This is a genomic window from Herbaspirillum sp. C7C2 (genome assembly GCF_022627865.1).
GTDB lineage: Bacteria > Pseudomonadota > Gammaproteobacteria > Burkholderiales > Burkholderiaceae_D > Herbaspirillum > Herbaspirillum frisingense.
Window position 1 is genome coordinate 57,672 of sequence record NZ_JABXGI010000006.1, and the last position, 112,860, is coordinate 170,531.

Annotated in this window: 111 protein-coding genes, 1 tRNA gene, 1 pseudogene and 1 riboswitch (2 of these 114 running past the window's edge); of the genes and pseudogenes, 39 read left to right on the forward strand and 74 right to left on the reverse strand. The window is 63.9% G+C overall.

The genetic code is table 11. The features are described 5' to 3' along the window. The 5 genes and pseudogenes from HWE04_RS11150 to HWE04_RS11170 all read right to left on the reverse strand — a co-directional run. Nucleotides 1–911, reverse strand: the 5' portion of a protein-coding gene (locus tag HWE04_RS11150) for an ABC transporter ATP-binding protein (protein ID WP_241812451.1). It extends 220 nt beyond the left edge of the window; the window shows 911 of its 1,131 coding nt (coding positions 1–911); it begins with the start codon at nt 909–911; the stop codon falls past the left edge of the window. A gap of 53 nt (nt 912–964) precedes the next feature. Next, nucleotides 965–1,693 carry an HAD family hydrolase gene (locus HWE04_RS11155; protein WP_241812452.1) on the reverse strand — a complete coding sequence of 243 codons (729 nt, stop codon included), beginning with the start codon at nt 1,691–1,693 and terminating at the stop codon, nt 965–967. Beyond that, a pseudogene (locus HWE04_RS11160) lies at nt 1,693–2,454 on the reverse strand (carbohydrate ABC transporter permease); the annotation flags it as partial. The gene HWE04_RS11155 and the pseudogene HWE04_RS11160, both read right to left, overlap by 1 nt. A gap of 50 nt (nt 2,455–2,504) precedes the next feature. Continuing rightward, entirely contained in the window at nt 2,505–3,497 is a 993-nt protein-coding gene (locus HWE04_RS11165) for a carbohydrate ABC transporter permease (protein ID WP_241812530.1), read from the reverse strand. Between the two features lie 165 nt (nt 3,498–3,662). After that, nucleotides 3,663–5,018, reverse strand: a complete 1,356-nt coding sequence (locus HWE04_RS11170; RefSeq protein WP_006463658.1) for an ABC transporter substrate-binding protein — start codon at nt 5,016–5,018, stop codon at nt 3,663–3,665. A 319-nt stretch (nt 5,019–5,337) separates the two neighbouring features. Here HWE04_RS11170 and HWE04_RS11175 point away from each other — a divergent pair, with 319 nt between their 5' ends. Together HWE04_RS11175 and HWE04_RS11180 are read left to right on the forward strand one after the other, a co-directional pair. Continuing rightward, nucleotides 5,338–6,300, forward strand: a complete 963-nt coding sequence (locus HWE04_RS11175; protein ID WP_241812453.1) for a sugar-binding transcriptional regulator — start codon at nt 5,338–5,340, stop codon at nt 6,298–6,300. Nucleotides 6,301–6,397: 97 nt separating this feature from the next. Further along, nucleotides 6,398–7,303, forward strand: a complete 906-nt coding sequence (locus HWE04_RS11180; protein WP_241812454.1) for a carbohydrate kinase family protein — start codon at nt 6,398–6,400, stop codon at nt 7,301–7,303. A gap of 17 nt (nt 7,304–7,320) precedes the next feature. Here HWE04_RS11180 and HWE04_RS11185 read toward each other — a convergent pair whose 3' ends face one another. The 4 genes from HWE04_RS11185 to HWE04_RS11200 all read right to left on the reverse strand — a co-directional run bounded on the left by HWE04_RS11185 (nt 7,321) and on the right by HWE04_RS11200 (nt 9,938). Beyond that, nucleotides 7,321–7,548 (reverse strand): hypothetical protein, encoded by a 228-nt coding sequence (locus HWE04_RS11185; protein WP_241812455.1) that lies wholly within the window; start codon nt 7,546–7,548, stop codon nt 7,321–7,323. Between the two features lie 48 nt (nt 7,549–7,596). Continuing rightward, nucleotides 7,597–8,097: a hypothetical protein gene (locus HWE04_RS11190; protein WP_241812456.1), complete on the reverse strand. Its 501-nt coding sequence runs from the start codon at nt 8,095–8,097 to the stop codon at nt 7,597–7,599. A 150-nt stretch (nt 8,098–8,247) separates the two neighbouring features. Further along, the gene (locus tag HWE04_RS11195; RefSeq protein WP_241812457.1) at nt 8,248–8,829 is read right to left on the reverse strand and encodes a TetR/AcrR family transcriptional regulator; all 582 of its coding nucleotides are present in this window, start codon (nt 8,827–8,829) and stop codon (nt 8,248–8,250) included. Nucleotides 8,830–9,005: 176 nt separating this feature from the next. Further along, nucleotides 9,006–9,938, reverse strand: a complete 933-nt coding sequence (locus HWE04_RS11200; protein WP_241812458.1) for an NADP-dependent oxidoreductase — start codon at nt 9,936–9,938, stop codon at nt 9,006–9,008. A gap of 117 nt (nt 9,939–10,055) precedes the next feature. Here HWE04_RS11200 and HWE04_RS11205 point away from each other — a divergent pair, with 117 nt between their 5' ends. Then, complete coding sequence (locus tag HWE04_RS11205; RefSeq protein ID WP_241812459.1) at nt 10,056–10,931, forward strand: LysR family transcriptional regulator; 876 nt, start codon at nt 10,056–10,058, stop codon at nt 10,929–10,931. Nucleotides 10,932–10,995: 64 nt separating this feature from the next. Then, the gene (locus HWE04_RS11210) at nt 10,996–12,132 is read left to right on the forward strand and encodes a J domain-containing protein (RefSeq protein ID WP_241812460.1); all 1,137 of its coding nucleotides are present in this window, start codon (nt 10,996–10,998) and stop codon (nt 12,130–12,132) included. 27 nt (nt 12,133–12,159) lie between these two features. On the opposite strand, the gene HWE04_RS11215 is transcribed toward HWE04_RS11210, so the two are convergent. Beyond that, the gene (locus HWE04_RS11215) at nt 12,160–14,439 is read right to left on the reverse strand and encodes a UvrD-helicase domain-containing protein (protein WP_006463649.1); all 2,280 of its coding nucleotides are present in this window, start codon (nt 14,437–14,439) and stop codon (nt 12,160–12,162) included. 132 nt (nt 14,440–14,571) lie between these two features. Between HWE04_RS11215 and aroQ (HWE04_RS11220) the strand changes: the two genes are divergently transcribed. From aroQ (HWE04_RS11220) to HWE04_RS11230, 3 genes are all read left to right on the forward strand, one after another. Further along, nucleotides 14,572–15,141 carry a gamma subclass chorismate mutase AroQ gene (gene aroQ, locus HWE04_RS11220; protein ID WP_241812461.1) on the forward strand — a complete coding sequence of 190 codons (570 nt, stop codon included), beginning with the start codon at nt 14,572–14,574 and terminating at the stop codon, nt 15,139–15,141. 165 nt (nt 15,142–15,306) lie between these two features. Further along, entirely contained in the window at nt 15,307–16,551 is a 1,245-nt protein-coding gene (locus HWE04_RS11225) for an MFS transporter (protein ID WP_039875518.1), read from the forward strand. A 230-nt stretch (nt 16,552–16,781) separates the two neighbouring features. Then, complete coding sequence (locus HWE04_RS11230) at nt 16,782–17,276, forward strand: Dps family protein (protein WP_006463646.1); 495 nt, start codon at nt 16,782–16,784, stop codon at nt 17,274–17,276. 180 nt (nt 17,277–17,456) lie between these two features. Here the strand turns inward: HWE04_RS11230 and thiE are convergent, their stop codons facing one another. From thiE to thiC, 5 genes are read right to left on the reverse strand one after another with little or no spacing between them, the layout of a single operon-like run. Further along, on the reverse strand, nt 17,457–18,092 hold the full coding sequence (gene thiE, locus HWE04_RS11235) for a thiamine phosphate synthase (RefSeq protein WP_241812462.1): 636 nt from the start codon (nt 18,090–18,092) through the stop codon (nt 17,457–17,459). Nucleotide 18,093: 1 nt separating this feature from the next. Beyond that, a complete protein-coding gene (thiD, locus tag HWE04_RS11240; protein ID WP_241812463.1) occupies nt 18,094–18,960 on the reverse strand; it encodes a bifunctional hydroxymethylpyrimidine kinase/phosphomethylpyrimidine kinase in 867 nt (288 codons plus the stop codon). 2 nt (nt 18,961–18,962) lie between these two features. Next, nucleotides 18,963–19,772 carry a thiazole synthase gene (locus tag HWE04_RS11245; protein WP_241812464.1) on the reverse strand — a complete coding sequence of 270 codons (810 nt, stop codon included), beginning with the start codon at nt 19,770–19,772 and terminating at the stop codon, nt 18,963–18,965. A 44-nt stretch (nt 19,773–19,816) separates the two neighbouring features. Further along, nucleotides 19,817–20,017, reverse strand: coding sequence for a sulfur carrier protein ThiS (gene thiS / locus HWE04_RS11250; RefSeq protein ID WP_006463642.1), 201 nt, complete (start codon nt 20,015–20,017; stop codon nt 19,817–19,819). Between the two features lie 8 nt (nt 20,018–20,025). Continuing rightward, nucleotides 20,026–21,939, reverse strand: a complete 1,914-nt coding sequence (gene thiC, locus HWE04_RS11255; RefSeq protein ID WP_241812465.1) for a phosphomethylpyrimidine synthase ThiC — start codon at nt 21,937–21,939, stop codon at nt 20,026–20,028. 95 nt (nt 21,940–22,034) lie between these two features. Further along, nucleotides 22,035–22,145, reverse strand: a riboswitch (TPP riboswitch). A 255-nt stretch (nt 22,146–22,400) separates the two neighbouring features. Here thiC and HWE04_RS11260 point away from each other — a divergent pair. After that, a complete protein-coding gene (locus HWE04_RS11260; RefSeq protein WP_077235746.1) occupies nt 22,401–25,211 on the forward strand; it encodes a valine--tRNA ligase in 2,811 nt (936 codons plus the stop codon). A gap of 156 nt (nt 25,212–25,367) precedes the next feature. Beyond that, the gene (locus HWE04_RS11265; RefSeq protein WP_241812466.1) at nt 25,368–25,832 is read left to right on the forward strand and encodes a DUF2147 domain-containing protein; all 465 of its coding nucleotides are present in this window, start codon (nt 25,368–25,370) and stop codon (nt 25,830–25,832) included. 7 nt (nt 25,833–25,839) lie between these two features. Here the strand turns inward: HWE04_RS11265 and HWE04_RS11270 are convergent, their stop codons facing one another. The 4 genes from HWE04_RS11270 to ruvA all read right to left on the reverse strand — a co-directional run bounded on the left by HWE04_RS11270 (nt 25,840) and on the right by ruvA (nt 29,009). Continuing rightward, nucleotides 25,840–26,295 (reverse strand): YaiI/YqxD family protein, encoded by a 456-nt coding sequence (locus tag HWE04_RS11270; protein ID WP_241812467.1) that lies wholly within the window; start codon nt 26,293–26,295, stop codon nt 25,840–25,842. Between the two features lie 21 nt (nt 26,296–26,316). Beyond that, the gene (locus HWE04_RS11275; RefSeq protein ID WP_199181621.1) at nt 26,317–27,159 is read right to left on the reverse strand and encodes a 2-keto-4-pentenoate hydratase; all 843 of its coding nucleotides are present in this window, start codon (nt 27,157–27,159) and stop codon (nt 26,317–26,319) included. A gap of 191 nt (nt 27,160–27,350) precedes the next feature. Next, nucleotides 27,351–28,406 carry a Holliday junction branch migration DNA helicase RuvB gene (gene ruvB, locus HWE04_RS11280; protein ID WP_006463636.1) on the reverse strand — a complete coding sequence of 352 codons (1,056 nt, stop codon included), beginning with the start codon at nt 28,404–28,406 and terminating at the stop codon, nt 27,351–27,353. A gap of 24 nt (nt 28,407–28,430) precedes the next feature. Next, nucleotides 28,431–29,009, reverse strand: coding sequence for a Holliday junction branch migration protein RuvA (ruvA, locus tag HWE04_RS11285; protein WP_077235750.1), 579 nt, complete (start codon nt 29,007–29,009; stop codon nt 28,431–28,433). A gap of 108 nt (nt 29,010–29,117) precedes the next feature. Here ruvA and HWE04_RS11290 point away from each other — a divergent pair, with 108 nt between their 5' ends. Next, nucleotides 29,118–30,059: a DUF808 domain-containing protein gene (locus tag HWE04_RS11290; protein WP_241812468.1), complete on the forward strand. Its 942-nt coding sequence runs from the start codon at nt 29,118–29,120 to the stop codon at nt 30,057–30,059. Here HWE04_RS11290 and ruvC read toward each other — a convergent pair. Genes ruvC through HWE04_RS24605 form a run of 5 tightly spaced genes read right to left on the reverse strand, consistent with a single transcriptional unit; the run spans nt 30,056 to nt 33,908 of the window. Further along, a complete protein-coding gene (gene ruvC / locus HWE04_RS11295) occupies nt 30,056–30,598 on the reverse strand; it encodes a crossover junction endodeoxyribonuclease RuvC (protein WP_006463633.1) in 543 nt (180 codons plus the stop codon). The two genes, HWE04_RS11290 and ruvC, sit on opposite strands and share 4 nt — an antisense overlap. A 35-nt stretch (nt 30,599–30,633) precedes the next feature. Further along, nucleotides 30,634–32,100, reverse strand: coding sequence for an FAD-binding domain-containing protein (locus HWE04_RS11300; RefSeq protein WP_241812469.1), 1,467 nt, complete (start codon nt 32,098–32,100; stop codon nt 30,634–30,636). After that, on the reverse strand, nt 32,100–32,471 hold the full coding sequence (locus tag HWE04_RS11305) for a thiol-disulfide oxidoreductase DCC family protein (RefSeq protein WP_446719224.1): 372 nt from the start codon (nt 32,469–32,471) through the stop codon (nt 32,100–32,102). Before HWE04_RS11305 ends, HWE04_RS11300 begins: the two co-directional genes overlap by 1 nt. A gap of 43 nt (nt 32,472–32,514) precedes the next feature. Further along, nucleotides 32,515–33,804, reverse strand: coding sequence for an FAD-binding domain-containing protein (locus tag HWE04_RS11310; RefSeq protein WP_241812471.1), 1,290 nt, complete (start codon nt 33,802–33,804; stop codon nt 32,515–32,517). Between the two features lie 11 nt (nt 33,805–33,815). Further along, nucleotides 33,816–33,908: a DUF2256 domain-containing protein gene (locus tag HWE04_RS24605; RefSeq protein ID WP_446719225.1), complete on the reverse strand. Its 93-nt coding sequence runs from the start codon at nt 33,906–33,908 to the stop codon at nt 33,816–33,818. Between the two features lie 172 nt (nt 33,909–34,080). Here HWE04_RS24605 and HWE04_RS11320 point away from each other — a divergent pair, with 172 nt between their 5' ends. Then, entirely contained in the window at nt 34,081–35,100 is a 1,020-nt protein-coding gene (locus HWE04_RS11320) for a MerR family transcriptional regulator (protein WP_241812472.1), read from the forward strand. A gap of 99 nt (nt 35,101–35,199) precedes the next feature. Here HWE04_RS11320 and purH read toward each other — a convergent pair whose 3' ends face one another. The 7 genes from purH to tyrS all read right to left on the reverse strand — a co-directional run bounded on the left by purH (nt 35,200) and on the right by tyrS (nt 41,628). Further along, a complete protein-coding gene (gene purH / locus HWE04_RS11325; RefSeq protein WP_241812473.1) occupies nt 35,200–36,771 on the reverse strand; it encodes a bifunctional phosphoribosylaminoimidazolecarboxamide formyltransferase/IMP cyclohydrolase in 1,572 nt (523 codons plus the stop codon). Between the two features lie 104 nt (nt 36,772–36,875). Next, a complete protein-coding gene (locus tag HWE04_RS11330; protein WP_006463627.1) occupies nt 36,876–37,109 on the reverse strand; it encodes a Fis family transcriptional regulator in 234 nt (77 codons plus the stop codon). Between the two features lie 183 nt (nt 37,110–37,292). Beyond that, nucleotides 37,293–38,312 carry a tRNA dihydrouridine synthase DusB gene (gene dusB / locus HWE04_RS11335; RefSeq protein ID WP_077235757.1) on the reverse strand — a complete coding sequence of 340 codons (1,020 nt, stop codon included), beginning with the start codon at nt 38,310–38,312 and terminating at the stop codon, nt 37,293–37,295. Nucleotides 38,313–38,505: 193 nt separating this feature from the next. Then, nucleotides 38,506–39,150 (reverse strand): histidine phosphatase family protein, encoded by a 645-nt coding sequence (locus HWE04_RS11340; protein ID WP_241812474.1) that lies wholly within the window; start codon nt 39,148–39,150, stop codon nt 38,506–38,508. Nucleotides 39,151–39,158: 8 nt separating this feature from the next. Continuing rightward, complete coding sequence (locus tag HWE04_RS11345) at nt 39,159–39,806, reverse strand: YbhB/YbcL family Raf kinase inhibitor-like protein (protein ID WP_166758457.1); 648 nt, start codon at nt 39,804–39,806, stop codon at nt 39,159–39,161. 85 nt (nt 39,807–39,891) lie between these two features. Then, on the reverse strand, nt 39,892–40,356 hold the full coding sequence (gene dtd, locus HWE04_RS11350; protein WP_006463623.1) for a D-aminoacyl-tRNA deacylase: 465 nt from the start codon (nt 40,354–40,356) through the stop codon (nt 39,892–39,894). A 12-nt stretch (nt 40,357–40,368) separates the two neighbouring features. Continuing rightward, complete coding sequence (gene tyrS / locus HWE04_RS11355; RefSeq protein WP_241812475.1) at nt 40,369–41,628, reverse strand: tyrosine--tRNA ligase; 1,260 nt, start codon at nt 41,626–41,628, stop codon at nt 40,369–40,371. A gap of 246 nt (nt 41,629–41,874) precedes the next feature. Here tyrS and HWE04_RS11360 point away from each other — a divergent pair, with 246 nt between their 5' ends. Beyond that, nucleotides 41,875–43,272 carry a M23 family metallopeptidase gene (locus tag HWE04_RS11360; protein WP_241812476.1) on the forward strand — a complete coding sequence of 466 codons (1,398 nt, stop codon included), beginning with the start codon at nt 41,875–41,877 and terminating at the stop codon, nt 43,270–43,272. Nucleotides 43,273–43,364: 92 nt separating this feature from the next. Continuing rightward, the gene (locus tag HWE04_RS11365) at nt 43,365–44,507 is read left to right on the forward strand and encodes an anhydro-N-acetylmuramic acid kinase (protein ID WP_241812477.1); all 1,143 of its coding nucleotides are present in this window, start codon (nt 43,365–43,367) and stop codon (nt 44,505–44,507) included. A gap of 201 nt (nt 44,508–44,708) precedes the next feature. Here HWE04_RS11365 and HWE04_RS11370 read toward each other — a convergent pair whose 3' ends face one another. From HWE04_RS11370 to mpl, 9 genes are all read right to left on the reverse strand, one after another. Continuing rightward, the gene (locus tag HWE04_RS11370) at nt 44,709–45,176 is read right to left on the reverse strand and encodes a glycine zipper 2TM domain-containing protein (protein ID WP_006463619.1); all 468 of its coding nucleotides are present in this window, start codon (nt 45,174–45,176) and stop codon (nt 44,709–44,711) included. 138 nt (nt 45,177–45,314) lie between these two features. Beyond that, nucleotides 45,315–46,280, reverse strand: a complete 966-nt coding sequence (corA, locus tag HWE04_RS11375; protein WP_006463618.1) for a magnesium/cobalt transporter CorA — start codon at nt 46,278–46,280, stop codon at nt 45,315–45,317. A gap of 201 nt (nt 46,281–46,481) precedes the next feature. Then, nucleotides 46,482–47,189 carry a monofunctional biosynthetic peptidoglycan transglycosylase gene (gene mtgA / locus HWE04_RS11380; RefSeq protein ID WP_006463617.1) on the reverse strand — a complete coding sequence of 236 codons (708 nt, stop codon included), beginning with the start codon at nt 47,187–47,189 and terminating at the stop codon, nt 46,482–46,484. 87 nt (nt 47,190–47,276) lie between these two features. After that, nucleotides 47,277–48,092: a shikimate dehydrogenase gene (aroE, locus tag HWE04_RS11385; RefSeq protein WP_241812478.1), complete on the reverse strand. Its 816-nt coding sequence runs from the start codon at nt 48,090–48,092 to the stop codon at nt 47,277–47,279. A gap of 91 nt (nt 48,093–48,183) precedes the next feature. Further along, nucleotides 48,184–49,065, reverse strand: a complete 882-nt coding sequence (locus tag HWE04_RS11390) for a TonB C-terminal domain-containing protein (RefSeq protein ID WP_241812479.1) — start codon at nt 49,063–49,065, stop codon at nt 48,184–48,186. Nucleotides 49,066–49,120: 55 nt separating this feature from the next. Beyond that, entirely contained in the window at nt 49,121–51,214 is a 2,094-nt protein-coding gene (locus tag HWE04_RS11395; RefSeq protein ID WP_241812480.1) for a ribonuclease catalytic domain-containing protein, read from the reverse strand. A gap of 16 nt (nt 51,215–51,230) precedes the next feature. Further along, nucleotides 51,231–51,806: a chorismate--pyruvate lyase family protein gene (locus tag HWE04_RS11400; protein WP_241812481.1), complete on the reverse strand. Its 576-nt coding sequence runs from the start codon at nt 51,804–51,806 to the stop codon at nt 51,231–51,233. A 29-nt stretch (nt 51,807–51,835) separates the two neighbouring features. Then, complete coding sequence (locus tag HWE04_RS11405) at nt 51,836–52,426, reverse strand: YqiA/YcfP family alpha/beta fold hydrolase (RefSeq protein ID WP_234295300.1); 591 nt, start codon at nt 52,424–52,426, stop codon at nt 51,836–51,838. After that, nucleotides 52,423–53,805, reverse strand: a complete 1,383-nt coding sequence (gene mpl / locus HWE04_RS11410) for a UDP-N-acetylmuramate:L-alanyl-gamma-D-glutamyl-meso-diaminopimelate ligase (RefSeq protein ID WP_241812482.1) — start codon at nt 53,803–53,805, stop codon at nt 52,423–52,425. Before mpl ends, HWE04_RS11405 begins: the two co-directional genes overlap by 4 nt. Before the next feature lie 66 nt (nt 53,806–53,871). On the opposite strand from mpl, the gene HWE04_RS11415 reads away from it, so the two are divergent. The 9 genes from HWE04_RS11415 (at nt 53,872) to HWE04_RS11455 (ending at nt 61,619) form a co-directional block, all read left to right on the forward strand. Then, nucleotides 53,872–54,519, forward strand: a complete 648-nt coding sequence (locus HWE04_RS11415) for a hypothetical protein (RefSeq protein WP_077235899.1) — start codon at nt 53,872–53,874, stop codon at nt 54,517–54,519. Beyond that, nucleotides 54,519–55,040 carry a TlpA family protein disulfide reductase gene (locus HWE04_RS11420; RefSeq protein WP_241812483.1) on the forward strand — a complete coding sequence of 174 codons (522 nt, stop codon included), beginning with the start codon at nt 54,519–54,521 and terminating at the stop codon, nt 55,038–55,040. The genes HWE04_RS11415 and HWE04_RS11420 overlap by 1 nt, the downstream gene beginning before the upstream one ends. A 122-nt stretch (nt 55,041–55,162) precedes the next feature. After that, nucleotides 55,163–55,600, forward strand: coding sequence for a type II 3-dehydroquinate dehydratase (gene aroQ / locus HWE04_RS11425; RefSeq protein ID WP_006463608.1), 438 nt, complete (start codon nt 55,163–55,165; stop codon nt 55,598–55,600). Nucleotides 55,601–55,724: 124 nt separating this feature from the next. After that, nucleotides 55,725–56,195 (forward strand): acetyl-CoA carboxylase biotin carboxyl carrier protein, encoded by a 471-nt coding sequence (gene accB / locus HWE04_RS11430; RefSeq protein WP_006463607.1) that lies wholly within the window; start codon nt 55,725–55,727, stop codon nt 56,193–56,195. A gap of 103 nt (nt 56,196–56,298) precedes the next feature. Then, the gene (gene accC / locus HWE04_RS11435; protein WP_006463606.1) at nt 56,299–57,678 is read left to right on the forward strand and encodes an acetyl-CoA carboxylase biotin carboxylase subunit; all 1,380 of its coding nucleotides are present in this window, start codon (nt 56,299–56,301) and stop codon (nt 57,676–57,678) included. A 63-nt stretch (nt 57,679–57,741) separates the two neighbouring features. Further along, nucleotides 57,742–58,656 (forward strand): 50S ribosomal protein L11 methyltransferase, encoded by a 915-nt coding sequence (gene prmA / locus HWE04_RS11440; RefSeq protein WP_241812484.1) that lies wholly within the window; start codon nt 57,742–57,744, stop codon nt 58,654–58,656. 3 nt (nt 58,657–58,659) lie between these two features. Further along, nucleotides 58,660–59,934 carry a DUF3426 domain-containing protein gene (locus HWE04_RS11445; RefSeq protein ID WP_241812485.1) on the forward strand — a complete coding sequence of 425 codons (1,275 nt, stop codon included), beginning with the start codon at nt 58,660–58,662 and terminating at the stop codon, nt 59,932–59,934. Between the two features lie 102 nt (nt 59,935–60,036). Next, complete coding sequence (locus HWE04_RS11450) at nt 60,037–60,972, forward strand: carbohydrate kinase family protein (protein WP_077235773.1); 936 nt, start codon at nt 60,037–60,039, stop codon at nt 60,970–60,972. Between the two features lie 59 nt (nt 60,973–61,031). Continuing rightward, nucleotides 61,032–61,619 (forward strand): peroxiredoxin, encoded by a 588-nt coding sequence (locus tag HWE04_RS11455; RefSeq protein WP_241812486.1) that lies wholly within the window; start codon nt 61,032–61,034, stop codon nt 61,617–61,619. Nucleotides 61,620–61,736: 117 nt separating this feature from the next. Here the strand turns inward: HWE04_RS11455 and HWE04_RS11460 are convergent, their stop codons facing one another. From HWE04_RS11460 to HWE04_RS11505, 10 genes are all read right to left on the reverse strand, one after another. Beyond that, entirely contained in the window at nt 61,737–62,276 is a 540-nt protein-coding gene (locus HWE04_RS11460) for a YggT family protein (RefSeq protein WP_006463601.1), read from the reverse strand. Nucleotides 62,277–62,524: 248 nt separating this feature from the next. Beyond that, entirely contained in the window at nt 62,525–63,355 is an 831-nt protein-coding gene (locus tag HWE04_RS11465) for a histone H1-like DNA-binding protein (protein ID WP_241812487.1), read from the reverse strand. 503 nt (nt 63,356–63,858) lie between these two features. After that, nucleotides 63,859–65,034, reverse strand: coding sequence for a ribonucleotide-diphosphate reductase subunit beta (locus tag HWE04_RS11470; protein WP_006713240.1), 1,176 nt, complete (start codon nt 65,032–65,034; stop codon nt 63,859–63,861). 215 nt (nt 65,035–65,249) lie between these two features. After that, nucleotides 65,250–68,234, reverse strand: a complete 2,985-nt coding sequence (locus HWE04_RS11475; RefSeq protein ID WP_241812488.1) for a ribonucleoside-diphosphate reductase subunit alpha — start codon at nt 68,232–68,234, stop codon at nt 65,250–65,252. Nucleotides 68,235–68,619: 385 nt separating this feature from the next. Next, nucleotides 68,620–69,270, reverse strand: a complete 651-nt coding sequence (gene ampD, locus HWE04_RS11480; protein ID WP_241812489.1) for a 1,6-anhydro-N-acetylmuramyl-L-alanine amidase AmpD — start codon at nt 69,268–69,270, stop codon at nt 68,620–68,622. Nucleotides 69,271–69,273: 3 nt separating this feature from the next. Continuing rightward, nucleotides 69,274–69,564: a PP0621 family protein gene (locus HWE04_RS11485; protein ID WP_006713235.1), complete on the reverse strand. Its 291-nt coding sequence runs from the start codon at nt 69,562–69,564 to the stop codon at nt 69,274–69,276. Further along, entirely contained in the window at nt 69,561–70,373 is an 813-nt protein-coding gene (locus HWE04_RS11490) for a cytochrome C assembly family protein (protein WP_006713233.1), read from the reverse strand. Before HWE04_RS11490 ends, HWE04_RS11485 begins: the two co-directional genes overlap by 4 nt. 125 nt (nt 70,374–70,498) lie before the next feature. After that, nucleotides 70,499–71,308, reverse strand: coding sequence for an ABC transporter ATP-binding protein (locus HWE04_RS11495; protein WP_241812490.1), 810 nt, complete (start codon nt 71,306–71,308; stop codon nt 70,499–70,501). 1 nt (nt 71,309) lies between these two features. Beyond that, nucleotides 71,310–72,131, reverse strand: a complete 822-nt coding sequence (locus tag HWE04_RS11500; RefSeq protein WP_006713230.1) for an ABC transporter permease — start codon at nt 72,129–72,131, stop codon at nt 71,310–71,312. Between the two features lie 15 nt (nt 72,132–72,146). Then, entirely contained in the window at nt 72,147–73,106 is a 960-nt protein-coding gene (locus HWE04_RS11505; RefSeq protein ID WP_077235780.1) for an ABC transporter substrate-binding protein, read from the reverse strand. 334 nt (nt 73,107–73,440) lie between these two features. On the opposite strand from HWE04_RS11505, the gene ffh reads away from it, so the two are divergent. From ffh to HWE04_RS11520, 3 genes are all read left to right on the forward strand, one after another. Next, nucleotides 73,441–74,811, forward strand: coding sequence for a signal recognition particle protein (gene ffh, locus HWE04_RS11510; protein ID WP_241812491.1), 1,371 nt, complete (start codon nt 73,441–73,443; stop codon nt 74,809–74,811). Nucleotides 74,812–75,230: 419 nt separating this feature from the next. Continuing rightward, entirely contained in the window at nt 75,231–75,734 is a 504-nt protein-coding gene (locus tag HWE04_RS11515; protein WP_077235781.1) for an SWIB/MDM2 domain-containing protein, read from the forward strand. 391 nt (nt 75,735–76,125) lie between these two features. Further along, nucleotides 76,126–76,533 (forward strand): hypothetical protein, encoded by a 408-nt coding sequence (locus tag HWE04_RS11520; RefSeq protein WP_241812492.1) that lies wholly within the window; start codon nt 76,126–76,128, stop codon nt 76,531–76,533. A gap of 93 nt (nt 76,534–76,626) precedes the next feature. On the opposite strand, the gene HWE04_RS11525 is transcribed toward HWE04_RS11520, so the two are convergent. Further along, entirely contained in the window at nt 76,627–78,354 is a 1,728-nt protein-coding gene (locus HWE04_RS11525) for a proline--tRNA ligase (RefSeq protein ID WP_006713221.1), read from the reverse strand. 227 nt (nt 78,355–78,581) lie between these two features. Between HWE04_RS11525 and HWE04_RS11530 the strand changes: the two genes are divergently transcribed. Together HWE04_RS11530 and HWE04_RS11535 are read left to right on the forward strand one after the other, a co-directional pair. Beyond that, nucleotides 78,582–79,172 carry an RNA pyrophosphohydrolase gene (locus HWE04_RS11530; protein ID WP_241812493.1) on the forward strand — a complete coding sequence of 197 codons (591 nt, stop codon included), beginning with the start codon at nt 78,582–78,584 and terminating at the stop codon, nt 79,170–79,172. A 5-nt stretch (nt 79,173–79,177) separates the two neighbouring features. Continuing rightward, on the forward strand, nt 79,178–79,756 hold the full coding sequence (locus HWE04_RS11535) for a CNP1-like family protein (protein WP_006713219.1): 579 nt from the start codon (nt 79,178–79,180) through the stop codon (nt 79,754–79,756). A 112-nt stretch (nt 79,757–79,868) separates the two neighbouring features. Here HWE04_RS11535 and proB read toward each other — a convergent pair whose 3' ends face one another. From proB to rplU, 4 genes are all read right to left on the reverse strand, one after another. After that, nucleotides 79,869–80,987, reverse strand: coding sequence for a glutamate 5-kinase (proB, locus tag HWE04_RS11540; protein WP_077235783.1), 1,119 nt, complete (start codon nt 80,985–80,987; stop codon nt 79,869–79,871). Between the two features lie 112 nt (nt 80,988–81,099). Next, complete coding sequence (cgtA, locus tag HWE04_RS11545; protein WP_006713217.1) at nt 81,100–82,209, reverse strand: Obg family GTPase CgtA; 1,110 nt, start codon at nt 82,207–82,209, stop codon at nt 81,100–81,102. A 220-nt stretch (nt 82,210–82,429) separates the two neighbouring features. Continuing rightward, complete coding sequence (rpmA, locus tag HWE04_RS11550; protein ID WP_006713216.1) at nt 82,430–82,687, reverse strand: 50S ribosomal protein L27; 258 nt, start codon at nt 82,685–82,687, stop codon at nt 82,430–82,432. A gap of 48 nt (nt 82,688–82,735) precedes the next feature. Continuing rightward, nucleotides 82,736–83,047 carry a 50S ribosomal protein L21 gene (gene rplU / locus HWE04_RS11555; protein WP_006713215.1) on the reverse strand — a complete coding sequence of 104 codons (312 nt, stop codon included), beginning with the start codon at nt 83,045–83,047 and terminating at the stop codon, nt 82,736–82,738. Between the two features lie 361 nt (nt 83,048–83,408). Between rplU and ispB the strand changes: the two genes are divergently transcribed. Continuing rightward, nucleotides 83,409–84,359 carry an octaprenyl diphosphate synthase gene (ispB, locus tag HWE04_RS11560; RefSeq protein WP_306460531.1) on the forward strand — a complete coding sequence of 317 codons (951 nt, stop codon included), beginning with the start codon at nt 83,409–83,411 and terminating at the stop codon, nt 84,357–84,359. Between the two features lie 17 nt (nt 84,360–84,376). Continuing rightward, nucleotides 84,377–84,453, forward strand: a tRNA-Pro gene (locus tag HWE04_RS11565). Between the two features lie 118 nt (nt 84,454–84,571). On the opposite strand, the gene HWE04_RS11570 is transcribed toward HWE04_RS11565, so the two are convergent. From HWE04_RS11570 to HWE04_RS11610, 9 genes are all read right to left on the reverse strand, one after another. Further along, nucleotides 84,572–84,829 (reverse strand): hypothetical protein, encoded by a 258-nt coding sequence (locus HWE04_RS11570; protein WP_241812494.1) that lies wholly within the window; start codon nt 84,827–84,829, stop codon nt 84,572–84,574. An 80-nt stretch (nt 84,830–84,909) separates the two neighbouring features. Beyond that, a complete protein-coding gene (gene infA, locus HWE04_RS11575; RefSeq protein ID WP_102663301.1) occupies nt 84,910–85,173 on the reverse strand; it encodes a translation initiation factor IF-1 in 264 nt (87 codons plus the stop codon). Nucleotides 85,174–85,685: 512 nt separating this feature from the next. Beyond that, complete coding sequence (locus tag HWE04_RS11580) at nt 85,686–86,738, reverse strand: ABC transporter substrate-binding protein (protein ID WP_241812495.1); 1,053 nt, start codon at nt 86,736–86,738, stop codon at nt 85,686–85,688. Beyond that, nucleotides 86,735–87,943, reverse strand: a complete 1,209-nt coding sequence (locus tag HWE04_RS11585; protein WP_241812496.1) for an NAD(P)/FAD-dependent oxidoreductase — start codon at nt 87,941–87,943, stop codon at nt 86,735–86,737. Before HWE04_RS11585 ends, HWE04_RS11580 begins: the two co-directional genes overlap by 4 nt. Further along, nucleotides 87,940–89,391, reverse strand: a complete 1,452-nt coding sequence (locus HWE04_RS11590; RefSeq protein ID WP_241812497.1) for an FAD/NAD(P)-dependent oxidoreductase — start codon at nt 89,389–89,391, stop codon at nt 87,940–87,942. The genes HWE04_RS11585 and HWE04_RS11590 overlap by 4 nt, the downstream gene beginning before the upstream one ends. After that, the gene (locus HWE04_RS11595) at nt 89,388–89,702 is read right to left on the reverse strand and encodes a (2Fe-2S)-binding protein (protein ID WP_241812498.1); all 315 of its coding nucleotides are present in this window, start codon (nt 89,700–89,702) and stop codon (nt 89,388–89,390) included. Before HWE04_RS11595 ends, HWE04_RS11590 begins: the two co-directional genes overlap by 4 nt. After that, nucleotides 89,699–90,493: an ABC transporter permease gene (locus tag HWE04_RS11600; protein ID WP_006713200.1), complete on the reverse strand. Its 795-nt coding sequence runs from the start codon at nt 90,491–90,493 to the stop codon at nt 89,699–89,701. Before HWE04_RS11600 ends, HWE04_RS11595 begins: the two co-directional genes overlap by 4 nt. 3 nt (nt 90,494–90,496) lie before the next feature. Further along, nucleotides 90,497–91,414 carry an ABC transporter permease gene (locus HWE04_RS11605; protein WP_446719226.1) on the reverse strand — a complete coding sequence of 306 codons (918 nt, stop codon included), beginning with the start codon at nt 91,412–91,414 and terminating at the stop codon, nt 90,497–90,499. After that, the gene (locus HWE04_RS11610; protein WP_006713198.1) at nt 91,411–92,496 is read right to left on the reverse strand and encodes an ABC transporter ATP-binding protein; all 1,086 of its coding nucleotides are present in this window, start codon (nt 92,494–92,496) and stop codon (nt 91,411–91,413) included. Before HWE04_RS11610 ends, HWE04_RS11605 begins: the two co-directional genes overlap by 4 nt. A gap of 268 nt (nt 92,497–92,764) precedes the next feature. Here HWE04_RS11610 and HWE04_RS11615 point away from each other — a divergent pair, with 268 nt between their 5' ends. From HWE04_RS11615 to yacG, 9 genes are all read left to right on the forward strand, one after another. Beyond that, on the forward strand, nt 92,765–93,622 hold the full coding sequence (locus HWE04_RS11615; RefSeq protein ID WP_241812499.1) for an IclR family transcriptional regulator: 858 nt from the start codon (nt 92,765–92,767) through the stop codon (nt 93,620–93,622). After that, nucleotides 93,619–94,575 (forward strand): 2-hydroxyacid dehydrogenase, encoded by a 957-nt coding sequence (locus HWE04_RS11620; protein WP_077235792.1) that lies wholly within the window; start codon nt 93,619–93,621, stop codon nt 94,573–94,575. The genes HWE04_RS11615 and HWE04_RS11620 overlap by 4 nt, the downstream gene beginning before the upstream one ends. Nucleotides 94,576–94,732: 157 nt before the next feature. After that, entirely contained in the window at nt 94,733–96,025 is a 1,293-nt protein-coding gene (locus HWE04_RS11625; protein ID WP_241812500.1) for an HlyC/CorC family transporter, read from the forward strand. A gap of 112 nt (nt 96,026–96,137) precedes the next feature. Then, nucleotides 96,138–97,283, forward strand: a complete 1,146-nt coding sequence (locus tag HWE04_RS11630; RefSeq protein ID WP_446719227.1) for a GspE/PulE family protein — start codon at nt 96,138–96,140, stop codon at nt 97,281–97,283. Beyond that, the gene (locus tag HWE04_RS11635; RefSeq protein WP_241812501.1) at nt 97,270–98,514 is read left to right on the forward strand and encodes a type II secretion system F family protein; all 1,245 of its coding nucleotides are present in this window, start codon (nt 97,270–97,272) and stop codon (nt 98,512–98,514) included. Before HWE04_RS11630 ends, HWE04_RS11635 begins: the two co-directional genes overlap by 14 nt. Nucleotides 98,515–98,594: 80 nt before the next feature. Beyond that, nucleotides 98,595–99,458 (forward strand): prepilin peptidase, encoded by an 864-nt coding sequence (locus HWE04_RS11640; protein WP_241812502.1) that lies wholly within the window; start codon nt 98,595–98,597, stop codon nt 99,456–99,458. Nucleotides 99,459–99,467: 9 nt separating this feature from the next. Then, nucleotides 99,468–100,088: a dephospho-CoA kinase gene (coaE, locus tag HWE04_RS11645; RefSeq protein ID WP_241812503.1), complete on the forward strand. Its 621-nt coding sequence runs from the start codon at nt 99,468–99,470 to the stop codon at nt 100,086–100,088. A 192-nt stretch (nt 100,089–100,280) separates the two neighbouring features. Then, a complete protein-coding gene (gene zapD, locus HWE04_RS11650; RefSeq protein WP_006713184.1) occupies nt 100,281–101,036 on the forward strand; it encodes a cell division protein ZapD in 756 nt (251 codons plus the stop codon). 29 nt (nt 101,037–101,065) lie between these two features. Beyond that, nucleotides 101,066–101,251, forward strand: coding sequence for a DNA gyrase inhibitor YacG (yacG, locus tag HWE04_RS11655; protein WP_034336666.1), 186 nt, complete (start codon nt 101,066–101,068; stop codon nt 101,249–101,251). Between the two features lie 87 nt (nt 101,252–101,338). Here the strand turns inward: yacG and mutT are convergent, their stop codons facing one another. From mutT to HWE04_RS11695, 7 genes are all read right to left on the reverse strand, one after another. After that, a complete protein-coding gene (gene mutT, locus HWE04_RS11660; RefSeq protein ID WP_241812504.1) occupies nt 101,339–101,752 on the reverse strand; it encodes an 8-oxo-dGTP diphosphatase MutT in 414 nt (137 codons plus the stop codon). Next, nucleotides 101,752–102,627 carry an ATP-binding protein gene (locus HWE04_RS11665; protein ID WP_241812505.1) on the reverse strand — a complete coding sequence of 292 codons (876 nt, stop codon included), beginning with the start codon at nt 102,625–102,627 and terminating at the stop codon, nt 101,752–101,754. The genes mutT and HWE04_RS11665 overlap by 1 nt, the downstream gene beginning before the upstream one ends. Before the next feature lie 189 nt (nt 102,628–102,816). Beyond that, the gene (gene argJ / locus HWE04_RS11670; protein ID WP_241812506.1) at nt 102,817–104,052 is read right to left on the reverse strand and encodes a bifunctional glutamate N-acetyltransferase/amino-acid acetyltransferase ArgJ; all 1,236 of its coding nucleotides are present in this window, start codon (nt 104,050–104,052) and stop codon (nt 102,817–102,819) included. A 35-nt stretch (nt 104,053–104,087) separates the two neighbouring features. Then, nucleotides 104,088–104,846 (reverse strand): SGNH/GDSL hydrolase family protein, encoded by a 759-nt coding sequence (locus tag HWE04_RS11675; RefSeq protein WP_241812507.1) that lies wholly within the window; start codon nt 104,844–104,846, stop codon nt 104,088–104,090. Nucleotides 104,847–104,858: 12 nt separating this feature from the next. Continuing rightward, nucleotides 104,859–105,659, reverse strand: a complete 801-nt coding sequence (locus HWE04_RS11680; RefSeq protein ID WP_077235801.1) for a DUF2272 domain-containing protein — start codon at nt 105,657–105,659, stop codon at nt 104,859–104,861. A gap of 166 nt (nt 105,660–105,825) precedes the next feature. Continuing rightward, complete coding sequence (secA, locus tag HWE04_RS11690) at nt 105,826–108,579, reverse strand: preprotein translocase subunit SecA (RefSeq protein ID WP_006713173.1); 2,754 nt, start codon at nt 108,577–108,579, stop codon at nt 105,826–105,828. 244 nt (nt 108,580–108,823) lie between these two features. Next, the gene (locus tag HWE04_RS11695) at nt 108,824–109,801 is read right to left on the reverse strand and encodes a M23 family metallopeptidase (RefSeq protein ID WP_006713171.1); all 978 of its coding nucleotides are present in this window, start codon (nt 109,799–109,801) and stop codon (nt 108,824–108,826) included. 53 nt (nt 109,802–109,854) lie between these two features. On the opposite strand from HWE04_RS11695, the gene HWE04_RS11700 reads away from it, so the two are divergent. Next, complete coding sequence (locus HWE04_RS11700; protein ID WP_241812508.1) at nt 109,855–110,409, forward strand: DciA family protein; 555 nt, start codon at nt 109,855–109,857, stop codon at nt 110,407–110,409. Nucleotides 110,410–110,540: 131 nt separating this feature from the next. Here the strand turns inward: HWE04_RS11700 and lpxC are convergent, their stop codons facing one another. The 3 genes from lpxC to ftsZ all read right to left on the reverse strand — a co-directional run. Next, a complete protein-coding gene (lpxC, locus tag HWE04_RS11705) occupies nt 110,541–111,476 on the reverse strand; it encodes a UDP-3-O-acyl-N-acetylglucosamine deacetylase (protein WP_006713168.1) in 936 nt (311 codons plus the stop codon). A gap of 179 nt (nt 111,477–111,655) precedes the next feature. Then, nucleotides 111,656–112,162 (reverse strand): peroxiredoxin, encoded by a 507-nt coding sequence (locus HWE04_RS11710; RefSeq protein WP_006713165.1) that lies wholly within the window; start codon nt 112,160–112,162, stop codon nt 111,656–111,658. A gap of 182 nt (nt 112,163–112,344) precedes the next feature. Then, nucleotides 112,345–112,860 carry the 3' portion of a cell division protein FtsZ gene (gene ftsZ, locus HWE04_RS11715; RefSeq protein WP_006713164.1) on the reverse strand. 672 nt of this gene lie beyond the right edge of the window, so 516 of the gene's 1,188 nt are visible here — the last part of the coding sequence; its start codon lies beyond the right edge, outside the window; the stop codon is at nt 112,345–112,347.

The following is a 112,860-nucleotide window of genomic DNA, read 5'->3' on the forward strand; positions in this document are numbered from 1 at the left end:
AGCGCCGTGCAGCGTGCCTGCAGCGCCGCCTGCCCCTGCGCAATATTGAGATGCTCGGGCCGCACGCCCAATGTGACCTTCTGCCCGACCTGCAGGCTGCTGCCATCCACCGACGCCCACTGCAGTCCGCCTGCAGGAAGTTGCACCTGCACGCCGTCGGCCTGGACGGTCGCGACCGTGCCGTCGATGAAATTCATCTTGGGCGAACCGATGAAGCCAGCCACGAAACGGTTGGCCGGATGGTGATACAACTGCTGGGGTGAGCCGACCTGTTCGATGCGACCCTCGGAGAGCACGACGATCTTGTCGGCCAGGGTCATGGCCTCGATCTGGTCGTGGGTCACGTAGATCATGGTGGTCTTGAGGTCGTCATGCAGCTTGGCAAACTCCAGGCGCATCTTCACCCGCAGTGCGGCGTCCAGGTTCGACAGCGGCTCGTCGAACAGGAACACGCTGGGCTGGCGGGTGATGGCGCGGCCGATGGCCACGCGCTGGCGCTGGCCGCCGGAAAGCGCACGGGGCTTGCGGTCCAGCAGGTGGTCGATGTGCAGGATCTTGGCGGCGTGCTGCACGGCGGCATCGATCTCGGCCTTGGACTTGCCGGCGATCTTCAGGCCGAAGGCCATGTTGTCGTACAGGCTCATGTGCGGATACAGCGCATAGGACTGGAACACCATCGCCACCCCGCGCTTGGAGGCCGGCACGTCGTTCATGCGGCGGGTGCCGATGTCGAGGTCGCCGTCGCTGATCTCTTCCAGCCCCGCAATCATGCGCAGCAAGGTCGACTTGCCACAGCCGGAAGGGCCGACGAAGACGACGAATTCGCCATCCTCGATTTCCAGGTTGATGTCGCGCATGACTTCGTTGTCTTCATAGCGCTTGGCCAGGTTCCTGATGCTCACTGCTGCCATGTCTCTCTCCTCGGGGTCTCTTGTTGTGGGTCTGCTGATCTGTAGGCCGTGCTTCAGCGCAGCCAGATCAATTCACAGATCAGTTGCGGGAACTGCTTCATGTCCTCGAATACCTGATGCGCTCCGGCCTCGCGCAGGCGCCGTGCCATCGCCTTGCGGTCGTGCGCCACGCCGGTGAAGCCCAGCACATGCATGCCGGCCGCCACGGCGGCGCGCACGCCGGTGACACTGTCGTCGATGGCCACGCAGCGCGCCGGATCGACGCCGAAGCCGGCGGCGGCAGCGAGGTACACATCCGGCGCCGGCTTGGGATGGGCCACATCGTGGCCGCTGTAGATACGGCCGGCAAACTGCGGATACAGGCCGCAGCGCTTCAGGCCGGCTTCGATGCGCGGTGCATCGCTGTTGCTGGCCACGGCGCGCGGCAGCCGGATCGCCTGCAGGGCCTCGACGATGCCCGGCACCGGCTGCGCCTGTTCGCTGCAGGCCAGCGCCACGGTGGCGTGGATGCGCTCCATCTGTGCCGCCTCCAGACCCAGTTCGAACTCCAGGTCCACTTCCGAGAGCAGCACATCGGTGTACATGCCCAGCCGGTTGGCGATGGCGTCGTGCAGCACCTGGCTGCGCTGTTCCTGCAGAGAGGGCGCTTCGTCGGCGTCGGGCCAGGCCGGCAGCAGGGGCAGCAGTTCGCGATGCAGCACGCCCAGGGCGATGCTCTCGCTGTCCAGCAACACGCCGTCGCAGTCGCAGATGAGATGGGTCACTGCCTGACGCATCATCATCACTTGACCGCTCCGAAGGTCAGGCCCCGCACCAGTTGCTTCTGCGCCAGCCAGCCCAGCGCCATGATGGGCGCAATCGCCAGCAGCGAGGCGGCCGACAGCTTGGCCCAGAACAAGCCCTCGGGGTTGGAATAGGAGGCGATGAACACCGTCAGCGGCGCCGCATTGACGCTGGTCAGGTTGAGGCTCCAGAAGGCCTCGTTCCAGGACAGGATGATCAGCAGCAGGGCTGTTGAGGCCAATCCCGGCATGGCGGTAGGCAGGAGCAGGTAGATCATTTCCTGCCAGGCGTTGGCGCCATCGATGCGGGCCGCTTCCAGGATTTCCTTGGGCACGTCATTGAAGTAGGTGAAGGCCATCCACACCGCGATGGGGAGGTTGATCAGGGTGTAGATGATCGTCAGGCCGCTGACCGTGTCGAGCATGCCGGTGTTCTTGGCCAGCAGGTAGATCGGGATCAGCACACCCACGGCCGGCATCATCTTGGTCGAGAGCATCCACAGCAGCAGCTTCTGGGTGCGCCCGGTCGGGAAGAAGGCCATCGAGTACGCCGCCGGCACCGCCAGCAGCAGCGACAGCACGGTCGAACCGAGCGAGACGATCAGCGAGTTCTGCACATAGGCCAGGTAGTTGCTGCGGCTGAAGACTTCTCGGAAGGTGTCCAGCGTGGGCAGGAACAGCAGCGAAGGCGTATAGGCCTGGGCCTCGGTCTTGAAGGCTGTCACCGCCACCCAGAAGATGGGGAAGAACAGCACGATGGCGCAGGCCCAGCCCAGCACGGCCACCCACAGGGGGCTTTTCTTTTGATCGCTCATTTTTCGTTGACTCCCTTGAGGTTCCTGGCCAGCATGCGCACCAGGAAGAACGAGACGATATTGGCCAGCACCACGGCGAAGATACCGCCGGCCGAGGCAATGCCGATATCGAACTGCTGCAGACCGATGGCATAGACCAGGAAGGTCAGGTTGGTGGTCGCCGTACCGGGACCGCCTGCCGTGGTGGTGAAGATTTCGGCAAACACCGAGAGCAGGAAGATGGTCTCGATCATGATCACCACCGTGATGGCGCGCTTCAGGTGCGGCAACACGATGTAGAAGAAGATGCGCACCGGACCGGCACCATCGAGCTGGGCGGCTTCCTTCTGGTCGCTGTCCAGCGACTGCAGCGCGGTCAGCAGGATCAGGAAGGCGAAGGGAATCCACTGCCAGGCCACGATGATGATGACCGACAGCATCGGATACTCGGCCAGCCAGTCGATGGGCTCCAGTCCCAGATGCCGCATGACATAGGCCAGGATGCCGTAGACCGGGTGCATGATCATGTTCTTCCAGATCAGCGCGGCCACGGTGGGCATGACGAAGAAGGGGCCGATCACCAGCAGGCGCGCGATGCCGCGTCCACGGAAAGGCTGGTCGAACAGCACCGCCAGCAGGGTGCCGCCGATGACGCTGATGGCCAGCACCGAGCCGATCAGGAGCGCCGTATTGCCGATGGAGGGCCAGAAGGCCGGATCCTCCAGCAGGAAGACATAGTTTTCCAGACCGACGAAGCCGGTCTGGTCGGGGGCCATCAGGTTATAGCGATTGACGGAAAAATAGATCGTCATCACCAGCGGCACGATCATCCACGCCAGCAGGATCAGCACCGACGGGGCCTGCATCAGGCGGATGGGATTGAAGCGTTCCTTGCGCGGAGGACTTTTCTGCCGCGGGCGCGGAAGTGACTTGGATGGACTCTGCATCATGGTGCTCGTGGGCGGCGCGCCGGTGGCGGGCGGCGCAGGGGTGGAGTGGATCGTGGGCATGACGGCCTCGGCTTCGATCCGACCGTCATCCTCGCTGGGTGGAGACGGCCGGGAGGACCAGGCGGCAGGCATGTCCCGGTGCTTTACCGGACATGCCGCCGCAACGACAGGAACCACGGCAGGGGCGACGGCGTGCTGCCTGCCCGCTTGCCGGGGGCTTGCTCTTTACTTGATGTAACGACCCTGGCGCATCATCCGCACCGCCTGTGCCTGGGCGGCATCAAGCGCAGCGTCCGAGCTGGTCTTGCCAGCCAGTGCACCGGCGATGGCCTGCCCGGTCACGGTACCGATGGACTGGAACTCGGGAATGGTCGCGAACTGCACACCGGTATAAGGCACTGGCTTCAAGGTCGGCTTGTTGGCGTCCGCGGTCTGGATGGCATCCAGCACGAAGTCCGAGAAGGGCGAGACCTTCTTGTATTCGGCCGAAGCATAGGTGGAGGTGCGGGTACCCGGCGGCACCAACGCCCAGCCGGAATCCTTGGCGACCAGGTTGATGTATTCCTTGGAGGTCGCCCAGGCGGCGAACTTCTTGGCCGCTTCCTGCGACTTGGAGGACTTCGGCACGGCCAGCGACCAGATCCACAACCAGTGCGAACCCTTGTCGGTGGCCTGTACCGGCGAGGGTGCGAAGGCGGTCTTGTCGGACACCTTGGAATCCTTGCCGTGGTAGAGCATGCCGGCGGCGACCGTGGCATCGACCCACATGCCGCACTTGCCGCTGGAGAACAGCACCAGGTTTTCATTGAAGCCGTTGGAGCTGGCGCCCGGCGGACCGTACTTGCGCAACAGGTCGACGTAGAAGGCGACCGACTTCTTCCACTCCGGCGAGGACAGTTGCGGCTGCCATTGCTCGTCGAACCAGCGGCCACCCCAGGCATTGGCCATGGTGGTGATGATGGCCATGTTCTCGCCCCAGCCTGCGCGGCCGCGCAGGCAGATGCCATAGACGCCCTTGGCCGGGTCGTGCAGTTGTGCGGCCAGCTTGCCGATCTGGTCCCAGGTCGGACGCTCGGGCATGGTCAGCTTCTTCTGCTCGAACAGGTCCTTGCGATAGTAGGTCATCGAGCTTTCGGCGTAGAACGGCAGCGCATACAGCTTGCCATCGACCGACAGGCCTTCGCGCACCGGCTTGATCAGGTCGGCTTCATCGTAGTCGGCCGGCAGGCCGCTCATCGGCGCCAGCCAGCCCTTCTTGGCCCAGATCGGCGCTTCATAGGCACCGATGGTCATCAGGTCGAACTGGCCGCTGTTGGTGGCGATATCGGTGGTCAGGCGCTGGCGCAGCACGCTCTCTTCCATCGTGACCCAGCGCAGCTTGATGTCGGGATTGGCCTTCTCGAACTGCGGCGCCAGCTTCTGCAATTCGATCATGTCGGGGTTGTTGATCGAGGCGATGTTCAGCGTCACCGGCTCGGCCTGGACCAGACCGGTGGCGAACAGTGCGGAAATTGCCGCCGCGGCCAGGTTGAAGCGAACACGGGTGATGCCGGACGCACGGGTGCGCGCGAGTTTGGACATGCTTGTCTCCGAATGTTATGTGCCGCCGTGCACGTTTCTTCCTGGGTGGCAGCGGCGGTGAGGCCGGTGCTGACGTGCAGGTTGGGCGGTTGTTGTGAACGACGTTGAGCAAATATTATTTTTATGGGCAAATATTCATCGATTCTCGAATTCATGTCAAGCATTTGCTTTTCGATTGAGCAATTGCCCATACTAGATGCTCATGACGGGAGCAAAGGCCGTAAAATGGCAGCCCATCGGGAAGACCCCGCACCACCCCACAACCAGATAAGACAGCACAAGCCGGGCGCCGCATGCGCCGGTGGCTGGCGAGGAGAACATGTCTAGCAGCGCATCCAAACTGGATCTGGCGGCGCGTGCCGCGTGGATGTACTACGTGGCCGGCAACACCCAGAACGAAATCGCCGAACGGCTCGGCATCTCGCGCCAGATGGCGCAGCGCATGGTGGCCTATGCGGCCGATGCCAATCTGGTGAAGGTACAGATCACGCACCCCGTCTCTTCCTGCCTGGAACTGGCACAGGGGCTGCAGCAGCGCTACGGGCTGGATGTCTGCCGCGTGGTGCCGGGCGCCGGTGGCGCCGACAATCCCAACGAATCGCAGGAAGTGCAGCAGATGCTGGCCGTGGCCGGCGCCGAGCTGATGGAGCAGATGCTCAGTTCGGAAGCCCCACTGGTGGTCAACGTGGGCTCCGGACGGACGCTCAAGGCGGCCATCGAACGCCTGTCCGAACTGGAAAGACCGCAGCACCAGATCGTGTCCATGATCGGCGCGTTTGCCTCGGACGGCTCGGCCAATCGCTACGACGTGGCGCTGCAGGCCGCCGAAAAGCTGGGCGCGCGCTTCTACCTGTTGCCCGCACCCCGCGTGGCCGAGAGCGAGCATGACCGCCAGCAATGGTGCAACCATCGGGCCTACAAGATCGTGACCGGCCTGGCTGAACGCGCCGACGTGACTTTCCTGGGCATCGGTACGATTGCCCTGCAGGGGGCCATGCACGAGGACGGTTTCATCGACGATGAAGAAGTCGCCGATCTGCAGCGCCAGGGTGCGGTGGGCGAAATGATCTGCCACGCCTTCGACGTCGACGGCCGGATGCTGTCGTCTTCGCTGTCCTCGCGGGTGACCACGCCCCTGCTGACGGCCAGGCCACAGCGCCCGGTGATTGCCCTCTCCGGCGGCAGCAAGAAGGCCGAGGCGGTTCGGGCCGCCCTGCGCGGCGGCTGGCTCACCGGGCTGGTGACCGATGAGGTCTGTGCACGCCACGCCTTGCAGGACTGAATGGTTTCACCCTGGTGGCTAGGGCCTGGCCCTAAGCCTGCAAGACCACCAGTACCATCGATAGCATCAATAACAACGATCCGAACGGAGACCCAGCATGACCCGACCTGCCGCATTCGTCGTCTTCGGCGAAGCCCTGACCGATTTCATCCGCCAGCCTGATGGCCAGTGGCGCGCCATTCCCGGCGGGGCCTGCTGGAACGTGGCGCGTGCCGCCGCGCGGCTGGGCGTGGCCACCGGCTACGCCGGCAGCGTCAGTACCGATGTGTTCGGCGCCGAGCTGTACGCGCTGACGCAGCAGGCCGGTCTGGACATGCGTTTCACCCAGCAGCACGCCAAGGCGCCCCTGCTGGCGATGGTGACCTCCACCACGCCCCCGGATTATTTCTTCATCGGCGATGACAGCGCTGACCTGCATTTCGACCCTGCCCAATTGCCGTCCGGCTGGCTAGACGAGGCGCAGATACTGCACTTCGGCTGCATCAGTCTGGCCCGCGAACCGCTGGCCTCGCGGCTGCTGCAGATTGCCCGGGAAGCCGCCGGGCGCGGCAAGAAGATCGCCTTCGACCCGAACTGGCGCAAGCTGATGGACCAGCCGGCCTATCACGCGCTGTTGCGGGAGCTGCTATCGCTGGCGCATTACGTCAAGGTCTCCGATGAAGACCTGGAACGTCTTTTCCCGGGTGACGGCAATGCGCTGGCGACCTTGCAGGCGCTGGCGCTACAGGCAGAAGTGCTGCTGACGCTGGGCGCACAGGGAATGCGATGGATCAAGGGGGAACAGATCATCGACCAGCCCGCCTATCGCGTCGAGGTGGTCGACACCGTGGGCTGTGGCGATGCCTCCATGGGGGGCTGGATTGCCAGCCAGCTGCGCCAGCCGGATGCACCGACGCAGATGCACCTGCAATGTGCGGCAGCTGGCGCGGCCATTGCCGCCTCCAAGGCGGGCGCCTATGCCGCGACCTGGGAAGAAGTACAGGCCATGATCGCCCGCGGCTGAGGGCAGCTGAGGCCGGCTTAGCGCTGGCGGGCCACGCTCTCGCGCAGGTTCTGCGCGAACTCGTCGTCACCCTCCACCGGCGCCGTCTTTGCCAGATGCAACCGCCGTCGCCGCTCCCCCGCCTGGAACTCGGAATGGACGCGCCAGAGTTCCAGGTGGCGGAAATAGGTCACCCCGCTATCGACCCGTCTTACCGGGCCGACCGGGTCCACAGGCAGCACTGCCGTCACGGGATTTCGGGCCATATCCTCTGCTCCAATGTCATGCCGGCACCGTGGCCGGCGCGGTGTCGATTACGATACCATCCCTGCGCGGGACTGCGCCTGGCGACGCAGCGCGATCACCTGTGCAGTGATCCCCACCAGCAGCGCCAGCAGCAACACCCCCTGCGCACCCAGGAGCAGCGGCGATTTCAGGTCGGTGACGAAAGGATGCCCGTCCGGGACCCGGCGCAGGGTTTCCGACACGGCCGGCACCAGCAGCAGGAACACCGTCACGGACAAGGCGATGGTCTCGACATACCGTGCCAGACGCCCCAGCCATGATGCGGCAAAGCTCATCCCGAAACCCAGCAGCAGGAACACCAGCGTCAGCACCGCGATGAAGTTGCTTTCCGGTCGCTTCGCCACCAGGAATACCGTCAGGGCACCCACCAGCATGGAGACGAAATAGATCGCCCCCGGCACCGAATGCGCACGGATGCGCCCGTAGCGGGCGAGCATGTAGATGGCCAGCGGAATGGCCGGCAGGCTGCCGATCGTGTGGACCCAGCCCAGGGATGAGATACCGAACATTGCATTTCCTTTTCGTTGTAGTTGATCAAACATTGCCGGTCACCCGGCTCGGCAATCACAAGTCCTACCTACTAATTGGTAGGTTTTGTGATCAAAAAAAGGGGACGCAAAATCCCTCGCGTCCCGTGTGCTCAGTGCTTCCTGGCGCGCTCAGGCCACCGCCAGGCGCTGCAGCATGGGATGCACGATGACCCCGAACATCTTGGGATCGTCGTAGGCCCGGGCCGACAGCATGGCGCCATGGATGGTCGCCAGGAAGCGTTCGGCCTCCACCCGGGGCGCATCGGTCAAGCGCAGGCTGCCCTGGCGTTGGCCGCGCTCCAGCACCGACTCCAACCACAGCGCAAAGAACCTGAAGTGCGCCTTGACCTCCATGGCGATCTCCTGCGGCAGCATGGGCATCTCGGCCGCCAGCATGGCGCACACGCAGAAGGCAGACTCAGGCTGGGTCATGCAGCTTTCCCAGTAACCCGCATAGGCGCGCAACTGGGCAAGCGGGTCGGTGATGTTGCGCTCCATGGCCGCCACGCCATCCTGCGCTGCCTCGCGGTATTGCCGCACCAGCGTCTGCACCAGTACCGCCTTGCTGGCGAAGTGATGATGGATGCTGGCATTGCGGATACCGATGACCTTGCCGATGTCGGCATAGCTGAAACCGTTGTATCCACCGGCCACCAGCAAGGCCTGGGCACATTGAAGAATCTTTTCGGAAGTGGTGGGAGCGCTATTCATGGACGCAGTCTACCTTCTAGTAGGTAGCCACGCAAGCAGATAAGCGCATCCTGTTGCGAACCAGATGAAGATTCCCTGTGGACAAGATGAACTGCAGCCGGGAGCAGCACCCGGCCGCCTTCAACTTGTTTTTCGACAATGGCCGCATCAATCCGGGGACATGGGCAAGGTGCGGCCTAGCGCAGGAAATCCACCACCGTCTTGCCCATTTGCGGCAAGGTGCGGCTGCGTTCGATGGCGGCCGGCAAGTCCTCGAAGGGGACCACCGCTGCGACCTGGGACTGCAGGCGACCCGCCGCCACCTGTCGGGCGATATCGGCCAGGCGGGCAGCGTCTGGCTGATTCATGAACCACAGGCCGCGACGGCCCGCCGGGGTGCTGGCCAGGATGGCGGGGGAAGCGGTACTGACGATGACACCGTCCTCGGCCAGCACCGACCAGGAACGCTCCAGGGTATCGCCACCGACATAATCCAGTACCAGATCGACATTCTTGACCAGGCTCTCGAACTGCGAGGTCTGGTAATCGATGACGTGGTCGGCCCCCAGACCGTGCACATAATCCGCGTGACTGCCCAGGGCGGTGGCGCTGACATGGGCACCGGCCTGGTGGGCAAACTGCACCGCAAAGCCACCCACTGCACCCGCAGCGCCGTGGATCAGGATGCGCTGGCCGGCGTTGAGCGGACCGGCCAGATGCAGGCTCTGCCAGGCCGACACGGCCGCCACCGGCAAGGCCGCGGCTTGCACCATGCTCAAACCCTCGGGCAGCACGGCCAGCTTGTCGACATCGACCGCAACCAGATCGGCATAGGCACCCAGGCCGCCCAGCGGCCCCATGACGCGGTCGCCCACCTTGAACAGGCTGACATCACTCCCGACCTGCTCCACCACGCCGGCCAGCTCGATTCCGAGCACGGCGGGCAGTGGCAGCGGGAAGGCATCCTTGACGAGGCCTTCGCGCACTTTCCAGTCCAGGGCATTGACGCCGGCGGCATGCACGCGCACCAGCACTTGTGCGGGACCGGCGACGGGTGCCGGGAGATCGGCGATACGGACCGTATCCGGGCCGCCGTATTGCATCAGTTGCAGGGAACGAATGGTTTTCATGGTGTGGCTCCTTGTGGGTAAGTGACTGCGGTGGGTTGATGGAACACACGATAAGTCGTTTCATGATCGGAACACAGAGGATAGAATCGAGACCCACCGGATCATTTTTGAGACACCATGGACATCAACGCCCTCGTCGATCTGCAGCTGGTCGCCACCCACGGCAGCTTCGGCCGCGCCAGCCGGGAAAGTGGCCGCGCCAAGGCCACCTTGTCACGCCGGGTGGCCGATCTTGAACAGGAACTGGGCGTGCGCCTGGTCGAACGCGGCACGCAACGGCTCACGTTGACGACTGCCGGCCAGCTGCTGCTCCAGCGCAGTGAGGGTCCGCTACGCGAAATCGAAGAGGCCATGACCCAGGCCAGCGAAGGCAGCACCGCGCCACGCGGCCGCCTGCGCATTGCGGCACCGCTGGTGTTCTCGCAGCTGGCGCTGGGGCGGTTGTCGGCCTTGTTCCGGGCGCAGTATCCGCAAGTAGAGCTGGAGGTAGTCGCAGAAGACCGCATGGTGGACCTGGTGCAGGAGCATTTCGACCTCTGCATCCGCATCAATCCTGATGAAGACAGCAATCTGGTCGGACGCTGCTTTGCCCGTGACAGCCTGGTGCTGGTGGCCGCGCCCACGCTGCCCATGCCGCGTACGCGGGCGGGCCAGACGCAGACCGTCCCGGCCGTGGTGATGCCGAACTACCGCGATGGGGATGTGTGGTCGCTGCGCCAAGGCAAGCTGCTGATCGCACCACAACCGGTGCTGCGCCTGTCGTCATTGATGATGGTCAAGGATGCCGTCTGCGCCGGTGCAGGCGCAGCGCTGCTGCCGTGGTCGGTAGCCGGAACGCTGGTGCAGAGCGGCCAATTGAAGCGATGGGGTGAGATGGGCAACGAAGTCGAACTCTGGGCGCTGCATACCTCGCGCCGCCTGCAGAGTCCAAAGGTACGGGCCTTCGTCGAATTCCTGTGCGCCCAGTATCCGGATGGTCGCTTCATCACTTGACGCAGGCGGGACAGGCTCCAAAAAACTGGCCCTATAATCCTGCACCGCTCACCATCGCATTCCCATGAAGAAGCCAGCACCACATACCGTCAGCATCGTCGACGGCCAAACCGCCACCCGGCTGTCGCCCGCGCAGCAGAGTTTCAACACGCTCATCGACGAGATCGGCAAGCGCCGCGCCCGCTTGCAGGAGTGGGAAACTGCAAGCGACGAATTCCACAAGAAATATTCCGCCCACTACCTGCCACTGGAGCAGGAACTGCTGGGCCTGAAGCGACAGGCGGTCTACCGCCTGCACGACGCCTGGTCGCACAAGGCACTGGGCAAGGGTGAGCGCATCACCCTGTCCGCCCTCATCGCCGACATGGCGCAGGCGCTGCTGCAGCGGGGCGACGATACCGAGCTGGCGCTGATCTACCAGCAGCACGGCGGGCAGGATGATGTGGATAAGGAGAAGGACATCGCGCCGGCCCCGAATGCACCAGGGTCAGCGGCAGAACCGCAAGACCGGGAAGACGCGGCCGCGGCCGACGACGACTTCACCAGCGGTACGCCCGAGGAAATCATGCAGCGCATGGAAGCCATGCTGGAGCGCCAGGAGCGGGAGCGCATGGCAGCCGCGCAGCAGCGCGATGCGCAACGTGCCAGCCGCAAAAAGCCGCCCAGGCAGCGCGCCGCCGAACAACAGCAGCAAGCACAGCGCATCGAACTGAGCCAGTCCATCCGCGCGGTCTATCGCCGATTGGCCAGCGCCCTGCACCCCGACCGCGAACCCGACGAGGCCGAGCGCGCCCGCAAGACCACGCTGATGCAGCAGGTCAACCAGGCCTATGAAAAGAATGACTTGCTCAAGCTTCTGGAGCTGCAGCTGGAACTGGAACACATCGGCCAACACACACTGGACACGGTGAGCGAAGCGCGGCTGGCCCATTACAACCACATCCTGCAGGAGCAGCTCACCGAACTGGATCAGGAAATCGCCCACGTCGAGCGCCAATTCAGGCGCGCCTATGGCCTGGCATCCCAGGCAAGGCTGACGCCGGAAAAGATAATGCGCTACCTCAACCGGGGCATCACGGCGCTACGCCAGGAAGGCCAGGACCTGCGCGCCGCGCTGGCGGCGTTCGGGGATATCGAACAGGTCCGGGCCTGGCTGAAACACGCGCGACGTCAGCGCGCGCAGGGCTGGGAAGACCTGTGATCCCGAGGCGGTCAGGCCTCGGTGCGATCAGATCTTGTCCAGCTTGGCCACCGACAGGTCCAGCAGCTTCATGCCGAACTTGCCGAAGTTGATCTGCGCCCGTGCCGCACCGCCGCCCCCTTCGATGTTGACGATGACGCCTTCGCCGAACTTGGCATGGGCGACGTTCTGACCGATGCGCCAGCCGGAGTCGGTCTGGCGCGAGAAGCTCTGGGCGATCTTGTTGTTGCCCGCTTCCGGCACCTCATCCCAGGCCGACTTGGGATTGGCGAACCAGTGGTGCTGGGCGATCTTGGGTGACAGCCACTTGATGGATTGCTCGGGCAACTCGTCGAAGAAGCGTGAGCGCATGTTGTAGCGGGTCTGGCCGTGCAGCATGCGGGTCTGCGAGAAGGTCATGAACAGGCGCTTGCGGGCGCGGGTGATGGCCACGTACATCAGGCGGCGCTCTTCTTCCACCCCGCCCTCTTCCTTGGCGCTGTTCTCGTGCGGGAACAGGCCCTCTTCCATGCCGGTGATGAAGACCGCGTCGAACTCCAGGCCCTTGGCCGAGTGCACCGTCATCAGTTGCAGCGCATCCTGGCCGGCCTGGGCCTGGTTGTCGCCGGCTTCCAGCGAGGCATGCGAGAGGAAGGCCGACAGCGGCGACATGATGGTGACCAGCGGCGCATCGGCATCGATCACTTCCACGCCGTCGGCGGTGGTGATGGCGGTGCCGGCCGTGGCCTGCGCCTGCGGACCGAGGAAGGCCGGCGCATCCAGGCCATAGCCTTCTTCGGAAACGAAGAGCGTGGCCGCACTGACCAGCTGCTCCAGGTTCTCGATGCGGTCAGCGCCTTCCTTCTCGTTGCGATAGTGCGTGATCAGGCCGGACAGGTCCAGCACCACCTTCACCGTCTCCGGCAAGGGCAGATGCTGGGTCTCGAAGCGCGCGCCTTCGATCAGCTTGACGAAGGCATTCAGCGAAGAACCGGCCTTGCCGGCCACGTAAGGCACGGCGGCATAGAGCGAGCAGCCATACTGACGCGCTGCATCCTGCAGGGACTCCATGGCCTTGGCACCGATGCCGCGGGTGGGGAAATTGACCACCCGCAGGAAGGCCGAGTCATTGTGCAGGTTGTCCATCAACTGCAGGTAGGCGATGGCGTGCTTGATTTCGGCGCGCTCGAAGAAGCGCTGGCCGCCATAGACGCGGTAGGGAATGGCCGAGCTGAACAGCGCATGCTCCAGCACCCGCGATTGCGCGTTGGAACGGTAGAGGATGGCGATCTCGCTGCGCGACCAGCCTTCGGCGATCAGGTCCTTGACCTGTTCGATGATCCACTGCGCTTCCTGCAGGTCGCTGGTGGCCTCGAAGACCCGTACCTGCTCGCCATGGCCGGCGTCGGTACGCAGGTTCTTGCCCAGGCGCTTGCTGTTGTTGGCGATCAGTTCGTTGGCGGCATCCAGGATGTGGCCGTGGGAGCGGTAGTTCTGCTCCAGCTTGATCAGGTTCTCGACGTGGAATTCCTGTTCGAAGGCCGACATGTTGCCCACGTTGGCGCCACGGAAGGCGTAGATGCTCTGGTCGTCGTCACCCACCGCGAAGACCGCGTTGTGGTTGCCGGCCATGAGCTTGAGCCATTTGTACTGCAGGTCGTTGGTATCCTGGAACTCGTCCACCAGGATGTGGCGGAAGCGGCTCTGGTAGTGCTCGCGCAGCGGCTGGTTGCGCGACAGCAGTTCGTAGGTGCGCAACAGCAGTTCAGCGAAATCGACCACGCCCTCACGCTGGCACTGCTGGTCGTAGAGGTCGTAGAGCTCGACGAACTTGCGGTTGTAGTCGTCGTAGGCATCGACGTCCTTGGCGCGCAGGCCCTGATCCTTGGCGCTGTTGATGAAGTACATCAGGTTGCGCGGCGGATACTTTTCATCGTCCACGTTCATCTGCTTCAACAGGCGCTTGATGGCCGAGAGCTGGTCTTGCGTGTCGAGGATCTGGAAGGTCTGCGGCAGTCCGGCATCCTTGTGATGCGCGCGCAGCAGGCGGTTGCACAGCCCGTGGAAGGTGCCGATCCACATGCCCCGGGTATTGATGGGCAGCATGGCCGACAGGCGCGAGGTCATTTCCTTGGCAGCCTTGTTGGTGAAGGTCACGGCCAGGATGCCGGCCGGCGAGACCTGTCCGGTCTGGATCAGCCAGGCGATGCGGGTGGTCAGCACGCGGGTCTTGCCGGAGCCGGCACCGGCCAGGATCAGGGCGGACTGCGCCGGCAGGGTCACGGCGGCGAGCTGCTCTTCGTTGAGGTTGTGGAGAAGATTTTGCATCCCGCGATTATAAGGCGCTGGCGAGGGCGCCGGGCAGCCGGCGCTGGCGCTATACTGCCGGGCGGCGCTTGCCATGGTCTTTACGGCGCCCTCATCCGTCCTTCTTCACGGTCCTGCTGCCCCATGCTCCCCATGCCGATGTCCCGCCTGCCGATGTCCCGCCTGCTCACCATCCTGTCCGCCCTGCTCCTGACGGCCTGTGCCACCACCCCGCCGCCGGCCTCGCGCGCCGATGTCGAACAGTTGCTGACGCTGCAGAAGACGCGCCTGGACGTGGCGGCACCGGTGGCGCGTAGCAAGTGGAATTCGCACGCGCCCATCGACGACCCGGCACGCGAAGCCCTGATCCTGGACGATGTGGCGGCCCGGGCACAAGCTCTCGGCCTGGACGTGGCCTGGACCCGGCGCTTCTTCCAGGACCAGTTCGATGCCGGCAAGATCGTGCAGCGCGACCTGCATCGCCAGTGGCGGGTGGAACAGCATGCCCCCTTCGCCAATCCGCCCGACCTGGAACGGCAGGTGCGCCCGGTGCTGGACCGCCTCACGCCCGACCTGCTGGCCGCGCTGGTCCGCCTGAAAGGCCATTGGTGTGAGCCGGCCGTGCAACGGGACCTGGCCGAGCTGGAGCCGGAAATCCTCGGTGCCGACTATGCACCGGCCGTGCGTGAGCGGGCTACGGCGGCGCTACGCTGCACCCGTTGACGCGCATCCTGCGGGCAAGCGACGTCGCACAAATGCCACTAAGTTGCTGAATCGACAGGTAAAAATCTTTTGCTGTCCTGCAGCATTTTTGTGGCGGGAGTAAAATTCGGACTGCTGTTCACGCGCATCGGCGCGCGCAGCCTCCTCATTCCGAATTCCCCCGCCATGTCCGACGATTCCTGTAGTCCAGGTTCCACACCCGTTTCCGCCGCTGCGCCGGCAGCCGTGCGCGCCCTGCCGCCAGTGAAGGTCACGCGCCAGATCATCGCCACCGCCTTCTTCACCTTCCTGGTCTACCTGGCCATCGGCATCCCGATGGCGGTGTTGCCGGGCTATATCCACCTGGACCTGGGCTATAGCTCTGTGGTCGCCGGGCTGGGCATCAGCGTGCAGTATTTCGCCACCTTCGTCAGTCGTGCCAACGCCGGCCGCATGATCGATACCGTGGGCGCCAAGCAGACTGTGATGCGCGGCATGCTGCTGTGCTCGGCCAGTGGTGGTCTGCTGTTGCTGTCGGCACTGGCGCAGCCGCTGCCGTTCCTGTCGCTGGTGCTGCTCTTCACCAGCCGCGCCTTCCTGGGCCTGGGCGAGAGCCTGGTCGGTACCGGCGCCATCATGTGGGGCGTGGGGCGCGTGGGCTCGGAAAACACCGCCAAGATGATTTCCTGGAACGGCATCGCCACCTATGCGGCGCTGGCCATCGGTGCGCCGCTGGGCGTGGTGCTGGATCGTTCGCTGGGCTTTGCCGTGATCGGCCTGGCCGGCATGCTGCTGACCGTACTGGGTTATGTGCTGGCCCGTGGCGGCCCGGTCACGCCGGTGGTGCAGGGCGAACAGCTGTCCTTCAAGCTGGTGCTGCGCAAGGTGTTCGCCTATGGCATGGGCCTGGCCTTCGGCACCATCGGCTTCGGCTCGATCGCCACCTTCATCACGCTGTATTACGCCGACCAGCACTGGAGCGGCGCGGCCTTTGCGCTGACGGCCTTCTCCAGTGCCTTCGTCGGTGCGCGCCTGCTGTTCGCCAATTCCATCACGCGCTTCGGTGGTTACCGGGTGGCGGTGGTCAGCTTCCTGACCGAAGCGGTGGGCCTGCTGCTGCTGTGGAGCGCCACCACGCCGGAACTGGCATTGCTGGGCGCAGGCCTGGCCGGCTTCGGTTTCGCGCTGGTGTTCCCGTCACTGGGGGTGGAAGCGGTGAACCTGGTGTCGCCCGCCAATCGCGGCGCGGCACTGGCGGCATATTCCGTCTTCCTCGACCTGGCGCTGGGCATCACCGGTCCGGTGGCCGGTGCCATCGCCGGCCAGCTGGGGTATCCACAGGTCTTCCTGTTCGCGGCCATTGCGGCCATCGGCGCGGTGGCCTTGTCGCTGTCGCTGTATCGCAGCGCGCAGCAACGCGGCAAGCCATGATCTGAATACGACGAGAACAATAAAACGATGGGGCCGATCGATTTTTATCTATCGGCCCCATTGATTTATAGGCCTGCATTGATCGCAAAAATCGATTGAAATCGGGAACGTCGGCCTCACTGTCCTATCAATAGATTGCGTGGCCGCAGCTTGTCCCTGTGCGATTTGCAATAGAATCTCAATGTTGTGTTCACCCGCTTACGAAAAACCGAACAGCTAAGGAGCGAAAGATGGCAAAGAAAAACGTGGCAGCCCCCTCGATCAACATCGGCATCAACGACAAGGACCGCAAGAAGATTGCCGACGGCCTGTCCAAGCTGCTGGCCGATACCTACACGCTGTACCTGAAGACCCACAACTTCCACTGGAACGTGACCGGTCCGATGTTCAATACCCTGCACCTGATGTTCGAAGGCCAGTACACCGAACTGGCGCTGGCCGTGGACCTGATCGCCGAACGCATCCGCGCCCTGGGCTATCCGGCACCGGGTTCGTACAAGGAATTCGCCAAGCTGTCCTCGATCCCCGAAGCCGATGGCGTGCCGAACGCCCAGGAAATGATCGCCCAGCTGGTAGCCGGCCAGGAAGCCGTGACCCGCACCGCGCGTTCGCTCTTCCCCGCCGTCGATGCCGCTGCCGACGAGCCGACCGCCGACCTGCTGACCCAGCGCATGCAACTGCATGAAAAGAATGCGTGGATGCTGCGCAGCCTGCTGGAAGGCTGATCCGTATCACTCAATAAAAAAATGCCGTTCTTGCGAACGGCATTTTTTTATTGAGCTACCGTTCGGACTGAGTAGACCCGCAGGGTCGTATCGAAGGCGCAGGACCGTGTGCAAGCGTCTGCGCGCCTTCGATACGCCGCCAGGCGGCTACTCAGTCCGAACGGTCTTCATCGACGCCATTCATGAGCGATAAAGATCGGCCAACTCCCGCGTCTTGCGCTCGGCCACCGGCACCAGATAGACGCTGCTGATGACGGCCACCATGTCGGCCCCCTGCGCCACCAAAGGCGGTGCATTTTCCAGGGTGATGCCACCGATCACCACCACCGGCAGGGCAATCTCGCGTTTGGATTGCGCGATGATCTCCGGCGCGGTGCGGAAGTCATACTTTTTCACGCGCGAGGGATAGAAGCCGCCGAAGGCCACATAGCTGGCGCCATCGCGATGGGCGGCGTGCGCCAGCTCTAGCGTGCCGTAGCAGGAGGCGCCGACGATGCGATCCGGGCCGACGGCCTGGCGCACCTCGGCAATGGAGGCATCGGTGCCGCCGACGTGGATGCCGTCGGCATCGATCTCCAGGCACAGGGCCACATGGTCGTTGATGATCAGCGGCACCTCATACTGGCGGCACAGGGCCAGCAAGGCACTGGCCTGGTCGCGCCGTTGGGCGGGGTCGGCGGTCTTGTGGCGATACTGCACCAGTGCGGCGCCGTTCTGCAGGGCCAGCTCGGTGGCCGCCAGCAGTTGCGCGGTGTCATCCCAATCCGGGGTGACGATGTAGAGGCCGCGCAGATGGTTGGTGTAGTCAGGTTTCATCTCAGGCTCCTGCCGCCGGGGCGGCATCAACAACGGGTTCGAACGCGGGAACGCGATGGGGGATACGCTGCCCGGCGGCGATGGCGTAGGACGTGGACAAGGCATGCTGGGTGTATTGCTGGGCCAGGTCGATGGCTGCGCGCATGGGCAGGCCGCGTGCCAGACCGGCCGACAGGGCCGCCGCCAGCGTACAGCCGCTGCCGTGGAATTCATCCGGCAGCCGGCTCCAGCGCCAGCGGGCACTTTCGATGGCTTCCTGCGCAAACTCGGAACGGAACAACTGCCCATACCAGCGATTGACCACATCCTGCTCCTGCGGGCCATGCCCGCCCTTGAGCAACACATGGGCACAACCGCGCTCCATCAACAGTGCCGCCTGGCGCGCCGGTGAGACATCGCCACACAGACGGCGCGCCTCGTTGAGGTTGGGCGTGATCACGGTGGCCAGTTCGTACAGGGGTTCGATCACCTGCGCCGCATCGTCGCGCGAAAGCTGGTCGCCACGGCCGTTGGCCAACACCGGATCAAGCACCACCGGCATCTCCGGATTGCGCTTGCGCAATTGCCGGATCAGCGACGCAATCATCTCCGCATTGGCATGACTGCCGGCGATGCCCAGCTTGACGGCAGCGATATCGAAACGGTCGATCAAGACCTGGGCCTGGTAGCGCACCAGATCCGGATCGAGCGCATGCACGGCGAAGACGCTGACGTTGTCCTGCACCGTCAGCGCCGTAGGTACCGACAACGGGTGGCACCCCAGCGCCGTGATGGCCGGGATATCGGCCTGCATGCCGGCCCCGCCGCTGGGGTCGGAACCGGAGAAGACCAGCACGCAGGGCGGCGTGGGACGATAGGCGGCTTGCATCGTCAGGCCACGCGACCCGCCATCGGCGAGGATGTCGAGGCAGCGAACTTGCGCGGGATGCGACCGGCGAGGAAGGCTTCACGACCTGCTTCCACCGCCAGCTTCATGGCGCGTGCCATGCGGATGGGGTCGCGCGCGCCGGCAATGGCGGTGTTCATGAGCACGCCATCACAGCCCAGTTCCATGGCGATGGCGGCGTCCGACGCCGTTCCCACGCCGGCATCGACCAGCACCGGTACGCGCGACTGCTCGATGATCAGCGACAGGTTCCAGGGGTTGAGGATGCCCATGCCCGAGCCGATCAGCGAGGCCAGCGGCATCACCGCGGCCACGCCCAGGTCTTCCAGCATGCGTGCCTGGATGGGGTCGTCGCTGCAATAGACCATCACGTCGAAGCCATCCTTGACCAGCGTTTCGGCGGCCTTGAGGGTCTCGGGCATGTTGGGGAAGAGCGTCTTTTCATCGCCCAGCACTTCCAGCTTGACCAGCTTGTGACCGCCCAGCAGTTCACGCGCCAGTTGCAGCGTGTAGACGGCATCGGCGGCGTTGTAGCAGCCGGCGGTATTGGGCAGGATGGTGAATTCGGCGGGCGGCACCGCGTCCAGCAGGCTGGGGGCGTTGGGGTCCTGGCCGATGTTGACGCGGCGGATCGCCACCGTGATGATCTCGGCACCGCTGGCGACGGTGGCCGCACGGGTTTCGTCGAGGTCCTTGTATTTGCCGCTACCCACCAGCAGGCGCGAGCGATAGGTCTTGCCGGCGATGGTCAGGCCCGGGTCTTCTTTCTGAAGGGGGGCGTCATTCATGTTCATGTCGTTTCCTTGTCTGTGAGCTGCGCTGCATGGCGATAGGCGGTTCAACCGCCGCCGATGGCACGCACCACGTCTACCTTGTCAGCCTCGGCCAGCGCGTGCGTGGGCCAGCGCGCGCCGGGCACCACCTGGCGATTGACCGCCACGGCCACCGCCTTGCCGGCCAGGGAGAGGCCGGCAATGAGCTGTTCCAGCGTGGCGCCGTCGGGCAGCGGGTGAGGCTTGCCGTTCAGTTCGATCTGCATGGCTGCGCTTACTGCTTCGAGTAGATCTCGGCGCCCATCTTGACGAACTCGACCGACTTCACTTCCATGCCCTGCTTCAAGGCGTCGATCTCGGAGATGCCTTCCTTGGCGGCGTAGTCGCGCACTTCCTGGGTGATCTTCATGGAGCAGAAGTGGGGGCCGCACATGGAGCAGAAGTGCGCCACCTTGGCCGAGTCCTTGGGCAGGGTCTCGTCGTGGAATTCGCGCGCCTTGTCGGGGTCCAGGCCGATGTTGAACTGGTCTTCCCAGCGGAACTCGAAGCGTGCCTTGGACAGGGCGTTGTCGCGGATCTGCGCGCCGGGATGGCCCTTGGCCAGGTCGGCGGCGTGGGCGGCGATCTTGTAGGTGATGATGCCGTCCTTCACATCCGTCTTGTTGGGCAGGCCCAGGTGTTCCTTGGGGGTGACGTAGCACAGCATGGCCGTGCCGTACCAGCCGATCTGCGCGGCGCCGATACCGGAGGTGATGTGGTCGTAGCCGGGGGCGATGTCGGTGGTCAAGGGGCCGAGGGTGTAGAACGGCGCTTCGTGGCACTGCTCCAGCTGCAGGTCCATGTTCTCCTTGATGAGATGCATGGGCACGTGGCCGGGGCCTTCGATCATGACCTGCACGTCGTGCTTCCAGGCGATCTGGGTCAGCTCGCCCAGGGTGCGCAGCTCGCCCAGCTGGGCTTCGTCGTTGGCGTCGTAGATGGAGCCGGGACGCAAACCGTCGCCCAGGCTGAAGCTGACGTCGTAGGCCTTCATGATCTCGCAGATCTCTTCGAAGTGTTCGTAGAGGAAGGACTCGCGATGATGCGCCAGGCACCACTTGGCCATGATGGAGCCGCCCCGCGAGACGATGCCGGTCATGCGCTTGGCCGTCAGCGGGACGTATTGCAGGCGCACGCCGGCGTGGATGGTGAAATAGTCCACGCCCTGCTCGGCCTGTTCGATCAGGGTGTCGCGGAAGATTTCCCAGGTCAGGTCTTCGGCCTTGCCATTGACCTTTTCCAGTGCCTGGTAGATCGGCACGGTGCCAATCGGCACCGGCGAATTGCGGATGATCCATTCGCGGGTTTCATGGATGTTCTTGCCGGTGGACAGGTCCATGACGTTGTCGCCGCCCCAGCGGATGGCCCAGGTCATCTTTTCCACTTCCTCGCCGATGGAGGAGGTCACGGCGGAATTGCCGATGTTGGCATTGATCTTGACCAGGAAATTGCGGCCGATGATCATCGGCTCCACTTCCGGGTGGTTGATGTTGGCGGGGATGATGGCGCGGCCACGGGCGACTTCCTCACGCACGAATTCCGGGGTGATCTCGGCGGGAATGGAAGCACCGAAGGATTGGCCCGGGTGCTGGCGGCCCATCAGGTCGGCCAGCTTGTTGCCCATGGGGCCGGAGGCCTTCAGTTGCTCCAGGTATTCCTTGCGGCGCAGGTTCTCGCGGATGGCGATGAATTCCATCTCGGGCGTGATGATGCCGCGACGGGCGTAGTGCATCTGCGTGACATTGGCACCCGCCTTGGCACGACGCGGCTTGCGGTGCAGGTTGAAGCGCAGCTCGGCCAGGTCCGCGTCGTTCAGGCGCTGCTGGCCGTATTCGGAGGTGGGGCCGGGCAGCTCTTCGGTATCGTCGCGCTCCAGGATCCAGGGCAGGCGCGGCGTGGAGAGACCGGCGCGGATGTCGATCTTGACGTCCGGGTCGGTATAGGGGCCGGAGGTGTCGTAGACATAGATCGGGGGATTCTTTTCCGAGCCGAACATGGCCGGGGTATCGGCCTGGCTGATCTCGCGCATGGGCACGCGGATGTCGGGGCGCGAGCCGGTCACGTAGATCTTGCGGGAATTCGGGAGAGGCTGGACGGCTGCCTCGTCGACGGTGGCCGTCGCGGACAGGAATTTCGGGTTGGCATTCATTTCGGCTCCTTTGCTTGATGACTCATGGCTCGGAGCCAGCAAAGGAGGTTGCGGAAGAGGACGGACGGCGGGGATGGGACGGTGCCGTGGGTACGTCATGCTGCCGGTTGCTTCCCTTCGCTGGCATTATCCAGATCAGGTTCAAGGGTATTTCTCACCCGGCTGCCAGAGCATGTGCTCCGGTGCCAGGACCCCTAGCGATGCGACGCGGGCCGCTTGCGCGGACCTTGTCGTGGGCCGGATTCTACTCCAAATACAGCGATGAACAAGGCTTCATTTTGGATGAGCTGGAGGTGCAGCGCGGCAATTGAAGCCATCAGGCTGCCTGGCAGCAACATGTTGAGGGTCGCCCTAGCGCATTTCTGCCCTGCACCCGAGGACACGTCAATTTCGCGCCCGTGGAGGGATTTGCCCTCCCCGTCCCTTATAATGTTGGGTTTCGCAAAAACACACGTCAAATCATGGAATTAGCCAAGTCGTTCGAGCCTGCCGAGATTGAGAAATTCTGGCGCGAGGAGTGGGAAAAGCGCGGTTACTTCGCCGCCACCACCGACGCGGAGAAGCCCTCGTTTTCCATCCAGCTGCCGCCGCCCAATGTGACCGGTACCCTGCACATGGGTCACGCGTTCAACCAGACCATCATGGATGGCCTGACGCGCTACCACCGCATGCGCGGCTTCAACACCGCCTGGATTCCCGGCACCGACCACGCCGGTATCGCCACCCAGATCGTGGTGGAACGCCAGCTGGATGCGCAGAAGGTCTCGCGCCACGACCTGGGCCGTGAAAAGTTCGTCGAGAAGGTGTGGGAGTGGAAAGAGAAATCCGGCTCCACCATCACCGGCCAGATGCGCCGCATGGGCGCCTCCACCGACTGGGCCCGTGAATACTTCACGATGGACCCGAAGATGTCCAAGGCTGTCACCGAAGTGTTCGTGCGCCTCTACGAACAAGGCCTGATCTATCGCGGCAAGCGCCTGGTGAACTGGGACCCGGTGCTGGGCACCGCCGTCTCGGACCTGGAAGTGGTGTCGGAGGAAGAAGACGGCTCCATGTGGCACATCAAGTATCCGCTGGCCGATGGCAGCGGTCACATCGTGGTCGCCACCACCCGTCCGGAAACCATGCTGGGCGACGTCGCCGTGGCCGTGGACCCGACCGACGAGCGCTATGCGCCGCTGGTGGGCAAGATGATCAAGCTGCCGCTGGTGGGCCGCGAGATTCCGATCATCCAGGATGAATACGTCGACAAGGAATTCGGCACCGGCTGCGTGAAGATCACCCCGGCGCACGACTTCAACGACTACCAGGTCGGCGCCCGCCACAACCTGGAAAAGATCAGCGTCTTCACCCTCAAGGCGACCATCAACGAGAACGCCCCCGAGAAGTACCAGGGTCTGGACCGCTTCGAGGCGCGCAAGCAGATCGTGGCGGACCTGGATGCATTGGGCCTCTTGGAACAGGTCAAGCCGCACAAGCTGATGGTGCCGCGTGGCGACCGTACCGGTGTGGTGATCGAACCGATGCTGACCGACCAGTGGTTCGTGGCCATGAGCAAGCCGGCGCCGGAAGGGACCTACTTCCCGGGCAAGTCGATTGCCGAGACCGCGCTGGAGAAGGTGTCTTCGGGCGAGATCAAGTTCGTCCCCGAGAACTGGACCAATACCTACAACCAGTGGCTCAACAACATCCAGGACTGGTGTATCTCGCGCCAGCTGTGGTGGGGCCACCAGATTCCGGCCTGGTATGACGAGGACGGCGGCATCTATGTCGCCCGTACCGAAGAAGAAGCCAAGGCACAGGCCGGCGGCAAGACCGTCAAGCGTGATGAAGACGTGCTCGACACCTGGTTCTCCTCGGCACTGGTGCCCTTCTCGACCCTGGGCTGGCCGGAAGAAACCCCGGATTACAAGCTGTTCCTGCCCTCGTCGGTGCTGGTGACGGGCTTTGACATCATCTTCTTCTGGGTGGCGCGCATGGTCATGATGACCACGCACTTCACGGGCAAGGTGCCGTTTGACACCGTCTACGTGCACGGCCTGGTGCGCGATGCCTCGGGGCAGAAGATGTCCAAGTCCAAGGGCAACACGCTGGACCCGATCGACCTGATCGACGGCATCGGCGTGGATGAACTGGTGGCCAAGCGTACGGTTGGCCTGATGAATCCCAAGCAGGCAAGCAGCATCGAAAAGGCCACCCGCAAGGAATTCGCCGACGGCATTCCCGCCTTCGGTACCGATGCGCTGCGCTTCACCTTCGCCTCGCTGGCGACCCTGGGCCGCAACATCAACTTCGACCTGAACCGCTGCGAAGGCTATCGCAACTTCTGCAATAAGCTCTGGAACGCCACCCGCTTCGTGCTGATGAATACCGAAGGCCAGGACTGCGGTTTCGACGGTCACGTCAAGGGCGTGTGCGACAAGGAGCAATTGCAGTTCTCCAAGGCTGACCGCTGGATCGTATCGCTGCTGCAGCGTACCGAGGCCGAGGTGGAAAAGGGCTTTGCCGACTATCGCTTCGACAACATCGCCACTGCCATCTACAAGTTCGTCTGGGACGAGTATTGCGACTGGTACCTGGAAATGGCCAAGGCCCAGATCCAGAGCGGCAACGAGGCGCAACAACGCGCTACCCGCCGCACCCTGCTGCGCGTGCTGGAAAGCGTGCTGCGCCTGGCGCACCCGGTGCTGCCCTTCATTACCGAACAGCTGTGGCAGAGCGTGGCGCCGCTGACGGACCGCAAGCCCGATCCGGCGGGCGACTCCATCATGCGCCAAGCCTATCCGCGTCCGGACCTGGAAAAGATCGACACCGAAGCCGAAGCCTGGGTCGCCCAGTTCAAGGCCTACACCGATGCCTGCCGCAACCTGCGTGGCGAGATGCAACTGGCGCCGTCGCTGCGCGTGCCGCTGATCGTGGAAGCGGCCGACACCGCTGCGGTGGAGTCCTTCCTGCCCTACCTGCAAGGCCTGGTACGCTTGTCGGAAGCACAGATCGTGGCGCAGCTGCCGGAGTCGCCGGCACCGGTGGCCATCGTCGGCGAAGTCAAGCTGATGCTCAAGGTAGAAATCGATGTGGCCGCCGAGCGTGAGCGCCTGGGCAAAGAAGTCACCCGCCTGACCACCGAGATCGCCAAGGCCAACGGCAAGCTGTCCAACGAGAGCTTCGTGGCGCGTGCCCCTGAGGCCGTGGTGGCGCAGGAGAAGGAACGTGTCGCCAACTTCAGCGCAACACTGGAAAAAGTGAAGGAACAACTGGCCAAGCTGAAGTAAGCCGGCCTTTTCCTGCCAAAGCCGTCGTCCCCGTCCGGGACGGCGGCTTTTGTTTTTTGTGCTTGCCTTGCAGGGCGGGCTTGTCTAGACTGGATCGAAAAAATTAGAACAATCGTGCTTTTTTATGGCATTCGACTTGATCAACAGGAGACCAGCATGACCCGCACCCCGTCCCCCGCCCGCCTGCTCGGGCGCACCCTGCTCATCGCCGGCCTGCTGGCCAGCACCGCCGCCTGGGCCGATGGCTCGCCGCTGGGCTTGTGGAAGAGTATCGACGACACCACCGGCAAGCCCAAGGCACTGATCCGCATCACCGAGAACAATGGCGAGTTGAGCGGCCGGATAGAAAAGCTGTTCCGCGCCCCCGAGGAAGACCAGAACCCGGTCTGCCAGAAATGCGAGGGCGAGCTCAAGGACAAGCCGGTCATCGGCATGACCATTCTGTCGGGCCTGAAGAAGGACGGGGACGAGTACAACGGTGGGCAAATCATCGATCCGGCCAATGGCAAGGTCTACAAGAGCAAGCTGAGCGTGGTCGACGATGGCCAGAAGCTCAACGTGCGCGGCTATGTCGGCATGCCCATGCTGGGTCGGACCCAGACCTGGCTGCGCGAACAGTAAGCGCGACTCAGGCGGGGCGGGCGGCCTTGAGGACGTAGCGGTCCAGTTCACGGGCGAAAGCGCGCCCGTCGCTGGTGCTGAAGGCGGCCGGGCCACCGGTTTCCACGCCGCTGCTGCGCAGTTCTTCCATGAAGTTGCGGGTGCTGAGGTGATGGCCGATGTTCTGGCCGGTATAGAGCTCGCCGCGCGGATTGAGCGCCAGCGCGCCGCGGCCGATGACGTCGGCCGCCAGCGGGATGTCGGCGGTGACCACCAGATCACCGGGCGCGACCTGACGGTCGATCTCGCGATCGGCCACGTCGAAGCCGGCCGGGACCACCATGGATTTGATGAAGCGTGAAGGCGGGGTGCGCAGCGGCCGGTTGGCCACCAGCGTGACGATGATGCCGGTACGGTCGGCGACCCGGAACAGCATCTCCTTGATCACGCCCGGACAGGCGTCCGCATCAACCCAGATGGCCAAGATGAAAACGCCGTCCCGTAGCTAGACGAAGGATACCGTCAGACCCGGCAGGGTCACGCCGGAGAAAGCGGTGGTCCAGGTCTGGCCCGGTTCGATCGGACAGGCGTCGGTCCAGGTGCCGGTGCTGATGATTTCGCCCGCCTGCAACTGGCGGAAGCGGCTCTGCTTCTGCAACAGCTGGTGCAGGTGCCACAGCGCGTGCAGGGGGCTGTCCATCTCGTCATTGCAGAAGCCGGCGGCACGCAGCACGCTGGAACTCTCGGTATTGCAGGACAGCGAGACGCTGGCGCTGGCCAGGATCTGCGGCAGGTGATGCTTGGTGGCCGAGGAGAGTACATGCGGCTCGCCCACGATCAGGGTGCCGTGCAGGCCGAAGGCGGCAATCGAATCGGCCACCGTGAATTCCCAGTTGGGGAAGGGGCAGACCACGATTTCGAAACCATGCGCCATCCACTCCAGGCAGTCGGCCAGTTCATCCAGCGAGGCATCGGGGGCCGGGGTCTTGCCCAGCTTGAGGACGATTTCCGGCTCGATACGCGGTTGCACCGCACCGGCCAGCGATTGCGCGCCGTGGTTGTCCTCGGCAAAGCGCACGGTGGTGTCCCACATCGGCGCCCAGGTGGGGATGCGGGTGTCGTCGATGATGCCGTAACGTTCCCAGTTCTTGCGCACCACGAAGCCGATCTTGCGGCCGATGGGCTGCTCGCCCTGGGCCACGCGGATATTGCGGATGTTGTGGGCGATGTCGTAGGCATCGTCCACCGACAGCGGTTCGGATTCGGAGATGCGCGGGATGATGCGAGACTGGGCGCGCGCATCGAGCAGCTGATGCGCGTATCGAAGGGCTTGGCTCGACATTAGCATGGAGGGCTCACATCGAAAGATAGTGAATAGCTATCCATTGTCGATGACGATTAATTTTTGCACAAGCAAAAACTCGCTTTTTGACGAGATCTGACAAAAATTTCATCTGATTGCCTCGCCACGCGTCATGCTGTTTTTCAGCTGCTGCAAAAGTCACTTAACTGACGAGAAAACTGAATGTCACGGATGGGTCAGGCGCCCCACAGCTCGCCATTGGGACCGGTGCGCGGGGCTGCCACGCCGAAGTGCTGGTAGGCCGCGCCGGTGGCGATGCGGCCACGCGGGGTACGTTGCAGGTAACCCTGCTGGATCAGGTAGGGTTCCAGCACGTCTTCGATGGTGTCGCGTTCCTCGCCGATGGCAGCGGCCAGGTTGTCCAGCCCCACCGGTCCGCCGCCGAACTTGAAGAGCACGGCCTCCAGCAGCTTGCGGTCCATCAGGTCGAAGCCGACCGGGTCCACGTCCAGCATGACCAGGGCGGCGTCGGCCATCTCGCGGGTGATGCGGCCCTGGCCCTTGACTTCGGCATAGTCGCGCACCCGGCGCAGCAGGCGGTTGGCGATACGCGGCGTGCCACGACTGCGGCGGGCGATTTCCAGCGCGCCATCGTCGACGATGGGGGCGTTGAGCAGTCCGGCGCTGCGGGTGACGATGCGCGCCAGCTCGGGCGGGGTGTAGAACTCCAGCCGGGCGACGATGCCGAAGCGGTCGCGCAGCGGGTTGGTCAGCATGCCGGCGCGGGTAGTGGCGCCGACCAGGGTGAAGGGTTGCAGGTCCAGCCGCACCGAGCGGGCTGCAGGGCCTTCACCGATCATGATGTCGATCTGATAATCCTCCAGGGCCGGGTAGAGGATTTCCTCCACCACCGGCGACATGCGGTGGATTTCGTCGATGAAGAGCACATCGTTGGCTTCCAGATTGGTCAGGAGCGCCGCCAGGTCGCCGGCGCGCTCCAGCACGGGGCCGGAGGTCTGGCGCAGGTTCACGCCCATCTCGCGGGCGATGATGTGGGCCATGGTGGTCTTGCCCAGGCCGGGCGGGCCGAACAGCAGGGTGTGGTCGAGCGGTTCGCCGCGCTTGCGGGCGGCCGAGATGAAGATTTCCAGCTGGGCGCGGACCTTTTCCTGGCCGACGTATTCGTCCAGGTGCTTGGGCCGCAGGGCGCGTTCGATGGCCTCCTCGTTGGCCGAGGCCGGAGTGGCGGCGATGATGCGCTGTTCGGAGAAATCGTCGGTCTGGATGCTCATGCTCTGATCCTTGTCGGCCCTGGCCTAGCCCTTGGAGAGGGCCTTGAGGGCATGCTTGATGCCGTCCGAGACGCTGGCGTCCTTGGGAACCTGCTTCATGGCCAGGCTGGCTTCCTTGTCCGAATAACCCAGTGCCAGCAGGGCGTTGAGGATGTCGGCCGTGGCGTCGCTGTGGACCACGCCGGCCACCGCGCCCAGGTCGGCACCGAGCTTGCCCTTCAGTTCCAGCAACAGGCGTTCGGCGGTCTTCTTGCCGATGCCCGGCACGCGGGTCAGGCGACCGGCCTCCTGCAGCGTGACGGCCTGGGCCAGGTCGGCCACCGACATGCCCGAGAGGATGGCCAGCGCGGTACGGGCGCCGACGCCGGAAATCTTGATCAGTTCCTTGAACGTATTGCGTTCCTCGGCGGTCCCAAACCCGAACAGGATGTGGGCATCCTCGCGGATGGCGAGGTGGGTCAGCAGCGTCACCTTCTCACCCAGCCCGGGCAGGTTGTAGAAGGTGCTCATCGGCACCACCACCTCGTAGCCGACGCCCTGGCAGTCGACCAGCAGATTCGGGGGGATTTTTTCTAGAAGAATTCCTGAGAGGCGACCGATCATGGCGTCTTTGATGTGCGTGAGCTGCAGCTTCTGTGATAATCCCGGGATGATACAGCACTGTTCGGATAAACAGTATCCAACGATAACAAGCTTGAATAAAGGACAACCATGGCCGGCAGCGCCTTCTTCGCATTGATCGACGACATCGCCACGGTGCTCGACGATGTTTCCCTGATGACCAAGATGGCGGCCAAGAAGACCGCCGGCGTGCTGGGCGACGACCTGGCCCTCAATGCCCAGCAGGTCAGCGGCGTGCGCGCCGAGCGCGAACTGCCGGTGGTGTGGGCGGTCGCCAAGGGCTCGCTGAAGAACAAGGCCATCCTGGTGCCGGCGGCGCTGGCCATCAGCGCCTTCATTCCCTGGGCGGTGACGCCGCTGCTGATGCTGGGCGGCGCCTTCCTTTGCTTCGAGGGCTTCGAGAAACTGGCCCACAAATACCTGCCGCATGACGAGCAACACCACGAGGTCGCCGCCACCGCCCCCGAGGAAGTCGACCCGGTCAGCTACGAGCGCGAGAAGATCAAGGATGCCGTGCGCACCGACTTCATCCTCTCGGCCGAGATCATCGCCATCACGCTGGGGACAGTGGCCGGCGCCCCGCTGCAGCAGCAGATCACGGTACTGGTGGGCATTGCGCTGATCATGACGGCCGGTGTCTATGGCCTGGTAGCGGGCATCGTCAAGCTCGACGATGGTGGCCTCTACCTGGTGCAGCACGCCGGCTCCAGCGCCTGGGGCCGTCTGAAGGCTGCGGTGGGCCGCGCCATCCTGGCGGCGGCGCCGAAGATGATGCGCAGCCTGTCGGTGATCGGCACCGTCGCCATGTTCATGGTGGGCGGTGGCATCCTGACCCACGGCCTGCCGTTCGCCCATCACGCCATCGAAGCGGCAGCGGTTGCCGTAGAGGGCGTTGCGGTGATCGGCCCGGTACTGGGCGCGATTGCGCCTGCAGTATTGAATGCGCTCTTCGGCGTGGTCGCCGGTGCGGTGGTGCTGGTGATGGTGAAGCTGGCGCAGCGCGTGCTGTCGCTCTTCAAGACGAAAGACTAACCGACCAGCCGCCCGCCGCGCATGCGGATGCCCTTGCGTGCCAGCGCCGGGGCCAACGCTCCCAGGTCGGACAAGACCCCTCCCCCGTGCGCATGGCAGATCGCCACGCCCAGCGCATCGGCGGCGTCGGTGCCGGGCAACCCCGGCAGTTTCAGCAGCCGCGCCACCATTTCCTGCACCTGCGCCTTTTGCGCCCGCCCATGGCCTGCCACGGCCTGCTTGACCTGCAGCGCCGTGTATTCGGCCACCGCTAGGTCGGCCGCGACCATGGCGCAGATCGCCGCGCCCCGGGCCTGCCCCAGCAGCAGCGTGGACTGCGGGTTGACGTTGACGAACACCTTTTCGATGGCAGCGCAATCAGGGGCATAGGTCCGCACCACCTCGCCGACGCTGGAGAGGATCACCTTGAGCCGGGACGGCAGATCGCCATCCGGCGTCTTGATGGTGCCGGAGGCGATATAGGACAGCGTGTTGCCCTGCTTGTGGATGACTCCGAAACCGGTGGTGCGCAAGCCAGGGTCGATACCGAGGATTTTCATGCCCGCCAGTCTAACCGATCGGACCGACCCAGGCCCTAGAACAACACGCCCTGACCGGGGTCGGCGGTCTTTTTGCGGCCGCGTCGCTGCGTGGTCGCGGGCAGGCCGCTCTTGCGCGAGCCGTGCCTGTCCTGGATGGCGTCGGCTTCCTGACGGGCGACCGGGCTGTGACGGTGGCCATAGAGCGCCTCCTTGGCCTGGGCCAGCGCGCTCTTTTCGTCGACGATGGGCGCGGGATAGGCTGGCGTGCCATATTCCGGCACCCAGCGCCGGACGTACTCACCCAGGGGATCATGGTCCCGCGCCTGCTTGGCCGGCGAATAGATGCGCAAGGTATTGATGCCGGTGGTGCCGGATTGCATCTGCATCTGGCTCCAGTGGATGCCGGGTTCGAAATCCAGGAACTGGCGTGCCAGGAACAATCCCGGCGCGCGCCAATGCAGCCACAGGTGGTAGGCGGCGAAGCTGACCAGCATGGCGCGCATGCGGAAGTTGAGCCAGCCGGTGCTGCATAGCTGGCGCATGCAGGCGTCCACCATGGGATAGCCGGTACGCCCTTCGCACCAGGCATCGAAGCGTTCCTGTGCCAGTGCGCCCCACGGCCCGCCATCTCCGGGGCGCAGGCCATCGAGCGAGCGGGCGATATTGCGCCATTCGAGATCGGGCTGGTCTTCCAGCTTCTGCATGAAGTGGCAATGCCAGCGCAGGCGGCTGGAAAAGCCGCGCAGACCGTAGGCCAGCTCGCGGTCCGGTGTGTGTTCGATGGCCAGCTCGGTGGCCTGGTGCACGCTGCGCATGGACAACGTGCCGAAGGCCAGGTGCGCGCTGAGACGGCTGCAGGCTTCAGGCGCAGTCAGGGGGCTGGACAGAGCCCGCCGGTAATCGCGTCCATCACCGCCGAGAAAGGCGCGCAGGCGCTCCCAGGCATCGGCTTCCCCGGCGGGCGGCTGCAGGCGCGGCGTGCGCAGGCCGAGATCGGCCAGCGTGGGCAGCGGATCGGGCTGCATCCCCGGTGGGGCGCAAAAGCCGACAGGCATCGCCACCTGCGGCGCCTCCATACGCTGCAGCCAGCGCGCCGCCCAGCCATCGCGACTGCGCAGGCGGCGGATCACGCCGGTCTGCGGCCATTCCTGCCAGTGGACATGCTGGATGCGACTCCAGCGGCCGACCGAAATATCACGGGCATAACTCCAGGCGGGGCCGGTTTCTTCGTGGCTGAAGAGATGGGTGACGTTCCATTCACGACGCAGCGCTTCCAGCACCTGCACCGCCTCGCCGATGCGCACCAACAGCGGCATGCCACGCTGTCGCAGCTCGATCTGCAGCGGCTGCAGCGAGCGCAGCAGGAAATCCACGTGGCGCGGATCGCATTCGAAACTCTGCAACCAGGCCGGTTCGATGATGAACAGGCCAAAGGCGCGTTCGCACTGTGCCGCCTGCGCCAGCGGTTGATGATCGCGCAAGCGCAGGTCGCGCTTGAACCAGACCAGGCCGACCGACATCAGGACCGCCGCGAGCGCCCTTCCAGGCGCAGGACCAGACGCTGGAGCGCCGGCCGCAGGTGCAGGAAGCCACGGTAGGAGCGCTCCATCAGCCACAGCATCCCGGGCAGGCGCGCCAGACGGGCCAGCCAGCGCCAGCCTGGCAAGCTCGCCCATAGCTGCACGAAGGCCGCTGCCCCGCTGAAGACCACACCGTCGGCGCGTTGCACATGGAAGCGCGCCAGGAGCTGCTCGCGCGTCAGGCCGGATGGCAAGTGGGAGCCAAGATCGGGCTGGCTGATGTCGCAGAAGCGCAGCGGCGCCTGCTCGCCAAGGCGCTGGTACAGACCGATCTCACGGCGGCAGAGCGGGCAGGCGCCGTCGTAAAGCACGGTCAGCTCATCCTTCTGATTCCCGCTGTTGCGTTCCTCGCCGTCAGCCATCGCAGTGGCCCGCCCGCGCCAGCAGCTCGGCCGCGTCACGCAGGCCATGGGTGCTGCGTCGCCACCACTGGGTGAACAGATCGCTGGGCTTGTCCACCGGCGGAAACAGTCCGGGCGGCGCGCTGCATTGCGCCCACAGCGGCAGCCACGGTGCCAGGTGCGGATCGGACTGGCAGCGCACGCTGCGTGCCACCTTCAGGGCGCGTCCCACGCTGGCGGCGTCGCCGTGCCAGCACAGCGGTGCAAGCTCGCGCATGCGCGCACCGACGAAATCCCAGCGGCGCTGGCTCCACGGCCAAAACAGGTGGAAGTCGGAGAGGTACAGCCCCACCACCAGCGTATCGGGTGCAAGATCAGCTGGCAGTTCGCCCAGGCTCCAGGGATGAACCAGCCAGACGTCGCGCCCGGCCACGGCCTGCGGGTCGGGGGCGACGCTATCCAGGCTGGCCGGGGGTGCCGCCAGCAGGGGGGGCTCGGCAATGCGCGGGCAAGCGCGGGCGGAGGCCGCAGGTTCAGGCGCCACCGGATCGGGCTGCAGGGCGATCTGGCCCAGCGCTTCATAGCTGGTGTCGAGTACTGTACCCGGGCTATGCCAGGCAGCAGGCGCGTACTTGGCCACATTCTCGGCATTGAAGAGATAGGGCTTGTGACTGCCGGTGCCGGCCACCCACTGCCAGCTCAGGTGATTGCTGGCCAGGTCGCCATCCAGCAGGTGACCGACCATCCAGTCGGCACCGGCGCGCCAGTGCAGCTTGCGCAGATGCACGATATAGCTGGCCAGCCACATGCGGGCGTGGTTGTGCAGGGTTCCGGTGGCATACAGGGTGCGCACGGCCTGGTCGATCACCGGCAGCCCGGTGGCACCCTCGCGGATATCGGCCGGCAACTCACGCGCATAGGCCGACTCCGGCAGCGGACCGGGATGCAGCGAATCGAAGATGCGGGCGCCACGGCGCGCCCAGACATAGCGGTAGAACGCGCGCCAGCCCAGTTCATAGACGAACTTGTGCTGCACCTCCAGCGCATGGCGCGCGCAGACGCCAGCCAGCACCTCGCGCAACGTGACCATGCCATGGGTGAGGTAGGGCGACAGCCCTGTCACGGCACCCTCCAGGCTGTTGCGGGTGCGGGCATAGGCCCCCGGGCGCACGGCGGCGATACGCTGGCGGGCGGCGGCCAGGGTGGGCAGCGCAGGAGGCGCCAGGACTTGCGGCGCGGCTTGCGCCGCTTCTTCCGGTGACACGGCATCCAGCACCAGGTCGAATTGGTGTTTGCGGTACATGACTCGACTCCTCAGGAAGCAGCGTGGGCAGGCTTGCGGCGACAGGCGTCGGAACAGTATTTGATGTCATCCCAGTTCCTGGCCCACTTGCGCCGCCAGGTCATGGGCAAGCCGCAGACGGCGCAGGGTTTGCTAGGGCCTGTTGCCGCGATGAGCGTTGGCCTGGCGGGTGGATTTCATGACTCAGGATTGTACGCAATAAATGGTTCAACCTTGATTCAAATCCGCGATTTATCACCTATACTCTGCGTCATTCCTGATTCAACGAGAGAGATCATGAGCACAGACCAGCCGCAGCAGTCCGCCCCTCCCGCAGACAAACCCGCGACCGAGTCATTGCGCCGCACCGGAGCCGTGGCCCGCATGTTGCGCATGCCGGTGGCGACCCTGCGCGTGTGGGAGCGTCGTTATGCGCTGACCCAAGGCAAGCTCTCGCCCAGCGGGCAGCGCCTGTATTCGGAAGCCGATGTGCGGCGCCTGGCCTTGATCCGGCAGTTGACCGAGCTCGGTCATGCCATCGGGAGCCTGGCCGGGCTGGACATGGAGCAGTTGCAACAGGTCGCGGCCACCCATGCCGAACTGCACGCCGTGCGCCCCACCCCGCCGCAGACGGCGCAGGGCCAGTGGCGGGTGGCGGTGATCGGCGCCACCCTGGCGCAGCGGCTGGACAAGCCAGGCCTGCTGCAGCGCCTGGGCCGTCCGCTGCAGTTGCTGGGACCCTTCGAGAGCGTCCAGCAGGCCGCCCTGAGCCTGAAACGGGAAGAAGTCGACGCCCTGCTGCTGCACGAGCCGCAGTTGCATGCCGGCTGGCTGGGAGCGCTGGAGAGTTCGGCACCGGCCTTGAGTGGCTTGCCGATGGCGGTGCTGTATGGCTTTGCCAGCGAAGCAGTATGCGAGACGCTGGCCGCAGTGGGCATCAGCCTGTTGCGGGCGCCGCAACCCGATGTGGTGATCCTGCAATGGCTGCGCGCACTGATGGCGCTGACGGTGCCGGCGCGCAGCGAACCGGCCTGGTCGCAGCAGGCGCCGGTGGCACGCCGCTGGAGCGACAATGAGTTGATCGCCTTCGCCAACCGGTCCACCACGGTGGCCTGCGAATGCCCGCGCCATGTGGCGGAGTTGCTGATGCAGCTGTCGCAGTTCGAGCGCTACAGCGCGCAGTGCGCCAATCGCAACGAGGCCGATGCGCAGTTGCACCAGTACCTGCAGCAATTGACGGCGGAATCGCGCCAGCGCTTCGAAATGGCGCTGAGCCGGATTGCGATGCATGAGGGCCTGGTTCCGGAGCAATCCTGAGCGCAGGCGACCGCGCAAACAACAGCGAAGGCAAACCGAACCCACCAACAAGAACGCCCGGCATATGGCCGGGCGTTCTTGTTTAAAGCATGCAGATGATCAGTGACGGAAGTGACGGGTTCCGGTCAGCAGCATCACCACGTCGCGCTCGTTGGCGGCGTCGATGACTTCCTGGTCGCGCATGGAGCCACCCGGGTGGATGACGCAGGTGGCACCGGCATCAACCACCACGTCCAGGCCGTCGCGGAACGGGAAGAAGGCGTCGGAGGCCACGGCAGAACCCGCCAGGGTCAGGCCGGCGTTCTGCGCCTTGATCGAGGCGATGCGGGCGGAGTCGATGCGGCTCATCTGGCCGGCGCCCACACCCAGGGTCATGCCATTGCCGCAGAAGACGATGGCGTTGGACTTGACGAACTTGGCCACGCGCCAGGCAAACATCAGGTCCTGCAGTTGCTGCTGGGTCGGCTGCTTCTTGCTGACCACCTTCACGTCGGCCAGCAGCACGTTCTTGGCATCCGGCGACTGCACCAGCAGGCCACCGCCGACACGCTTGAAGTCGTAGCCGTTCAGGCCATTGCCCAGCGCGATTTCCAGCAGGCGCACGTTCTGCTTGGCGGCGAAGATCTGCTTGGCTTCAGCACTGAAGGACGGGGCGATCAGCACTTCCAGGAACTGCTTGGCCACCGCTTCGGCCGCAGCCGCATCCACTTCGCGGTTGAAGGCGATGATGCCACCGAAGGCCGAGGTCGGGTCGGTCTGCAACGCCTTGCTGTAGGCTTCCAGCGGGTTGGCACCGATGGCCACGCCACAGGGGTTGGCGTGCTTGATGATGACGCAGGCCGCTTCGGTGGCCGGGTCGAAGCTCTTGACGCATTCCCACGCCGCATCGGCATCGGCGATGTTGTTGAAGGACAGTTCCTTGCCCTGCAGCTGGGTGTAGTTGGCCAGTGCGCCCTCGACCTTCTTGATGTCGCGGTAGAAGGCGGCGCTCTGATGCGGGTTTTCCCCATAGCGCATGTCCTGGACCTTCTCAAAGTGAAGGTTCAGGGTGGACGGGTAGGCGCTGCGGGTGGTGTGCTGCTGGTCTTCGCCCAGGGAGGTGAAGTAATTGGTAATGGCGCCGTCGTATTGCGCAGTGTGGGCAAAGACCTTCTTGGCCAGCGCGAAGCGCTTTTCATAGGGCAGGTCGCCGCCCGACTTCAGCTCGGCCAGCACGCCTTCGTAGTCGGTCGGGTCGCAGATGACGATCACGTCCTTGTGGTTCTTGGCCGAGGAACGCAGCATGGCCGGGCCGCCGATGTCGATGTTCTCGATGGCGTCTTCCAGGGAGCACTCTTGCTTGGCAATGGTCTGCTGGAAGGGATACAGGTTCACCACCACCATGTCGATGGTGGGGATGCCGTGCTGGTCCAGGGCGGCCACGTGCTCGGGGAAGTCACGACGCGCCAGGATGCCGCCATGCACCTTGGGATGCAGCGTCTTCACGCGGCCATCCAGCATTTCCGGGAAACCGGTGTAGTCGGCCACTTCGGTGACCGGCACGCCATTGTCGGCCAGCAGCTTGGCGGTGCCGCCGGTGGACAGGATGTTGACGCCCATGGCGGACAGCGCGCGCGCGAATTCGAGCACGCCTGCCTTGTCGGATACGGAAATGAGTGCTTGTTTGATCATGGTAGGCAAGACTGGTAAGGGAAAGGAAACCTGAAAAACCGTGGAAGGAAGCTGCACCCCTGCATGAACCGGCCCCCTGCACTGCGGCGCCGGCCTCGCGCGGGCTACAGCAGGCCGTGCTGCTGCAGCTTCTTGCGCAGCGTATTGCGGTTGATGCCGAGGATCTCGGCGGCCTGGGACTGGTTACCCTCGGCGCGCGCCATCACGGTCTCGAAGACCGGTTTTTCGACCGTGGCCAGCACCATGTCGTAGACATTGGTGGGGAGTTGCTCTCCGAGATCCCGGAAATACTTTTCCAGGCTCTTCTTGACGACATCCTCGATACTTTCTTTGCTCATGGCGTTGCTGCTTCTGTTTTTTTCCGGTGTGGCCACTGCCGGCGACGCTCGCTGTTGTGAACTGCGCGCCTGCCTGCGTGACCTGCCGTGTTGTTGATCAATTGCGCGCAAGGCGCATCCGATACCCGGTACCCCAAGCCCGATCTCCGTCCCTGCCGGGCGGTCGGGCCATTGCTCGTTCGCTCAGGCGGCCAGGGCCACCTCATCCACCAGACCGTATTGCAGACGCTCGCCGTGCACTGCCTGGTCGGCGAAGAACTGCCGCACCGCCTGCAACTGCTGGTTGCAGTCTTCGATGCGATTCATGCCGCGACGGAACTGCTCGCCGCCGGCCAGTTCGCGCACATACCAGCCGATATGCTTGCGCGCCGTGCGCACGCCCAAGTACTCGCCGTAGAACGCGTAGTGGGCCTGCAGGTGTTCATCCATCAGTTGCACGACCTCGCTCACCAGCGGCGCCGGCAGGTGTTCGCCGGTCTGCAGGAAGTGGTCGATCTCGCGGAAGATCCAGGGACGCCCCTGTGCGGCGCGGCCGACCATGACGGCATCAGCCCCGGTGATGCGCAGGACCTCGCGCGCCTTTTCGGGCGTGGTGATGTCGCCATTGGCCACCACCGGAATACTGACGGCAGCCTTCACGGCGGCGATGGTCTCGTACTCGGCATGGCCGCTGTAGCCGTCGGCGCGGGTGCGACCGTGCAGCGTCAGCATGGCGATGCCGGCCGCCTGGGCGCGGGCGGCGATCTTCAGGGCGTTCTTGTTGGCGCGGTCCCAGCCGGTGCGGAATTTCAGCGTCACCGGCACGTCCACCGCCGACACCACCGCATCCAGGATGCGCGCCACCAGTTCCTCGTCCTGCAGCAGGGCTGAACCGCACCAGCTGTTGCAGACCTTCTTGACCGGGCAGCCCATGTTGATGTCGATGATCTGGGCGCCGCGCTCGACGTTGTACTTCGCGCAATCGGCCAGCATGACGGGATCGGCCCCGGCGATCTGCACCGCCTTGGGCTCCATCTCGCCATCGTGGTTGATACGGCGCGAGGTCTTCTCGCTGTGCCACAGCCGGGGATCGGAAGCCGCCATCTCGGATACGGCATACCCTGCCCCCAGCTGCTTGCACAGCTGGCGGAATGGACGGTCGGTCACGCCCGCCATGGGAGCGACGAACACGTTGTTTCGCAGGGAGTAAGGCCCAATGTTCACGACGTGGATCAGGGGGAGGTACGGGGAAGGGCGCTATTTTAGCGCGATTGACGGCCTCGCCCAACAAGAATCGGGCGCGGTTACATCTTTGGGGCTGATTATTTATTGGGCAAAATCAATTGTTGGCAGTATGCCAATCCTGATTGCCATCCTGCAAGAATCCGGGCCGCGGGCCGCGGCCCGGCGTGCGGATTCAGCGGTCGACCTCGTCCAGCGTCTCGCGCTGGAGGTGACCGATCTCGCCCCAGGAACGGATATGGGCGCGTTGGCCATCCCAGTGCAGGCGGTTGACGCTGGCGTTGAAGATGTCGAAGTTGCGCGGCTGGGCGAAGGAGCTCTGGCTGGCCCAGTGATGGATGCACTCCAGCACGCCGCCATGGGTGACGATGGCCACCTTGCGGTACTGGCCCGAGGCCAGTACCCGCTGCACCGCCGCGACCGAGCGCTCGTAGAACTCGCGCATGGTCTCGGCGATACGCTCGCCGGCCGGGTAGCGGAAGTCCGGCTCGCGGGCTTTCCACTGCCGATAGGCCTCGGGATAGCGGGCCTCGATCTCCACATGGCGCAGACCTTCGAAGGCGCCATAGCAGCGCTCGCGCAAGCCGGTATCGATGGCCACCTGCCGTCCGCTGGCATGGGCCACCGCCTGCGCGGTGTCACGAGCGCGCTGCAGGTCGCTGGCGAAGATGGCATCGATGCCCTCCTCGGCCAGCAGCTCGCCCAGTGCCAGGACCTGGCGCTGGCCGGCCTGGTTGAGCGGAATGTCGATATGCCCTTGCAGGCGCTTGTCCACGTTCCAGTCGGTTTCGCCGTGGCGGATCAGCAGGATGTCGGTCATGCGGGTTTTCAGGTGCGCGGTATGGCGCTGGGGTTGAGGGTGTACAGGCCGGTGAGGGAGGCCTGCGCCAGGACATGGTCGCGTAGCGCCGTCACCACCACCGAACCTTCGAGGTTGCCGGCCACCGGCAGCTGTTCCACGTCCAGTGCATAGAGGGTGAAGATGTAGCGGTGCACCAGCGCATCGTTCCACGGTGGGCAGGGGCCGTCGTAGCCGAAGTAGTCGCCGCGCATGTCGCCGTCGCCGGCGAACCAGCCGGTGTAGTCGTTGATGCCCTGGCGTGCACCGGGCATGACGTCGCCCAGCACCGCCGGACCCGGCTTGCCGCGTGCGGTCACGCCGTTGCTGAACTGGCCGGCCTTGATCTGGCTGACACTGGCCGGAATGTCCACCAGGGTCCAGTGATAGAAATCCACCCGCGGCAGTTCCAGCGGCACGGTCTTGCCTTCCTGGTTGACGTCGTCGCCACGGGAAGGCACGTCAGGGTCATGCACCACCAGCGCCAGCGACCTGGTACCGGCCGGCAGATCGCTCCAGGCGAAGTGCGGGTTCCGGTTGGCCGACAGGGCGACGTGGGTCTTGGGGTCCATCACCGCGAAGGCGAACTCGCCGGGGATGTTGCTACCGTCCTTGAAAGAATCGCTCCAGAATTTCATATCACCTCCTAAAGTAAGGCCACATTCAACACGCTTTGCAAATTCATTTGGGGACGTCCGGCCCGGCTTCAAGCCGGACCGAGGTTCATGACACCAAAGCCTGAGGCTTCACCTGCAGCCAGAAAGTGACCGGCCCGTCGTTGGTCAGCGACACTTTCATGTCGGCGCCAAAACGGCCGGTGCCGACCTTTTCCTGTCCATGCTGCACCCGCGCCTGCGCCACGAAGTGCTCAAACAGCTGCCGCCCCAGTTCGGGCGCGGCCGCTGGCGTGAAGGAGGGGCGTGTACCGGAATTGGTATCAGCGGCCAACGTGAACTGCGGGATCAACAACAGGCCGCCTTGCACGTCGACAACACTGCGATTCATCTTGCCTGCCTCGTCGCTGAAGACGCGATAGGCCAGCAGCTTCTTGAGCAGGGCATCAGCCTGGGCCACGCCATCATGGCGTTCGGCGCAGACCAGTACCATCAGGCCGGGGCCGATGGCACCCAGCGTCTGGCCGTCCACCACCACGGCGGCCTGGCTGACCCGCTGCAACAGGGCAATCATGCGCGCACCAGCTTACGCCAGGGTGACGCGGGCAAACTTGCGCTTGCCGACCTGCACCACGCACTGGCCGGCCTCGACCTTCAAACCCTTGTCGCTGATGACAGTACCGTCGATACGCACGCCGCCCTGCTCCACCATGCGCAGTGCTTCCGAGGTGGAGGCACAGAGGTTGGCCTGCTTGAGCAACTGACCGATGCCCAGCGGCGCGCCCGACAGCGAAACCTCGGGGATGTCGTCCGGGATACCGCCCTTGGAGCGGTTGACGAAATCGGCCAGCGCGTCTTCGGCAGCCTGCTGCGAGTGGAAGCGGGCCACGATCTCCTGGGCCAGGGCAACCTTGATGTCACGCGGATTGCGGCCCCCCTCGACCTCGGCCTTGAAGGCAGCGATCTCGGCGATGGAGCGGAACGACAGCAGGTCGTAGTAGCGCCACATCATCACGTCGGAAATGCTCATCACCTTGGCGAACATGGTGTTGGCCGGTTCGGTGATGCCGATGTAGTTGCCCTTGGACTTGGACATCTTTTCCACGCCGTCCAGGCCTTCCAGCAGCGGCATGGTCAGGATGCACTGCGGCTCCTGGCCGAAGTCCTTCTGCAGTTCGCGGCCCACCAGCAGGTTGAATTTCTGGTCGGTGCCGCCCAGTTCCAGGTCGGACTTCAGGGCCACCGAGTCATAGCCCTGCATCAGCGGGTAGAGGAATTCATGCACCGAGATCGGCGTGCCTTCCTTGAAGCGCTTGGTGAAGTCGTCGCGCTCCATCATGCGCGCCACGGTGTAGCGCGAGGCCAGCTGGATCATGCCGCGGCTACCCAGGGCATCGCACCATTCGGAGTTGTAGCGGATTTCGGTCTTGCTGGCATCCAGCACCAGGCTGGCCTGGGCGAAATAGGTCTTGGCGTTGATCTCGATCTGTTCGCGCGACAGCGGCGGACGGGTGGCATTGCGGCCGGACGGGTCGCCGATCATCGAGGTGAAGTCGCCGATCAGGAAGATCACCTGATGCCCCAGGTTCTGCAACTGGCGCATCTTGTTCAGGACCACCGTGTGACCCAGGTGCAGGTCAGGGGCGGTCGGGTCCAGTCCCAGCTTGATGCGCAGCGGCTGGCCGCTCTGCTCGGCACGCGCCAGCTTCTGCGCGAATTCGCTTTCGATGAGCAGCTCATCGATACCGCGTTTGGTGATGGCCAGCGCCTCCCGGACCTTGTCTGAGAGGGGCAGCTTGGAGGAGGCGGCGGAGGGCGCGGAAGGGGTGGACTGGTCGGCGTTCATCGATATAACTAAAAAATTGGCATTTGTAGGACAAGACCGCTAAAGCGTGTTGCTATAATTCCGACTTTCGTTTTTCTGCTGGGCGCCAGGACGCCGCCTCAGAAGCTCATCAGCAGGAACAATATTCACACCCGTGCGTATGAAGAATTACGCGGGCGCAACACGGCGGGGGGACAGGAAACGCCGCATTGCAGCCGTACCCGCCATCCGCCACGGAAACGTCAGATTTTAACGTATTCGTATTGCATGTTCCCACAAGATAAACTCAAGCACCTCTCGTCCCTGTGCTTCACCGCGTTGCGATCCTGCCACCACAAAGTCGCCGCCTCCTCGCCCAAGACCCGCATCGTCGGCGCCAGCGCCCTGTTCCTGGCGGCCTTTACCATCGGCGCCGCCGGCTTCGCACCGGCCGAGCCCGACCTGAAGGACGCCCCGGTCAACCCGATTTCCAAGGAACTGGCCCTGCCCGACCTGCAACAGCAGATCAGCGCCCTGGAAGAGCGTTCGCAGTATTACGTGAATGAAGAGAAGGTACGCAGCGGCGACACCCTGGCCACCCTGCTCAACCGCCTGGGCGTGGATGACGACGAGGCCACGGCCTTCATCAAGTCCGATACCCTGGCGCGCACGGTGATGCAGTTGCGCGCCGGCAAGCGTGTGGTGGCCCAGACCGACGACAATGGCGAACTGGTCAAGCTGTCGGCCACCCTCGACGACGGCAGCGACACCCCGAAGAACCTGGTCATCTCGCGCGAGGATGGCAAGCTGACCGCCCAGGCCCAGCCGGCCGTGCTCGAGCGGCGCGTGGAAATGCGCGCCGGCACCATCTTCTCCTCGCTGTTCGCGGCCACCGACGCAGCCCAGATCCCGGACGCCATCGCCATGCAGCTGGTGGACATGTTCGCCACCAACATCAACTTCGCTTCCGACCTGCGTCGCGGCGACCGCTTCAACGTGGTCTACGAGACCTATTACCAGAACGGTGACCTGGTGCGTACCGGTCGCGTGCTGGCCGGCGAATTCGACAATGCCGGCAACCGTTACCAGGCGGTGTGGTTCAGCGACCCGGCCAGCAAGATCGGCGGTGGCGGCTACTACGCCTTCGACGGCAAGTCGCTGAAGAAGGCCTTCCTGAAGTCGCCGCTGGCCTTCACCCGTATCTCTTCCGGCTTCTCGATGCGCCTGCACCCCATCCTGGGCCAGTGGAAACAGCACACCGGCGTGGACTTCGCGGCACCGACCGGCACCCCGATCCATGCGGCGGCCGATGGCGTGGTCGACTTCGTGGGTCAGCAGAATGGCTATGGCAACATCGTCGTCATCAAGCACTGGAGTGGCTACTCCACCGCCTACGGCCACATGAGCCGTTTCGCGCCCAACATCAAGAAGGGCATGAAGGTCAGCCAGAACGACGTGATCGGTTTCGTCGGAATGACCGGCTGGGCGACCGGCCCGCACCTGCACTACGAGTTCCGCGTCAACAACCAGCCGCGCAACCCGCTGTCGGTGGAAGTGCCCAATGTCCAGGCACTGACCGGCCCCCAGATGCAGCGCTTCCGCGCCGTGGCCGACGAGATGCAGCACCGCATGGCCATGCTGCGTGTACCGGGCGCGCCGGATGTGAAACTGGCTTCCATCAAGTAATTCCGCCCGGTATCGTTCCTGCCGGCATGAGCTACGAAGGGCGGTCGCTGTAGAATCAGCGACCGCCCTTTTCTTTTTCCTGCGCCCCTGCCATGAGTTCTTCTTCGTCCCCGTCGTCTTCCCGGCCCCCTTCCCTCTACATCGGCCTCATGTCCGGTACCAGCCTCGATGGCGTCGATGGCGTGCTGGCCGACTTCGACGGCCAGGCCATTTCGGCCACGCTGGCAGCGGCCTACGTCCCCTTCCCCGACCATCTGCGCGCCGACCTGATGGCGCTGCAGGCAGCCGGTCCCAACGAGATCGAACGCGAAGCCATGGCCGCCAATGCACTGGCGGTACATTACGCCGACTGCGTGGCGCAACTGCTGCTGCAATCGGGCAAGTCGGCGGCCGACCTGCGCATGGTGGGGGTACACGGACAGACCATCCGCCATCGCCCGGAACTGGGCTTCACCCGCCAGACCAACAACCCGGCGCTGCTGGCGGAGTTGACCGGCATTGACGTGGTGGCCGACTTCCGTAGCCGCGACGTGGCCGCCGGCGGCCAGGGGGCGCCGCTGGTACCGGCCTTCCATCGGGACATCTTCGGCGATGCGTCGCAATCGCGGGTGGTGGTCAATATCGGTGGCATCGCCAATGTCAGCATCCTGCCGGCCGGTGAAGAAGGGGCCTATGGCTTCGATACCGGCCCCGGCAATGCGCTCATGGATGGCTGGATACAGCTGCACCTGCAGCGCAGCTACGACGCCAACGGCGACTGGGGCGCAAGTGGTCAGATACACGCCGGCCTGCTGGCGCAACTGCGTGACGAAGCCTTCTTCCGCGCCGCGCCGCCCAAGAGTTCGGGACGCGACCTGTTCCACCTGGACTGGCTGCAGGCCGCCCTGCAGCGCAGCGGGCAAACCTTACCGGCACACGACGTACAGGCCACGCTGACCATGCTCACCGCCAGCACGATCGCCGATGCCATCGTGGCCCATGCTCCTGATGCGGGCCAGGTCTATGTCTGCGGTGGAGGGGCGGAAAATGCGCTGCTGATGCGACTGCTACGTCAGCAATTGCAGGGGCGCGCCGAGGTGCAATCGACGGCCGTGCTGGGTGTGGCGCCACAACGGGTGGAAGCGCTGGCCTTCGCCTGGCTGGCGCGCCGCTTCGACCTGCGCCTGCCGGGCAACCTGCCGGCGGTGACCGGAGCGCGTGGCCTGCGGGTGCTGGGCGCGCTCTATCCGGCCTGAGCTGCCTGAGCTGCCTGATCTACCGGACCAATCCCCCTCTGGCCGCCCACAAGAAAAAGGCCGTCCTGCCTAAGCCGGACGGCCTGAACTTTTGCGCTGGATGACCGGTTTCACCCGACCACCCGGCGCCCTCAAGAACCATTGAAAACTATTGCACTGACGCTGGTGCTGCTCATTTCTGCATCAAACTATCAGCTGCGATCAGTAGCGCGAGATACGACCGTTATCCAGGCGCACGCGGTCACCCACTCGGAAGTCGGTATTGTCTTCCTGCGCGAAGGTCTGCAAGGAGCCGTCATTCATGCGAACGCGGATGTTGTAGACCTGGTGACCGGCGGAATTGTTACGCTGCACCTGGTTGCCGGCGTAGGCACCACCGGCGGCGCCTGCCACGGTGGCCAGTACACGGCCGGTACCGCCGCCGACTGCGTTACCGAGCAGGCCGCCAGCCACGCCGCCGACCACTGCACCGGCAACACCGTTGCTTTCCTTGTGGGTGACTTCGATGGCCTCGACCACGCCGGTACCGGAATAGGAGGCAACGCGATCATAGTTCTGCGACTGCGGGGCCGCGCCGTAGGGTTGCTGCGGGCTGGCGCAACCGATCAGCAGGCCGGCGAAGCTGGCGCTGACGATGGCCAGCGAAATGTAATGGTGGCGAGTGGACATGGGGCTCTCCTGATCTGGCGATATACGATGGATGCAGTGTGCCGCGCCGGCAGCGCGCACGGCATCGGAGAAGCCCGGGAAACGGTGTCAGAGAAATGAGGACGTCGCCGTCAGCAGACAGGCCTCAACGGATAGGACTCAGTTGAGCCAGCCGCGCCGACGGAAGTACCAGAACGGCGCAATGGCCGAACCGATCATCATCAGGATCGCCAGCGGATAGCCGATGGGCCAGTCCAGTTCCGGCATGAGCTTGAAGTTCATGCCGTAGATGCTGGCAATCAGGGTCGGTGGCAGGAAGGCTACCGACGCCACCGAGAAGATCTTGATGATCTTGTTCTGGTTGATGTTGATGAAGCCGACGGTGGCGTCCATCAGGAAGTTGATCTTGTCGAACAGGAAGGCGGTGTGGCCGTCCAGCGATTCGATGTCGCGCAGGATCTGGCGGGCATCCTCGAACTGCTCCGAACTCAGGAGCCGCCCGCGCATCAGGAAGCTGACCGCACGGCGTGTATCCATCATGTTGCGACGGATACGCCCGTTCAAGTCTTCTTCGTGGGCGATGGTGTTCAGTACGTCGGCGGCATCCTGGTCGGACAGGCTCTTCTTGAGCACGCTGGTGCTCACCGCCTCCAGCTTCTGGTAGATGCCTTCCAGGGCATCGGCGGAATATTCTGCATCGGTCTCGTAGAGGTCCAGCAGCACGTCGCGATAGTCGCCGATCGAGCCAGGCCGCGAACGGGCGCGCATGCGCACCAGGCGGAACACCGGCAGGTCTTCGGCATGCACCGAGAAGAGGATGTTGCGGGCCAGGATGAAGGCCACCGTCATGGTGGAAGAGGAATCGTCATCCCCTTCGAACAGGAAGTCGGTGCGCAGGTGCAGGTCGCCGTTCTCGGCCTCGAAGTAACGGGCCGAAGCTTCGATGTCGCTGAATTCATCCTCGTCCGGCAGGGTGACGCCATAGATGCTCTTGACCCAGGCGCGTTCCTCGTCGTTCGGCTCGGTCAGGTCCACCCAGACCGGCGCCGCCTGTTCCAGGTCGGTACGGCTGTCGATGTTGACCTGGCTCAGTCGTCCGTTTTGCAACACGAATACATTGATCATGGGCTCTCGCTGGATGGAACGCGGGTGGGAGTGCGGCGACCCGCTGCCGCCGGTGCAGGCCGGCGCGACCTCAGGCGCGAAACGTGCGCAAGTGTACGTTCAACCCCGGCGGCAGGCAAGCACGACACGGGGCCTGTTGTCAGGCCCGTGCTGGCAGCCTGACGTCATACGCCGGTCATGCGCACGCGGCAAGAAAATCGCTCACTTGTGGGTCGGCGGCAGCGTGGCGGCGTTCATGCGGCGCAGGATCAGCCCGGTACGGGCCGCCAGATAGGCCGAGCCGCGATTGCGGTCGTAGTAGCGCGGACGCGGCAGCATCACCGCCAGGCGCGCTGCCTGCTCCGCACCCAGGCCGGCGGCCGTGGTGCGGTAATAGTGCTGGGCGGCGGCCTCGGCGCCGAACACGCCGTTGCCCCACTCCACCACGTTGAGATAGATCTCGAAGATGCGCTGCTTGTCCAGCAGGAATTCCAGCATGTAGGTGATGATGAATTCCTGGCCCTTGCGCAGGTAGCTGCGCTCGCCGGAGAGGAACAGGTTCTTGGCCAGCTGCTGGGTGATGGTAGAGCCGCCGGCGACCACCTTGCCCTTCTTCTCGTTCTTTTCGTAGGCCTTTTGCAGGGCTTCCCAGTCGATGCCGTCATGCTCGGAGAAATTGGAATCCTCGGAAGCGATGATGGCGCGCTTGAGATTGTTGGAAATGCGCGCATACGGCGTCCAGCGGAATTGCAGCTGCGCGTTGGGATCCTTCTCGCGCAGCAATGACAATTGCTGACGCATGAAGCTGGTGGACTCGGGGTTATGGTCCTTCCACCACCAGATCTGGACGAAGAAATACGCCTGCAACAGCAGCACCAGTGCGATGGGCAGGACGATGATCCAGAAGAGCAGCTTGCGTAGCGATTTCATGTGCCGGTTCTTGTTCTGTGGTTCTCGGGTGTCACGATGTGCAGATTCTCACGCGTGCCGGCCGGGCCGACCCTGGGCGCAGGCCCCTCATTGCGCCAGTTGCGCGCGCAGGCTGGCGAATACCTCGGCAGTGGCCGGACGCACCCCGCGCCAAAGGTGGAAGGCTTCGGCCGCCTGCTCCACCAGCATGCCCAGGCCATCGCGCACGCAGGCGCCGTGCTGCTGGGCGCTCTGCAGGAAGATCGTGGGCTGGCGGCCATACATCATGTCGTAGGCCAGGGTGTCGCTGCCGTAGACCGACACCGGCAGCGGCGGCAGGTCGTCGGTGAGGCTGGCCGAAGTGGCATTGACGATGACATCGAATACCCCGTCCAGTTCGGCATAGGCGGCACTCTTGACCGGGCCGTGCGAGGCGAACTGCGCAGCCAGCTCGGCCGCCTTGGACTGGGTGCGGTTGACGATCATCAATTCGGCCGGCTTTTGCTGCAGCAGCGGCAGCAGTGCCCCGCGCGAGGCACCGCCGGCCCCCAGCAGGAGCACGCGACGCCCCGCCAGCGCCTGGCCGGCATTGACCACGATGTCAGTCACCAGGCCGGCACCATCGGTGTTGTCGCCCAGGATGCGGCCGTCTTCGAACTTGAGGGTATTGACCGCGCCGGCCAGGCGGGCGCGCTCGGTCAGCTGGTCGGCCAGGGCATGGGCCTCCAGCTTGAAGGGGACGGTGACATTGGCGCCGCGTCCGCCACGCCGCTGGAACACCTGTACCGCCGCCTTGAAGCCATGCAGTGGCGCCAGCAGGCGATCGTAGTGCAGTTGCTGGCCGGTCTGGGCGGCAAACTGTGCGTGGATCTCGGGTGATTTGCTGTGGGCAATGGGATTGCCGATGACGACGTATTCATCCATGGTGGTCCGCCTGCTCCCTTGTTCTCTGTTTTCGTTGAATGGTCCGCCAGCGCTCCTGCCCCGCGCCGCTGACCCTCAGTGCGTCAGCCTCTCAGCCGGCCCCCAGTTCCGCCTGCACACCCTGGTCCCGCGTGAAGCGGAAGCGGGTGATGATTTCCCACACATCGTCCTTGCCGCTGGTGCGCATGTTCTCCGGGAAGCGGCCGAACGGCGCCGAGCGGCGCACGATGGCCACTGCCGCCTGGTCCAGTGCGGCATTGCCGGAACTGGACCTGACCACCACGCCGCCATCGCGTTCATAGATGGTGCCGTCCTGGAAGACCGGGATGACGATCAGCAGTTCACCATAGAGCTTCTTGCCGTCCCGGGTCGGGAAGTTCAGGGTACCGATCTTTTCTATCTTGTCCTGCAGCGTCTTGTAGTACTGGGCATAGCCGACTTCACGGGTGCTGGGCGTGATCTGGGTCTTCTTCGGGCGCTTGTTGTATTGCTCGATGTTCTTTGCGACCTCGGCTTCCATGCGCGCCATGGCCTTGGCCGTCTCGGTCATGTCGTGCGCGTTGGGCTGCGGCGTCTCGACCGGCTTGACCTGGTCGGCGCTGGTCACATGCTGCTGTGCCGCCTGCAGCTGCGCGAGCATCTTGCGCTGCTGCTGTTCCAGTTCGACCACCTTGCGTTGCGCGGCCTTGACGCTGTCGCCGCTCTCGACCCGCTGCATGTCCGGCAGCGGTGACTTGGCGCGGCCGTCCTCGGCATTGCCGCCCCCATCCAGGTTGGCCTGCGCCAGGGCCTGGGCGTTGACCGGCTTCTTGTCGTGCTTGGCGTTGACCAGGATGACTTCCAGTTCCGGGTCGGACGGCTTGAAGCGGAAGGCATCGGGCGCGGCGAAGTGTACGGCCAGCAGCAGGCCGTGCACCAGCAGCGAGATACCGAGCGCCACGCTGAGCAGGCGATGTTGAGCAAACAGGTTCACGGCAGGCAGGCAAAAGCGACGATAGGGACAGCGGCAATTCTACGCCAGCACCGCCTCATTGCGCCGCTGCGGCGGGCGGGTTTTCGCCATCGGCCGCTGCTTCCGTTTCAGCGGCAGCGTCGGGTTCACCCTCCCCGGCGTCGGTCGCTTCCTCGCTGGAGGCATCCTCCTCGCTGCCCAGCGCAGCCATGCCCTCCAGCAACTCGTCGTCGTCTTCACCCAGATCGGTGGCCAGCGCCTGAGCCGCCGCAGCCGGCACTTCCAGCAGGCGTGCTTCCACGCTGAGATCGACCTCGTCCCAGCGCAGCAGGTCGAGCTTGACCTGCAGGCCGCGCGCCAGTTGCGGCAGGCCTGGCATGCGCAACACCAGCGGGATATCGACCAGGCGCAGGATTTCGTCCTTCAGCACCACCGCTTCCACGGTGCGGGCGTTTTCCTGGGCCAGCCAACGCAGACACCAGTAGCGCTCCATGGTGGACTGGAAGTCGGCATAGCCGGAATAGGCCGCGTCGAAACCGGAGACGATGGCGAACAGGTCGGCGTCACGCGGCTTGAAGGGCGCCACCAGCGGTGCGGTCACGCCATGCTCGATGCAGGCCAGGATCTGCCACTGGTTGACCAGGTCGGTATAGCGACGCAGGGGCGAGGTGCTCCAGGCGTACTGGTCCACGCCCAGTCCCTGGTGGGGGGCGGCATGGGTGACCATGCGCACCTGCATCTTGGCGGCCCAGCCGCCGGCACCGCCGCCCTGGGCGCGATAGATGCCCGGCACGCCATGGTCGGCCATGAGCTTGCCCCAGGTGCTGTTGGCGAAGATCATCAGTTCGGCCACGATCTTGTCCAGCGGCGCGCCACGACGGCGCCGGACAATGCTGACCACGTCGTTCTCGACATAGAAGTTGAAGTCCACGCGGTTGTTCTGTTCCGGCCGCAGGCCGAAGGCCTCGCGCTTGGCCATGCGGCCCTGCTCCAGCAATTGCACCCATTGCCAGAGCAGCGCGATCTCATCCTTGTGCGGATAGTCGCCGCGATTCTCGGCCAGGGCTTCCTCGGTGACCAGGTCATCGAGGTCGTTGTGGCGCAGGTTGGCGGCAATCGGCACCAGTTCGGCACGGGTTTCGGTGGCCAGCACTTCCCAGCTGGCCGGGTCCAGCGTGGCATACAGCGACAGCGCCGGGCGGGCGGCGCCGGCATCCAGGGTGTAGGTAGCCACCAGATCGTCGGGCAGCATGGTGATCTTTTCGCCCGGCATGTAGACGGTGGACATGCGCGCGCGCGCCATCGCATCGATGGCGTCGCCACGCTTGATGGCCAGGCCCGGTGCGGCGATGTGGATGCCCACGCGCAGCTTGCCGTCGGCCAGTCGGGTCACCGACAGTGCATCGTCGATTTCGGTGGTGGTGACGTCGTCGATGGAGAAGGCCTGCACATCGGCGGTGGGCAGGTCTGTGGTCGGCGCGGGGATGTCGATGGCCGGGAAGCCCGTGCCACGCGGGAAGAACTCATGAAGGAAGCGCGCATAGTGCAGGTCCTTGGGCGAGGCCACGCCGCCGGCGGCCAGCATCAGGCGCTGCGGGGTGGTCTGCAGTTCCTTGGCGGCGGCGTCCAGGGCCTTGTATTCGATGCCGTTCTTGTCCGGCTTGAAGAGCAATTGCAGGGCGATAGGACGGAAGGCCTCGGGCAGCTTGTGGGCCTTGAGTTCTTCCACATAGGCGGCCTGCGCCAGCAGTTGCTGCTTCTTCTTTTCCAGGCCGGCCAGGGCGGCCTGCAGCGAGGCTTGCGGGGCCGCCTTGTAGCGGCCGCGACCCTTCTTGTAGAAGTAGATCGGCGCGTGATGCAGGCACAGCAGGAGACCCGCGGCTTCCGGTGGCAGGGGCGCGTGGCCGAAGTACTCGGCCGCCAGTTCGGTGAAGCCGAACTCTTCCTCGCCGGCCACTTCCCACAGGAAGTCCAGGTCGACCTCGGCGGCGATGGCCTGCGCCTGCTCCAGCAATTCCTGCGGCGCGGGAGAGGCGAACTGCAGCAGCGCGTCGCGCGACTTGACCTTGGTGCGCTTGCCGGAGGCCATCTCGACCTGGTAGGACTCGCCCTGCTGGGTCATGATGGAGCCGGCCTTGAAGTCGCCGGATTCTTCGAACAGTAAATTCATCTGCTTCTATCGCTTCTCAATCTGGTACATGGGCCGGCACCGGACGCATCAGCGCCTCCAGTGCCGGCAGGAAAACATCGGTGACCATCAATATCCCGCCGCGCCGCGTAAACAGGGAGCGGCGTGCCAGCAGGGTGGTCGGTAGCGGGGTCTGCGGCAGGGCCTGCGCGATGCGGCGCATCAGCGGGTGGCCGGATATCAGGCGAGCATACTGGATGGGGCGGCGCCCGACCAGCGGATCAAAGAACAGGTTGGCGCCCAGCGGCGTATTGCCCAGCTTGCTGAAGAAAGGCCAGTCGGATTTCACCGATCCGGTGGACAAGACGGTGTGACCAAACACCACCGGCCGGCCGTCGCAATGCAGGATCACGTCGCGCTCGACCACCCGGCTGCGCGCGGGCAAACCCAATGCCTCGTGCTCATCGGCCAGGATCACGGCGGGCCGCTGGCGCAACAGGCGCACGCTGAAGGCGTCGGTACGGGCCTTCAGTTTCAGGGTCATGGAACCGGGGTCGGCCAGCCAGGCGCGCACGCAGCGCATGCGCTGGCCCTCGGTGGCCAGCAGCGTTGCCAGCGCCTGCGGGTGCGCCATCCAGCGCGCCTTGCGCGGGACACATCGCATCAACGCAGCACCTTGCCCGCAGGCGCGACACCGCAGAAAGCCAGCACTTCGTCCAGGTAGTCCACGAATTCGGCCATGCCGTGGTCGCTCCCCTGGATGACGATCTGACGCGCACCCGGGTAATGGGCCACCATCTCGCGCCAGTCCAGCACTTCGTCGCCGGTGGCGGCCAGCAGCAGGTAGCGCTGCGGGCGGCTGATGGCCGGGACCACCAGCGAGCGCAGTTCGGCGATGTATTCGTGCTTGAATTCGAAGGGTTCGTCGGAGTGATACTGGGTGCTCACGCCGACATAGGATTCCAGGTCGCGTGGCGGCTTGACCGCCGGATTGAGCAGCACGGCGCGGCAACCGAGGTGTTCAGCCAGCCAGGTGGCATAGAAGCCGCCCAGCGAAGACCCGACGACAGTCAGCTGCGCCGGGTCGACACCGGCCACCAACGACCCGGCCAGGGCGATGGCTGCGGCGGGCGAAGCCGGCAGTTGCGGGCAGAGGTAGTCGTCCTGCAAGCCCAGCTCGGCCATGCGCTGCCCCATCACCCGCGCCTTGAAGGATTGCGGCGAGGAACGGAAACCGTGCAGGTACAGGATCATGCCAGCGCGTCCAGCAGCTTCTGGTGTACGCCACCGAACCCGCCATTGCTCATCACCAGCACGTGGTCGCCCGGCCTGGCGGCGGCCTTGACGGCCTGCACCAGGGCATCGAGCTCATCGAAGGCGGCCGCCTTCTGGCCCAGCGGCGCCAATGCCTCGGCCAGGTCCCAGCCCAGCGCGTCGCGTCCGGCGCGGGCGCCGAAGCCGAACACTAGGTCGGCCTCGGCCAGGCTGCCGGGCAGGGCTTCCTTCATGGTGCCCAGCTTCATGGTGTTGGAACGGGGCTCCAGCACGGCCAGGATGCGGGCGTCACCGACCTTCTTGCGCAGGCCGGCCACGGTGGTGGCGATGGCGGTCGGATGGTGGGCAAAATCGTCATAGACAGCCACGCCATTGGCGCTGCCGCGCAGTTCCATGCGCCGCTTGACGCTCTGAAAAGCCCCCAGCGCCTCGATGGCCTGGGCTGCAGGCACACCCACATGGCGGGCGGCGGCGATGGCCGCCAGGGCGTTCATGCGGTTGTGCTCGCCGGTCAGTTCCCAGACCACGGTGCCTTGCAACTGGCCCTCGAAGAAGACATCGAAGCGCCCGTCCTCGTGGGTCTGCAGGGACCAGCCCGGCTGACCCTGGGCCACGCCGAAGTCCTCGCGTTCGCTCCAGCAACCGCGTTCCACCACGCGCTGCAATGCCGGCTCGCGGCCATTGACGATGAGTCGGCCGATGCCCGGCACGGTACGCACCAGATGATGGAATTGGGTCTCGATGGCAGCCAGATCGGGGAAGATGTCGGCGTGATCGTATTCCAGATTGTTCAGGATCGCGGTGCGGGTACGGTAATGGACGAACTTGCTGCGCTTGTCGAAGAAGGCGGTGTCGTACTCATCGGCTTCGATGACGAAGAAGGGCGAAGGTCCCCCCTGGCCGTCGCTGCCCAGGCGCGCCGAGATCCCGAAGTTCATCGGCACCCCGCCGATCAGGAAGCCGGGCTGGTAACCCGCATGCTCCAGCACCCAGGCCAGCATGGCCGAGGTGGTGGTCTTGCCGTGGGTGCCGGCCACCGAAAGGACCCATTTGTCCTGCAGGATGTTCTCGCCCATCCACTGCGGGCCGGAGACATAGGGCAGGCCGCGATTGAGGATTTCTTCCATCAGCGCATTGCCGCGCGAGACCACGTTGCCGATGACGAACAGGTCCGGCTTCAACTCGACCTGGGACGGCTCGAAACCCTGGATCAGGGTAATGCCCTGGGCTTCCAGCTGGGTGCTCATCGGCGGATAGACATTGGCATCGCAGCCGGTCACGGTATGGCCGGCCTGCTTGGCCAGCACGGCCAGGCCACCCATGAAGGTGCCGCAGATGCCGAGGATATGTATATGCATAGTCAATCTTGGGCTGTAATCCCGCGATTTTACCTGAGGCGGCGGGCGCCACCGCTAACGAGTATCATGGCGGCCATGTCTGAATTCGAATTCACCTCCCCCACCGAGCAACTGCGTGCAGAGATTGCCGCCGCCGCTGCCCGCATGATTGCCGAGGACGGCGCCGACTATGGCAGCGCCAAGCGCAAGGCCGCCCGCCAGATCCTGGGCAACCAGAAGGCCAGGGGCGAGATCATGCCCGATAACGAGCAGATCGAAGAAGAAGTGCGCATCTACAATGAACTCTTCTTTGCCGACACCCAGCCGGCGCGCCTCTTGCACCTGCGCCGGGTAGCGCTGCAGTTGATGCAGGATTTGCAACATTTCAATCCTTACATCACCGGCGCAGTCTGGAATGGCACGGCAGGTGAACATTCGGACATCCACCTGCAGCTGTTCTCGCCCAGCGCCAAGGATGTGGAAATCTTCCTGCTTAACAAGAATGTGAACTTCGAGGTCGGCGAGACGGCGCACTTCCGCACCGGTCAGGCGGTCGAGACCCTGAGTTTCCTGCTGCCCCAGCGCGGCGCCGACCCGGAATTGGCGCACCTGGCCCTGTACGACGAAGATGATCTGCGCGGCAGCCTGCGCGTGGCGCCCGGAAAACGTGCCGACCGGGGCGACGCCGCCGCCCTGGCGCAACTGATCGAGACCACTTCAGAAGAAGACGTGTGATGAAGAAACTGAAAAATGTGATCCTGTTGGCCGTCGTTGCCGTGATTTGCGTGGGTGTAGGCATCTATGCCAGCCATCGCGCCCACCCCGCTGACTCACCCGAGACGCTGGCGCTGAATCAGCTGCTGTCGCAATCCATGCCGGATGCCGCCGGCCAGCCCCAGTCGCTGGCGCAGTACAAGGGCCGACCGCTGGTGGTCAACTTCTGGGCCACCTGGTGCGGCCCCTGCGTGGAGGAAATGCCCGAGCTGACAGCCTTGCAGCAGGAAATCGCGCCGGTGCAAATTCTGGGAATTGGCGTGGATAGTCAGGAAAATATCGCCAAGTTTGCGCAAAAGTACCAAATCCGCTATCCTCTCTTTGTTGCCGGAACCGGCGCCACCGATTTGCTGCGGCAATTCGGCAATCAGGCAGGCGGTCTCCCCTTCACCGCTCTGGTGGGCAAGGACGGCAAAGTCAAGAAGGTCTACCTGGGTCGCATCAAGTTCGATGAACTGCGTGCCGACCTCTCCAAGCTCTGATAGAGCAACGCTGGCGCAAATGCATGCGCGACTGCAAATCCGTGAAAAGAAAGTTTTTCTTGCCAAATGATGCCATTTGACGGCAAAATGCGCGCATCGTCGTCAAACGGAGCTTAATCTCCATGGCAAAACAGCTTCTCCTGCTCAATGGCCCGAACCTGAATCTGCTCGGGACCCGGGAGCCGGAAGTCTACGGATCCACCACGCTGGCTGATATCGAGCAGCGCGCGCAAGACCAGGCCCGGGCCGCCGGTGCGGCCCTGGTCGCGTTCCAGAGCAACCATGAAGGTGCGCTGATCGACCGCATCCATCAGGCCCGCCACGAAGGGGTGGACGGCATCATCATCAACCCGGGTGGACTGACCCATACCAGCGTGGCGCTGCGCGATGCGCTGGCCGGGGTGGCGATTCCCTTCATCGAGGTGCATATCTCCAATATCCACCAGCGTGAGCAGTTCCGGCATTTTTCCTACCTGTCCGGCATTGCCCGGGCAGTCCTGTGCGGCTTCGGTGTCGACGGCTATCGCATGGCCGTGGACCATTGGCTGCGTCAATCCTGACGGCGGGCCCGCCCCGTCCCGAACGGATCGTTTCACGTACTGCAAGACCTTGACTGAACCTGCCGGCCGCGACAGAGCGCTGGCGCTTCTCTAATATTACTCATCTACATTCCGAGGGATTCAAATGGATTTACGAAAACTCAAGACGCTGATCGACCTGGTTGCTGAATCGGCGATCGAAGAGCTGGAAGTCACCGAAGGCGAAAGCAAGGTCAGGATCGTCAAGTCGTCCCCGAATGCGCAGAACCAGGTGGTAATGGTGCCGCAACAGCAGGCCTATGCCCCGGCCGCTGCCCCCGTGGCAGCCGCTCCGGTGGCCGCCGCTGCGCCGGCCGCGCCGGCCGCAGCTGCCGTGCCGGAAGGTCATATCGTCAAGTCGCCCATGGTCGGCACGTTCTACCGCTCCTCGGCACCGGGCGCTCCGGCCTTCGTGGAAGTGGGCAAGGAAGTCAAGGAAGGCGACACCCTGTGCATCATCGAAGCCATGAAGCTGCTCAACGAGATCGACGCCGACAAGGGTGGCGTGGTCAAGCAGATCCTGGTGGAAAACGGCCAGGCGGTCGAGTTCGGCCAGCCGCTGTTCGTGCTGGGCTGATCGCATTCAGTCCCTGGCCTGGTCGGCAGGGTCGGTGGTCCTTACGGATACGGCCCTCCTCCGGAACCTATAACGCTTGAACTGGCGACGTCCCATTCCTGTTATGTTTGAAAAAATCCTCATCGCCAACCGTGGCGAAATTGCCCTGCGCATCCAGCGCGCCTGCCGCGAATTGGGTATCAAGACCGTGGTCGTGCACTCCGAGGCCGACCGCGAAGCCAAGTACGTAAAGCTGGCCGATGAGTCGGTCTGCATCGGCCCGGCCCCTTCCGCGCTGTCCTACCTGAACATGCCGGCCATCATCAGCGCGGCTGAAGTGACCGATGCCCAGGCGATCCACCCGGGTTATGGCTTCCTGTCGGAAAACGCCGATTTCGCCGAGCGCGTGGAACAGTCCGGCTTCGTCTTCATCGGCCCGCGCGCGGAAAACATCCGCATGATGGGTGACAAGGTCTCGGCCAAGCAGGCCATGATCCGCGCCGGCGTGCCCTGCGTGCCCGGTTCGGAAGGCGCGCTGCCGGACAACCCCAAGGAAATCGTCCAGATCGCCCGCAAGATCGGCTATCCGGTCATCATCAAGGCCGCTGGCGGCGGCGGTGGTCGCGGCATGCGCGTGGTGCATACGGAAGCGGCGCTGATCAATGCCGTGACCATGACCAAGACCGAAGCCGGTGCCGCCTTTGGCAATCCGGAAGTCTATATGGAGAAGTATCTGGAAAATCCGCGTCACGTGGAAATCCAGATCCTGGCCGACGAGCACAAGCAAGCCATCTGGCTGGGCGAACGCGACTGCTCCATGCAGCGCCGCCACCAGAAGGTGATCGAGGAAGCACCGGCACCGGGCATCCCGCGCAAGATCATCGAGAAGATCGGCGAACGCTGCGCCGAAGCCTGCCGCAAGATGAACTACCGTGGCGCCGGTACCTTCGAATTCCTGTACGAAAACGAAGAGTTCTACTTCATCGAGATGAACACCCGCGTGCAGGTCGAGCACCCGGTCACCGAGATGATCACCGGCGTGGACATCGTGCAGGAGCAGATCCGCATCGCCGCAGGCGAGAAGCTGCGTTACCGCCAGCGCGACATCGAGCTGAAGGGCCACGCCATCGAGTGCCGCATCAATGCCGAGGACCCGTTCAAGTTCATCCCCTCGCCGGGCCGCATCACTTCCTGGCACGTACCGGGTGGTCCTGGCATCCGCGTCGATTCGCATGCCTACTCCGGCTATTTCGTGCCGCCCAACTATGATTCCATGGTCGGCAAGGTGATCGCCTACGGCGCCACCCGCGAACAGGCCATCCGTCGCATGCAGATCGCCCTGTCGGAAATGGTGGTGGAAGGCATTTCGACCAATATCCCGCTGCACCGCGAGCTGATGGTCGATGCCCGTTTCTTCGAAGGCGGAACCAATATCCATTATCTGGAACATAAGTTGTCGGAGCGTCCGACGGCGCCGGATGCGGAAAAGTCGCTGAAGAAGTAAGCACGCTCCAATCGCAACAACAAGCAACAACGCGCAACATCACGCAACAGCAAAGGCAGGCATATGGCTTGGGTAGAAATCGTCATCGAAGTGGCGCGGGAAGAGGCGGAGGCACTGTCCGACGCCTTGATGGAATCTGGCGCCCTGTCGGTGTCGGTGGAAGATGCGGACGAAGGGACGGACGCCGAGCGTCCGCTCTTCGGCGAACCCGGCATGGAGCCGGAGGAAGCCGCCTGGGACCGCAGCCGCGTGGTAGCGTTGGCCGGCAAGGATGCCGACCACGCCGCCATCGTAACCGATGCGTCCAAGGCCATCGGCCTGGACTACGCCCTGCCCTTTGCGACGCGTAACGTGGAAGAGCAGGACTGGGTGCGCCTGACGCAATCCCAGTTCGAGCCCATCCACATCGGCCAGCGTATCTGGGTCGTGCCGAGCTGGCACGAAGCGCCGGCCGATCCCGATGCCCTGGTGCTGGAACTGGACCCCGGTCTGGCCTTCGGCACTGGCAGCCATCCGACCACCCGGCTGTGCATGGAATGGCTGGAAAGCAATGCCGCCGGTGCCCGCACCCTGCTGGACTACGGTTGTGGCTCGGGCATCCTCGCGCTGGTCGCGGCCAAGATCGGCGTTCCCCAGGTCATTGGCGTGGACATCGACCCGCAGGCGCTGGAAGCCGCCCACCACAATACCGAACGCAATCACTGCAGCGCGACCTACTATCTGCCAGAACCCTTCGCCCAGGCCTACCCGGAAGGTGAAAAGTTCGACGTCGTGGTCGCCAATATCCTGGCCGGCCCGCTGCAACTGATGGCGCCCATGCTGGCTGGCCGCGTGCGTGCCGGCGGGTCCCTGGTGCTGTCGGGCGTGCTGGCGCGCCAGGCCACGGAGGTCATCGCCGCCTATGCACCCTACATCACGCTCTCGGTATGGGCGGAGCATGAAGGCTGGGTGGCGCTGGCAGGCCGCCTGCCGGAGTAATCCATGGCGTTGGCGACCCAGTGTCCGCACTGCCTGACCATCTTCAGGGTCGCCAGCGACCAGCTCAAGCTGCGTAACGGACTGGTACGCTGCGGCAGTTGCCGCGAAGTCTTCAACGGTAATGAGTTCCTGGTCGAGCCCAGCATCGCCGACGGTCATTACCAGCCGATTCCGGGCAGCAAGGCGCAGGCCGGCGCACTCCCTGCAGCGGCCACTGCATCAGCAGCGCCCGCCATCACAGCCAGGCGCAACCCGCCCTCGGCCTCCCCCTCTTTCCAGACCCAGCCCGACCCGCTACCCGAGGTCAGGCTGCCGGTGGCACCTGCCGTATCAGAAGCAGCACCACCGATGGCGGAGACCCCAGCGACACCGGCAACTCCGGCGCCCCCGACCACGGCCGCCATTCCGCTGATCGCGGAACCCAAGGTGTTCCGCTCCCCCGCCAGCCCGGGCTATATCCCCGATCTCGGCGCGCCCCTGAAGCTGTCCCAGCCTGTGGACAACGACAAGCCGGATCAGACCGGGCCTGCCGCGGACGAAGACCTCGATACCGGCGCCCTGCTACGTCGCTCCTCCGACCCGGCTGAAGACCTGGCGGCACCGCCCGAGGTCGCGGCCGTCTTCAGGATCGACAATGAAACGCCGCCAGCATCGGCAGATGTCACGCATGACGTCGAGTCCGCGCCGATCGAGCGCGAAGAGAGCCTGGAAAACCAGGATCACGCTGCCGTTGATGAGCAGCAGGCGGCCGACGAGCCCGGTTTCGTCAAGCGTGCCGAGCGCAAGGCGCGCGTCGGCCATGCGATGAAGATGCTGATGATGGTGCTGGCCGGCGTGATGGTGCCGGTGCTGCTGCTGCAATCGCTCTATTACTGGCGCAATTCGCTGGCGGCCTCGGTGCCGGTGCTGCGCCCCATGCTCAATGGCATGTGCGTCGCCTTGCATTGCACGGTGGGATTACCGGCCGAAATCGACCGGCTCTCGCTGGAATCCAATGAATTGCAGGTGGTACCGCCCAACCAGAACGTCTATGCGCTGTCCATCGTGATGCGCAATCGCGGCACCAGCGCCCAGGCCTGGCCGCACATCGAACTCACTCTCAACAACGATGACGAGAAGGCCGTGGTGCGAAAGGTCTTCCGTCCACGCGACTATCTCGCCGATGCCGGCCTGATTGACAGCGGCCTGGCCGCTGACAGCGAGCGCCAGATCAAGCTCAACTTCGAGCTCAAGGATGCGCTGGTGTCGGGGTATCGCATCTACCTGTTCTATCCCTGATCCGGCCCTGTCTCCGGCCTGTCCTTGCACCGTGAGGTGCTGCCTGCGTGCCGCTTTTCTTCTACAATGCGGCATCATTCACTTTTCCCGGCGGCCATCTCCATGAGCTCACTCATCTGCGGTTCTCTCGCTTACGACAACATCATGCAATACGAGGGCCGCTTTGCCGAAGCACTGCTGGCCGACCAGTTGCACAAGGTCAACGTATCCTTCCTGGTTCCGACCATGCGTCGCGAATTCGGCGGTTGCGCCGGCAACATCGCCTACAACCTGAAGCTGCTGGGTGGCGAGCCCATCGTAATGGCTACCGTCGGCCTGGACAGCGCACCCTATATGGAACGCTTCGCGGCACTGGATATCTCCACCCGCTGCGTGCGCCAGATCGAGGACTCGTTCACCGCGCAATGCTTCATCACCACCGATGCCGACAGCAACCAGATCACCGCCTTCCACCCGGGCGCGATGACCTGGTCGCATGAGAACAAGGTCGCCGATGCCGGCCCGGTCAAGTTCGCCATCGTGGCGCCGGATGGTCGCGACGGCATGCTGCAGCACGCACAGCAGGCGGCCGAACTCGGCATCCCGCTGATCTTCGATCCGGGCCAGGGCATGCCCATGTTCGACGGCAATGACCTGAAGAACTTCATCGACCTGGCCACCTATGTCGCCGTGAACGACTACGAAGCCGAGCTGCTCACGGCCCGTACCGGGCTGACGCTGACGCAGATCGCCGAACGGACCAAGGCCCTGGTGGTCACCCGCGGCGAACTGGGCGCGGAAATCTTCGTAGCTGGCCAGAAGTTCGATATCCCCTGCGTACCGGCTGACCGCATCGCCGACCCCACCGGCTGTGGCGACGCTTTCCGCGCCGGCATGCTGTACGGTCTGACCGAAGGCTATGACTGGGAAACCACCGGTCGCCTGGCCAGCCTGATGGGTTCGATCAAGATCGCGTCGCAAGGTCCGCAGAACCATGCACCCACGCGTGCCGAGATCGAAGAGCGCTTCCACAAGGCTTTCGGTTACCGCTTCGGTTGAGACCGGAACGCACGTCGCCTCTGCACAGGCCATTCGCAAGACAGACCAGGAGATCGATCATGCCAGACCATTCATCCTCGCCGCGCCAGGTACGTCTCTTCCTGCGAAGCCTGATTGCCGGCGGCGCGCTGCTGGCGGCAACGCTGGCTTCACCGCTGGCGCTGGCGGCACTCAAACCCGGCGACAAGGCCCCCGAGTTTTCGGCGCCGGCCTCGCTGGGTGGACAGGTCTCGACCTTCTCGCTCTCGGCCGCGCTCAAGAAGGGCCCGGTGGTGCTGTATTTCTACCCGGCGGCCTTCACCTCGGGTTGCACCATCGAAGCCCACCTCTTCGCCGAGGCAGTGGATCGCTACAAGACATTGGGGGCGACGGTGATTGGCGTGTCCGGTGACGATATCGAGACCCTCAACAAGTTCTCGGTCAGCGAATGCCGCAGCAAATTCGCCGTGGCGGCCGATGTCGACAAGAAGATCATGAAGGCCTATGACGCGCAGTTCATGAAGGTGACCGGTTATGCCAGCCGCACGTCCTACGTGATCACACCCGACCATGCCATCCTCTACGAATACACCGACATGAATCCGGAGAAGCACGTGGAAAACACGATGCAGGCACTGCAGCAGTGGGCGGACCGGCAGAAACGCTGACCGGGGCAATGACGATGATGCCCGCCGTGTCTTCGATGCCCCGGCGCAGCGCTACAAAACAGAAGAGCCGGACAAGTCCGGCTCTTTTTTCGTCGCAGCGATGATCAACGAGGATCGTCAGACCGCCCCGAACAACAGGCCGCTGACCACCCGCACGGCGATCTGCAGCAGGATCAGCAGCACCAGCGGCGACAGGTCCACGCCACCCAGTGGCGGGATGATACGGCGCAGCGGGCGCAGCAGTGGTTCGTTGAGCGCGCGCACGAAGGGCGCCAACGGCGCATAGGGATTGACCCAACTGAAGATGGCTTCGATGATCAGCGTGGCCATGAAGCCATAGCAGATCCATTCGAAGAAGCGCTCCAGCGCGATGAGCAGGATGAGCTTGAAATCAAAATTGGTCTGCAGTCCGAGGATGGCGATGATGGACAGCAGCACGATGATGAAGGCGCCCAGCAGGGATGCCCAGTCATAGGTCCCGCCCGGCAGCACCCGGCGCAGGGGGCGTACCAGCCAGTCCGAGAGCTGGTAGACGAACTGGCCCACCGATTGCGGCGGACGCACGCGCACGACCTGCATCCAGAAACGCAGCAGCATGACACCGGCCAGGATGCTGGCAACGGCATTGACGATCATCGTGAAAATACTATGCAGCACAGGGTTCTCCATCAGTGAGAGGCAGGGCACATACTAGAGTGCATGCGACATCGGTGCAATCCTCACGCCATGCACCGAAGCAGAGGTGGGAGCAGAGGCGGGCATGCACGATCCTTCATATATTGTGCCATCCCTCGTGATTGCCAGAGCCTTGCGGCCCGCAATGCGGGTATAAAAAAACCGCTGCATGGCGGCATGCCATACAGCGGCTTTTCGTCTGAAGGACTCAGACGGGACGCGCGCCGATCTTACGGACGGCCAGCGCCGGTCGGGAACGGCCATGCGGCGGCCGGGTTCAGCACGGTCTTGGCGGCCGGTGCTGCAGCTGCCGGCTTGACGGCTGCCTTCTTCGGAGCGGCGGCCTTCTTGGGGGCTGCCTTCGGAGCTGCTGCCTTCGGTGCGGCTGCCTTCGGAGCTGCAACCTTCTTGGCGGCTGCCTTCGGCGCTGCGACCTTCTTGGCGGCTGCCTTCGGAGCTGCAACCTTCTTGGCGGCTGCCTTCAGGGCTGCGACCTTCTTGGTTGCTGCCTTCGGAGCTGCGACCTTCTTGGCGGCTGCCTTCGGAGCTGCAACCTTCTTGGCTGCTGCCTTCGGAGCTGCAACCTTCTTGGCTGCTGCCTTCGGTGCTGCTGCCTTCTTGGCGGCTGCCTTCGGTGCTGCTGCCTTCTTGGCTGCTGCCTTCGGAGCTGCAACCTTCTTGGCGGCTGCCTTCGGAGCTGCGACCTTCTTTGCGGCTGCCTTCGGTGCTGCAACCTTCTTGGCGGCTGCCTTCGGTGCTGCTGCCTTCTTGGCTGCTGCCTTCGGAGCTGCAACCTTCTTGGCTGCTGCCTTCGGAGCTGCAACCTTCTTGGCTGCTGCCTTCGGAGCGGCGACCTTCTTGGCGGCTGCCTTCGGAGCTGCAACCTTCTTGGCTGCTGCCTTCGGAGCGGCTGCCTTCTTGGCAGCGGCCGGCTTGGCGGCGGCCTTCGCTACGGTCTTCTTGGCAGTAGCCGCGACGACCTTCTTGGTGGTTTCCTTAGCGGCTGCTGCCTTCTTTGCCGCCGGCTTCTTGGCCGCGGGCTTCTTTGCTGCTGTTGCCATTTTGTTTCTCCTTCTTCACGTGAATGGAAAAAATCAAGCTTGATATAAGCAACCCGCAAGCGACATCGCGATGACGCGGGCGGGTTATTCATCGGCACAAGCAGCCTGTCGCTTGCGCTAATGAATTCGGCACCAGCTGAACTGCTGCATCCCCTCACCTATGCAGCGCTTCAGCTATCTTGGCGACGCCCCTCCGGTAGTGCCCGCGCAATGGCGCAGGATGAAGTCGACTACGGGAGCAGGCGCGACACCAAAAAAAACGCCAGCGTGTTCAAACGCTAGCGTCGGAATCGCGTTCCTGAAAAACTTCGGCGTTTTTCAAAGGAAAAGCCGCCTGACCCGACACGATGGGGTTAAGCGGCGATAACAGAGAAGAATGGTTCGGTCTCTGACTGTTCATTAATTTGGCGTATGCCTTTCAGTTTCAGCGGCTGGGTATCTTGCAAGCTACCCGACCACCGTTGTGCATCCTGTCTCGCGGAAGAGTACTTCGAGACTGCACGTCATTCCCAACTCAGCGCGCCCCCGGTTTGGTATTCGATGACTCGGGTCTCGAAGAAGTTGCGCTCCTTCTTCAGATCAATCATCTCGCTCATCCACGGGAACGGATTTTCTTCTTGTGCGAACAGCGGGTCCAATCCGATTTGCTGTGCGCGGCGGTTTGCGATGAATCGCAGGTAGCCCTTGAACATGGTGGCGTTCAACCCGAGCACGCCTCGCGGCATTGTATCCTCTGCGTAACGATATTCCAACTCCACCGCGCGTAAAAACAACGATTTGATCTCTTCGCGGAATTCAGGAGTCCACAGGTGCGGGTTCTCCATCTTCACGGTGTTGATCAGGTCGATGCCGAAGTTGCAGTGCATCGATTCGTCACGCAGGATGTACTGGTACTGTTCGGCCGCGCCCATCATCTTGTTCTGTCGACCCAGTGCGAGGATCTGCGTGAAGCCCACGTAGAAGAACAGACCTTCCATGATGCAGGCGAAGACGATCAGCGACTTCAGCAGCTTCTGGTCATTCTCCATCGTGCCGGTCTTGAACTCGGGATCGGTCAGCGTATCGATGAAGGGGATGAGGAACTCGTCCTTGTCGCGGATCGAAGCGACCTCGTGATAGGCATTGAAGATCTCGGCTTCGTCCAGGCCCAGCGACTCGACGATGTACTGGTAGGCGTGGGTGTGGATGGCTTCCTCGAAGGCCTGGCGCAGCAGGTACTGGCGGCACTCGGGTGCAGTGATGTGGCGATAGGTGCCCAGCACGATGTTGTTGGCGGCCAGCGAGTCGGCAGTGACGAAGAAGCCCAGGTTGCGCTTGACCAGACGACGCTCGTCCTCGGTCAGGCCGTTCGGATTCTTCCACAGCTCGATGTCGCGCTGCATGTTGATTTCCTGCGGCATCCAGTGGTTGGCGCAGCCGGCCAGGTATTTGTCCCAGGCCCACTTGTACTTGAAGGGGACCAACTGGTTGACGTCGGTGTGGCCGTTGATGATGCGCTTGTCGGCAGCGTTGACGCGACGGGTGGTATCGACCGCGTCGGCCTTGCCGGCCATGAGCGCCGGGTTCAGCGCAGCATTGGACTGCTGCACGTTGCCGAAGGCAGGTTGCAACTGCGGCTGCGCCATGTTCGGAGTGCGCGGCGCCTGGGTCGGCTTGGCTTCATCATCCCAAGAAAGCATCTGTGGTTCCTCTTTACTGTGTCGGGAGCTGCCGGCCGGTGACACTGGCTCGGCGGAGTTCCGGGTATCTATCAGGTGACAACGGCGCATCCGGTGAAGTTCACCGCGATGCGCCGACTAGGTTGGGTGGGGCTGGGGGACAGTGTAGCTGCCGGCATCTCGGACGACCTTGATCATCCTCATCGGCAGGCCATCCCGGCCCCCACCCGGGTTGCTTACTGGCAGGCCTCGCACTCTTCGAAGCCGGCGTCGCCCGGACGCATGGTGCAGACCGGACCGTCGGCTTCGATGGAAGCGCCCGGAGTCGGCATCACGTAGGCCGCCGAAGCGGTGGCAGCCGAGGCGATGGGTGCGGCCGGAACCGCATTGCCCGCGGCCGAAGCCATGCTGCCGGCGCCGCCGTCGACTGCCACGGCGTTCAATGCACCCGCGCGGGAAGTGGACTTCTCGGTGTGGGTGGCACCGATGGTGCGCAGGTAGTAGGTGGTCTTCAGACCGCGCAGCCAGGCCAGCTTGTAGGTCTCGTCCAGACGCTTGCCGGAGGCGCCGGCCATGTAGATGTTCAGCGACTGGGCCTGGTCGATCCACTTCTGGCGACGCGAGGCGGCTTCCACCAGCCAGGACGGGTCCACTTCGAAGGCGGTGGCGTAGATGTCGCGCAGGTCTTGCGGGATGCGGTCGATCTTGGCCAGGCTGCCGTCGAAATACTTGAGGTCGGCGACCATCACTTCGTCCCACAGGCCACGGGCCTTCAGGTCACGTACCAGGTACTCGTTGATTTCGGTGAATTCGCCCGACAGGTTCGACTTCACATACAGGTTCTGGTAGGTCGGCTCGATGCAGGCCGACACGCCGATGATGTTGGAGATGGTCGCCGTGGGCGCAATGGCCACGCAGTTGGAGTTGCGCATGCCGTGTTCGGCGATGCGCGCACGCAGGGCAGCCCAGTCCAGGGTCTCGGTGGTGTCGGTTTCCAGGTAGCCGCCGCGCTCTTGCGCCAGCAGCTTCAGAGAGTCCTGGGGCAGGATGCCGCGATCCCACAACGAACCGCGGTAGGAGGCGTAACGGCCGCGCTCTTCAGCCAGTTCGGTGGATGCCATGTAGGCGTAGTAGCAGACGGCTTCCATGGAGCGGTCGGCGAACTCGACGGCGTCCATCGAGGCGTACGGCACGCGCTTGATGTGCAGGCAGTCCTGGAAGCCCATGATGCCCATGCCCACCGGACGGTGACGCAGGTTGGAGTCACGGGCCTTCTTGACGGCGTAGTAGTTGATGTCGATGACGTTGTCCAGCATGCGCATGGCAGTGCGGATGGTCTTTTGCAGCTTGGCATGGTCCAGCTCGCCATTGACCAGGTGCGCCGGCAGGTTCACCGAACCCAGGTTGCAGACCGCGATTTCGCTGTCGTTGGTGTTCAGGGTGATCTCGGTGCACAGGTTGGAGCTGTGGACCACGCCCACGTGTTGCTGGGGCGAACGGATGTTGCAAGGATCCTTGAAGGTGATCCAGGGGTGGCCGGTCTCGAAGAGCATCGACAGCATCTTGCGCCACAGGTCGTTGGCCTGGACCTTCTTGAAGAGCTTGAGCTCGCCGCGGGCGGCCTTGGCTTCATAGCCGGTGTAGGCTTCTTCGAAGGCACGGCCGAACTTGTCGTGCAGGTCCGGGGTGTCGGACGGCGAGAACAGGGTCCACTCGCCCTTTTCCATCACGCGCTTCATGAACAGGTCGGGAATCCAGTTCGCGGTGTTCATGTCGTGGGTGCGGCGGCGGTCGTCGCCGGTGTTCTTGCGCAGCTCGAGGAATTCCTCGATGTCCATGTGCCAGGTTTCCAGGTAGGCGCAGACTGCACCCTTGCGCTTGCCGCCCTGGTTGACCGCCACGGCGGTGTCGTTGACCACCTTCAGGAAGGGGACCACGCCTTGCGACTTGCCGTTGGTGCCCTTGATGTGGGCGCCCAGGGCGCGCACCGGGGTCCAGTCATTGCCCAGGCCACCGGCGAACTTGGCCAGCAGGGCGTTTTCCTTGATGGCTTCGTAGATGCCGTCCAGGTCGTCGGCCACGGTGGTCAGGTAGCACGAGGACAGCTGCGAGCGCAGGGTACCCGAGTTGAACAGGGTCGGGGTCGAGCTCATGAAGTCGAAGGACGACAGCAGGTCGTAGAACTCGATGGCGCGGGCTTCGCGATCGATCTCGTTGAGCGCCAGGCCCATGGCCACGCGCATGTAGAAGGCCTGCGGCATTTCGATGCGGGTACCGCTGATGTGCAGGAAGTAGCGGTCATACAGGGTCTGCAGGCCGATGTAGCCGAACTGCAGGTCGCGCTCGGGCTTGATGGCAGCAGCCAGCTTGGCCAGGTCGAACTGGGCCAGCTTGGTGTCGAGCAGCTCGGCGTCGATACCCTTCTTGACGTATTGCGGGAAGTATTCCAGGTACTCGGCCGGTGCATCGGCTTGCGCCACTTCCTTGCCGAAGACTTCCTTGCGGATGGTATGCATCAGCAGACGCGAAGTCACCTGGCTGTAGGCCGGGTCCTTTTCCATCAGCGCGCGGGCAGCCAGGATGGCGGACTTGTACAGCTCTTCGACGGGCACGCCGTCGTACAGGTTCTTGACGGTCTCGGCGAGGATGGCATCCGCATCGACATGACCGTCCAGGCCGACGCAGGCGGCGTCGATCAGGGCACGCACTTCGGCGATCTCCAGCGGGCGGCTCTGGCCATCTTCGGTCACGTGCAGTTGCGGGGCGACCACTTCGGTCTTGTTGGCGGCACCCTGCTGGGCGCGCTCTTCCATGCGCTTGGCACGGTACAGCACGTAGGCGCGGGCCACGTCATGCTCGCCCGAGCGCATCAGGGCCAGTTCGACCTGGTCCTGGATGTCTTCGATATGGAAAGTGCCGCCGGCGGGCTGGCGACGCACCAGCGCCGACACCACGTTGGCGGTCAGTTGCTCGACCATCTCGCGCACGCGCGCCGAGGCCGCGCCCTGGCCACCGTTGACGGCCAGGAAGGCCTTGGTCACGGCGATGGAAATCTTGGAGGGCTCGAAACCGACCACGGCGCCGTTGCGGCGGATGATGCGGTATTCGCCCAGACCAGCGGACTGGGATACGACGGTCTGGCCTTCAGCGGAGCCTTCCAGCTCGGCGGACACGCCAAACGGGGCAGGCGATTTGACGGAAATTTCTTGGGTTGAGCGCACTTAGCCTCCTGGATACATGGAGCAGACGAGCGGGGTGATCGCCTGCGTTGCTAATAACTAAACAATTCAATCCCGGCTGCAGGGATTGGAAAACGACGGAAGCGCCGCACAATGACTATCCCTTGCGTGGACATTCATGCTGACGCAAAAACTGCTTGAACCTGATGAGTGGAACGACGGAAATAAAAGAAGGATGAACCGCGGGCGTTGTCGTACTTGGTTACTGCCTCGTGGGTCTTTCACCTTCTGAAGCACTGCCGAAACGGGCCATCTGTGGATGAAGACCCTTGTACAAAAATAAGTTCACCAGAACACTACATCTAGTATCAAAACATCGATTGGGACTAATTCTAGTGGCGCCACTTTGATGATGCAACCGCTATTTCTAGAATTTTTCGTCCGTGGAAGCTTGACTTTTGTGTAGCCCAAGAGGGAAGCGCAATTGCGCCCCGTTAATGATTTTCATCATTTCCTCCCGATAGCGGTCCCAGTCGAAACAGGGACCAGGATCAGTCTTGCGCACCGGCGCGATGTGTTCGTGACCGGCGACAGAGGTGAGGCCATAGCGGGTGGCCAGGGCCTGGGACAGCTTCGCCAGGACCGGATACTGGGCCTCGGCAAAGAGCTCGAAGTCGGTCCCTTCCAGCTCGATGCCGATGGAAAAGTCATTGCAGCGCTCGCGGCCATCGAAGACCGATACCCCGGCATGCCAGGCTCGGCGGTGAGCGGGGACGAACTGCACGACCTCGCCGTCGCGACGGATCAGGAAATGCGCCGAGACCCGCAGCGGCCGCAACTGGTCGAAATAGGGATGGGCATCGAAGTCGAGACGGTTGCAGAACAGGTCTGCTATATAAGGGCCACCGAACTGGCCGGGCGGCAGGCTGATGTTGTGGATCACCAGCAGATCCGTCACCACGCCAGCCGGCCGCTCATCGCAGTTGGGCGAGGGCTCGCGGCGGGCTTGTCGGCACCAGCCCTCGTCGTCGATATCCCAGGTACTCCAGGTATCGGCCTCGGTGATGGGTACGCTCATGGCTCAGAAGGAGGCCAGGCGGCGATGCTCTTCCGAGCAGTAATAGGCGCCCGAGGCATGCACCACGGCTTCCGAGGCGGGGAAATGGATGCCGCAATGGGCGCATTGGACCATGGTCTCGACATTGCTGTCGGTGCGACGCCGGAAACGCGAGGGCTTGGGGCGCGGCATGCCGGGTTCGGCACCCGCCTCGCCCTCGCCGGCCGCGTCATTGCCGGCCAGCATGGATTTCTTGGCGCGCTGGAACCACACCACCACGGCCAGCAACACGACCAGCCAGATCAGATATTTCATGTCAGTACCCGATGCAGCACGACTTCAAGCACGAACCGGCTGCCCACATAAGCCAATAAAAGGATGGCGAAGCCGGCCAGCGTGAAGCTGAGCGCAGTCCGCCCCCGCCATCCCTGCCAGCGACGGCCGGCCAGGAGCAGGCCGAACAGCAGCCAGGACAGCATGGTGAAGACCGTCTTGTGGTCCCACCGGAATGGCGTCCCGAACAACTGCTCGGAAAAGACGACGCCCGATAGCACGGTCAGCGTCAACAACGCGAAACCGAAGGCAATCAGGCGGAACAGCAATTTTTCCATGGTCAGCAGCGCCGGCAGCCGATCCAGCGCCAGGCCGAACCAGCTGGCCTGGGCAGTCGGCCCGGGACGGGTATGCAGGCGCGACTCCTGCAATACCATCAGCACCGCATGGAAGGCAGCAATGGTCAGCGTGCTGTAGGCCAGGATGGAGATGGCGATATGCGCCAGGAACCAGTCCGACTTGCCGGCCAGCGCCACCAGGTTGCCGGGGAAGACGCTGGGCAGGATCACCGACAGTGCCGCCACGGGCAGCACCAGCACGCGCATGCTGTCGAGCGAGAAATTGCGATTTTCCAGCCAGTAGGCGGCCACCGAAATCCACAGCGTGGAAGAAAGCATGACCGCAAACCCCACCCGCACGGCGTCGGGCGCGAACATGTCCGACAGCAGTGCCCCACCATGCAGCATCCAGCCAACCACGATGCCCAGCGAGATCGGCATGCGCCGCTGCGAGGGCATGAAGGCGCATGCCAGGTAGAGCAGCGCAGCCAGGATGAAAAAATAAGTTTGCATCGCCCAAGTTTACACTATCTCGGCCGACGACCCGGTTGCGCCTGGTCAGACAAACCGTGCGGATGGTCCCCGCAAATGCGACACGGCAGGACTGGCCTGCCGTGTCCAGAGGAGTACCTCGGCCCTCAGTCGACGGCCGCGGCCTTCATCTCGGCATTGTGATGGCGCTGCTGCTCTTCCATCACCAACTGGCCCAGTTCACGCTTCAAGGCATTGAAGTCGGGATCGGCCGGATCGCGCAGCCGCGGCAGGTTCACCAGCATGTCACGCTTGACCGTACCGGGACGGTAGGTCATGACCACGATGCGGTCGGCCAGGTAGATCGCTTCCTCGATGCTGTGGGTGACGAAGACGATGGTCTTCTTGAACTCATCCCAGATCCGCAGCAATTCGTCCTGCAGGTTGCGACGGGTCAACGCATCCAGGGCACCGAAGGGCTCATCCATGAGCATGATGGGCGAATCCAGCGCCAGCACCCGGGCGATCGCCACCCGCTGGCGCATCCCGCCCGACAGATCCTTGGGGAAACGGGTGCGGAAGTCGATCAGGCCCAGCTTGTCCAGCAACTGGGTCACGCGCTGGACGATCTCGGCCTTGGGCGTTCCCTTGATTTCCAGACCAAAGGCGACGTTCTGCTCCACCGTCATCCAGGGGAAGAGCGCATATTCCTGGAACACCATGCCACGATCCGGCCCCGGCTCGCTGACCACCTTGCCATCAGTGAGGATTTCCCCGGTGGACGGCAGGGCGAAGCCGGCGATGGCATTGAGCAAGGTGGACTTGCCGCAGCCGGACGGTCCCAGCAGGCAGACGAACTGACCGTCGGGAATGTCCAGGTTGATATCCTTCAAGGCGACGACTTCGCGGTCATCGGTCTTGAAGATCTTGTGCACGCCCTGCACGCGGATGCGGGGCGAAGAATTGGCTTGGTTCATGTCAGTTCTCCAGCCCGCGATGCCAGCGCAGCATGTAATTGTTGAGGCGGCTCATGCCCAGGTCGATGGCCAGACCCAGCAGGCCGATGGTGATCATGCCGGCGATGATCTTGTCCGACCAGAAATACTCACGCGCTTCCATGATGCGGAAACCCAGGCCATTGCTGACCGCGATCATCTCGGCCACGATCACCACGATGAAGGCCGTGCCGATACCGATACGCACCCCCGAGAGGATGTAGGGCACCGCTGCCGGCAACATCACCCGCAGGAACAGCGTGGACTGGCTGGCGCCCAGGTTGCGGGCGGCACGCAGGTAGATGCTGTCGACCTGGCGCACCCCGGCGATGGTGTTCATCAGCACCGGGAAGAAGGCCCCCAGCGAGATCAGGAACAAGGCCGGCGGATTACCCAGCCCGAACCACAGGATGGCCAGCGGGATATAGGCAATCGGCGGAATCGGGCGGATCACCTGGACCGTCAGGTTCATGAGGCCATAGATGCGCTGGCTCGACCCCATCAGCAGGCCCAGCGGCAAGGCCAGGCCGGCGCCGATCAGGAAGCCTGCCACCACGCGATAGAGGCTGCCGATGGCGTCCATCACCAGTTCACCCGAGAACACCCAGGCCAGCCAGCTGCCGGCCTCGGGGTCATAGGGCTTCAGCGGCGAGGCGTATTCGCCCCACTTCTTGAGCACCGCCCACGGCGAGGGCAGGATCTGCGGGTTGATCCAGCCGGCGCGGGAGGCCCCCTCCCACAGGGCGATCACCACCAGCGGCACCAGCAACCCCTGGAGGAAGCTGCCATTCTTGTTCTTTGCCATGCAGGATTCCCCTTCTTACTTGAGGTTCATGCTCTTCTTGGCCTGCTCCAGCAGATCGGTCTTCACCCAATCCTTGGCCACGGGCGGCTTGGCCATCTTGCCGGTACCGTACTTGGCCATGGTGTCGGTGGTGACCTGGATGTGCTCGACAGTGATGTCGTAGGCGTAGGGAGAATTGCCGATGGCGTCGTAGAAGTCTTCCTTGGTGATCTGGTTCTTGAAGATCACTTCACGCACGTACTTCTCGGCCACTTCAGGCTTGTCGATGAAGGTCTTGGTCGCCTCCAGGAAGCAGCGCATGAACTTCTCGGCCAGCGGGCGCTTCTCGGTGTAGAACTTCTCGGTCATCACCATGGTGCGGTAGGGTTCGCCGATCGGGGTGTCGTAGGGCTTCATCACTTCCACGCCGAAACCCTTGTTGATGGCCTGCGAGGATTGCGGTTCGCTCTGCATCATGGCGTCGATGTTCTTGCCAAGCAGGGCTTGGTTGAGGTCGGCGAAGGCCAGGTAGACGATGGTCACATCCTTGGGCGTGAGGCCGTTCTGGCCCAGCTCGGCATCCAGCAGCACTTCATGGATGCCACCGCGGGTCACACCGACCTTCTTGCCCTTCAGGTCCTTGACCGACTTGATGCCCGAGTCCTTGCCCGCCACCAGGCGCGCGCCACCCTTGGCGAAGCCGGCCACCACGTAGATCGGTGCGCCGTTGGCGCGGCCCGAGATGGCAGCTTCCGAGGCAGTGGTACCCACGTCGAGCTCGCCGGCCAGGATGCCCTGCATCACGTCGGGGCCCTTGGCAAAGACCTTTTCATCGACCTTGATGCCACACTTGGGCGCGATCTCCTTGATGTAGGACACCGCACCATAATGGGCGAACTTCAGGTTGCCCAGTCGGATCACATCGTCTGCGGCATGGCTGGCGGTCGCAAAGCCGGCGCTTGCCAGCAGGGCCAGGGCGATCAGTTTCTTGTGCATTTCCTCTCTCCTCTTGTGTGTATCGTTATTGATGCGGCGGGCCGGCGGCGGCGATGCCGCGCCGGCTGTCTCGATGGCGTTGGCCGCCGCTGCATGGCGGCTGGCCTTGATTATTATTTGCGCTCGGAAATTCAGCGCCCATGTATACACAAAGAGGACGTCCTGTACAAGCTGTTAATTTTACGTAGCAGCCCCATCTGGGCCTGCAGGCCGGCTTGCAGACGCGGGCGCAGCAGGGCTCTTCGGTTAAAATGCAGGATTGCCCGTCGCCTGCGGCACCACCTTGCCGCTCAAGTCCTGGCCCGCGGCCATCCACTCATTTGCAGATATCACCATGCTAGACAACCTGACCCAACGCCTCGCCAAAGTCGTCAAAACCATGCGCGGCGAGGCGCGACTGACCGAATCCAATACCGCCGAGATGCTGCGCGAAGTGCGCCTGGCCCTGCTGGAGGCCGACGTGGCCCTGCCGGCGGTGCGCGAATTCATCGCCAAGGTCAAGGAAAAAGCCCTGGGCGAGGAAGTCATCGGCTCGCTGACTCCCGGCCAAGCCCTGGTGGGCGTGGTACAGCGCGAACTGGCCAGCCTGATGGGCGCCGATCTGGGCCCGGAAGCCTCGCAACTGAACTTCGCCACCCAGCCGCCGGCGATCATCCTGATGGCAGGCCTGCAGGGTGCCGGCAAAACCACCACCGTCGGCAAGCTGGCCAAATACCTGCGCGAAACCACCAAGAAGAAGGTGCTGACGGTATCGGCCGACGTCTATCGCCCGGCCGCCATCGGCCAGCTGCAGACGGTGACCGGCCAGGCCGGTGCCGACTTCTTCCCCAGCCAGGCGACCGACAAGCCGGTCGATATCGCCCTGGCGGCGCTGGACTACGCCAAGAAGCATCACCACGAAGTGCTGATCGTCGACACTGCCGGCCGTCTGGGTATCGACCAGGCCATGATGGACGAAATCCGCGCCGTGCACGCCGCCATCAAGCCCATCGAGACCCTGTTCGTGGTCGACGCCATGTTGGGCCAGGACGCCATCAACACCGCCAAGGCCTTCAGCGACGCCCTGCCGCTGACCGGCGTGGTGCTCACCAAGCTGGATGGTGATTCGCGCGGTGGTGCTGCATTGTCGGTGCGTCACATCACCGGCAAGCCCATCAAGTTTGCCGGTGTGGCTGAAAAGCTGGACGGTCTGGAAGCCTTCGACCCCTCGCGCATGGCCAACCGCATCCTGGGCATGGGCGACATCCTGGCCCTGGTCGAGGAAGCCCGCAAGGGCGTGGACATGGCAGCCGCCGAAGGCCTGGCCAACAAGATCAAGGGCGGCGGCAAGTTCGACCTCAATGACTTCAAGGCCCAGCTGTCGCAGATGAAGAAGATGGGCGGACTCACCAGCCTGCTGGACAAGCTGCCGGCGCAGATGCAGGCCGCAGCCGGCAACGCCAACATGGACCAGGCCGAGAAACAGGTGCGCCGCATGGAAGGCATCATCAATTCCATGACCCCGCAGGAGCGCGCCAAGCCGGAGCTGATCAAGGCTACCCGCAAGCGCCGCATCGCCGCCGGCGCCGGCGTACAGGTGCAGGAAGTCAATCGCATGCTGTCGCAGTTCGAGCAGATGCAATCGATGATGAAAAAGCTCAAGGGTGGCGGCATGATGAAGATGATGCGCGGCATGAAGGGCATGCTGCCCGGCGGCATGCGCTGACCTGATCACCGGAATCCCTTGCTGGTGCTGGCTTTGCGGCTGGCACCAGGCATTTTCCGCACGATCTTCCTGCTGCCTTTTCCCGCTGCCCTGCCCCCTCCCCGCTGTATTCCTCCCCCGCATTTCCTCCCCTCTCCGGATCACTGGCAGATGCCCTCGCGCGCGGCTGCGGTCATGTCCTTTTTTCATCTTCCGGGCAGCCTCGCAAACCGCACGCGAGGGGTCCTTCCACGACCTGCCGGCATCCGCCGCGATCCCTTTACCGGCGCGGCTTGACGCCGGGTCGGAGCGGCTCGTTGTTTCCTGGTTATTTCATCCGGAAATCTGCCAAAAAATACTTGCATGGCCGTGCAAAGAGCACCACTATTAGCGGTGCGTAAATTGACGCATTCATCTCATTCTTGTGAGGAGTCTTTCAGATGGCCACAGCAAAAAAAGCAGCAGCCGCAGTAAAGAAGCCAGCAGCAAAACCCGCCGCCAAGCCGGCAGCAAAACCGGCAGCTAAGCCTGCCGCGAAAGCCGCAGCACCGAAGGCTGCGCCAAAGGCAGCGGCCAAACCCGCCGCCAAGCCGGCAGCCAAGGCAGCTCCGAAAGCCGCACCCAAGGCAGCCCCCAAGAAAGCCGCAGCAAAACCGGCTGCCAAGCCCGCCGCCAAGAAGCCCGCAGCAAAGCGCACTCCCAACGCCGCCTTCATGAAGCCGTTGACGCCGTCGGCAGCACTGGGCGAAGTGGTCGGCGCCAAGCCGCTGCCACGCACCGAAGTGACCAAGAAGGTGTGGGAATACATCAAGAAGAACAAGCTGCAGAACGCCGAGAACAAGCGCAATATCGATGCTGATGACAAGCTCAAGGCGATCTTCGGTGGCAAGAAGCAAGTCACGATGTTCGAAATGACCAAGCTGATCTCGGCTCACCTGAGCTGATCGACGCCCGCGGTTTGCAAGCGACTTGCAAACAAAAACGCCCGCAGAAACCATGCGGGCGTTTTTGTTTCTGGGTGTTTCCGACGGGGCCGCTTCCACGCAGCGCGGTCGCAGGCAGGCTTGACAGACAGCGATCCTCTTCGGACAACCTCAACGCTTCCGCTTTTCCGACGCCCGTAGGCGGGCTTTTCTGATGGCAGTCGCCGTAGCGATCCCATAGGATGCATGTTCTGCACTGGTGCGCGTGGCAAGGACCTCTTGCTGACCTCTTGCTGACCTCTTGCTCACTCTCACCTCCCATCCCGCAGAACTGAACAAGCAACGCCGGGTCTATCAATATGCCATCCACTGATGAGCTTGGAAGCTCATTACCAAGAGAAAGGAAATGACCATGCCAAACCACACCCACAGCCTGCGTCACCAGGTCCTGCGCTCGGCCAGCGCGCTCGTGATCGGCCTGGCCGCCCTGGGCGGTGCCTCGCATGTATTGGCTGCCGGCAAGGCGGGCAATACGGAGTACCAGCAACAGATCGCTGCCTGCAAGAACGGTAGCTCCACCGAAGACCGTGCGACCTGCCTGCGTGAAGCAGGCGCCGCGCAACAGGCGGCCGCGCGCGGCACGCTGACTGATCCGGGCGCGACCCAGCTGAAGGAAAACGCGCTGCGCCGCTGCGAAGGCCTGCCGCAGTCCGATCGCATCGATTGCGAAAAGCGCGTCAATGGCCAGGGGCGTACCGAAGGCAGCGTTGCCGACGGCGGGATCCTACGCGAAACGGTGACCATCGTTCCGGCGAAGTAAGACGGCGTAGCTGCTCCAGCTGCGACCAAAACAAAGGCGGACGCCGTGGCGTCCGCCTTTTTCATTGCTGCGTCACCGCAGCACCAGGGTGGCTCAAGCTGCCAGCTTGCCCTGGATGAAGGCCAGCGCCTCAGCCAGCGGGACCTGGGTGGCTTCGCTGTCGCGACGGCCCTGGTATTCGATGTTGCCATCCTTGAGGCCACGATCACCGACGACGATACGATGTGGCACGCCGATCAGTTCCCAGTCGGCGAACATCGCGCCGGGGCGTTCGCCACGGTCATCCAGCACCACATCCACGCCTGCCTCGGTCAATTGCGCATACAGCTTGTCGATCTCGGTCTTGACGGCTTCGCTGCGGTCATAACCCATCGGGCAGAGCACGACCTCGAACGGTGCAATCGAAGTCGGCCAGATGATGCCACGCTCGTCGAAATTCTGTTCGATGGCCGCGCCCAGGATGCGGGTCACGCCGATGCCGTAGCAACCCATCACCAGCGGTTGCGGCTTGCCGGCCTCATCCAGATAGGTCGCCTTCATCGCCTCGGAATAGGTGGTGCCGAGCTGGAACACGTGGCCCACTTCGATGCCGCGCTGGATCGCCAGCACACCCTGGCCATCCGGCGAGGCGTCGCCTTCGACCACGTTGCGGATATCGGCCACCACCGGTTCGGGCAAGTCACGGCCCCAGTTGGCGCCGGTGTAGTGGAAATCAGCCTCGTTGGCGCCGCAGACGAAGTCGGCCATGTTGGCGACGGTACGGTCGGCCACAACCTTGACCGGCTTCTTGGTACCGATCGGGCCCAGGTAGCCCGGGGGCGTGCCGAACCATTCGACGATCTCGGCTTCGTTGGCGAAACGATAGGTGGCCAGACCGGGGATTTTGCTGGCCTTCACTTCGTTGAGCTCGTGGTCGCCACGCAGCAGCAGCAGCCAGATTTCCTTCTTGGCCGGATCATCGTTGTCCACGGCCAGGACGATGGACTTGACGGTGCGCGCCAGCGGCAGGCCCAGCAACTCGGCCACCGCCTCGCACTTGGACTTGCCTGGCGTGGCGGTCTTTTCCAGCGCCTGGGTAGCGGCGCCACGGGCGCTGTCCACCGGCAGGGCTTCGGCCGCTTCCATGTTGGCGGCGTAGTCGGAGGTGGGGCAATAGACCAGTGCGTCTTCGCCGGTGGCGGCGATCACGTGGAACTCATGCGAGCCGGAACCGCCGATGGCACCGTTGTCGGCCGCCACCGCGCGGAACTGCAGTCCGAAACGGGTGAAGATGCGCACGTAGGCGTCATACATGGCCTGGTAGGACTTCTTCAGGCCGTCGATGTCGCGGTCGAAGGAATAGGCATCCTTCATCGTGAATTCGCGCCCGCGCATCAGACCGAAGCGCGGGCGACGCTCGTCGCGGAACTTGGTCTGGATGTGATAGAAGTTCACCGGCAGCTGCTTGTAGCTGCGCAGCTCGGAGCGCGCCACGTCGGTGACCACTTCCTCGGAGGTCGGCTGGATGGCGAAGTCGCGACCATGGCGATCCTTCACGCGCATGAGCTCGGCGCCCATCTTGTTCCAGCGCCCGGTCTCCTGCCACAGCTCGGCCGGCTGCACCACCGGCATCAACAGCTCGACGGCGCCGGCACGGTTCATTTCCTCGCGCACGATGGCTTCGACCTTGCGGATCACGCGCAACCCCATCGGCATGTAGGTATAGATGCCGGCACCCAGACGCTTGATCATCCCGGCCCGCATCATCAGCTTGTGGCTGACGATTTCAGCGTCGGAAGGGGCTTCTTTCAGGGTGGAAATAAAAAAACGTGAGGCGCGCATGACGGTCGGTTCTTTTTAAAAAGAGGAGGGTTATAATCGTTCTAATTTTAAAGGATTAGCTGGCTGATGCGCCCTTTCTTTGCAGATTTGCTCCTAGTTTCAATGACATCCGTGCATCGATGTGATTGCTCCTGACCCGCCTGGCGCACCGATTTCCATCGGTGCGCCCGCAGTCGCATGAGCCTGCCCGAAAGGCACTTCCAGCCGCAGAAAGTTTGAGGATCACCATGCTGGATCGAGAAGGCTTCCGCCCGAACGTCGGCATCATCCTGCTCAACGCCAATAACGAGGTGTGGTGGGGCAAGCGCGTACGCGAGCACTCCTGGCAATTCCCGCAAGGCGGCATCAAGCACGGCGAGACCCCCGAACAGGCGATGTTTAGGGAACTGGAAGAGGAAATCGGCCTGCGGGCCGAGCACGTCAAGATCATCGGTCGCACCCGTGACTGGCTGCGCTACGAAGTCCCCGACCATTTCATCAAGCGCGAAGTGCGCGGCCATTATCGCGGCCAGAAGCAGATCTGGTTCCTGCTGCGTATGGTCGGGCGCGATTGCGACGTCAACCTGCGCGGCACCTCGCATCCCGAATTCGATGCCTGGCGCTGGCATGACTACTGGGTGCCGCTGGACGTGGTCATCGAGTTCAAGCGCGAGGTCTATCAGCAGGCGCTGCAGGAATTGTCGCGCTTCCTGAATCGCGCCGGCCATGCCGTGCGACGTGGCGAGCCGCCCGGCCGTCCCCTGCCTCCCCACAAGAAAATCGGCCCGGCCACGCAGGCCCAGCCCCTCAACGGCGCCTCCACGCCCGAATCCAAGTGAGCCCCATGCCCTCTTCCCTGCAGAACGCACCACAACGCCCTCCGATCACCCTGCGTGGCCTGCGCCAGGCGGTACTGGCCTGCTCGCTGCTGGCCGTCTGCGCCGGCGCCCTGGCACAGAGCTTCGACGAGGAATTCGACGACGAGGAAAAGCCCTGGCAGGAGATCGCCGTACAGCTGCCGCCCACACCGCAACAGCAGAACCTGGCCGAGTTCTACCTCAGCCCGAACGCCACCATGAAGGCGTATGTGGACCTCAACTCGGTCTCCATCGGCACTGACAAGGTGGTGCGCTATACGGTGCTGACCAAGACCGAAGGCGGTGCCGTGAACGTGATGTACGAAGGCATGCGCTGCGAAACCTGGGAGAAGAAGACCTATGCCTTCGGCCACCCCGACGGCAAATGGTCGCGCTCGCGTCGCGACAAATGGCAGCCGATCCGTGATATCGGCGCCAATCGTATCGATGGCGCCCTGTTCCGGGATTATTTCTGCGACGGCAAGATGATCGCCGACAACGAAAACCTCAAGAGCATCGTCAATCGTCTCAAGACCCAGACCCGTATTGACCCGGTGCGTCGTTGATTGCGACGGCACAAGCAGCAGCAACAAAGAAAAAACGCGGCCAAGCCGCGTTTTTTCATATCTTTTACAGGATTTATATCGTTTATATCCTGCCCACCAAGCAATCCGCCCCTCAGAGCAGGACCAGGTTATCCCGGTGCACCAGTTCAGGCTCTTCCACGAAGCCCAGGATGGCCTGGATTTCGGAAGACGGATGACGAATGATGCGACGCGCGTCCGAGCTGTTGTAGTTGCTCATGCCACGCGCAATGGCGCGTCCGGCTTCATCAACGCAGGTGATGACATCACCGCGGCCGAATTCCCCGGCCACTTCCACCACGCCGATGGGCAGCAGCGACTTGCCTTCCAGGCTCAGCTTCTGCACTGCGCCGGCATCCAATACCACGCGCCCGGCGGTCTTGAGGTGATCGGCCATCCACTGCTTGCGCGCCGTCAGTTGTGCAGTCTCGGCGTTGAGCTGGGTACCGATGGCTTCACCGGCTGCCAGACGGGTCAGGACCTGGTCTTCACGGCCCCAGGCGATGACCGTATGCGCGCCGGAGGTGGCCGCGCGCTTGGCCGCCAGGATCTTGGTCAGCATGCCGCCGCGACCGATGCCGGTCCCGGTGCCGCCGGCGATCAGCTCCAGCGACGGGTCGCCAGCACGTGCCTCGGCAATGAGCGTGGCCTTGGGGTCCTTGCGGGGATCGGCGGTAAAGAGACCGGGCTGGTCGGTGAGGATGACCAGCGCATCGGCTTCGATCAGGTTGGCGACCAGGGCGCCCAGGGTATCGTTGTCACCGAACTTGATTTCATCGGTGACCACCGTGTCGTTTTCATTGATGACCGGCACCACGCCCAGTTGCAGCAAGGCAAACAGGGTGGAACGGGCATTGAGATAGCGCTCGCGATCCGCCAGGTCAGCATGGGTCAGCAACACCTGTGCGGTGTGCAGGTCGTGCTTGCGGAAGCTGGTTTCGTAGATCTGCGCCAGGCCCATCTGGCCCACTGCGGCGCAGGCCTGCAGATGATGGATGCCGGTGGGACGCTTGTCGAAGCCCAGGCGCTGCATGCCCTCGGCGACCGCACCGGAGCTGACCAGCACCACTTCCTTGCCGAGTGCGCGCAATTGCGCGATCTGCTCGGCCCAGCGGGCGATGGCGTTGGCGTCAAGGCCCTTGCCATCATTGGTGACCAGCGAGGAACCGACCTTGATGATGAGCCGCTTGGCGCTTTGAATGACCGATTGCATAGTGTTCCGGATTCTGATTCTTCTGGGGGGAGTCGGAAATTCCGACAGGCAGAGATGATAGCCCGAACCGCCCCCGCTGCGCAGCCCCGCTAGAGGCCACGCAGCGACGGAATCAGTCCAGGACCTTGAAGCGCGGATCGTCCGGATCGATGCTGGAGATGGCGCGTGCTTCCTCGGTCATCTGCGTCTCTTCGGAGCGGTGCTCCTCGGCGCGCTTGGTTTCGAGGTAACTGTAGATCTCGTTGATCAGGTCTTCGCAACCGTCACGGTTCAGGGCCGAGATCTCGAACACGGGGCCCTTCCAGCCGAAGCGCTTGACGAAATCCTTCACGCGCTTGGCGCGCTCGGCCTCGGGCACCACGTCCAGCTTGTTCAGGACCAGCCAGCGCGGCTTGTCGAACAAGGACTGGTCGTACTTCTTCAGTTCCTTGACGATGGCCTTGGCTTCCTTGACCGGATCGACTTCCTCGTTGAAGGGCGCCAGATCGACGATGTGCAGCAGCAGACCGGTGCGCTGCAGGTGGCGCAGGAACTGCACCCCCAGGCCAGCACCGTCAGCCGCACCCTCGATCAGGCCAGGGATGTCGGCGATGACGAAGCTCTTTTCGTGGCTCACGCGCACCACACCCAGGTTGGGATGCAGCGTCGTGAAAGGATAGTCGGCGATCTTCGGACGGGCGTTGGAGACGGCCGTGATGAAGGTCGACTTGCCTGCATTGGGCATGCCCAGCAGACCGACGTCGGCCAGCACCTTCAGCTCCAGGCGCAGTTCGCGGCGTTCGCCTTCCTTGCCCTCGGTCTTTTGACGCGGAGCGCGGTTGGTGGAAGTCTTGAAGTGGATGTTGCCCCAGCCGCCCTCGCCACCCTTGGCCAGCATCACGGTCTGGCCGTGGAAGGTCAGGTCGGCGATGTGCTCGCCGGTGTTGATGTCCACGATCAGGGTGCCTACCGGCATGCGCAGATAGACGTCGTCGGCGCCCTTGCCGTAGCAATCGGAACCGCGACCATTTTCGCCACGACCAGCGCGATGCAGCTTGGCGTAGCGGTAGTCGATCAGGGTATTGACGTTGCGATCAGCCACGGCCCAGATGGTGCCGCCCTTGCCGCCGTCGCCGCCGTCGGGACCGCCGAAGGGGCGGAATTTCTCGCGGCAGAAGCTGGCGACACCGTTGCCGCCATCCCCCGCCACGACTTCAATGCGTGCTTCGTCGATGAATTTCATGATATTGACGCCTCGTGGGAGCCGCTAACAAAACGTCGATGCGTCGATGCACCCTTGCCACAGCAACGGGTGGATCTTCAGCCTGACCAACCCCGGCATCCCCGAGAGGAGACAAGGCTCGGCGCTTTGTTGACGGCTCTTCAAAAAACCAAAAAGGCTCCACCATCGGCAGAGCCTTTTTTATGCCTGGTTTCCGGGCGAACCCGGATGACAGGAACGCTTACGCCGTAACGACGGTTGCGTATTGACGCTGTTGCAGGCCCTTGACAACGAACTTGACCTTGCCGTCCTTCAGGGCGAACAGGGTGTGGTCCTTGCCGACGCCGACGTTTTCGCCAGCGTGGACGCGGGTGCCGCGTTGACGGACGATGATGCCGCCAGCGTTGATCACTTGGCCGCCGTAAACCTTGACGCCCAGGCGTTTCGATTCTGAGTCACGGCCGTTGCGCGTAGTGCCGCCGCCTTTTTTGTGTGCCATTTAAAACTCCTTGATGACTTTGGATGAGCAGTTCGACCAGTTCAACGCTTAGGCGTTGATCGAGACGATTTGCAGTTCGGTGTAGTTCTGACGATGGCCTTGACGCTTTTGGTAGTGCTTGCGACGACGCATCTTGAAGATGCGGACCTTGTCATGGCGACCTTGTGCTACCACAGTAGCCAGCACCGTAGCACCTGCGACCAGCGGCGCACCGAACTTCACGGTTTCGCCTGCGCCCACTGCGAGCACTTGATCCAAAGTGATTTCGGAGCCAATGTCAGCCGGTATCTGTTCTACTTTGAGTTTTTCGCCAGCAGCAACTTTGTATTGTTTGCCGCCGGTTTTTATGACCGCGTACATGTGAAACCTCACGAATGAATGAATAAGAACGATTTTCCCCTGACGCGCCCGGGACACAAAACCCCTTGGCGAAACAGGAAAACCCCAAATTATACATGCACTTAGCTGCAGGGTCAAAAGACTTGACACTTTGGCGGGCTGATGAACAACAGAGTTTCCGTCAGGACAATGACCACAACCCTTCCCCCAGAGAGAGGACCACAAGCGCCGGTGTTTCCCTGCGGACAATGCGCATCTGCCGCGCGGGCGAACATGGTCTTTGGCGTGCGCCCGCCTTGTCGTCGTATAATCCCGGGAATAACCATTTTCCACAGGTTCCGCCTTGTCTGCCGCCGTACAAAACGCTTCGCAACAAACCATCATGCAACCGATCCTCTCCGACATGGAGGCGGTCAATGCAGTCATCCGTCGGCAGCTGTATTCGGAGGTGCCGCTGGTCAACCAGGTCGCCGAATACATCATCAGCGCCGGCGGCAAGCGCCTGCGCCCGGTGCTGGTGGTGCTCATCGCCAATGCCTTCGGCTACAAGGGCGAGCATCACCACACGCTGGCCGCGGTGATCGAGTTCATCCACACCGCGACCCTGCTGCATGACGACGTCGTCGACGAATCCTCGTTGCGCCGCGGCAAGCAGACCGCCAACGCCATGTTCGGCAATGCCGCCTCGGTGCTGGTGGGTGACTTCCTCTACTCGCGCGCCTTCCAGATGATGGTGGCGGTGGGCAATCCGCGCGTGATGGAGATCGTGGCCGACGCCACCAACGTCATCGCCGAGGGCGAAGTCCTGCAGTTGCTCAACATGCACAATCCCGACGTGGACGAAAACGGCTACCTGCAGGTGATCCGCTCCAAGACGGCCAAGCTGTTCGAGGCTGCCAGCCAGATCGGCGCCCTGATCGCAGGTGCCGACGAAGCCGGAATCGAAGCTGCGGGCGAATATGGCCGCTCCATCGGCACCGCCTTCCAGCTGATCGACGACGTGCTGGATTATTCGGGCAACAGCGCCGAGATCGGCAAGAACGTCGGCGACGACCTGCGCGAAGGCAAGCCCACCCTGCCGCTGATCTGGCTCATGCAGCACGGCACGCCGCAGCAGCGCGACCTGGTCCGTACCTGCATCGAGAACGGTGACGAACAGCACTTCGACGAAGTGCTCTCGGCCATCACCCATTCGGGCGCCCTGGCCTATACGCGTGAACAGGCAGAGATCGCCGCCCGACGCGCGGCAGACGCGATTATTTCACTTCCCGATAGCCAATTCAAAAAATCCCTGTTAGAATTATCGGCTTTCGCAGTAGATCGAAATCACTAACATTAGATCTCACTCGACGGGGTGTAGCTTAGCCTGGTAGAGCGCTACGTTCGGGACGTAGAGGCCGGAGGTTCGAATCCTCTCACCCCGACCAGGAATTCCCATGCAAAAACAGCGAGTCAAACGACTTGCTGTTTTTGTTTGTGCGCTCGGCAGATCGCAGTATCGCTACCCACCTCCTCGCATCACACCTCCACCTCCACAATACTTCATCACGACGGCATCAGGCGATCCAGTGCGGGGTCAAGATTGTCGATGACCGCCCTGGCCCAGGCCATGCCGCGCACTATGGCGAGCGCAGCGCTGTCGGAACGTCCAGGGAGATGACGACGGGGAAACAAGGCAGGCGCCAGGCCACTGATGTCGACAATGTGCACCGCACTCACTTCCCACTGGCCATGCCGTCCACTGCATCTCAGCGACACGCGGAAACCCTTGTACTGCTCCAGATGTTCGACCGGAAGATGCATATTCTTTTTCTTTCGCAAAACCGATCCATGAGCGCGTGCTCGCCAGTCACGCCGGATGGCGTGGTGGCATATCCAGGCGATCAGCGGCGACGGAAGCCCGGACGGGGGCCGGTGGGGCCGCGCTGCTCCAGGTGACGGAAGATGATGCGGCCCTTGTTCAGGTCGTAGGGCGACAGTTCCAGGGTGACCTTGTCACCGGCCAGAATCTTGATGAAGTTCTTTTTCATGCGACCAGCCGTATAGGCGATCAGCGAGTGGCCGTTGTCCAGCGCGACACGGAAGCGCGAATCAGGGAGGACTTCGGAAACTTGTCCTTGCATTTCAATCAGTTCTTCTTTTGCCATTTTCTCTTTCTTGTGCATGAGCGCGCGACCTCCAGCGAGGAAGGGCTCGGGGATTTGCAATCTCTGGCTTTGACGACTGGCCACGCAAACAGGCGGCCGGGAGCGTTAAGGTCGGAGGACAGGCGAACGCGCTTGCGGTGAGACCGATAGCGTTGGTTCTTTACTCGGGGAAGCGGATGAAGATGCGGATCACGCGGATTGCAGGGATCGGACTGCGGCAAGGCGCGTGGAGATCAGGATTTCCGCTCTTTTCTTGAGCGATCCCCTCATTATACGCGCATTTTGCCTTGAAGGCCAATGCGCCCCGTACGCCACGCTCATCTACGCCACAGCAGAATCGAGAACGATTGTTCCATCCGGCAGATAAGCTGCGGTACCGGCACAGAAAAAAAGCGCCACCGCGAAGGGTGGCGCCAAAGACTGCCAGAGGTTCTGTCATTGGCCGCAATCGGCCAGATGATCCGGCTGCGCCATAGGAACAGATCACCCGCCGACCTCGCCTGCACGGCGAATCATCGTTCGATGGTGCGGCTCCAGCGGGTATTCCAGACGGCACGGTTCTTGTTGATCTCGTCCCAGTCCACTGCCCGCGCCGCCTTCACGAAGCCATTCATGCGGGCCTGTTCGGTCGCTGCCGGGCCGCTGACCTGGACCTTGGTATTGGTCGGGTTGTAGTTGCCGTTTTCCAGCGCCAGGGCCTGCGCCTGCGGCGAGAGGAGGTAGGCCGCCAGTTCCTGGGCCAGTTGCGGCTCGGTGTTGTTGGCGATCACGCATTGCGCCACCATCAGCACGATGGCGCCTTCCTTGGGCTGCACATATTCCACCGGCACGCCCTTGCTCTTGAGGATGGTGGATTGGGTCGGGGTGTAGGGGAACAAGGCGGCTTCCCCGGTCTGCGCCATCTCGGAGATCTTGGCCGAGTTGGAGATGTACTCCAGCACATTGGGGCCGATGGTCGATGGCCAGGCCTTGAAGCCGGGATCGACGTTGGCATCGGTGCCGCCCTTGAGCTGGTTGAAGGCAAGGAAGGCATGCAGGCCGAAGGTCGAGGAAGGCAGCGACTGGAACACCACCCGCCCCTTCAGTTTGGGATCGGCCAGATCCAGCCAGGAGGTCGGCGGCGCCCAGCCCTTCTCTGCATAGACCTTGGTGTTGTAGGCCAGGCCAGTGACGCTGATGGTCACGCCGGTGGCCATGTCGTCCTTGATGTGCGCCACCGGCAGCAGGTTGGCCAGGTTGGCATTGGGCTTCTGTTTCTCGCACAGGCCCATGCCGACGGCCCGGTACATCACACCATCATCGAGAAACATCAGGTGCATCTGCGGCTTGTCCTTGGCGGCCTGGGCCTTGGCCAGGATATCGGCGGAACCACCCGGCACCACAGCGATCTTGACGTTGTGCTTCTGTTCAAAGGGGCCAAAGACCGCTTGCGTGAAGGTCTTTTCCATGTTGCCGCCGTTCATGCCGATGTAGAGCGTGCGGGTCTGTGCCTGGGCACCCCCACAGGCCAGCAAGGTCATGCCAAGGGCGGCGGCCAGCGCGCCGGGACGGGAAAGCGACATCATGAGATCTTCCTTTCAGGGTGGGAGGACAGCAGGTCGGAGGTATCTGTGCCATCGGTGCCGACCACGGAGACCGTGGAGACGGCAGGCCTCGGCGTAAAACGGGCAATCGAGAATGCATCCAGGTCGATATTGCTGCGGCCATGCAGCACCAGCTCGGCCAGCGCCTCGCCGGCGGCCGGGCCGATCTGGAAACCGGCGCCGCAGAAGCCGAAGCCATGCAGCAGGCCCGGCTGCGTGCTGCTGGGGCCGATCACCGGGTGGTGGTCCGGCAGGTAGCCTTCCACTCCGCTCCAGGTGCGGATGATGTGGACATGCCGCAGCGCCGGCAGCAAGGCCGCCGCTTGCGGCAGCAGGCCGAGGATGGAATCGTGCGAGGCGCGGGCGCGCTGTTCATCCAGCACGTAGCCGCGACCACCGCCCAGCACCACGTTGCCACGGGCCACCTGGCGGCAGTAGATCGATCCCCCTTCCACGCCCAGGCTCCAGGGCAGGAAATGCGGGATGGGCTCGGTCACCACCATGCTGGGATGACCGCTGGTCAAGGGCGCGGCCTCACCGAAGGCTTGCGCCACCCGGTTGGCCCAGGCGCCGGCGCAGTTGATCAAGACCTCGGCGCGCAACTGCAAAGGCGCTTCGCCATGCCGTGCTTCAGCCACGAAACTCTGGCCGTCATGGCCCACCTGCAATACTTCGCAGCCCTCGATGATGCGCGCCCCGGCCGCCTGCGCAGCGCGGGCAAAGGCCGGCGATACCAGACGCGGATTGGCCTGGCCGTCTTCCGGACACAAGGAGCCGCCGACCGCCGCGCCGCCCAGCCAGGGGCATTGCTCACGCAGGCGCTCGCCGCTGATCAGTTCGATGCCCAGCCCATAAGGCCGGCTCAGTTCGGCGTAGGCTTCCAGGGCCTGCATGTCGGCTGCGCTACGGGCCAGCTTGAAGTGGCCACTGCGTTCATATTCGCCGGTGGTGCCGATGAGCGACTCCAGCTCGCCCCAGATCTGGTGCGCACGCTGCGACAGCGGCAGCTGCACCTCGGGCCGACCCTGGCGACGCACGCCGCCGTAGTTCACGCCACTGGAACGCGAACCACAGAGATCGCGCTCCAGCACCGTCACGCGACGGCCGGCCTTGGCCAGCACCAGCGCAGCCGATGCGCCGACGATGCCGCCGCCGATGATGAGCACTTCAGTGGAAACGGTGTTCACGATGCATCCTCCCCGGCATGCAGGGCAATGACCTGCGCTGACGGCAACGCAGTCGTCGGCACATGCATGCCCATGGGAATGGGCTTGATCGGCGCCTGACCGCGCAGGCGACCGACCTCGGCCACCGGTATCGCAGCCGCATGGGCCAGGATCTCCGCTGCTGCGGCACCGCACATGCGTCCCTGACAGCGCCCCATGCCCACGCGGGTCAGGGCCTTCAGGCGATTCATTTCAGCTGCGCCTTTTTCTCGTACGGCTGCGCGCAACTCTCCGGCGCGGATGTTTTCGCAGCGGCAGATCACCAGATCATCGGGGGCGTTGGCTGCCCAGTACTCCGGAAAGGGAAAGGCCCGCTCCAGACCGAGGCGGAAGGCGCCGATCTGCGCGAGCGTGGCCTCGATCTGCGCCACCCGGGCGCCATCGACGGTAATGCCGCGATCCTGCAACAGCGCCAGCGCGGCACGCTCACCGGCCAGTTCGGCAGCGTCCGCACCCATGATGCCGGCGCCGTCTCCGGCCAGATATACGCCCGGCACGCTGCTGCGGGTAGTGCGATCGCGCACCGGCAGATGCGCCCGCTGCAGCGGGTCGAAACGGAAGCGGCAACCCAGCAGGTCGGCCAGTTGCGTTTCGGAGCGCAGGGCATAACCGAAGCCGACGGCATCACAATCGATGCGCCGCTCGGCACCTGCCCTGGTGCCGGCGCGGGCAGGCTGGTGACGACGCCAGACCACGCTCTGCACGCGCGACTCGCCCTCCACCCGCAGCACTTCGGCATGGGTGTGAACGGACACGCCATGCAGCCTCAGCCAGGCCAGATAATAGATGCCCTTGGCCAGCAAGGCCGGCTGGCCCAACATGGCCGGCAGCGCCGCGATGCGGTCGGCCAGGCTGCTGCTGTCGAGCACGGCGGCCACATGGGCACCGGCCTTGGCATATTGATAGGCCACCAGATACAGCAGCGGACCATTGCCGGCCAACACCACCGAGCGACCGATGGCGCATCCCTGGAACTTGAGCGCAACCTGCGCGCCACCCAGCGTATAGACGCCCGGCGTGGTCCAGCCCGGGAAGGGCAGGACGCGGTCGGTGGCGCCGGTGGCGACGATGATGTCTTCCCAGGCCAGGGTGGCCGCGGACTGGGCCTGGCCATCCATCAGGTCGAGCAGGCCGGGCTGGGCATTCCACACCAGGGTCTGCGGACGATAATCGATGGCCTCGCGCAAGGCATGGAAGGCGGCATGCACCGACTGCGCGCGCCCGGCCTCGAAACCATAGAGCGTCTTGCGGCTGCGCCGGAACCCGCTGGGCGGCTGACGATAGATCTGGCCGCCCGCCTGGGCCGCCTCGTCGATCAGCACCGGCCGCAGGCCATGGGCCAGCAGTGTCTGCGCCGCACGCACGCCGGCCGGTCCGGCGCCGACGATCACGGGAGGAAGTCGGCTCATGCGCCCTCCCCCTGGCCGCTGCGCAATTGCATGCCGGCGCGGATGAAGGTGGAGCAGGCACGCAGGCGTTCACCGCTGTCGGTGGCGATCCAGCAATCCTGGCAGGCGCCCATCATGCAGAAGCCGGCGCGAGGCTGGCCGCTGAATTCATTGCGGCGCAGGCTGCCGGCGCAGGTCAGCACGGCGGTCAGCACGGTATCGCCTTCCAGCGCGGTGACGGCGCGACCATCGAGGGTGAAGCTGACAGTGGCGCGATCCTGCTCGGCCAGCCGTACCAGCTGGGCACCCCGGGGAGAAGCGAAATCGCTCATGTGCGCCCCACCAGTACGCGGTCCAGGCCGTAGACACGATCCAAGATGATCATCGCCACCGCCGTGATGGCCACCATCAGGGCCGACACCGCCGCCATCATCGGATCGATGGATTCGGTGGCGTACATGTACATGCGCACTGGCAGCGTCACCGTCGAAGGCGAGGTCACGAAGATGGACATGGTGACTTCATCGAAGCTGTTGATGAAGGCCAGCAGCCAGCCACCGGTGATGCCCGGCAGGATCATCGGCAACGTGATGCGCAGGAACACCGTGGAGCGGCTTGCCCCCAGCGACAGCGCAGCCTGTTCGGCACTGCGGTCGAAACCGATCAGCGCGGCCATGATCAGGCGCATGGTGTAGGGCGTCACCACCAGCGAGTGCGCCAGCACCAGCCAGCCGAAACTGCCGGCGCCGCCCACCACCGAGAACAGGCGCAGCAAGGCCACGCCCAGCACCAGGTGGGGAATGATCAGCGGCGACAGGAACAGGCCCTGCAAGGCGCCCGACCAGCGATGCGGATAGCGCACCAGCGCCATGGCTGCCGGAATGGCCAGCACGGTGGAGATGGTGGCCGCCGCCAGCGCCAGCCACAGGCTGTTCCAGAAGGAGCTGACGAAATCGGGGAATTCGAATACCGCCTTGAACCAGCGCAGCGAGAATTCCGGCCCGTTCATGGTGAGGGTGTTTTCCGGGGTGAAGGCGATCACGCACACCACCAGGATCGGCGCCAGCGTGAAGAGGATCACCAGCGCATTGAACAGCAATGCAATCGGTCCGTTCTTGTTCATGGTTCAGCCCAGCGCTTTCTTGTAGCGACGTTCGATCATGCGATTCCAGCCCAGCATGATGACCAGGTTGGCCACCAGCAGCAGCAGTGCGATGGCCGCGCCCAGGGGCCAGTTCAGTTCGTGCAGGTATTCGTCGTAGATGATGGTGGCCATCATCTTCAGGCGACGTCCGCCCAAGAGACCCGGAATGGCAAAGGAGCTGGCCGACAGGCCGAAGACGATCAGGCTGCCCGAGAGGATGCCCGGCATGATCTGCGGCAGCACGATACGGCGCAGCACGGTCATGGGCGAGGCGCCCAGCGACAGCGCGGCATTGGCCACACCACCATCGAGCTTTTGCAGCGAGGTCCATACCGGAATCACCATGAAGGGCAGCATCACATGCACCAGGGCGATGACGATGGCCGTCTCGGTATAGAGCAGCTTGACGCGATTGAAACCCAGCGCCATCAGCAGGCTGTTGATCAGGCCTTCCGGCCCCAGCAGCATGCTCCAGCCGAAGGCCCGCACCACCACCGAAATCATCAGCGGTGCCAGCACCACCAGCAGCATGACGGAACGCCAGGGCTTGCGCATGCGATTGAGGATGTAGGCTTCCGGCGCGCCCAGCACGATGCAGATCAGCGTGACCAGGCCCGAGATCCACAGCGTGCGCCAGAAGATGGCGTAGTAGTAGGGATCGGTGAGCACCGCTTGGTAATGCTCCAGCGTGAACGTCCCGGCCTTGGGACCGGTCTCGGCGTCATAGGCATTGAAGGACAGCACGAAGGTCAGCAGCAGCGGGATCAGCAGCATCACCGTGCACAGCAGGATGGCCGGGGCCGACATCAGCCAGGGCAGGCTGCGCTGGCCGGGGGCCTTGCCGCCTTGCGGTGCCGTCACGACGGGTGCCACCGCCGGCGAGGTACCGGCCGCACTCATGCCGGCACCCGTTCGTCGCTACGGGCGGTGGAGACCAGGCGCAGGTTGAAGTCACTCCAGACCAGGCCCAGCGTCGCACCCTGCTCCAGCGCCTCCGCGCCATCGTTGGGGGCCAGCACGGACAACAGTCCCAGCGGCGTCTGCACCTCGTACATCCACTGGCTGCCCAGGAAGAAGCGGCGTACCACCTCGCCATTGCAGCGGCCCTGGCCGGGCTCGGTACAGCGGATCTTTTCCGGACGCAGGCCCAGCACCACGCGACCGCCGCCGCGCAGGCCACTGTCGTTGCTCTCCAGGCTGAGCATCATGCCGCCCACGGCGATGTCAGCGCGCTCGCCGGCAGCGCCCACTACCTGGCCTTCCAGCAGGTTGGCCTTGCCCACGAAGGTGGAGATGAAGCGATTGGCCGGATGTTCATACACATTGATCGGACGGCCCACCTGGGTGATATGCCCGGCCTCCATCACCACCACGCGATCACTGATGGACATGGCCTCGCTCTGGTCGTGGGTCACCATGATGGTGGTGGTACCGACCTTGCGCTGGATGTCGCGCAGCTCGAATTGCATTTCCTCGCGCAGCTTGGCATCCAGGTTGGACAGGGGTTCGTCCAGCAGCAGCACGGGCGGTGCAATCACCAGCGCGCGCGCCAGGGCCACGCGCTGACGCTGGCCGCCTGACAGTTCTCGCGGATAACGGGCGCCATGCTTTTCCAGGTGCACCAGGGCCAGGGCCTGCGCCACGCGGTCGCGCTTCTCGGCGGGCGCGCACTTGCGCATCTCTAGGCCGAAGGCCACGTTCTGCTCCACCGTCATGTGCGGGAACAGCGCATAGGTCTGGAACACGATGCCCAGGCCACGGGTATTGGGCTTGGCATGGGTGATGTCGCGGCCATCGAGTTCGATGCGGCCGCCGCTGACGTTCTCGAAGCCCGCAATCATCTGCAGGGTGGTGGTCTTGCCGCAACCGGAGGGTCCCAGCAGGGAAATGAATTCCCCCTTCTCCACCGTCAGGTTGAAGCCCGATACCGCCTGGGTATCGCCGTAGAACTTACTGACATTGGTCAGCGTGAGAAATGACATTGCAAGCTCCCTGTCGCAAAGTTCGGGCGCTGCGCGGCTGGCGGGCTTGTCGGCCGGCGGGCACTCCGATGCATTCATCTGTAAAGTCGCATCCACCTCAAGGAATGGGGTGATATGCGCGTCTCCTGTTTCGTTATTGATGCAATTTCGGTGCCAATTCTGCTATCGTATTTCGACAGACAGGAAATTTTTAATAATTATTTCGTCAGATGGAATAACTCGGAGGGCATGACGCCACCGATTCCACCCAGCAGACAACAGCCCCCTCATGAGCGACGACAACGACGAGGCCTCCTCGACCACCGCCCCGGCCAGCCTGCCGGTCAACGGCATCCAGCGCACCTTCGCGGTGTTGCGCGCACTGGCCGATGCACCACCGCAAGGCATGCGGGTGACCCAGGTGGCCAAGGCCATCGGCCTCACCCAGGGCACCACGCACCGCCTGCTGCAGGCCCTGGTCAGCGAAGGCGTGGTGGAGCAGGATGAACGCAGCAAGCTGTATCGCCTGGGGATGGACCTGTTCGCGCTGGCCGCGCGCGCCGGCAATGCCTCCGACCTGCGCAGCCTGTGCCGGCCGGCGCTGCTGCGCCTGTGCGGCAGCCTGGGCGACACGGTGTTCCTGCTGGTGCGCTCGCGCTTCGACGCGGTCTGCGTGGACCGGGTCGACGGCCCCTTCCCGATCCGTGCCTTCACCGGCGACATCGGTGGCCGGGTGGCATTGGGCGTGGGCCAGGGCGCACTGTCCATCCTCGCTTTCCTGCCGGAGCAGGAGCGCGAGGAAGTGATCCGCTACAACGTGCCGCGCCTGCGCGAGTTCGGGGTCTATGACGAGGTCTACCTGCGCACCGAAATCGAGCGTGTGCGTGAAACCGGCTACGCGGCACGCCAGGCGGGTCTGCTCGACGGCATGGCCGGCCTGGGCGTGCCGCTGTTCGACTGCAGCGGCGCCATCGTCGGCGCGCTCAGCGTAGGCACGCTCACCTCGCGCCTGACCGAGGAGCGCCTGCCGACCGTGGTACAGATGTTGCAACGGGAAGCCGCGGCGCTGTCGCGCCAGATCAATCCCTTCGATCCGGCATTGCGCCGTCCCATGCATCAGGCCAATCCTGTGGAGCCCCGCCCATGAGTTCTTCCTCCCCCGTACTGCTGGTCAAGTCCGGCGGTGCCGCCGCGCTACCGGAGTGGCGCGCCAGTTTCCATGAGTTCGCCCCCGGACTGGGACTGGAGGTGTGCGCCTGGGACGACCCTGAAGTCGATCCGGCCCGGGTGGAATATGTCCTGGTCTGGCAACCCGAAGCGGGGCGCCTGGCCCGCTTCCCCAACCTGAAGGCCATCATCAGCAGCGCGGCCGGGGTCGACCACATCCTGGCCGATCCGCACTTGCCGGACCTGCCCATCGTGCGCATGGTCACGCCCGAAACCCAGCAGCGCATGGCCGAATTCACCGTCATGAGCAGCCTCATGCTGTTGAAGGACATGCCGCGCATCGTTGCTCAGCAGGCAAGGGCGCAATGGCTGGAGTTCTCCACCCCGCGCACCGCCCTGGAAACCCGGGTGGGCGTGCTCGGCCTGGGGGCGCTGGGGCTGGCCACGGCGCGCATGCACGCCACCATCGGTTTCGACACCGCCGGCTGGGCGCGCTCGCCGCGCAGCGAAAAGGGACTGAGCTGTTATGCCGGTGCCGACCAGTTGCCTGCCTTCCTGGCGCGCACCGATATCCTGATCTGCCTCCTACCGGAAACCGAGGACACCCGCCACCTGCTCGACGCCGACCTGCTGCGCCAGCTGCCACGTGGCGCGGCCGTCATCAACGTCGGGCGCGGCAGCCACCTGTGCCTGCCCGACCTGCTGGCCGCGCTGGACGAGGGCCAGCTGTCGGGCGCCGTGCTGGACGTGTTCGATGAAGAGCCCTTGCCTGCCGACGCGGCGGTCTGGCGCCACCCCCGCGTGCTGGTGACGCCACATGCGGCGGCGACGCCGTCGCGGCGGGAGCGCGCCCGCCAGGCGGCGGTAGCCATCTCGGCCATGCTGGGTGGGCTGCCGCCACCGCATCTGTATGACCGTGTGCGGGGTTACTGAGGGACAAGCACCCCCTCCCGCACCGGTCCGGCTTGCGGGATAGGCCCCCATCGTCTAGACTTTGGCGCTCGCTGGCCGCCCTGCCCGCCCTGGCCACAGGCAAGCAGGTCCGCCGAATCCCTCCCGTGCGCGAGGGCAATCAACCTGACGGCAACGTTTGGATACCGTACCCATATGGGTGCAAGCTCTTGCACTCCTGATCCTGATCCTGCTCTCGGCCTTCTTTTCGATGACCGAGACGGCGCTGATGGCCGCCAACCGCCATCGCCTGCGGCACCTGGCCAAACAGGGCAACCGTGCCGCCATCACCATCCTGTGGCTGCTCGATCGCACTGAACGACTGCTGTCGCTGATCCTGATCGCCAATACCCTGATCAATGCACTGGCCACCGCGCTGGTGACGGCGCTGGCCATTACCGCCTTCGGCAACCACCAGCGCGTGATCACCGCCGCCACCGCCTTCGTGGCGGCCTTGCTGATCATCTTTGCCGAAATCGTCCCCAAGGTGATCGGCGCCACCTATCCCGAACGCATTGCCCTGTTCACCAGTTTCGTGCTCAAGCCGCTCATGCGGCTGGCCAAGCCGCTGATCTGGTTCGTCAACATCTTCGTCTCGGCGATCCTGAAACTGTTGCGCATCAAGACCGGGGCGCGGGCGGCCGAACAGCGCATCTCGCCGGAAGAACTGCGCTCCATCGTGCTCGAAGGCGGCAGCTTCATCCCGCAGAAGCACAAGAGCATCCTGCTGAACCTGTTCGACCTGGAAAAGATCTCGGTGGAAGACGTGATGACGCCGCGTGCCCAGGTCGAGGCCCTGAACCTGGCCGCGCCGGTGGAAGATATCCTGCACCAGCTGGCCACCTGCTATCACAACAAGCTGCCGGTCTACGAAGGGGAAATCAACCACATCGTCGGCATCCTGCATGTGCGCAAGACGGTGTCGCTGTTCCGCCAGGAAGAGGACATCAGCCACGACGATATCCGTGCCCTGCTGTCGGTACCGTATTACGTGCCGGTGGAAACCGACGTCTTCACGCAGCTTCAGTATTTCCAGGAGAATCACGAGCGCCTGGGCATCGTCGTCGATGAATACGGCGAGGTGCAGGGCCTGGTGACCCTGGAAGACATCATCGAAGAGATGATCGGCGAATTCACCACCTCCTCGCCCGGCTCCTCGGGTGAAGGCTTTGGCTGGGACAAGGACGGCAGTTGCCTGCTCGAAGGCAGCACCACCCTGCGCGACATCAACAAGCGCCTGGGCCTGACGCTGCCGCTGGATGGCCCCAAGACCATCAACGGTCTGCTGCTGGAAACCCTGCAGGATATCCCCGAAGCCAGCGTGGCCGTGAAGTTCGAGGGCTGCGTGATCGAAATCGTGCAGGTCCAGAACCAGGCGATCCGCATGGTCAAGCTGATCGCCGTGCCGCAGTCGCAAACGCGGGGCGACTAGGGCCTGTTCCTGTATCGAACTCTGCCGACTTTGCCGCAGGCAATCGGCCAGCCCGCTTGGCCGCGCGCAAGCTTGCGTGGGAGACTGGCTCCCCTTTGCGCGGAGGAGTCCCATGCCAGTCATGCAAGCTCAAACCCCGGCGGTGGCCGATGACGATGTCCCGGTAGTACGCCTGCTGCACAAGCTGCTGGCCGACGCCGTCGGCATGGGCGCCTCCGACCTGCATTTCGAACCCTTCGAACACTTCTTCCGCGTGCGCCTGCGCGTCGATGGCGTGCTGCACGAACTGGCGCAGCCACCGCTGACACTGCGCGACAAGCTGGCTACCCGCCTAAAGATCCTGGCGCGTCTGGACATCGCCGAAAAGCGCCTGCCCCAGGACGGCAAGATGCGCCTGGCACTGGCCCAGCGCAGCATCGACCTGCGCGTCTCCACCCTGCCTACGCAGTTCGGCGAAAAGATCGTCCTGCGCATTCTCGATACCGCCCAGGCCAGCTTCTCCATCGCCGAACTAGGCTATGAACCGGCCCAGCAGGAAGCGCTGCTGCAAGCCATCGCCCGACCGCATGGGCTGGTGCTGATGACCGGCCCCACCGGCTCGGGCAAGACGGTCTCCCTGTACGCCTGCCTGCAGCGGCTCAACCGCCCCGGAGTCAACATCGCCACCGCTGAGGACCCGGTGGAAATCAACCTGCCCGGCATCAACCAGGTCGGCATCAACGAACGCGCCGGGCTGGACTTCGCCACGGCGCTGCGCGCCTTCCTGCGCCAGGACCCGGACGTGCTGATGGTGGGCGAAATCCGCGACCTGGAAACCGCCGACATCGCGGTCAAGGCGTCCCAGACCGGGCACCTGGTGCTCTCCACCCTGCACACCAACGACGCCCCCTCGACCCTCACGCGCCTGCTCAACATGGGGGTGCCGGCCTACAACATCGCTGCGTCGGTGAGCCTGATCGTGGCACAGCGGCTGGTACGCAAGCTGTGCCGCTGCCGGCGTCCGGCGCCGGGCAAGCCATCCACCTATGTCCCGCAAGGCTGCCCGGCCTGCAACCAGAGCGGCTATCGCGGCCGCACCGGCATCTACCAGGTGATGCCGGTCAGCGCCGCCATGCAGGCGCTGATCCTGGCCCAGGCCGGCACGCTGGAGCTGGCACGCCAGGCGCAGGCCGAGGGCATCATCGACCTGCGCCGCGCCGGACTGCTCAAGGTCCTGCGCGGCGAAACCAGCATGGGAGAGATCCTTGCCGGCACCTGAACCAAAACACTTCCGCTGGGAAGGCCTGGATCGGCACGGACAGCCGCAGCGCGGTGTCCTGCAGGCCAGCGACGAAGCCCAGGCGCGCGCCCAACTGCGCCGCCAGGGACTGCGGGTCGCGCGCCTGCGGCGAGAGGCAGGTAGTGTCGGTAGCAGCACCGCCACCCCGGTCACTCCACGCAAGCCCTCCCGCGCCCGCATCAGCGACAAGCAGATCGCGCTCTTCACACGCCAGCTGGCCACCATGCTGCAGGCCGGTCTGCCGCTGCTGCAGTCGCTGGACATCGCCATCCGCGGTGCCGGCCAGGGGCCACTGGCCGGCCTGCTGGGCGAAGTGCGGCAACAGGTGTCACGCGGCGACAGCCTGCACGCCGCGCTGCAGCGCCATCCGCGCCATTTCGATGGCCTGTTCTGCAACCTGGTGCGCGCCGCCGAGGAGGCCGGCATGCTCGACAGCATGCTGGAGCGCATCGCCCTCTATCGCGAGAAGTCGCTGGCGCTGCGGGGCAAGGTCAGGGCGGCGCTGGCCTATCCGGGCGCGGTGGTGCTGGTGGCGATCGTGGTGACCGCCGTCATCATGCTGTGGGTGGTACCGGCCTTCGAGCAGATGTTCCAGCAGTTCGGCGCCGAACTGCCGCTGCCCACCCGCATCGTGATGAACTTGGCGCGCGTGCTGGGCCGCTACTGGCCGATGCTGTTGCTGGGCCTGGCCGTGAGCGGCTTGCTGGCCCTGCATGCCCGGCGCCGCTATCCGGCGCTGCGGGCGCGGGTGCAGCGGCTGAGCCTGTCATTGCCGATCTTCGGCAGGCTGTTGCGACAGGCTGCGCTGGCACGTTGGAGCCGCACCTTCGGCACACTCTTCGGTGCCGGCATCGCGCTGGTGGAAGCGCTGGAGACCGTCGCCGGAGCGGCCGGCAACGTGGTCTTCGCCGAGGCCTCGCTGGCGGTGCGCGATGCGGTGCGCAATGGCGCATCCCTGCATGGCGCGATGCAGGCCACCGGGGTCTTCCCCGACCTGGCGGTGCAGATGACCGCCGTGGGCGAGGAGGCCGGCGCGCTGGACGCCATGCTGGGCAAGATCGCCGAACTCAACGAACGCGAGGTCGACGAAGCCGTCAGCGCCCTCACCAGCCTGATGGAACCCGTTATCATGGCGGTGCTTGGCGTGGTCATCGGCGGGCTAGTGGTCGCGATGTATCTGCCGGTATTTCGCATGGGTTCGGTGGTGTGACGGTAGACGGCACGACCGGCCTGCTGCGGCTACTCCCCCCTGCGCCCTGACTTCACGACCCGATACGACTGAACCCGACGATGCATTTCCTGGAAGCCTACGCCCTCCCCGGCAATCCCGCCCTGGCCGGCCTGGCGGCCCTGCTGGGCCTGCTGGTGGGCAGCTTCCTGAACGTGGTGATCCACCGCCTGCCCATCATGATGCTGCGCGAGACCGCCAATTTTGTGGCGATGGAGCGCGGCGAGGCCCTGCCGCATCAGGATCGCTACGACCTCTGGCTGCCCCATTCCGCCTGCCCGCACTGCGCCCGGCCGCTGGCGCCGTGGCACAAGCTGCCGGTGCTGAGCTGGCTACTGCTGCGCGGCCGCTGCAGTTTTTGCCAGGCCAGGATCAGCGTGCGCTATCCGCTGGTGGAGCTGCTGACCGCGCTCCTGTTCGCCCTGGTGGCCTGGCGCTTCGGACTGGGCGCCACCGGGCTGGCCGTCATGCTCTGCAGCGCCTTCCTGATTGCGCTCGCCTTCATCGATGCCGACACCATGCTGCTGCCCGATGACCTGACCCTGCCGCTGCTATGGCTGGGGCTGCTGGTGAACCTGAACCATCGCCTGGTGGCGCTGCCCGATGCAGTGCTGGGCGCGGCCGCCGGCTATGGCGTGCTGTGGCTGATCTTCTGGATCTTCAAGCTGGCCACCGGCAAGGATGGCCTGGGCTATGGCGACTTCAAGCTCATGGCCGCCCTGGGCGCCTGGCTGGGTTGGCAGGCGCTGCCGCTGGTGCTGCTGCTGGCCTCGGTGATGGGCGCCCTGCTGGGCCTGGCGCTGATGGTCGGCGGGCGCCACCAGCGCGGCCAGGCCATTCCATTCGGCCCCTGCCTGGCCGGCGCCGGCCTGCTGGCCCTGCTGCTGGATGGCACCTGGCTGAACCTGACTCACTTCGCTTACTGAACCTATCCCATGACTTCCTTGACTGAACGCTTCACCATCGGCCTGACCGGCGGCATCGGCAGCGGCAAGACCACGGTGGCCAATCTCTTCGGTGAACTGGGCGCCTCGCTGGTGGATACCGATGCCATCGCCCATGCCCTGACCGCGCCCGAGGGCCTGGCCATTGCCCCCATCCGCGCCCATTTCGGTGACGAATTCATCGATGCGCGGGGCGCCATGGACCGCGCGCGGATGCGCCATCACGTGTTTTCCCATCCCAACGCCCGCCATGCGCTGGAAGCGATCCTGCATCCGCTGATCCGCAGCGAGACGGTGCGCCAGGCCGAGGCTGCCACCGGCAGCTACGTCATCTTCGTGGTGCCGCTGCTGGTGGAGTCCGGCACCTGGGTCGGGCGCGCCAGCCGCATCCTGGTGGTCGATTGCCCGGAACAGGTACAGGTGGCCCGCGTCATGCAGCGCAACGGCCTGCGGCGCGACGAGGTGGAAGCCATCATGGCCGCCCAGGCCAGCCGCCAGGCGCGTTTGGCGGTGGCGGACGACGTCATCGACAACGGTGGTGACAATGCCGCGCTGCCCGAACAGGTGAATGCGCTGCATGCGCGCTACCTGGCCCTGGCGGGCGCGGTGTGATTGATGGCGGGGGGTGGTGGCGGCAGCAGCGGCGCCACGTTACCTAAGGCTTCATTTGATGAGGCCTGCATTTGTAATTTTCTGCTGCATGGGTCAGAATCACAAACATTGCAATGTTGACGAGGTATTTTGCACCAGCGCGCCTGTCAGCGGCCTTCAACAAGTCCGGTTCACCGATAAAGGGATCATGCTTTGATCGTCTACGAATACCCTTTCAATGAGCGTATTCGCACGCTGCTGCGACTGGAAGACCTCTACGAGAAATTCGTCTTCTTCCTGCATCAGGAAAGCCCGCATCAGCATCACATCGCCCTGGCCACCATTTTCGAAATGCTGGAGGTAGCCGGACGCGCCGATCTCAAGTCCGACCTGCTGCAAGAGCTGGAACGGCAGAAACAGATCCTGCTGGCCTATCAGTCCAATCCCAATGTCGAGCCGGAGATGCTCAACGCCATCCTGGCCGAAGTGGACCAGGCCAGCACTGCCCTCTCGGCCGCGCAAGGCAAGACCGGCCAGAACATCCGCGACAACGAATGGCTGATGAGCATCCGTGGCCGCACCATCATCCCGGGCGGCGCCTGCGAGTTCGACCTGCCGGCCTATTACGCCTGGCAACAGCATTCCTTCGAGCGCCGCTTCCAGGACATTTCCAACTGGTTCGCCCCGCTGATCCCCTTGTTCGACGCCATCGGCATCGTCATGCGTCTGCTGCGCGAATCGGGCCATGCTGTGAAGATCAACGCCGAAGGCGGCAGTTACCAGCAGATGCTGCAAGGCAAGGTCTACCAGATGCTGCGCCTGTCGCTGGATATCGAACTGGGTGCGATCCCCGAGATTTCCGCCAACAAGTACATGCTGTGGGTGCGTTTCACCCAGCAGGATGGCGACGAGAAGCCGCGCTCCTTCGAGGGTGAAGTCCCCTTCGAACTGGCCCTGTGCGGCTTTTGACCTGTAACGAACGAATTGAAGTAACGCGTATGGCGACGATAGTGGATTGCCCGACCTGTGGCACCAAGGTGGAGTGGAGTGAAAAGAACAAGTATCGGCCGTTCTGCTCCGAGCGCTGCAAGCAAATCGACCTTGGAGCCTGGGCGGAAGAAAAGTACACCATCCCCGCAGTGAACCTGCCGCTGGAAGACGAAGGGGACAAGCCCGTACAGTGATGACGGGCTTTTTCCTTCACATTTGCTCAAATCCCCGCTTTTGAATCCTGCATGGCTGGCAAGGCCAGGGCCAAGGCTTGAGCACGCTCACGCCGGCTCGCCGTAGCGCAACTGGTCCAGCCACTGGATCAGCGGAATGGTCGCCGGCAGCAGCGGCTGCACGCCCACGCTCCCCTGCCAGGCAAAGGCCTGGCCTTCCAGGCTTTGCGGCTCGCCGCGCCACTGGCGGCTGATGTAGAAGTGCAGGCGCACATGGGCATGCGGATAGACGTGTTCGACGCCGCACCAGGGTTCGCCGTCCAGCACCTCGATGCCCAGCTCTTCCTTGAACTCCCGCTGCAGGGCCGCGAAGATGCCTTCGCCTGGCTCCACCTTGCCGCCCGGGAACTCCCAGTAACCGGCATAGGGCTTGCCTTGCGGGCGCTGGCCCAGCAGCACGTCACCGTTGGGCTGCATCAGGATGCCCACGGCGACGTCGATCGGCTTGGCGTCCTGGCTCATCAGGCCTGCGCCTTGCCGGCGTAATCACGGGCGAACTGCCAGGCCACGCGACCCGAGCGGGAACTGCGCTGCAGCGCCCAGCGCAGCGCATCGGCACGGGCTTCGGCGATCTGGGCGTCGCTGCAGCCGAAGTGGCGCAGCCAGTGGGCGACGATGTCGAGGAAGTCGTCCTGCTTGAAGGGGTAGAAGGTCACCCACAGGCCGAAACGCTCGGAGAGCGAAATCTTTTCTTCCACCGTCTCGCCGGGATGCAGGTCGCCATCCTCGGTGTGGGTATAGGTGCTGTTGTCGGAGAGGCGCTCCGGCATCAGGTGGCGGCGGTTGGAGGTGGCGTAGATGAGCACATTGTCGGACTGGGCCGCGATGCTGCCGTCCAGCGCCACCTTCAGCGCCTTGTAGCCGCCCTCGCCTTCCTCGAAGGAAAGATCGTCGCAGAAGACGATGAAGCGCTCCGGGCGCGCCGCTACCAGCTCGACGATGTCCTGCAGGTCATGCAGGTCGTCCTTGTCCACCTCGATCAGGCGCAGGCCACGGTCGGCGTACTGGTTCAGGCAGGCCTTGATCAGCGAGGACTTGCCGGTGCCACGCGCGCCGGTCAGCAGCACGTTGTTGGCCGGGCGGCCTTCGACGAACTGGCGGGTATTCTGGTCAATCTGTTCCTTTTGCGGGCCGATATTGTGCAGGTCGGACAGGCCGATCCGCGAAATCTGGCCCACGGCCTGCAGGTAGCCGGCACGCTGGGCGTTGGCACCGCGCCAGCGGAAGGCGACGGCGGCGTTCCAGTCCGGTTCGCGGGCGGCGGCATTGGGCAGGATGGCTTCGACGCGCGCCAGCAAGGCTTCGGCACGCTGCAGGAATTGGTCTAACTGGGTCATGGTGATCAGTGCCTGGGATGGGCTTGAGAGTAGATGCGACGCCACATTGTGGCGCAACACGGCAGCGGCCGGCGTGAATTAAATTGTTCCGAGGGCGCGGGCATTCATGTTGCCGCCACCATCCCGGGCACGCTGCCAGCCCGGGGATGGTGGGCTGGCGGGCGCGCGGTGACAGGTCCTGCCAGGGGATCAGGAACGGTAGTCGGCGTTGATCGACACGTAATCGTGCGACAGGTCGCAGGTCCAGATGGAGGCCTTGGCCGTGCCGCGCGCCAGCTTCACACGGACCACGATTTCGGCCTTCTTCATGACGCGCTGACCGTCTTCCTCGCGGTAGTCGGGGTTGCGGCCGCCGTCCTTGGCGACCCAGACATCGTCCAGCCAGAGGTTGATCCTGGACACATCCAGGTCGTCGATGCCGGCATAGCCGATGGCGGCCAGGATGCGGCCCAAGTTCGGATCGGAGGCGAAGAAGGCGGTCTTGACCAGGGGCGAGTGGCCGATGGAATAGGCGATCTGGCGGCATTCCTCGACGCTCTTGCCGTCTTCCACGGCCACTTCGATGAACTTGGTGGCACCTTCGCCATCGCGCACGATCTGGTGCGCCAGGTGTTGCGAGAGGTCGGTGACGGCGGCGGCCAGTTGCTTGTAGTCGTCGCTGTCGGCACTGGTAATCTCCAGTTCGCCGGCGCCGGTGGCCATCAGGATGAAGGAATCGTTGGTCGAGGTGTCGCCATCGATGGTGATGCAGTTGAAGGAGTGGTCGGCGGCATCCTTGACCAGCTGGTTCAGCAGCGCCTGTGGCAGCTTGGCGTCGAAGGCCAGGAAGCCCAGCATGGTGGCCATGTTGGGCTTGATCATGCCGGCGCCCTTGCTGATACCGGTCATCACCACCTGCTTGCCGCCGATGCTCAGGGTGCGCGAAGCGGCCTTGGGCTGGGTGTCGGTGGTCATGATGGACTCAGCCGCGTTGAACCAGTTATCGGCCTTGAGGTTGCCGATGGCCTGCGGCAGGCCGGCGATAATGCGGTCTGCCGGCAGCGGCTCCAGGATTACGCCGGTGGAAAACGGCAGGATCTGCTGCGGCTCCAGGCCGATCTGCTGGGCCAGGGCGGCGCAGACCGACCTGGCGCGCTGCAGGCCTTCTTCACCGGTGCCGGCGTTGGCATTGCCGGTATTGATGACCAGCGCACGGATGGGCTTGGCGGCGCTCAACTGGGCCAGGTTGGCCTGGCAGATCTGCACCGGTGCAGCGCAGAAGCGGTTCTTGGTGAATACGCCGGCCACGGTGGCGGTCTCGGCCAGCTTCATGACCAGCACGTCCTTGCGATTGGCCTTGCGCACGCCCGCCTCGGCATGGCCGAGTTCGATGCCGGCAACGGCTTTGAGGTCGGAAGGGACGGGGATCGGGGAATTGACGGCCATGGCGAGCTTTCAGCGTAAAAATCGGAACGCGTATTTTAAACACTTTCCGTCACCGGCTGATGACGCAGGAAGCCGGTTTCGACGATCTCGGCGCACATCACTGCCCATTGGGCATACTGGCCGGGGCCGGGGTGGAAGCGGTCCAGCGCCATGTCATGCGGCAACGCCCATTGCAGCGAGCAGTAGCGCAACGCCGGGTCGCGCCCTATCCAGGCGCGCAATGCGCCATCCAGCTTGCGGGCGCAGCACCCCAGATACCAGCGCAGCGGCTGCGGCGCCAACGGCAGCAGATGCATGGGGGGCAAGCCGGAAAAGACGATGTGTTCCACACCGGCCTGCGCCATCAGGCGCTCGCTCAGCCGGCGCAAGTTGGCGACATAACGGCGGGCCGACGTCTGCGAGGTCACGTCGTTGACGCCCAGCGCTACCACCAGCACGGTGGCCGGGCCGATCTCGTGACGCGTCAGCAGGTCCAGGGCTTCCAGCGAATTGACGCCGCTCTGCGCCACCAGTTGCCAGGCCACCGGCCGGCCGCTGCGGGTGGCGAGCTGGCGCGCCAGCGGCTGGGCCAGCGCCTGCTCCTGATGTTCCACACCGACACCGGCGGCCGAGGAATCTCCGACCACCAGCACCCGCAGCGGCGCGGTGGCAGCGCTGGCGCTGACATAGCTGGCCGGTATCTCCACGCCGCTGCGCGGGCCGCTGGCCTCGGGCAGGCGCAATGCGGTCTTGCGCAGGCGCCTGCCCTGCAGCAACAGCAGCGGTCCGAGCAGGATCTTGGACAGGATCAACATGCGATCTGCCGATCAGGGCAGCAGGTTCTTGACCACCACCAGCCAGGGTCGCTGCGCGATCGGCTGCGCCCGGCCCTGGTCATCGACCGGAATCAGCGATTCAGACACCGAGTTGAAGACATTGCCGCCGATCACCCCGGCCCAGCCATCCTCGGCATGGACCTCCACCACCATGTCGCAATGCCCTGCCAGGCCGGGGCGTATCTCGTCGATGGAGGTCGCATTGTTGTTGCCGCGTGGAGCGCAGATCAGGTCACCGGGCGTGAGCGGCTCACTCTCGGGCGGGCGCAGTACGAATTGCGGCGAGGGACGCGACTGGCGGTCCTTGAGGAAGCTCAGGTAGTTGAAATGGGTTTCACTGGGCGCGAAGTCCTGTGGCGCCACATTGCTGCTGACCATCAGCCAGGAAATGAAGGCCGCCGACCAGGCCTGCTGGCAGTCGGCACCGGTCAGGTTCTTGCCGACCGCATGCCAGTATTCGGCCACGCGCTGCACCGCCTCGCCTTCATCTTCCAGCAATCCCAGGCGCGGAGCGCTGAAGGGATCGTGGCGCATGTCGATCTGCTGGTTGCCGAAGAAATCCCACTCGGCCCTGGCCGCCGCCACCAGCGCCGCGCGGGTGGGCGCAGCAGTGCTGATGGCCACCGCTGGCACGCCGGTGTTGGTGATGGGGATGGCCGGCGTGACCGGGGCATAGCCGGCGTTGTCGCTATCGCGCCATTGCGGCAGCGGCGACGAGGCGCAGCCGGCCAGCAGCAGGGCTGCAGCCAGCGCGCCGCAAAGGGCGGGACGGAAAGACGTGGCGGATATCATCTTCTTGTTCTCCTGGAGGGCGGACAATCTGGCGGGGCCTGGCGGCCGGTGCGCTCATCATAAGGCCTGAAGCACAGCAGCGCGTAGCGACAGCCACCAGCAAAAAGGCCGTTCACCCGGGCGGGGGAACGGCCTTCTCTTCGACAGCGGGCGGACGATCAGGTGATCAGGCCAGCTTGCCGTGGCATTGCTTGTACTTCTTGCCGCTGCCGCATGGGCAGGGGTCGTTGCGACCGACCTTGGGGTACTCTGAACCATCGTCGCTGTCGGCCAGGGCCGTCGGCGCCAGCAGTTCCTCGGGCGCGGCTTCCGGATTGAAGTCGGCGTGCTGGTAGTTGACGTTGATGGGCGAGCCACCGGACATGCTTTCCTCGGCCGCTTCGATTTCCTCGCGGCTCTGGATGCGGACCGTCATGACCACCTTGATCACTTCGTTCTTGATCAGGTCCAGCATCTGGGCGAACAGTTCGAAGGCTTCGCGCTTGTATTCCTGCTTGGGGTTCTTCTGCGCATAACCACGCAGGTGGATACCCTGGCGCAGGTGATCCAGCGCCGCCAGGTGTTCGCGCCAGTGGTTGTCGATGCTCTGCAGCATGACGCTGCGCTCGAAACCGGCGAAGGCCTCCACGCCGACCACGGCGACCTTGGCGTCGTAGGCGTCCTTGGCAGCGGTCAGCAGGCGCTCCAGCAGGTCTTCGTCGGACAGATCCGGCTCGGCTGCCAGCATCGCTTCCAGCGAAACGTCGAGCTGCCATTCGCCGGTCAGCGCAGCTTGCAGGCCGGGGATGTCCCACTGCTCTTCCATCGACTCGGCCGGCACGTACTGGCGGAACAGGTCGGTGAAGACGCCATCGCGCAGGGAGGCGATCATCTCGGCCATTTCCACCGATTCCAGCAGCTCGTTACGCTGCTGGTAGATCACCTTGCGCTGGTCGTTGGCGACGTCGTCGTATTCCAGCAGTTGCTTGCGGATGTCGAAGTTGCGGGCTTCCACCTTGCGCTGGGCCGATTCGATGGAGCGGCTGACGATGCCGGCCTCGATCGGTTCGCCTTCGGGCATCTTCAGGCGGTCCATGATGGCGCGCACGCGGTCGCCGGCGAAGATGCGCAGCAGCGCATCGTCCAGCGACAGGTAGAAGCGCGAGGAACCGGGGTCGCCCTGGCGGCCGGAACGGCCACGCAACTGGTTGTCCACGCGACGCGATTCGTGACGTTCGGTACCGATGATGTGCAGGCCGCCGGCATTGACCACGTGGTCGTGCAGGGACTGCCATTCATCGCGCAGCTGCTGCGACCTGGCGGCCTTGTCGGCGTCCGACAGGGACTCGTCGGCCTCGATCAGCTGGATCTGCTTGCCCATGTTGCCACCCAGCACGATGTCGGTACCGCGACCGGCCATGTTGGTGGCGATGGTGATCATCTTGGGACGGCCGGCCTGGGCGACGATCTCGGCTTCGCGAGCGTGCTGCTTGGCGTTCAGGACGTTGTGCGGCAGCTTGGCCTTGGTCAGGATGCCCGACAGCAGTTCCGAGTTCTCGATCGAGGTGGTGCCCACCAGCACGGGCTGGCCGCGCTCGTAGCAGTCCTGGATGTCCTTGACCATCGCCATGTACTTCTCTTGCGCGGTCTTGTAGACCTGATCCTGGCGGTCCTTGCGGGCATTGGGACGGTTGGGCGGGATCACGACGGTTTCCAGGTGATAGATTTCCTGGAATTCGTAGGCTTCGGTATCGGCCGTGCCGGTCATGCCGGAGAGCTTGCCGTACATGCGGAAGTAGTTCTGGAAGGTGATCGAGGCCAGGGTCTGGTTCTCGTTCTGGATCTTCACGCCTTCCTTGGCTTCCACCGCCTGGTGCAGGCCGTCGGACCAGCGGCGGCCGGTCATGAGACGACCGGTGAATTCGTCCACGATCACCACTTCGCCGTTCTGCACCACATAGTGCTGGTCGCGGTGGTACAGGGTGTGGGCGCGCAGGGCGGCGTACAGGTGGTGGATCAGGGTGATGTTGGCGGCGTCGTAGAGCGAGGCGCCTTCAGCCAGCAAGCCCATCTGGGTGAGGATTTCCTCGGCCTTGTCGTGACCGGCTTCGGTCAGCAGCACCTGGTGGCTCTTCTCATCCTTGGTGTAGTCACCCGGGACTTCGATCTTGCCCTTGCCGTCGGGGGTTTCCTCGCCGATCTGCAGCGTCAGCAGCGGCGGCACGGCGTTCATCTTGTGGTACAGCTCGGTGTGGTTCTCGGCTTGGCCGGAGATGATCAGCGGGGTACGCGCTTCGTCGATCAGGATCGAGTCCACTTCGTCGACGATGGCGAAGTTCAGGGCGCGCTGCACGCGGTCGTCGGCATCGAAGACCATGTTGTCGCGCAGGTAGTCGAAGCCGAATTCGTTGTTGGTACCGTAGGTGATGTCGGCGGCATAGGCCTCCTGCTTGACGTCGTGTTCCATCTGCGACAGGTTCACGCCGGTGGTCAGGCCCAGCCAGCTGTACAGGCGACCCATGTCCTCGGCATCGCGCTGGGCCAGGTAGTCGTTGACGGTCACCACGTGCACGCCCTTGCCGGCCAGGGCATTGAGGTAGGCCGGCAGGGTCGCCATCAGGGTCTTGCCTTCGCCGGTACGCATTTCGGCGATCTTGCCGAAGTGCAGGGCCATGCCACCGATCAGCTGGACATCGAAGTGGCGCATCTTGAGCACGCGACGGCTGGCTTCGCGGCAGACCGCAAAGGCTTCCGGCAGGATCGCGTCGAGCGCTTCGCCGCCGGCGATACGTTGCTTGAATTCGGGCGTCTTGGCTTGCAGTTCAGCATCGGTCAGCTTCTCGACCGAGGGCTCCAGCGCGTTAATCTGGCGGACGATTTTTTGATATTGTTTGAGCAGACGCTGGTTACGGCTGCCGAAAATCTTGGTCAGGAATGACATGCTTGGATTCTATAAAAGCGCCGATGAATGATCCGGCAGATAGACGTTTGGCACCCGGCCGTGGGGTTCCGGCCGACAACGCCCGAAAATAAACCATGGATTTTAGCACGCAGGCCCGCGCCAATGGCTTTACGGCCCGGCCCGGGGCGGTAAAGCCTTAGATCGGGCAGGTTTGCAAGGTTTCAAGGTGGAAGGGGCGCGTGAAGAAATATTCATGCCGGCGCGCCCGGCCGGGGGCCAGGGCTCAGCGACCGGCCACGAACACCGGCATCTGCTTGGGCTGGTTGCCACCATTGGCGCCCAGCGCCAGGAACTTGCGCGGGTCCTGGGCGATACCGCGGATGCGCACCTCGAAATGCAGGTGGGCGCCAGTGGAACGGCCGGTGGAGCCAACATCGGCCACATGCTGGCCGCGCTTGACGATGTCGCCCACCTTCACATAAAGGCGCGAGGCGTGGGCGTAACGGGTGATGATGTTGTTGCCGTGGTCGATTTCCAGCATGTTGCCAAACTGGTAATGATATTCCGAGGCAATCACCACGCCGGCCGCCGCAGCGACGATGCGCGTACCGACCGCAGCGGGGAAGTCCAGGCCTTCATGGAAGGCGTTGTGGCCGGTGAAAGGATCCAGGCGCCAGCCGAAGCTGGACGAATTGTAGGCGACGTTGACCGGCTGGTTGGTCGGCAACAGGCGCGACTTGATCTTGTCACCCATCAGGGTGGATTCAACGGCGTTGAGGTAATCGGTGCGATGCCCGGCATCCACGGCCAGGTTGTCCAGCATGCGGCGCAACTCGTCCAGGCCGACATCGCGGCCCGGACCGGCCAGGCTGGAGACTTCGGCGCCGCCGCGACCGGGCGACTCCTTGAAGTTGAATTCCTCGGGACGGATGCCGGCCAGGCCCTGCACCCGCTCGCCCAGCGCATCCAGGCGCATCATCTGGGCCTGCATCTCGCCGACCTTGACGGCCATCATGGCCAGGTTTTCCTTGAGGAATTTTTCGTTGCGGCCGTCCTCTTCCTGGCTCATCGATACCGCCAGCTTGTGCAGCAGCGGGGAGGCATCGGGGTCTCCGGCCTGGCGCAGCAGGAAGTAGGTGATCAGTGTCGAGGAGCCGGCGATCAGGCCGACCAGCAGGAACATCAGGATGAACAGGTGCTTGCTGCCCAGCGTGACGGAACGGGCTTTGGTGAAACGGGGGTGCAGCAGGATAATTTGCATCTTTGCTCCTTGGTCTCCGGCCGGTCAGACACCGGATGTGATAAGGTTTAAAGATGAAGTACCCATCTACGTTCACCCCTTATCGGCCTGCCCCCACGAGCGCCCAACGCATGGCGAAGAGCACGAAGGGAGCCGCGGATTTCTTGCGGTCGAATTCGACGATGGCGGCGCTCTTGCCCGCCCTGGCTCGCATGGGCACGCTGCAGCAGTCGGTCGCCGCGTCGTTGCCGGCGATGTTTGCCGCGTGTCAGATCTTGCAGTTCGAAGCTGGCGTGCTGGTCATGAGCGCGCCCAATGCAGCGCTGGCGGCCCGGTTGAAGCAGCAAACCCCGAGGCTGCAGGACCGCCTGCTGAAGGACGGATGGCAGGTTAATTCAATCCGAATCAAAGTGCAAGTTGGCAAAACTGCCCCTCCACCTCCGCCCAAACGGGTGCTGGAGCTGACCGAGGGCGCCCTCTCCTCCTTCGCCGAGCTCAGCAGTACGCTGGCCAGCGACCCGCGCAGTCAGGGTCTGAAGGATGCGATCGATGCCATGATACGGCGTCGCGACGGTCGCAGATCGACCAAGCAGGCAGGGGAATCGTCGCCATTTCCCGAGGGAAGCTAGACCCGCCCGCCCCTGTCCTGATAAAAGATTTACAAGATTTTTTACCGGCCCACTCTGCAGCGAAAAAAAAGAAACGCCCCGGTCCAGGCCGGGGCGTCTGCATTCATGGCTGCTGCTGGGCGGTTAAGCGATCAGTTCAGCGCCCACTCCTGCTTGGCCTGCATGACGTAGGTCTGCGGCGCCTGTTCCAGCTTGTCGAAGCTGACGATTTCATAGGCATCGGGTTGCGACAGCAGTTCGCGCAGCAACAGGTTGTTGAGCCCGTGGCCGGACTTGTGGGCGTCGTAGCTGGCCAGCAAGGGATGGCCGATGATGTAGAGGTCGCCGATGGCGTCCAGGATCTTGTGGCGCACGAACTCGTTGTCGTAGCGCAGGCCGTCGGCGTTGAGGATGCGGTACTCGTCCATGACGATGGCGTTCTCGAAGGAGCCGCCCCGCGCCAGGCCCATGCCGCGCAGGGTTTCGACGTCCTGCATGAAGCCGAAGGTGCGCGCGCGGGCGATTTCCTTGACGTAGGAGTCGATGCCGAAATCAACTTCGGCGACCTGGCCGGTGCCATCCACGGCGGGGTGGTTGAATTCGATGAAGAACTTCAGGCGGAAACCGTCATAGGGTTCCAGACGTGCCCATTTTTCCTTGTCACCGCTGCCTTCGCGCACTTCCACCGGCTTCTTGACGCGGATGAATTTCTTGGCCGCATTCTGTTCCTGCAGGCCGGCCTGCTGCAGCAGGAAGACGAAGGACGAGGCCGAGCCATCCATGATGGGGATTTCTTCGGCGGTCAGATCGATATACAGGTTGTCGATGCCCAGGCCGGCGCAGGCCGACAGCAGGTGTTCGACGGTGGAAACCTTGGCGCCATCCTTGGTCAGGGTCGAGGCCATGCGGGTATCGCCCACGCCAGTGGCCATCATCGGCAGCTCGACCACCGGGTCCAGATCGACGCGACGGAAGATGATGCCGGTATCGGGCGCGGCCGGGCGCAGGGTCAGCTCGACCTTGGTGCCGGAGTGCAGACCGACGCCCGTGGTCTTGACCAGATTCTTGATTGTGCGCTGTTTCAACATCCGGCCATTATAGCCAAGATGCCCTCCCCCCGCCCCGCCACGGCGCGGCTTTGTTGCAAATCGTTCCCATCTGCAAAGACCCGCCAGTGTGGTCTCGCAACGACTTCTTGCAGGACTTGCCATTTCCACAAAGCAAAACGGCATGCCGCAGCATGCCGTTGCAGGATTCCCGGGGGAAATCAGCCCAGTTGGCCCAGCAGGGTCTCGGCGTTGGACACCTCGAACTTGCCCGGTGCTTCCAGGTTCAGCTGCTTGACCACGCCATCTTCCAGCAGCATCGAATAGCGCTGCGAACGCACGCCCATGTTGCGTTCGGTCAGGTCGAACTCCATGCCCAGTGCCTTGGTGAAGGTAGCGCTGCCGTCGCCGAACATGCGCACGATGCCGGTGGCCTTCTGGTCGCGGCCCCAGGCGCCCATGACGAAGGCGTCGTTGACCGAAAGGCACCAGATCTCGTCCACACCCTTGGCCTTGAACTGATCCGCCAGGGCGATGTAGCCCGGCACGTGCTTGGCCGAACAGGTCGGGGTGAAGGCGCCGGGCAGGGCGAACAAGGCAATCTTCTTGCCCTTGACCAGGTCGGACACCTTGAAGGCGTTGGGGCCCAGGCTGCAGCCTTCGGTCTCGGTCTCGATGAATTCGGTCAGGGTGCCTTCGGGCAGGCGGTCGCCGATCTTGATGGTCATGGTGTTTCCTCGTCTGGTTGTATAAGTGATCTAGGTGATGAATCTGGCCCGATTGATCGATCGGACAGATGAGTTGCCCGCGGGCGACGCACGAAAAAACGCCGCGCACCAGGCGCGGCGTTAGTATGCCTCGGAACCGGCCGGCCTGCTTCGACTGCGCAGGTCAGCGGCGAACACCCGACTCAGTCCGCCTGCTTGCGCAGGAAGGCCGGGATGTCGTAGGTTTCCATGCCGTTCTTTTCCAGCGCGCGCACGGTGTCGGAAGCCGACTCGCGACGCCACACGGCCGGAGCCTTCAGGCCACCGAAGGCAGCAGCCGGTTGCGCTGCGCCTTGCGGCATGACGCCACCGACGGCCATCATCGGTTCGTTGTGGGTACCGGTACGCATGACCGGGGTCTGCACCAGTTGCACGGCCTTGCGGGCACGGCCCAGGCCGGTGGCCACCACGGTGACGCGGATCTCGTCGCCCATGCTGTCGTCGTAGGCGATGCCCTGGGCGATGGAAGCGTCAGGGGCAGCGAAGGCACGCACGGTCGCCATCACTTCCTTGATTTCCTTACCCTTCAGGCCACGGCTGGCGGTCACGTTGACCAGCACGCCGCGGGCGCCCGACAGGTCGATGCCATCCAGCAGCGGCGAGGCCACGGCCTGCTCGGCGGCCACGCGGGCGCGGTCCACGCCGGCAGCGGTGGCGGT

Coding starts and splice junctions, on each gene's coding strand:
- HWE04_RS11700 (WP_241812508.1), top strand. CDS start 109,855: ATGAAGTACCCATCTACGTTCACCCCTTATCGGCCTGCCCCCACGAGC.
- HWE04_RS11260 (WP_077235746.1), top strand. CDS start 22,401: ATGGAATTAGCCAAGTCGTTCGAGCCTGCCGAGATTGAGAAATTCTGG.
- HWE04_RS11175 (WP_241812453.1), top strand. CDS start 5,338: ATGTCTAGCAGCGCATCCAAACTGGATCTGGCGGCGCGTGCCGCGTGG.
- HWE04_RS11680 (WP_077235801.1), bottom strand. CDS start 105,659: ATGATATCCGCCACGTCTTTCCGTCCCGCCCTTTGCGGCGCGCTGGCT.
- HWE04_RS11405 (WP_234295300.1), bottom strand. CDS start 52,426: ATGATCCTGTACCTGCACGGTTTCCGTTCCTCGCCGCAATCCTTCAAG.
- accC (WP_006463606.1), top strand. CDS start 56,299: ATGTTTGAAAAAATCCTCATCGCCAACCGTGGCGAAATTGCCCTGCGC.
- lpxC (WP_006713168.1), bottom strand. CDS start 111,476: ATGTTGAAACAGCGCACAATCAAGAATCTGGTCAAGACCACGGGCGTC.
- aroQ (WP_006463608.1), top strand. CDS start 55,163: ATGGCAAAACAGCTTCTCCTGCTCAATGGCCCGAACCTGAATCTGCTC.
- infA (WP_102663301.1), bottom strand. CDS start 85,173: ATGGCAAAAGAAGAACTGATTGAAATGCAAGGACAAGTTTCCGAAGTC.
- mutT (WP_241812504.1), bottom strand. CDS start 101,752: ATGAGCCAGGACGCCAAGCCGATCGACGTCGCCGTGGGCATCCTGATG.
- HWE04_RS11630 (WP_446719227.1), top strand. CDS start 96,138: ATGCCAGTCATGCAAGCTCAAACCCCGGCGGTGGCCGATGACGATGTC.
- thiD (WP_241812463.1), bottom strand. CDS start 18,960: ATGCAAGCCGCCTATCGTCCCACGCCGCCCTGCGTGCTGGTCTTCTCC.
- HWE04_RS11640 (WP_241812502.1), top strand. CDS start 98,595: ATGCATTTCCTGGAAGCCTACGCCCTCCCCGGCAATCCCGCCCTGGCC.
- HWE04_RS11470 (WP_006713240.1), bottom strand. CDS start 65,034: ATGCTTTCTTGGGATGATGAAGCCAAGCCGACCCAGGCGCCGCGCACT.
- HWE04_RS11620 (WP_077235792.1), top strand. CDS start 93,619: ATGAGTTCTTCCTCCCCCGTACTGCTGGTCAAGTCCGGCGGTGCCGCC.
- ruvC (WP_006463633.1), bottom strand. CDS start 30,598: ATGAAAATCCTCGGTATCGACCCTGGCTTGCGCACCACCGGTTTCGGA.
- cgtA (WP_006713217.1), bottom strand. CDS start 82,209: ATGAAATTCATCGACGAAGCACGCATTGAAGTCGTGGCGGGGGATGGC.
- corA (WP_006463618.1), bottom strand. CDS start 46,280: ATGATCAATGTATTCGTGTTGCAAAACGGACGACTGAGCCAGGTCAAC.
- HWE04_RS11170 (WP_006463658.1), bottom strand. CDS start 5,018: ATGTCCAAACTCGCGCGCACCCGTGCGTCCGGCATCACCCGTGTTCGC.
- yacG (WP_034336666.1), top strand. CDS start 101,066: ATGGCGACGATAGTGGATTGCCCGACCTGTGGCACCAAGGTGGAGTGG.
- HWE04_RS11525 (WP_006713221.1), bottom strand. CDS start 78,354: ATGCGCGCCTCACGTTTTTTTATTTCCACCCTGAAAGAAGCCCCTTCC.
- HWE04_RS11665 (WP_241812505.1), bottom strand. CDS start 102,627: ATGACCCAGTTAGACCAATTCCTGCAGCGTGCCGAAGCCTTGCTGGCG.
- accB (WP_006463607.1), top strand. CDS start 55,725: ATGGATTTACGAAAACTCAAGACGCTGATCGACCTGGTTGCTGAATCG.
- HWE04_RS11165 (WP_241812530.1), bottom strand. CDS start 3,497: ATGCCCACGATCCACTCCACCCCTGCGCCGCCCGCCACCGGCGCGCCG.
- HWE04_RS11420 (WP_241812483.1), top strand. CDS start 54,519: ATGAAGAAACTGAAAAATGTGATCCTGTTGGCCGTCGTTGCCGTGATT.
- thiC (WP_241812465.1), bottom strand. CDS start 21,939: ATGAATGCCAACCCGAAATTCCTGTCCGCGACGGCCACCGTCGACGAG.
- prmA (WP_241812484.1), top strand. CDS start 57,742: ATGGCTTGGGTAGAAATCGTCATCGAAGTGGCGCGGGAAGAGGCGGAG.
- HWE04_RS11490 (WP_006713233.1), bottom strand. CDS start 70,373: ATGCAAACTTATTTTTTCATCCTGGCTGCGCTGCTCTACCTGGCATGC.
- HWE04_RS11675 (WP_241812507.1), bottom strand. CDS start 104,846: ATGTTGATCCTGTCCAAGATCCTGCTCGGACCGCTGCTGTTGCTGCAG.
- HWE04_RS11710 (WP_006713165.1), bottom strand. CDS start 112,162: ATGACCATCAAGATCGGCGACCGCCTGCCCGAAGGCACCCTGACCGAA.
- HWE04_RS11415 (WP_077235899.1), top strand. CDS start 53,872: ATGGCGGCCATGTCTGAATTCGAATTCACCTCCCCCACCGAGCAACTG.
- ampD (WP_241812489.1), bottom strand. CDS start 69,270: ATGAGCGTACCCATCACCGAGGCCGATACCTGGAGTACCTGGGATATC.
- HWE04_RS11530 (WP_241812493.1), top strand. CDS start 78,582: ATGCTGGATCGAGAAGGCTTCCGCCCGAACGTCGGCATCATCCTGCTC.
- HWE04_RS11445 (WP_241812485.1), top strand. CDS start 58,660: ATGGCGTTGGCGACCCAGTGTCCGCACTGCCTGACCATCTTCAGGGTC.
- tyrS (WP_241812475.1), bottom strand. CDS start 41,628: ATGAACGCCGACCAGTCCACCCCTTCCGCGCCCTCCGCCGCCTCCTCC.
- HWE04_RS11265 (WP_241812466.1), top strand. CDS start 25,368: ATGACCCGCACCCCGTCCCCCGCCCGCCTGCTCGGGCGCACCCTGCTC.
- HWE04_RS11505 (WP_077235780.1), bottom strand. CDS start 73,106: ATGCACAAGAAACTGATCGCCCTGGCCCTGCTGGCAAGCGCCGGCTTT.
- HWE04_RS11180 (WP_241812454.1), top strand. CDS start 6,398: ATGACCCGACCTGCCGCATTCGTCGTCTTCGGCGAAGCCCTGACCGAT.
- HWE04_RS11290 (WP_241812468.1), top strand. CDS start 29,118: ATGGCCGGCAGCGCCTTCTTCGCATTGATCGACGACATCGCCACGGTG.
- rplU (WP_006713215.1), bottom strand. CDS start 83,047: ATGTACGCGGTCATAAAAACCGGCGGCAAACAATACAAAGTTGCTGCT.
- HWE04_RS11365 (WP_241812477.1), top strand. CDS start 43,365: ATGAGTTCTTCTTCGTCCCCGTCGTCTTCCCGGCCCCCTTCCCTCTAC.
- aroQ (WP_241812461.1), top strand. CDS start 14,572: ATGCCGATGTCCCGCCTGCCGATGTCCCGCCTGCTCACCATCCTGTCC.
- HWE04_RS11615 (WP_241812499.1), top strand. CDS start 92,765: ATGAGCGACGACAACGACGAGGCCTCCTCGACCACCGCCCCGGCCAGC.
- HWE04_RS11195 (WP_241812457.1), bottom strand. CDS start 8,829: ATGAATAGCGCTCCCACCACTTCCGAAAAGATTCTTCAATGTGCCCAG.
- HWE04_RS11300 (WP_241812469.1), bottom strand. CDS start 32,100: ATGTCGGTCGGCCTGGTCTGGTTCAAGCGCGACCTGCGCTTGCGCGAT.
- HWE04_RS11580 (WP_241812495.1), bottom strand. CDS start 86,738: ATGATGTCGCTTTCCCGTCCCGGCGCGCTGGCCGCCGCCCTTGGCATG.
- proB (WP_077235783.1), bottom strand. CDS start 80,987: ATGCAATCGGTCATTCAAAGCGCCAAGCGGCTCATCATCAAGGTCGGT.
- thiE (WP_241812462.1), bottom strand. CDS start 18,092: ATGAAACCTGACTACACCAACCATCTGCGCGGCCTCTACATCGTCACC.
- HWE04_RS11455 (WP_241812486.1), top strand. CDS start 61,032: ATGCCAGACCATTCATCCTCGCCGCGCCAGGTACGTCTCTTCCTGCGA.
- HWE04_RS11605 (WP_446719226.1), bottom strand. CDS start 91,414: ATGAGTGCGGCCGGTACCTCGCCGGCGGTGGCACCCGTCGTGACGGCA.
- HWE04_RS11570 (WP_241812494.1), bottom strand. CDS start 84,829: ATGCATCTTCCGGTCGAACATCTGGAGCAGTACAAGGGTTTCCGCGTG.
- HWE04_RS11245 (WP_241812464.1), bottom strand. CDS start 19,772: ATGAACATGAATGACGCCCCCCTTCAGAAAGAAGACCCGGGCCTGACC.
- HWE04_RS11370 (WP_006463619.1), bottom strand. CDS start 45,176: ATGTCCACTCGCCACCATTACATTTCGCTGGCCATCGTCAGCGCCAGC.
- HWE04_RS11275 (WP_199181621.1), bottom strand. CDS start 27,159: ATGCTAATGTCGAGCCAAGCCCTTCGATACGCGCATCAGCTGCTCGAT.
- HWE04_RS11205 (WP_241812459.1), top strand. CDS start 10,056: ATGGACATCAACGCCCTCGTCGATCTGCAGCTGGTCGCCACCCACGGC.
- ffh (WP_241812491.1), top strand. CDS start 73,441: ATGCTAGACAACCTGACCCAACGCCTCGCCAAAGTCGTCAAAACCATG.
- HWE04_RS11595 (WP_241812498.1), bottom strand. CDS start 89,702: ATGAGCGATTTCGCTTCTCCCCGGGGTGCCCAGCTGGTACGGCTGGCC.
- HWE04_RS11360 (WP_241812476.1), top strand. CDS start 41,875: ATGTTCCCACAAGATAAACTCAAGCACCTCTCGTCCCTGTGCTTCACC.
- HWE04_RS11190 (WP_241812456.1), bottom strand. CDS start 8,097: ATGTTCGGTATCTCATCCCTGGGCTGGGTCCACACGATCGGCAGCCTG.
- HWE04_RS11535 (WP_006713219.1), top strand. CDS start 79,178: ATGCCCTCTTCCCTGCAGAACGCACCACAACGCCCTCCGATCACCCTG.
- HWE04_RS11695 (WP_006713171.1), bottom strand. CDS start 109,801: ATGCAAATTATCCTGCTGCACCCCCGTTTCACCAAAGCCCGTTCCGTC.
- HWE04_RS11200 (WP_241812458.1), bottom strand. CDS start 9,938: ATGAAAACCATTCGTTCCCTGCAACTGATGCAATACGGCGGCCCGGAT.
- HWE04_RS11500 (WP_006713230.1), bottom strand. CDS start 72,131: ATGGCAAAGAACAAGAATGGCAGCTTCCTCCAGGGGTTGCTGGTGCCG.
- mpl (WP_241812482.1), bottom strand. CDS start 53,805: ATGCATATACATATCCTCGGCATCTGCGGCACCTTCATGGGTGGCCTG.
- HWE04_RS11495 (WP_241812490.1), bottom strand. CDS start 71,308: ATGAACCAAGCCAATTCTTCGCCCCGCATCCGCGTGCAGGGCGTGCAC.
- argJ (WP_241812506.1), bottom strand. CDS start 104,052: ATGGCCGTCAATTCCCCGATCCCCGTCCCTTCCGACCTCAAAGCCGTT.
- HWE04_RS11400 (WP_241812481.1), bottom strand. CDS start 51,806: ATGGCGCACCCGCAGGCGCTGGCAACGCTGCTGGCCACCGAGGGCCAG.
- HWE04_RS11515 (WP_077235781.1), top strand. CDS start 75,231: ATGGCCACAGCAAAAAAAGCAGCAGCCGCAGTAAAGAAGCCAGCAGCA.
- HWE04_RS11155 (WP_241812452.1), bottom strand. CDS start 1,693: ATGATGATGCGTCAGGCAGTGACCCATCTCATCTGCGACTGCGACGGC.
- HWE04_RS11340 (WP_241812474.1), bottom strand. CDS start 39,150: ATGACCGACATCCTGCTGATCCGCCACGGCGAAACCGACTGGAACGTG.
- HWE04_RS11590 (WP_241812497.1), bottom strand. CDS start 89,391: ATGAGCCGACTTCCTCCCGTGATCGTCGGCGCCGGACCGGCCGGCGTG.
- HWE04_RS11230 (WP_006463646.1), top strand. CDS start 16,782: ATGGCAAAGAAAAACGTGGCAGCCCCCTCGATCAACATCGGCATCAAC.
- HWE04_RS11600 (WP_006713200.1), bottom strand. CDS start 90,493: ATGAACAAGAACGGACCGATTGCATTGCTGTTCAATGCGCTGGTGATC.
- ruvB (WP_006463636.1), bottom strand. CDS start 28,406: ATGAGCATCCAGACCGACGATTTCTCCGAACAGCGCATCATCGCCGCC.
- thiS (WP_006463642.1), bottom strand. CDS start 20,017: ATGCAGATCGAACTGAACGGCAAGCCTCACCCGCTGCCCGACGGCGCC.
- dtd (WP_006463623.1), bottom strand. CDS start 40,356: ATGATTGCCCTGTTGCAGCGGGTCAGCCAGGCCGCCGTGGTGGTGGAC.
- HWE04_RS11330 (WP_006463627.1), bottom strand. CDS start 37,109: ATGAGCAAAGAAAGTATCGAGGATGTCGTCAAGAAGAGCCTGGAAAAG.
- HWE04_RS11465 (WP_241812487.1), bottom strand. CDS start 63,355: ATGGCAACAGCAGCAAAGAAGCCCGCGGCCAAGAAGCCGGCGGCAAAG.
- rpmA (WP_006713216.1), bottom strand. CDS start 82,687: ATGGCACACAAAAAAGGCGGCGGCACTACGCGCAACGGCCGTGACTCA.
- coaE (WP_241812503.1), top strand. CDS start 99,468: ATGACTTCCTTGACTGAACGCTTCACCATCGGCCTGACCGGCGGCATC.
- HWE04_RS11610 (WP_006713198.1), bottom strand. CDS start 92,496: ATGTCATTTCTCACGCTGACCAATGTCAGTAAGTTCTACGGCGATACC.
- HWE04_RS24605 (WP_446719225.1), bottom strand. CDS start 33,908: ATGACCTGGCGGCGCAAGTGGGCCAGGAACTGGGATGACATCAAATAC.
- mtgA (WP_006463617.1), bottom strand. CDS start 47,189: ATGAAATCGCTACGCAAGCTGCTCTTCTGGATCATCGTCCTGCCCATC.
- HWE04_RS11310 (WP_241812471.1), bottom strand. CDS start 33,804: ATGTACCGCAAACACCAATTCGACCTGGTGCTGGATGCCGTGTCACCG.
- HWE04_RS11215 (WP_006463649.1), bottom strand. CDS start 14,439: ATGCAAAATCTTCTCCACAACCTCAACGAAGAGCAGCTCGCCGCCGTG.
- ruvA (WP_077235750.1), bottom strand. CDS start 29,009: ATGATCGGTCGCCTCTCAGGAATTCTTCTAGAAAAAATCCCCCCGAAT.
- HWE04_RS11320 (WP_241812472.1), top strand. CDS start 34,081: ATGAGCACAGACCAGCCGCAGCAGTCCGCCCCTCCCGCAGACAAACCC.
- HWE04_RS11185 (WP_241812455.1), bottom strand. CDS start 7,548: ATGGCCCGAAATCCCGTGACGGCAGTGCTGCCTGTGGACCCGGTCGGC.
- purH (WP_241812473.1), bottom strand. CDS start 36,771: ATGATCAAACAAGCACTCATTTCCGTATCCGACAAGGCAGGCGTGCTC.
- ispB (WP_306460531.1), top strand. CDS start 83,409: ATGCAACCGATCCTCTCCGACATGGAGGCGGTCAATGCAGTCATCCGT.
- secA (WP_006713173.1), bottom strand. CDS start 108,579: ATGTCATTCCTGACCAAGATTTTCGGCAGCCGTAACCAGCGTCTGCTC.
- HWE04_RS11520 (WP_241812492.1), top strand. CDS start 76,126: ATGCCAAACCACACCCACAGCCTGCGTCACCAGGTCCTGCGCTCGGCC.
- HWE04_RS11225 (WP_039875518.1), top strand. CDS start 15,307: ATGTCCGACGATTCCTGTAGTCCAGGTTCCACACCCGTTTCCGCCGCT.
- HWE04_RS11395 (WP_241812480.1), bottom strand. CDS start 51,214: ATGAATTTACTGTTCGAAGAATCCGGCGACTTCAAGGCCGGCTCCATC.
- HWE04_RS11450 (WP_077235773.1), top strand. CDS start 60,037: ATGAGCTCACTCATCTGCGGTTCTCTCGCTTACGACAACATCATGCAA.
- HWE04_RS11485 (WP_006713235.1), bottom strand. CDS start 69,564: ATGAAATATCTGATCTGGCTGGTCGTGTTGCTGGCCGTGGTGGTGTGG.
- aroE (WP_241812478.1), bottom strand. CDS start 48,092: ATGGATGAATACGTCGTCATCGGCAATCCCATTGCCCACAGCAAATCA.
- HWE04_RS11210 (WP_241812460.1), top strand. CDS start 10,996: ATGAAGAAGCCAGCACCACATACCGTCAGCATCGTCGACGGCCAAACC.
- HWE04_RS11345 (WP_166758457.1), bottom strand. CDS start 39,806: ATGAAATTCTGGAGCGATTCTTTCAAGGACGGTAGCAACATCCCCGGC.